Raw genomic sequence first — 113,115 nt, 5'->3', positions numbered from 1 at the left:
TGCGTCCGATTCACCACACGCAGAAGGGCCCTCGAGCATTGCTCGAGGGCCCTGTGAGGCGTCGGGATTTAACGTACGACCAGATCAGTTGACTGTCGACGTTACCCTTCGTTCGCCGACTGGATTGCTGTCCACGGAACCTCCCACGGCCACGTCAGCGACAACCGGATCGGAATCGTAGTAGTACTTGTACTCGTAGACACCACGACCGTTCAGCGGGGTCATCGTGATGACAGTGCCGAGAATTGTCGCGCCCACACTGTGGAGATTGCCGACCGCCCTGCTCAGCTGATCCCTCTTCGTCGAGCCGTGACGAGCAATCACGAGCGCACCGTCCGCCAGCGCTGAAAGCACTGCAGCATCCGTAACCGGAAGCAACGGCGAGGCGTCGATGATGACGTAGTCGAACCTTCTGCGGAGATCGGTAAAGACTGCATGGGCAGTGTCAGTCCCCAGCAGTTCGCTCGGGTTCGGGGGAATCGGACCTGAAGCAAGGACCGTCAGGTCAGCATTGCTCGTGACTTGAAGTACGTCGTCGAGATCTGCTTGCCCAGCCAAGACCGAGCTCAGACCGACGCTTCCGATAAGTCCAAGGTACTTCGAAACGCGAGGCTTACGGAGGTCACCTTCGACGAGACACACCTTCTTGCCTGCCTCGGCCAGCACGAGTGCGATGTTCACCGCAGTCGTGGTCTTTCCCTCGGAGGGAAGAGAACTCGTGACGACGATGACACTCGGTGGACGATCCACGGCCAGGAACTGCAGATTGGTTCGCAGTTCGCGGTACGCCTCGGCACTTGCGGAGTTGCCCTCGTGGAAGTTGATCGCTTGATGAACTTCACGTTCCTTGTCGAACGGAATTGTTCCCACCATCGCCGCGCCGGCGATGTCTTCGACCACCTTGCGCTCTTTGACGGTGTTGTCCAGGCGATCACGCACGACAGCCAATCCGATCCCCAGCAGAAGCCCGATCGCGGCACCGAGCGCCACGTTCCGCGAAGTCTTCGGCGACACCGGTTCCGCAGGAGTTTGTGCTCGCTGCTCGACAACGACGCGCGCCGGCGCTGTGCCACCATTCGCGGGCGTACCCAGATCTTTGACCATCACGACAAACTCGTCCGACAGCGCATTTGCGATTTCGCGTGCCAGTTCAGGCGACGCATCTTGCACGCTCAAATCGAGAAGTACAGTATCCGGCGCCGATGTGGCGGTCACCTTCGACGAGATCTCCGCCGCGGACAGCCCACCCAATCGATCTGACCCCACTGCATCGATTGTTCGCTGCGCGAGCGTCTCCCCAGTGAGGAGCTTGGCGTAGGAGGTGACCAACTGCTGTGAAAGCTGGTTGCCTTGGTAAGCCTCGTTCACGGTCGTTCCAGTGGAAGTCGACACGAACAGGCGCGTGGAAGCCTGGTAGACCGGTGTCGCAATCAACGAGGCACCCAAAGCGCCCAAGATCACAACCACGGTGACGACAACGACTATTTTCCACCGTGCCTGCAAGATCTTCAGGTAGTCCCGTACATCCATCGTCGAATCTCCTTCGGCTCGAGCACGTAGTACGTATTCGAGTAGTAATCGACAGCCGCTTGTCGAGCCGCTGCACTCAATCCAGGCTGAACGAGGCAGCCAATCTTTTTATCGCGCGTCCCTGCGTCACAGAGAGGTCGATCCCGAAACAGGCAGGGACAAGAAACCTTCGTGGCATCTCACGCATCTCAGTTCGTGGTCCACACTTGACGGCACGACTACATGTTGACGCAGCGGCGAACCTGCGACACGGACATCGGGTCCAGTTCTCTTCGTCAGCCTCATCGGCCGACACCGCCACCTGGAGTTCACTGCACATCGAAGAGAGCGGACGTAACGTGCAGCCAGGCTGAACTCTACTGTGTCGTGGTTCTTTTCACCACCGCAACGCAGCATCGAAACCCCTCGATTTCGCCAGCCGAATGTGCTGACCACGCGAAGATCACACACCCTCAGCCGGCCGTAGGACCAAAGTCCGCGAACATCCAACAACGCCCGCCGCCACCGGAAGCCGGTGCACACCAATCGAACAGGGCAAACACCACTCGCCCCGAAATCGACGGGCGGCGATCGAAGTTTCCACACCGGAACAGTTCATCTACTGACGGACCTTCGTCCCAGACACGCGGGCACTCCCCTCGACGCCGTGCAATAACCATCCCTCACTGATGGTTTCACCGATCTACGGCCTTCCAAGACCTCGATAGGTCCACCCTGCGTCGCGCCAGGTGCTCGGTTCCAGGCAGTTACGTCCGTCGATGATGACCTTCTTGCGGACGACCGCTTCGAGATCCGACGGCAACAACTTTCGAAACTCGGTCCACTCGGTCAGAACCAAGACGACATCAGCCCCTGCACACGCGTCAAGTGCACTCGAAGTGTAAGTGAGGGTGGGGAACAACGCCTTCGAGTTTCCCATGGCCTTCGGGTCATAGACATTGACGGCAGCGCCTTGGAGCTGAATCTGGCCGGCAACGTTCAGCGCAGGTGAGTCGCGCACATCGTCGGAGTCAGGCTTGAAGGCTGCACCGAGAACCGCCACATTGGCTCCGAGTAGAGAACCACACGCTTCTCGAGCCAGTTCGACCATCCGAGTACGACGACGCATGTTGATATTGTCGACTTCGCGTAGGAAAGTGAGTGCTTGATCTGCTCCCAGCTCACCCGCACGTGCCATGAAAGCACGGATGTCCTTAGGTAGGCAGCCACCACCGAAACCGATTCCGGCGTTGAGGAATCGCCTACCAATTCTCTCGTCGTGGCCGATGGCATCGGCAAGAACGGTCACATCCGCGCCCGACGCCTCGCACACCTCCGAGATCGCATTGATGAACGAGATCTTCGTCGCCAGAAATGCATTGGCTGACGCTTTGACCAACTCCGAAGTCGCAAGGTCGGTCACAACGAAGGGAATACCTTCGTTCAAGAGCTGCTCGTACACTTCACGCGCAACCGATTCCGCACGTCCGGGTCGATTACGGTCGACCCCGAGCACAAGCCGGTCCGGGTGAAGCGTGTCTTTCACCGCGTAGCCTTCCCGGAGAAATTCCGGGTTCCACGCCACCTCGACGTCTTGTCCGGCAGGCGCCAGTTCCCGTGCCCGCGAACCCAATCGCTCTGCTGTACCCACTGGCACAGTTGATTTCCCGAAAATGACGGTCGGCCTGGTCAAAAGGGGTGCAAGCGTCTCGATCACCGAATCGACAAAACGCATGTCGGCCGCGAACTCCCCCTTCTTCTGCGGCGTACCGACGCCGAGGAAATGGATGTCGGCGAACTCTGCGGCCTCCTCGTAGGAAGCCGTGAATCGAAGACGTCCCGCGGCTATGTTGCGGCGCAGCACTTCCTCGAGGCCCGGTTCGTAGAAGGGAACCTCCCCAGCTTCGAGCATAGCGAGCTTGTTCGGATCAACATCCACCCCGAGAACCTCGTGACCCAACTCGGCCATGCAAGCTGCATGTGTCGCCCCGAGGTAGCCGGTGCCGAATACCGCAATACGAGAAGTCATAACGATGTCTGCCTGTCGAAGTCGGGTTTACGTCGAATAATGCTGTAGTACTTCATGTCCTGATCGAATCGACATTCTGTCGATACCACTCCACGGTCGATGCGATCCCCGCACGAAGATCAATCCTGGGCTGCCACCCCAAATCTCGAAGCTTCCCGATGTCAAGCAACTTCCGCGGCGTCCCGTCAGGTTTCGAGTGATCCCATTCGATCTCGCCGTCGAACCCGATCTCGTCCGCCACGATCGCGGAAATCTCCGCGATACTCTGGTCCTCGCCCGTACCAACATTGACGTGTTCTGCTCCGTCATAGTGGTCGAGCAAATGAAGGCAGGCATCCGCCATGTCGTCGACGTGGAGAAACTCGCGCCTCGGCGTCCCGCTGCCCCAGTTCACGACTGACGCAGCTCCATCACGGCGCGCGTCGTCGAAGCGCCTGATGAGGGCCGGCAGCACATGAGAGCCCTTGGCAGAGAAGTTGTCACCCGGGCCGTAGAGGTTCGTCGGCATCGCGGAGATCCACGGTCGCCCGAACTGCTTGCGAACAGCCTGTACCTGCAGGATTCCCGCGATCTTTGCGATGGCATAGGCATCGTTCGTCGGTTCCAGATGACCGGTCAGTAGATACTCTTCGCGAATCGGTTGAGGCGCGAATTTCGGGTAGATGCAGGATGATCCGAGGAATAGAAGGCGATCTACGTCGAATTCGGCCGCCGCGTCCATCACGTTCACCTGGATGCGAAGGTTGTCGGAGATGAAGTCCACCGGCAGTGTGCTGTTCGCCAGTATCCCGCCCACTCTGGCCGCCGCGAGGACCACGTTCTTCGGCCTCTCAGCGGCGAAGAATTCGAACACGGCACCGCGGTCGCGAAGATCGAGTTCGGCGGACGTGCGACCGACAAGGCGATTGAAACCGTCGGCTTCCAAACGACGCCAAATCGCTGAACCAACGAGTCCACGATGGCCCGCAACGTATACCGCGTCGCTCCGATCGAGGGACTTCTGCGTGTACTCCCCCGTCATCGAGCGTGCTCCCAATCCACCAGATTCGGACGGTCGATCCAGGGCTTGCCCTCACACGTCAGAGCCTCGATGTCCGCATCGACCATGATTCGAGCCAGCTCCGGGGTATGCACAGTCGCCTTCCAACCGAGCTTCTGCTCCGCCTTACCGGCATCTCCGATCAACGCATCTACTTCCGTCGGCCGCAGATAGCGCTCGTCGAAGCGCACGTGATCTTCCCAGTTCAGGCCGGCGTGCTCGAAGGCCACCGTCAGGAAATCCTTGACCGAGTAGTTACCGCCTGTCGCGAGCACGTAATCGTCCGGTTCGTCGACCTGAAGCATTCTCCACATACCCTCCACGTACTCCGGCGCATAGCCCCAGTCGCGGATTGCATCGAGATTGCCCATGTACAAATGGCTTTCCAGACCGGCCTTGATCCGCGCCACCGCTCGCGTGATCTTGCGAGTGACGAATGTTTCGCCTCGCCGGGGAGATTCGTGGTTGAACAGAATTCCGTTCACGGCAAAGATCCCGTACGCCTCGCGGTAGTTCTTGGTGATCCAGTACGAGTACACCTTCGCCGCACCGTACGGCGATCGCGGGTAGAAGGGAGTCTGCTCGTCTTGCGGAGGCGGTGTCGCACCGAACATCTCGGAACTGGACGCCTGGTAGAACCTGCATTCGAGACCAGCCATCCGGACTGCTTCGAGCAACCTGATCGACCCGATTCCCGTGGTGTCACCGGTATGTTCTGGCTCGTCGAAGCTCACCCGCACGTGGGACTGCGCTGCGAGGTTGTAGACCTCGTCCGGGCGTATCTGTGCGAGAAGAGTGACCAAACGCGCCCCGTCGCTGAGATCTCCGTAGTGAAGGAACAGTTTTGCATCCGGCGTGTGGGGATCCACATACATGTGATCGATTCGAGCTGTATTGAACGTGGACGACCTACGAATAAGTCCGTGGACCTCGTATCCCTTGCTCAACAACAGCTCGGCCAGGTATGAACCGTCTTGGCCTGTAATTCCGGTAATCAGTGCACGTTTCACTTGAAACTCCGTCCTCGAAGCAGATACTTGTCTGCGAGTAGTCATCGGCCGAATTGTGTTGTGTGGGAGTAACGAACCCACAACCAGAACTGAGAAACCCTCACGGCATTACTGCCCCCTTGATCCGCGATCTCAAATCCTCCAGTTCCGCGGCAGCGGAATCCATTCCGCGAGAGATACGGGTAGATTCGTCGTGCCCGAGATTCAAGCTGCCACCCGTCGCATCGTCCATCCAGGAGGCCTGCGGCGCGAGTACCGGTTCCAGCGAATCCCTCAGCTTCGGTACCGAACTGCTGCCCGCCATCACCGGTATCGATCCGCCTCGAGCGCTCAGGATCAAAACATGGAGGCGGTCACTGATGGTTACGGCAGCGCGCTCGTACAGGGCGCGGACAGCGGACTCCTGTTGCCGATGGGTCACGTCATCGTCCCATCCCACGTACTGAATACCCAGCGTTGCAGCAACTTCACGATTGTGGTTGTCGTCCTCGGCAACTTGGCAGCAGGCCACCAGATTCAAGCCGATTGCCTCGACCTGACTGTGGATCGACCGAAGAACCGCGTAGTTCACCGGTCGGTCATGCCGAAGTGAAAGCAAGGCTATTTCTCGGCTCGCAGATTCTCGGCCTGCAGACTTCGCTCCGTCGGATACGCCGGCCCGGAACGCGAGATCGGGATAGAACCGACTCTTGCCTCGCAGGTACTCACACGTCCTTTTGTCACGTGCCGCGTAGATGTCGGCTACGCCGACGAGGATCTTCTCGGGTACTGCCGCCATCGAGCTTCGCACCTCGATCGACCGTCCCAAAACGAGGACTCGTGTACCGAAAATGCGCAGCACCGCAAAGACTGTCACCAACAACGAGTGCTTGACGACGCTTGCTGCTGAAGCCCCCAGAACCGCCGGCCCAGGTGCCATCACGATCACTGCCCGCTTTCGGCGCACCGTATCGGACAAAATCGCTCGCCAGAAGCTGATACCCGAATCCATGACCTCGTCGGTTGGTTCCCAATCGAAGGCATCGACGTACTCCGCGCTCATACTGCCGGAAAAGACAACGGGTTTGAACCCCAGTTCACGCATGTAGTCGAGTGCTGTTCGCCGTATCTCGATGTCACCCAGATTGCCCTGAGCTGCTGCGATACTCATGAAGAACCTACGCATGGGGATCCCTCCTCATTGCAACGACAACGACACAGGTCAGCAATGCGGTTTGAAGTACATAGCTGAGCGAGAGCGACCACCCCGCTCCGAACGCCCCGTAACGGGGGGCAGCAAGCACGATTCCGACGAGGCAGATCAAGGTGCTCACAACCGTTATGTAGGAGACAATTTCAACTCTGCCCGTACCTTGCAGAATCGCATTCAATTGGGACGAGATCGCTGCGAAGATCAAACTGAAGCAGACGACCTGCATTACCGGTACCGCGTCTACGTACGCATCGCCCAAAATCGGTGGAACGAGCACAGGTATGGCAGCTGCGATCACACCGAAGATCACCGCGCTTGCGATGCATACGTACATCGCGGGTCGCAGAATACCCTGGGTGATTCGCCCGGTCGTCGAGCGCGCCGCCGCCGGCATGAGAACTGCCGCAAATGATGTGGGAATCAGCCGCAACGGCGTGGTGATACGACTCGTCACGCCGTAGATTCCGGAGACGGCCGGCGACGTGACAAGTCCAACCAGCAGTACGTCGAAGTTGCGCGTCTGAGTAGCAACGGAATTCAACCAGAAGTGCGAAGACTTGCCGATGATCGACTTGTACGAGCGTCTCGATCTCACACGAGTGATCGCCGGTCCGAGCCGAATGGCCACGAAGACAGCGATCATCGAAGAGAACGCGAGGCCCACGGAATACCAGAACACTGCGTCGACTCCTGCGAGCCAAGCCGCCGCAACAAAAACGAGAGCAAGTGCTCGCCGGAGGAGCAACGACACCGCGTTCTGCCAGGTATTCCCGTCAGCGAGTGGTAGCGAGAGCAGCGTCTCGACGTAATTGTCCAGAACAACCCAAGCTGTCAACGGCACTACGAACCAAAGCTTCGGCTCGAAGACCGCGGCTACCGCCGCGGTAAATGCCAGCAATGCACCAACGGCCAGGTTGGCGCGGCGCGAGAACTCCAAGGTCGACGCGATGAGGGGGTCCTGGTCACCCAACGCACGGATCCGAACCAGAAATGGGGTGAACCCGAAGTTCAGAATGGTCTGAAGCACCAGTCCGACACCATAAGCCGCAGCGAAGATTCCAAAGCCGGACGGACCAGAGATACGCGCGAGTAGGACCATACTCAGTGCCTGAATCAACGCACCGACAAGACGTCCGCCGGCGATTCCCGTGAACTGAACCACCAGGGGGTTCGTCATCACCTTCATGTTCCACCACCCGGGCACTCGAACGAGTGCGGAACCCCGGCGCAGCGCGGTCGTGCGCCCTTCATGGTCGTCCGATCGACGAAGCCGGGGCGCGGACGATCGAACTCGCCGGAACATCAGATGTAACAAGGCAATTTGCGCCGATAACCGAGTGGTCACCGACCGACGTGCCACGGAGAATTGTGGACCTGGCCGCAATCCACACTCCGTCGCCGATGACGATCGGTCCGTTGTCGAACTCGAAAGTCCGTGACTTTCTGCTGTGACTGCCCGCGCACAGAAAGACGTCCTGCGAGACACAACTGTTCGACCCGATACTCACCGGTTCGAGATTGAGGATCCATGCTCCCTCACCCACCCAAGTGTTATCACCGATCGACAGTTTCCACGGCCAATGGATCTTCACGCCGTGCCGAATCAGGACTGCATCACCGATCTGAGCGCCGAACAGTCTGAGAATGGCAACTCGTATGCGCGCCGGCACGAACCAGGCCCGGAACAGTGGTGCCACCGCGAGCCAGGCGACCTGCACTGATGCCGGACGTCCCTTGTCGTATCCTGCCCCGGTGAATTCACCGAGGGAGAGCTGCGGGTGTGTCATCGCGCTCGGGCTTGCGTCGGTCGAGTCGGCAAACTGTCTCGATTGATGAGTCCGTCGAAGAGGTCACCGAACGCCGTGGTGGCAGAGCCGGGAGACAAGGTTTCGTGCACGTACTCCCCCCCGTTTCGCGCGAGTTGAGCGGCACGGACGGGGTCGGATACCAGCATCTCTATTTCACGTACCAATGCTTCCGGATTTCCGGCGTCAACACGTACTCCCGCCCCGGACAGGGCGATCTCCTCGCCGGAGGCACTGTCCGAAGACGTAGCCGCGACGACGGGTACCCCTGATGCGAAATACGATGTGAGTTTGCTCGGAACGGCCATACTGCGAAGATCGGCCAACTCGTTGAGAAGTAATGCGTCCGCTGCTCGCAGCACATCGGTGAAGTCCTCGCCGCCAACAGGATCCATGAATTCGATCCCGGTGCATCCCTCGGACAGCGCTTCGAGATGGGCCCGCTGATTCCCATCCCCCATCAGCACGAATTTGATGTCGGACTGCCGCGGCCCAAGTAAACGCGCGGCGTCCACCACGTTCTCGAGCCCTTGCTTGGCACCCATATTGCCGGCATGCAGAACTATCTTCTGTTCCGGCCCCCAGCCCAATCGATTTCGCGAATCTTCTCGGGTGCAGGCAGACTGGGAGAGATCCAGGTGGGTCCAGTTCCTGATGACTGTGACGCTGCTCGAGTCGACTCCGAGGTTGTCCTGAGCATGCTTCGCGAACCGCGGATGGATCACGACGACGTGATCGGACTTTCGCAAGATCCAGGATTCGGCTCGATCGACGAGAGACGACAGGCCTCCGCTCAGCTGACCGGTCTCGGACGCGCCCAGTCCGTAGAAGTCCTGCACCCACAGCACCACGGGTGTGCGCGACCGAAGGAGCCTGGTCCTGATGACAAATGCCGCCGAGGACAAAAGTGTAGGACTTAAACACAGTATGAGGTCTGCTCGATGGAAAAGAGTCGCCCAGGTCGCTCTCAAAGCGAAACTTGCCTCCATCAGAATTCTTCGCAGGAAGCTGGGATTCCGAGGGATGTAATGACGAAGTCTTTGAACCGTCAGATTTTCCGACTGCTCTACGGAGGACAGACCTGAGAAGCCATCCATCTTTCGCCAGTATGGATAGTGCGGATACCCTGTCACTACCCTGACGTCAGCACCGGCATCCGCTATCGCATTTGCCAAACCCTCCGTGTACGGAGCGATACCGGTTGGCTCAGGAGAATAGTTGATTCCCACGATCAGGATTTTATTTCCCTGATTATCCATCGTGCTCATTTCCCTTTTCAGCTAACTCAGGACGGCAGTCCGTGCACAGCTTGCAGGTGTGCACTTCTCTGCGTGTCACTCTCGAATCGTTCGGCGACTTTCCGTGCCGGAACTCCGACATTCACCGAGAAACTCTCGACGTCGTTCGTCACGACCGAACCGGCTCCGATAACCGCACCGTCACCGATCTTCACACCGCTCAATATCACCGAACAGGCGCCTATCCATACGTCTGTTCCAATTTCGACAGAATCGCGGGCACCAGGCTGACGGTCCCCCACCCACGTCGACGCGAGCATCGGAATACCCACCTCGTCGATCGCGTGGTCTTCGCGCCCCACGATGTAGACGTTCATTCCGATCATGACGTGGGATCCGATGGAGCCGTCTACCTGAATAACGGTTCGGGGTCCGACACTGACATTATCGCCGATATTCAGTCGGTGAGGCGCACTGATGATAGCTCCACGGCCGGCGTTGAAGTCGCGCCCTACTGAAACATTCCCGTTCGATATTGCGAGTCCATTCATAATTCCGCGAAGGGCTCGCCTGACACCTGACGGTAGGCGTGATCGGTTGCTCATCGTACGACCATCTCCTTGGGCCATCCCTCATTGTCGAATTCGACGACCTGACCTCGCAACGCAGCAGAGATCCCCGATGCCATGGTTTCGGCGGAATAGAGATCCCCGACCTTCGCTGAAACTTCCTCCGCTGGAACGGGATTGGAGACAAGATGCAGGAAGTAGTCTCGCAGCGCCGCAGCCAGCGACTCCTCGGTTGTCGGTGAGTAACTCTGCATAGGACCGACAGCAGCAAGTTCGATCTCGGGGGCGTGCGGGGCGTCCTCGGGGTACAGCATCGGGACTCCGAATCCCAAACTCTGAGTGACACTCAACCCGACGTATCCGGGAGAGATCGACATGATTGAGCGTGCGTAGATTTCAGCAAGTTCGATCGGACTTTCAATGCGACCGTGTACCACAACGGACTCTTCCAGACCTAAATCGAGAATTTGCCGTTCTATCGTTTCCACCGCATTGCCGAAACCCACGATTTCCAACACGGCACCCTCGTCTACGAGGCCCGATCGGTGGAAAGCTGGAACCAATTGATCGACGTTCTTCTCGGCAACCAATCGGCCGACATAGACAATTGATCTACGCGATTCGCCGATGTTACCAGCGTTGATGTCAGCGCGTTTGTACAAAGAATTGGGTGCAACCCAAACTGGTTGGCCTGGAACCTCGAGCTTGGCTGGGACCACACTGGCGTACCCGTAAAGAATGGTCCCCTGAGACAAGCGGCGCATCGTTCGCCGAAGGAAAGCCGTCTTCGACGAAGAACCTTGCCTGGGATGCAAATGGCCCCAAAGAAGAGTACGTCGACGCGCTATTCGTCGAAGGACCAAAATACTCCACGATGTGAGACTACGGGGATTCAAATCCAGGATAGTCACGGACGCGGAAAGCGGATTTTTCCAAGAACCCACCTGAAGAAGAACCTTGTCACCGAAGATTCCGATCCGTCGAACGCGGTCGTAGAAATCCTTGTCGATGCCAGTTCGCACCGTGGAATCCAGCCCGTAGTCCGAAGCGAGAATATCGAGATTTCCTTCTTCCATCTCACGCAACACCTCGATGCACGGATTCCGATAGGTTGGAATCACCGCCAAATACATCGAGTATTTTGTTGATGACATCGAGCCTGCTCCCCCAAAGTTCTCATCGAGCACCACCGATTGGCCAGTGTGCATTGCGCAGTTCCCTTACTTCGGATCCCAGGCAGAGTTCGCCGGGAATGGCGAATCGGATTCGCGATACGAATACGAAAGACTGACTGAACGGATCAGTATGCGCCGTCACTAGCCATTACGGCTTTGAGCGTCTTCACGACGATCATCACGTCCCCGACCATCGACCAGTTGTCGACATAGGACAGATCCAGCCGAACGGTTTCTTCCCACGAAAGATCCGAGCGCCCGCTCACCTGCCACAAACCGGTGATACCCGGTTTGACCAGCAGTCGCCTTTTGACGGCCCCGTCGTATGCCTCTACCTCACGCCTCAACGGCGGTCTCGGGCCAACTACGCTCATCTCGCGACGGAGCACATTGACGAACTGAGGCAACTCGTCAATCGAAAACTTTCGAATGACGCGCCCCACCTTGGTAACCCGAGGATCGTCACGCATCTTGAACAGGACGCCGGCGCCCTCGTTATCCGACAGCAGGCTGTCGACCTGCGTATCTGCGTTCTGAACCATCGATCGGAACTTCAGCATCGGAAAGGGAACCCCGTCCAATCCCATTCGCTCCGACCGATAGAGCACAGGACCCCGACTGGTGAACTTGACTGCCAAGGCCGTCACGATCAAAACGGGACTGATCAAAATGAGAATGACAGATGCGAAAACGACGTCGAAGGCTGTCTTGGCGAACCGTTGAGCACCATGGTATCGCGGACGTTCGACGTGAATCAGTGGAAGGCCCGCCACCGGCCGCATCGACAGTCGCGGACCGGAAACATCCAGGATTCCCGGTGCCACAACAAGATCGACGTCCTTACACTCCAGATCCCAGGCCAGTTTCCGCATACCGTCGTAGCCGAGGTGTTCCGTCGCCGTAACCGCCACCGCATCGGCACCGACCAAATCGAGTGCGTCGGTCACGTCGTGCTCGTCGCCTAGGACCGGTATTTCGTTGCCGTCGACCACTATGACTCTGTCGCGACGTCCTAGTTGACTGGGTTGGCAGACGCCCACTACCCGGTACCCGTCACCGGGAGCTCGTTCGAAGGTCTGGGCCATTTTCTTGACTGCAACCGGGCTTCCCACGACCAAGACGGACGTCTGAAAATCGCCGCGAGACCGCTTCCGCGCGATCACCTTTCGCCAGATCCAGCGGCTCGCCATCAGTGCGGTCAGACCGACCGGAAATGCGAAGGCCAGATAGAGCCGTGCGATGTCCAACTGCAACAGCAAGCTGACAATCGCAATGAGACCGAAGAGGCGAACTGTCGCGACGAAGATTCGTCTGTACTCCTCGGGGCCGCTGCCGATCACACGAATCGAGCGAGTGCGGAAGATCCCCAAAGACGATAACCACATCGCCGCCAATGCAATTGACACACCGGTGTAGCTGAGTTGCCCGAGGATTCCGGGGCTTACCGCACGGCCGTCTCCGCCGAATCGTAGCCATTGAGCCAGAAAAACCGTCGCCACGATGATCACCGAATCGCCCAGGAACAGCCTTCTGCGGTATGCCGTTTCCCATTCCCTCCGAGAAGTCGATCCGCGGCGGAGGTCGGGCACTGCGCGGGGAAGCGTGTGCTTGGTCTTGCCCAGTGTGGACACGTCGAGCGCCGTCACGTGATCAGTCCCTTCCTCATTCGTGGAATCCGTGTGTCGTTGAATCCGTGTGTCGTTGACAGGTGTTGAGCGTGATTCACCAGATTTGAGCAATCCACTGGAACAGCAAATTGCTCGCTTCGATCCGAGGAGTGCAATTGTTCGAGAATCGGAACGCTCTCACGCTCCGATTGGATTACATTGCAGCACTGTCCGAGCGCAGGATCAAACGCAAAGTCATCCCAGTTCAGGCCTGTAGCCGCCCACACCCCCACCTATTCCAATATGGCCGCAGCGCAAGCGCTTTGCCTCTCGCCCTTCCGCGGCGGATCGACTGGAACAACTGGACGAGAGATCGATTCAGAAGCAACTATCGCGTTACTTCAACGAAAGTGCGGCAAACGGGAGGACCTTACTCGCCAGTAGGCGGTTGCCAAAGGGCACCGCATTACCGATACCGCCTGAACAGAGGATCATTTCCATTGGTAACCAACGCTATGACTTTCGCCGACAGAAGGTGCCTGCGCCGTTGGGGACCTACGTCCCCGACAGGGATCTTGGTCCCTATTGCCGTTTCGATGTGCAATTCGAAGGCGAATAGCACTACAGCCCTTGCTGATACAGGCATCAACATCAGAACAAGAACAGGTCGCTCGTCCAGTTCGCAACTAACCGGCCCCGAAAAGAAATTTTTCCTTCGTCTCAATATGTGAGATTCTTACCCGGCTTCGGCCATTCCGCATCGGCCGGTGTGCGGATTCGCACCTTGCGATCGATCACGTAAGGTCGACAAAAGTCGGGTTCGCTGACACAACCTCGCTGCAGCCGACACGGCCGGAGTAGACGACCAGTTCGAATAGGACTACATATCTTGAAGATTCGCGACCTACGCACGCAGTCGGGAATTATCCCCCGCCTCACAGTACGTTGGCTGATGATTGCAGCCGCGACAATCTTTGCTTTCTGGCCTACCTGGACCAATTTGTGGAGGAGCACCGCGAGCGGTACCGCCATCGGATACGTTTTTGTCCTCCCCTTGCTCTGCCTGATAGCCGCCGTCGGAACAGATTTGCGGCGAGGCCCGGACCTTCCGATCCACGACCGCGAGACGGACAAGATTGTCGGCGGTATCGGCTTACTTGTCTCTCTGGGTTTACAGGCACTCCTCATGCCACGTTTTGCCGAGAACTATGAACTGATGCATATCGATGTAATCGCGGCTTGGGTATTCGTCTGGAGCGCAGCGGTTCTCATGTTCGGGCTGCGTCCGGTGAACCGCTACTGGGCAATCTGGGTTGTTCCGATCGTCCTGGCGCCGCTCATCTACCGCACGCTGGCGACTGAACTCGGCGGCACTCGATTCGACTACAGCATCATCATGGTGCTGGTCGCTTCGGCCGCAACGACGATCGCCGTCAGTAGGACCTGGAGACGAGGATTCGCCGGGTTCGTCGGCTCGTCCGTCCTGGGTGCCGCCTTGGTCTACTATCTCTCCCGTCAGTACCCGACTGCACCCTTGTTCAGCATCCAGCTGCTACCAGCACTAGGTAGCGCTTTACTGGTAGGCGGGTTCTTCTACCTGTACGAGCGACGTGGAAGGTCATGGAAGCCGTTCGAGCGCCCGCTCCGGAATCCTTCGACGTCGACCAGCAACTGGACGATCCTGGTGGTGTTCGCCGCGGCGATCGTGATGTTCTTTACGCCGGTGCCCACCGCTCAGGGCGTTCCGGTCTCGGTAGGCCCGCCGGCGACTGCTGATCCACGCCTCATCGTCCCCGCTGGTTGGCGTGAAATCTCGACCAACGAATACGATTGGCCGAGAAAATACTTCGGTTCCACTTCGGCACTCACTCGCCAGACGATTCGTGCTGATACGCCCAATCCTGCCTGGGACACCCAGATGCGCCCACGCACTGTCCAAATGGACGTTGTTCAAGTGCGTCGCCCGTCTACTCTGTCTGTCTATCCGAGCAATACAACTTATGATCTCCAGAACGCACGTGTCAGCCCCACCGTACGAGTCGAGTTGAGTCGTGGAGTCGTCGCGGAAATGTACACAGTTGTCGACGACTCCCTCCTACTCACCTGGAGCAACCTCAATTTCGTGTGGACACGCGGCGACGGTGCCGCACAACGCGTCACACTCTTGACAGTGGACAATCATGAACCGAATGCCTTGTTCCCCGAACCGAAACCATCAATGGCTTCGAATGGAAGCAACACCTTGGCCGTTCTACTCAGAGGCCGGATATCGACTGTGGACAGCGAATCTCAGTACAAGGATCTAGGTATGCTCCAGTCACTCGGAAGGCTCGTCGTGGAGGCACAGAAGTGGTAGATCCCGATCTCTCGGTTGAGGGCGAAAGCTCCGAAGAATTCAAACGAGCCGCACTCCACGACGCTGTGAACGGACTGCGTGAACGCAAACCGATTTCATCGGCATCAGTTGCGTTCTATCCGTGGCAGCGCAACATCCTGCTCCTGATTCTCGTGATCACCATGGTGTGTCTGGTCTTCTTCCTTACTCCCACGCTGATCGTTCTCACATTGGCGTGCACTCTCGGTTACGTGTGGGCGATGGTTGATCGACTCGTGCTGTTCACAAGAGGTTTGGATGCTTCCTCGATCATGACGATCAGCGATCAAGAGGCAAGCTCGCTTTCGGACGAAGAACTCCCGCACTACACAATCCTTGTTCCGGCATACAACGAGCCGGAAGTAGTCGGAGACCTGATTTCCGCTATGCGCGCGATCGACTACCCCTCGGACAAATTGCAGGTGCTCTTGCTCCTCGAAGAGGATGACACTGTCACTATCGAAGCTGCGACTGCCGCCGGAGTCGATGCTGTGGTGAGTATCTTGAAGGTCCCTGCTGCAGATCCGCGCACCAAACCCAAAGCCTGTAACTACGGATTGCACTTCTCTACGGGCGAGATAATCACCATCTACGACGCCGAGGACTCTCCGGATCCGCTCCAGTTACGTCGTGTGGTAGCAACTTTCGCAAAACTTCCATCGAATACTGCGTGCGTTCAGGCGAAACTCGCATTTCACAACGGAACTCAGAATTTGTTGACCGCATGGTTCACGGCCGACTACGCCCTCTGGTTCAATTTCATCCTCCCTGGGCTGATGCGCAGTCAGTCACCGATTCCTTTGGGGGGCACGTCCAATCACCTTCGGCGAAGTGTGCTCGACGAGATCGGCGCCTGGGATCCCTTCAACGTCACGGAGGACGCAGATCTCGGAGTTCGCATCGCCGAGAGCGGCTACCGGACCGCTGTTCTGAACTCGACGACGCTGGAGGAGGCCAACAGCGACACGATCAACTGGATCCGACAACGCTCACGCTGGTACAAGGGCTACCTGCAGACTTGGCTGGTTCACATGCGTCAACCCGTGAAACTGTGGCGCGGACTCGGCACGGTCGGATTTCTACGCTTCACGATCTTGATGGCGGGTACACCCGTCGTGGCGACGCTGAACATGGCATTCTGGCTGATCAGTCTCGGATGGATCCTCGGCCAGCCTGAGGTCATCCACGACGTATTTCCCAACTACGTCTACTTTCCGGCACTCGTGTCACTCGTCTTCGGTAACGCTGCAGTCCTTTACATGAACTTGGTGGCGTGCCGCGAGACGCGGAATCCCATGCTGCTGATTGCCTGCCTCACCGCTCCGCTCTACTGGGTACTGATGAGCATCGCAGCCATAAAGGGCACCTATCAGTTGATACGCAATCCGTCGTACTGGGAGAAAACCTTCCACGGACTGAACACGTAGCCTCAGTTCCCGATCGGAGATTGTTGCGCCGGTTGAGCTTTGGAGCTCGCGGTCCGATCGCTGTCGGTCGAAAGACACGCAAACGCGAGTACGACCGGTAGCCAGTAGTATGCCTGCTCGAAAAATGCCGATGTCAGAGCGAACGTCATCATCGAGACCAGAACGCCGGCCGCGGCGGCGTTCTTGCCGGACTTCATCGATCTGAACGCAACCAATGCCGACGCGCAGATGATCAGTGCCACAGCCAGGGCAAGCACCACCCCGCCTTGGTACCAGGATCGTAGAAACACATTGTGGACGACTGTGACGTTGTCGAACGAGGCCGCATTGGCCGCGTTCAAACCCACCCCGGACAGCGGATGCGCACGAATAGCGTCCCAAGCGAATCCGTAAGTATCGTTACGGATCTCTAGAGTGCTGACGGCCTTGGTCTGCCCTGTGACCTGAAGGTATCGATCGGCCGGCGTCTCAAGGTGCTTTCCGAACTCGGTGTAGGTGATTGCGATCCAGAAGAGGACGGAGGCACCGACAAAACTCTTGACGATGGTGGCGATCTTCACTCGCGAAGAAATCGCCACCACGATCAATCCGATCGCGCACGCCGACAACGAACTCAAGCTACCGGTTGCCAGCAGTCCCACCGCGTTCACAATCGAGATCAGCACCAGAACGACCCGATTTCCGACCTTTTGCACTGCAGCCCCCAGGCACAGAATCAGCGCAAGTGAGGACATGATGCCCAGAACGTTCGGGTGACCTGCCAGACCTGGAGCACGACCGTTCACAACACCGAAACCGAAGACGGATGAACCTGCCAATTGGATAGCGGCGACCAGAGCAGAAACCGATTGGCTTGCTATGAACGCAATACATACACGCCTGACAAATTCCGGATCGCGCCGGACATTGGCGACCATCACAAATATTCCGAGCCCGAGAACAATGAAGAGTTGGATTCCAACGTAGAGATTTCCGGTGACGTCACTGCCACGCGTTGCTGTTACCGTGGCGACAAGAGCGGCGTAGCCGGCGATCAACCAGACGCCGACAAACTGCGGCCGAGCAACTCGTCCCAGTGCTACTGACGCCACGATGACCGCAAGCACTGCCATCGCCCACAACTGCGTGACGGCGCCGGGCAACGAGCGGTATATCGGAACTACGACCGCGATCGCCATCCAGACGGCGGTAGTCGGCGACAAAGGAATTCTGCCTGTTCGCCCTGCCGTCGGAGCGGCATCATCCCGAAGGCCTTCAGGTCTGATTTGACTCGGCGTTGTCATTGAGTTCCTGCTTCCGACAATCGAATTTTATGCATTTCACCCTCAATTTCACCCTTCGCCAACGCCGGGCTGAATAATCCCCGCTCAGCGCAGAAGTCAGCCTCAGTCGGCGACGTCGCGTAACTGCAAATAAGCGAATCGTCGACGTAAAACTTTGCCACGACATGGCAGATATCCAATTGTCCTCGACTCGTGGCCGAAAGGAAGTGGCATATACCTCTCGGCTCAGGCAATATGACCGCTATGAGTGGTTTCTCCGCATGGGTCGAGAATCAACTGGAACTTCGCTCGTTCGGCGACATCCAGGAAGCTGCGCGTGCGCTGAAGATTCGACCTTCCGAGCTGAGTCGATGGCTGTCGGCCAAGCGCCCTCCCACGCAGGACACGATGCGGACGGCATGTCAGGTCTTCGACGCTCCGATCATGGAGGTCCTCGTAGCCGCCGGTTATCTGACCTCTGAGGAGGCGGAGCCTGGAACGACTCCACCGTCGGTCGTCGCGACGATTGCGACACAGTCCCTGGTGGACGAACTCACCCGACGCGGTATCGACAAACGCAGCGAATGAATCCGGGCTACCGACATTCACATACGCACTAACCGAAAATGGTGCGGATTCTCTTGCACCAAAACATATTCCGATCTCAGCTGTCATGGACGGCATTCTTCAGTACGTCAACTGCGGATCCGGCTGATCCAATCGTTCCTTGAGCCAGACTCGCAACTCCGGACCGTACTCGGTGCGACTGAGCGCATGGTCGAGAGATGCTCGCAGAAAGCCTCCCGGGTTACCCAGATCGTGGCGGGTTCCGTGATGGACGACGACGTGAACCGGATGCCCCTCCGCGATCAACAGCGCTATCGCATCCGTCAGCTGCAGCTCACCACCTTGCCCAGGCAAGATTCGCCGGAGCGCATCGAACACGGCGCGATCGAGCAGATAGCGTCCGGCTGCGGCGAGGGTGGACGGAGCATCCGCCGGGTCCGGCTTCTCCACCATGCCGACGACCGAGAGCACATCGGGGTCATCGCCTTCCTCAGGCGCTTGGACGTCGAATACTCCGTACGCACCCACACGATCGGGCGCGACGTCGAACGCGCACAGCACAGAACCACCACGCTCGGCACGGACCTTCGCCATAGCGTCGAGAACGCCGCAGGGGTGAACCAGGTCGTCGGGAAGCAGCACCGCGAACGAGTCCTCGTCGGCATCCAACACCGACTCGACAAGACCGACGGCATGACCCAAGCCGAGCGGGGTTTCTTGGACGACAGGCTTCACCGATATGAGGCCAGGTGCTCGACGCACACGCTCGAGCAGATGGTGCTTTCCACTCGCGGCGAGCTTGCCCTCGAGCACCAGGTCCTCGACGAAGTGACCGATCACCGATGCCTTGCCTGGCGCGGTGACGATCACCAAGCGTTCTGCACCGGCCTGAGCCGCTTCGCTGGCAACCAGTTCTATCCCGGGCGTATCCACGACGGGGAGTAGCTCTTTCGGGATCGTCTTGGTGGCCGGAAGGAAGCGGGTCCCCATCCCGGCAGCCGGTACCACCGCAGTCCTGAAAGGCCGTTCAGAGTATCCAGTCATCGTTCACCTCTCCGCTCACGCGATGCTCCACACACTTACCGTTACGCGCATGCAGCGGTCGTCCCCTCATTTCGACGACCGAAAGCTCACATCGCATGTACAGCCTGCGCACAAGGTCTACCGGGCAGCCGATGCCGTCGCAAGTCGACTCGAACTCGGAATTCGTTGCGCGCGAGAGCTACACACCACCCCACATTGTCACTTCCGCGAGGGCCGCACCGAACTCCGCTCACTACCCGTTACCGCGGCGAACGGTCGTGCCCGCATTTCGACGTCAATCGGAAAGGGACTGCTCTGTCAACCAAAGGGGCAGGTACAGCGCAACTTCCGTTGCCGGCGTCTCGATTGGACCGTCCTCGCACAACCGGACGTAGGTCCTGCGGGTGCCACGTCGATAGTCCTGCTTGGTCCCGCGGGCCTTCAAGTTCGGTTATCCGCAGGTGAATGCCACTGAATACCATTGGATGCAAACGAAATACGGTCATCACGTCACAACGCCAGGTTCAGGTTGTTATCAGATCGTGACCATACTCCCACTGGGCGGAACTCCTAGTGGACTACCAGCAGTGTCCTAACTTGCCAGTGAAGCGATCACGTCGAAGAGTGGATCGTCGGGCCCGATGTCCATTGTGCACTCGTTCGGCCGCGGATCCGGTACGAAGGCCCACAGGAGAGCTCCGGCCGTGCCGGCCGCCTTCTGCCCCGTCAGCTTCGTCTCGATATTCGTGGCTCGGGTTGCCAATGATTCACAACTGCCCGCCAATTCGCCTGTCTCAGCGACCAACAACGGCTTCGAGACGTTCTTGGCCTGTTCGATGCGACGCGCCAGTCCGTTCCACTGGTCGCCCGGAAGCGGAACCCCGTCTGCTCCGTAGTCGTGATACTGCAGAATGTCGACGAAGTCGGACTCGCTCACGTATTGGTAGTCGTCACCAGCAGTGCCGCACTGACCGCCCCCGACGTATCCGGCCGTGATCAGGGTGTTCGGATCGATCGCCCGAAGTTCGGCGCCTGCCGTGTCGAAGAACTCCCGCAACACCTGCGCGGAATCAGACGGGCACGTTCTTGTCCACCAATTGCAGGCGGCGTCGGTACACAGGCTCGGTTCCGGCTCCCCCACCAATTCCCACGCCGCGACGGAAGGCTCGTTCTTCCAACGGTCGACGGCGGTGTGCATCCAATCCTGAAAGCTCATGGTGGCTCGACCTGGGATCAGGTTCGCAACCTTCCAGTCGTCGGTGTACCAGTCCCTGGATTTGAACAGCCCGTCATCACACCCGCTGTCCTGTGGTGAGAGCACCGGAATCGTGAACTGGTTGTGTCGCGCCGCAGCGTCGAACACCGCGTCCATCGGTCCGAAATCCATCTCCCCGGACACCTTGTTCACCGCGAGCGCTTGGAAGGCGTTGAAACGCGTGACGGAATTCGGTGGCAGAGAACCGAAGTAGGCATCGAGATCGACCATCGCGCCACAGCCGAAGTTCACCGACCAATCAGTGGCCAGTTGATAAGCATTGAGCCCGGTGGGCCACCACGGCTGTCCGTCGAGTGTCAGTCCGCTCGACGACGCTCCGACCCGAACCGTCTTGGGCGAATCGGCAACCACCGGCGTCGTGAACATTCCTGTCACGACCGCGACGGTTGCAAAGCTGACTACAGCGGCAGCGATACGGCGACGCACTGTGCCACGCACACGCGGACGCGCTTCTTCAGAAGACATCTACAACCATCCACGTCATACGGACAATCCTCCCACACGAATTCGCTCATCGACCCGTTTGACGTTCACCGGTCACGCGATACAAACGCCAGGCCGAAGGGTCCATGCCGCCGTCGTTGGGCACCTCGAGCACCAGTGCTCCCACACCGCCGGCACCAGTGTCGTACATCGTCGGATAACGCCGATTGACCGCGTCCGACACACCGCGACCGGTGTTCGGAACCGACAGGATGTACTCGACGTGATGTTCGGCCGGGTTGTTCAGTACGCGCACGAAGTCCGCATCGGAAGGCACGACGAATTGCCGAGGGTTGTTCGACGACGCCACGACGGCATAGCTCTGCACGGTGTCGAGCAGAACCGACCCCTCCGGCAGAGCCAAGTCGTCCAGGTACCTGGCGATGCGACGCTCGGCCGCAAACGTGCGTAGATTCGTCTGCTCCTCCAGGTTCTGGCGGCCCGGAATGATAGCGCTGGCAATGGAATGCTCGAGCACTGCGATCCGCGCACTACCCATCGCGACAAACGTGACCAGCGTCGACCCGACCAGCAAGCACAGGGAGATCACAAGAGGTAGAGACGGTCCCGCCTGCTCGGGGTACGTCGACACCGAGCGCGACGCAGCAGCCCCTGGTCGACGCGTGATGACCGGCGCTCCGCGAGGAGCAATCAGGACGACCAATACGAAACACAGCGGAATGATCGAAATGTAGAAGCGCAGAAGAGGAAACGTCGATCCCATCAGGTAGAGCAACGTCTGCGCTCCGAGGATGGCGCCGAACAGCACAAGAGGCACCACCACTTCGGTGTCGCGCCGCCGAAGTGCGTAGATGACTGCCAGGACCACGAACACCGGGAGCGCCGGCCCGAGTACCGCCATTTCGGTGATCGAGAACGCAAGGCGGGCAACCGGTGAGTCGGTTCCGGCACCAGCCTGTTCCAGGATGGAACTGTTCCCGTACACCGACGAGAACTGTTGGAACGCTTGACCCGTGATGAGCCAACTGGCAAACGACCACAAGGCGAAGGCCAGGAAACCCGGCATCAGCACGACGGCGCCGTCGAGCGCTGCTGCCCAGAGCCGCAAGCCAGGTCCTGCGCCCTCGCCCCGCTCCTCCGCTGTCGGTTGAAAACGAAGCCAACTCACCACGGTCACCAGCACCACCGCGACAAACAGGGGTGCCAATGCGTCGTATCGAGTGAGGTACGCCAGAGCGAACGCGAGGCCCGCACCGATGAGGTCGTGTACGTCGTCGCTGCGCATCCACCGAATCAGTCGACGTGTCGCCCACAGAACGAAGAAGAGGAACGGAGCTTCGCTCATTCCGCTCGCCGCGTACATGACGATCATCGGATTGACAGCGAACAGCACGGTAAGGACGACGGTGACCCATCGCGGACACCCACGGTCGCGGCTGATCCCGCGTATCTGAATCACCGCGCCAGCCATGAAGGCCGCGGACATCACGACCGCAGTGATGTTCCACCGCAGCAGATCCGGCCACCAATGACCCATCAGGCCCATCGGAATCTGGACTGCCGCCGTCAACGGGGTGAACACGAATCCGATCGCCGCGAAGTGCGGATCACGGCTGAGCAGCATCGCCGACACCGCGGCGACACGACTGAGCGAATCGGTGAAGATGAACCCGATACCCGCGTTCATCCATACGCCCAACGCGGTGTAGATCGCGAAGAGCACGACGAACATCCGCCATGGCTTCCGGCCCGGTAGGTCGTGGACCGCGACGGACAGGGCCGGGCGATCGGTGACGGTCACTGTCCGCGACGCCGAGCCACGAGCACACCACCGACGGCAACAGCGATCAGAACCACGGTCCCGAATCCGATCCAGCCGATCGTGACCGCGCTCAGTCCGGTCTCTTCTTCGGCCGAGGTCGCAGTGCCCAACGGGGCGACGTCGACTCCGACGTCGAACGGCTCACCTCCGCGAGGTGCGACCAGTAGATCGCCGGTCAGTTCTGCGAACCGGTCTTTCCCACCTTCCAACCAGTTGAGCAGACCGTCGGCATCGGCCGCATCACCCTCAGACGTCAGCGCCACTACTTCGTTGTGCGAACCCGAAACCACCTGCAAGGCACCGTATTGTCCACCGAATTCCAGACCCTGCAAGCGCAGGAGTCCTTGATCTGCCGTGTCCATGGGTAGAGCCACCGGAGTGGGCAGCGTCCCGTCCGCCGCGATCAACAACGCAGGCAGCGAACTGGTCGCCGCGTCGCCGAACGGGAGCACACGCGGTTGCAGCGGCAGATAGCTCAACCGCTGCATCGCGACAACGAGGCGCTGGGCTCGAACGAGATCTGCAAAATCACCGTGACTCAAACCGACATCGAGTGTGGGCAGCATCGACTGAGGCAATGACTGGAATCCTCCAGGCGTCGGCGGGAATCCGGTAGTGGACGTGATGGTGCTGGCCGGATCGACAGTGAGCGAAGAAGGGCTACTGGTGCCGCACTGGAAGTCGCCGGTCACATCCATCGAGACCTCGAACGTCAAGTCGCGACGCAGGAGTTCGTTCGGAACATCGACGCCGATGTCGAAGCGCCCTGTCTCGTTAACCGTCTGCGAGGCGAGTCGTCTATCCCCGAGTGAGATCGACAGTTCTCCATTACGCGAATTCGGTAGCGGGACATAGGAACCAATCATTCGCACCGAGACATCCTTCATCGGACGCCCCAGTTGCGACTGACTGAACGGGACGTCGACCTCGATGTGATTGAGACCGGAAGTCGTCAGCGTTCCGAGCTTCAGCTCACCGACGGTGATGGCGTCCTGGGAAATCTGGGCAACCGTGTTGTCCGGTGACGCCAGCGCTCTGCTCGCCGCCCAGTAGCCGTCGAAGTTCGCCGCCAAGAGACTGACCTGAGGAACGAGCGTCTTGTCATCCCCTGAAATTCGCAGCACGGGTGAACCATTCGGCGCCGTCGCGAGATCGATGCCGGCGTCCCCGCTGTTACCGAGCACTACAGCTCTCTCGAACAGTCCCGGCTCAGCGGAGGGCAGACTCTGGCCGTTCGGCAGCTGCTCCACCACCACGGCGTCAGGCTGACTTCCGTACTTGTTGACAATCGCTGCACTCAGTTGCAAAGCCGCACTCTGCTGCGCCCCTGACGAACCATCCGTGACGTAGATGGTTGCCTTCCTCAAAATCGGCGGGAAGAAGGTTGCAACAGTTGTGGGCTGCCGCTCTGCACCGTCGTAGGCGACAAAGGCATCCCGGAGCGCGAGGGGCTGGTATCTCGTTCGGTCGTAGCAGCCGTCGTCGACGGGAACTAGGTGAGCGATCATCGACACGGTCACACTACGGTCGACCACTTCGAGACCTTGCAAGGGAACCGAAATCGGTAACCCGGTCCCGGCCTGCCCGGCGTCGAAGTCGACGCGGCTCACCAATCTGCCGTCCGAAGTCACTTCGAGCCAGCCCCTACTGAAGTCGGTCGGGGCGGTCAGGATTCCGGTCACGGCTGTTGCGGTGAGTCCGTCCGGCACCGGCACGGTCACCAACACTGGTGCGTCATCGGAAGAGAACACGATGTCCGTTCCTCGGCCGAGTTCGGTGAAGGAGATCGGAGTTGTGGCTGCGGCGACCACCGAAGTATCTGCGTCGTCCTCGAAATCCTGGGCCGACGCGACACTGCCGAGAGGAAGCAACAAAGTCACCGCGACAGCCACCGGCATTGCCAGCGCGCGCGTCAGCCAGGTTCGAGAGTGGCCCATCAGCGTGTCTCCTCGACATTTCTTGTTTCCGCGCAATCACCAAACACAAATCACGAGTAGCAATCTCGCCAGTTCGCGACGGTCGCAGGTCCGATCGCACCGTTACGGACAAACGAACCATAACGACCAATTTGTGCGTTTGGCTAATTATCCCGACCGGCGAGACTTTTGTTACGGCGCGTCACATGATTAGCAATCGCTGCCGCTGGGAAGCCGAAAGAAACCGTCCGCAAGCCCGTCAACACGCCTGAACGTCCGTCCAGTCTGGGCGCTTCGGGGGGCGGAGAATTCTCAGATAAGGAAGCTGTGACGCTCAATTCGATCATCCCCGCCGGCAAGAGCGCGATCGGAAAGCTGGTCGGCGCACCATTCCACTTCGCATCATCGCTGCGCATGGCCAGGGTTTTTCACCCGCACGGGATCGAGCTGAAGGGAACATTGAAGCCGGCCACCCCATGGTGGCCGGTAACGGAGTCGTCGACGATTACCGTCACCGCTCGAATGTCGAAGGCACTCGGAATTCCGGGAGACCTACCCGACATACTTGGCCTGGCGCTTCGGTTGCACGATGTCGGCGCAGATGAAAACCCGTGGGACATTCTTCTCGCAACATCAGGACTTTCTACCTTCTCGAAAATGTTTCCAGCTCCGGCTTTCTCGTGGAACGGCGCGAGATACAGCACACTGGTCCCTTACTCACGCGCGGGCGGGGCCGCGGCGTGGCTGATCGTGACACCGCGCGGCGTCCACCCGACCGGCACTTCTTTGTCGGCATTGAAAACGGCGGTCGATCATTCCCCTCTGCACTTCTCCGTGTACCTCGCGAGAATTCAACTTCAGTTAATACCGATCGGGCATCTCTGTGTCGACGAGGTCGAGGACCACCCGGATTGCCTCCAGCCGTCCTTCGATCCGGTTCTGAACAGGCCGGCCCACATGCGCATGCTTCCGGAGTGGCTCGCAGAAACGCGCAAGTTCGCGTATCGCGGTAGCCGCAACGGCCGAGGAGACACACAAAAGCGCGGTTGACCGGACATGCCGGTCAACCGCGCCGAAACTCATTCAGCTTGTGAACTTGTCCTTGATATCCGAGACCTTGTCACTGACAGTGTCTCCGGCCTTCTTGACCTTTGCCTCACCCTGATCGGCAACACCTTCGGCAGCCAGATCGTCATTGCCCGTGGCATTTCCGATCTTTTCCTTGGCTTCGCCGATGAGATCCTCAGCGCGGTGCTTTGCCTTGTCGATGAAGTCAGACATGTGTTTCTCCTTCTTGAATTCGGTGTGGATTCGGTCGTGCGTTCGGCCGTGGGATTCGGCCGTGGGATTCAGTCGAACTCGAACTGCGTGGACAAATGTGTCAGCGTTTTCCGGTGACTGCCTTGACCAGGAACAGCAAGATGACGGCGCCGAGGAGGCAAGTGAGGAAGCTGAAGATCCAGCCTGCACCCTCGACATCGACGCCGAAAACTCGAAGCAGGAAACCACCGATCAGGCCGCCGATCACACCGACAACGATGTTGAGGAAGATCCCCTGCTGCGCATCGGTTTTCATGATCTTGCTGCCGATCCAACCCGCTAGTCCACCGATGATGATCCAGGCGATGATTCCGAGTGAGAGCATTGTGACTCCTTGAGGTAAGGGACGGCGCAATGAGAGACTGCCGGTGAAGGGAGAGTTCCGAGCGATCGGCCCGCGCAACTAGACCGTGATCGCGGGTTGTGTTTGCACACAACCGGACTCTCCGCCGCACGACGCGGGGGATCGTGCACTCAGTAGCAGCCACATTGTCTGCTTACCTTTCTATCAGGTGTTCACGACAGAACCAAAATGACTGGCGATTCACCACATACGAGAAACGACACTCACCGACGCGCACATGATCAGCGTCACTACGATCGCGATCGCCATCGAAGTGACGGTCGCAAGGAGCACCGTGACACACAGTGCCACAGCAACATCCATGACTCTGTGCACGATCGGGAGGTCTACCAATACCCGGTCACCGGGAGGCTCAAACCTCGATTGATCAGAGAGTTCTCGGCTCATCGCGTTTCGCGCTTTCCACGGCGATATGAGTTCTGGTCGCGACGGATGGATCACCGACCATCGACTCGACTTGACCCCCCGTGTTAGTGACGCGAGAAATCAACTCGGACAACGTTTCCGATCCGGATACGACGCTACGTCTCAACGTCACTCGCAAATCGATCGTGCGAACTCCACGATCGAGCAACGCTTTTCCTCGGACACGCGACACTTCGTCGAAGTCCTCCAGTGATGCGCTCGCCCCTTCCGCCACCGCACCCAGATCCGCGGTGATGGAATTGTGTGAGTTCGACCCAGGGACCGTGATCTCCTTCACCCGACGCAGCGGCACATGCGCGATCAACCACCGCAACGCGAGGAGGACTAGCAATACTCCCCCAGCTCCGACAGCCCATGGCCACCACGAGTGATCGACAAGATCTTCAGCCCACGGGATCTCGATACGCGCCGGGAAATCCTTGATCGCGTCGAGATTCCACAGGATCGCTGCAACTCCCAGCGCTACCGCGAGCATCCCCACGACGCATGTCGCCACGCGATCCATCGCCGTCGCCGTCCGAGTCATGACAGCGATCCCGTCTGGATACGAACCTTGATTCGCGGCGATGGTGACAGCGACCCGGCCAAGTCCCCCAGCACCGCACGGATTTCCGATTCAGCGGCGGCGGCTCCATCGGGCGTGACCGAGGCCTTCACTTCCAGCTTGCGCCGGGTCGCGTGTGACGAAGCGGATCGAACCTGGGCAAGAGACTCGACGCGAACAGACGCTATCGCCGCTACATCGGCGGGATCGATCCACGTATTCGCGACTCCGACCAAGGCATTGGCAGTCTTTCGGCGCGGTTTGAGTCCGAGGAAGACGAACCCCAGGCCGAGAACGACGGCTGCGATCCCCGCCGGCAACATCCAACCCTGGTACGCGAGCCCGTCCACATATGCGGCAGCACTTGGTATCCACTGCGACCCGGTGATCACGCCGGTATCCACCAGCGCGTCGCGGACGCCGACCACGCCGAGCGCGAGTAGCGCCGCGGCGATGAGGAATCCCGTGACGGCCGATCCGGGCGCCGCAAGGGGAACAGGAGCAGCAGCCCTCGAGGCAGTGGGTGGTGCGACCTTGTCGGCGGTCATCGCACTTTCCTTCCCGCGTCACGCTTGGTCGATGCCGGGAGAACGCTCACGATCGCCACGTCCACGCCGTCTACGTCCAGGCCCGATACAGACTGCAACTGGGTTGTCACGTTCTCTCGCACCGCGGTACCGATGACCGACAAGGATCCGGGCCACTCGATCGCGATATCCACCTTGGCCCGTACCCGCTTGCCGGATACCAGCACTCGCGCCCTCGGCAATTCGCGCCCGGTCAGTTTGTCCATGCCGGCGGCGTGATGGCGCACCCCCGGGGTTCCGCGCGTCGCCTCGAGAACCAACTTCTGCGCGACTCTGTCTCGAATCGTCAGCGTTCCGCGATCGCCCGGCTCACCAAGCACAGACGACTCCGGTCGAGCTGTCTCAGCCACGTCCGCGACCCTTCAGCATCACACCGAGATCGAACTCGCCGTCACGCTGACCACCGACGAGGTATCCGATCACACCGAGAACCAGAGCGATGAGGAATCCGGTGAAACCGCCTGCAGCAGCTGCGACTCCGAGAAGTAGTCCTGCCAGTAGGCCGACAGTCGAGGTGGTCATGTGAATCCTCCGTTGTGGATGATGTTCGATGGTGCCTGTCAGATCTCGGTGTAGGTCTTTGCACCCGGAAACCGAGCGCGCACCCGCGTGTACTGGGCCCGAACGGGTTTGGCTATCTGTCGCATCGTGCCGCGCAGCGACGTGCGCACAACCACACCGATCGGGGATGCGAAGTCCCGGTCGACGCGTTCGAGTGCTCGATTGAGCGCGTCGGCAGATCCGCCCACGTCGGGGTGGTAGTTCCTGATCGCCTCTCGGCGTGCGGATCGTCGATCGGGAACTGAACCCCGAGAGTGCTCAGGCATCGCGTCCACGACCGACTACGTCTTCCACTGTCACGTTCACGGGGCCTGTGACGAGTCCTGAAACCGCTTGGCGGATACGTAAAGCCGTGTCTCGAACGGCGGCGTCGGCGAAGATGCACACATGGATGTCTGTCGACGACTCCGTCACCCGCACGCCGACGACGCGGCGACCGGGGAGGTACGTGCCAACCTCGCCGAACATGCCGGCATGAAGCGAGGCGACCCCAGGTACCCCCGTCACAGCCGCCGCGATGGTGTCAGCGATTTCGGAACTCACTGCACCCGTGCAGTCTTGGGCTCGCCGGTTTCGTCGTCGCTGCCCTCGTCGAGGTGGACGTCGTGAACTGTGATGTTCACCTCGGTCACTTCGAGACCCGTCATCCGTTCGAGCGCCGCAATGACGTTGCGGCGAATGCCGGTGGCCAGATCGGCGAGCGATACGCCGTACTCGGCCACGATGTCGATGTCGACCGCTGCCTGCTTTTCGCCGACCTCGACCGATACTCCCTGGGAGTGGTTGACACTCGCGCCGGGGATCCGCTCGCGCAGTGCCCCGACAACCCGGGACGCTCCGCCGCCGACGTCGTACACACCGCTCACCTCTCGCGTGGCGATACCGGCAATCTTCGAGACAACGGTGTCGGCGATCGACGTCTTTCCTTGAGAGCTCACGAGAGCCGAGTCGTTCGATGATGCAACATCCTTCGTAGATGCTGTCGCAACCTGTGTGCTGACCATTGTCATCTCCTCCTGTTGATCGATCTACCTGTGTAGTCGTCACTCGAAGGCAAAACCGAATGCCCCAGTCAGGTGACGTGCATCACTGACACTTGTTAGTTACTGTCCGTAACATTAAACGCCCCGGCCGGGCGAACAATCTTCGAACGCAGCCGAGTTTTCCGCATTTCCGCGAGAGGAGCGACTGTGGCGTTACCGCACACACAGGGGCTCACCGAAGCACCTGACGGCTTGGACACCGCAACGGTGGACGCTGCGATACTCGGCGACCGAGAAGCATTCGAGTCACTGGTGCACTACTACGGACCTGCACTTCACCGCTATGCGCGTCGAATGCTCGCAGATGAAGGCGACATTCTCGAGGTAGTCCAGGACACCTTCGTGGCCGCGTGGCGCCGACTCGATTCATTTCGTGGCGAATCGTCGATGCGAACATGGCTTTTCGCGATCTGTTCCCGAAAGATCGTGGACAGCTATCGAATCAAGAGAGCGCAACCGATCGACGACAAGCTGCTGGATCCTCTCGTGCCGTCTCCCGAGGCCGGCCCGTTCGACACGACCTCGAACGCCGCGTTCCTGGAGGCACTGGAAGAAGCGTTGGGTGAATTGCCTTATCGCCAGCGTGCGGCCTGGACGCTGCGAGAGGTGGAGATGCTCACGTTCGTTCAAATCGGCAAGATTCTGAGACTCACTCCGGATGCAGTGCGAGGGCATCACCATCGTGCACGGGCTAACCTGAGTGAACGAATGACGAGGTGGCGATGACTGAATCACGAACCGACGCATTGATGGCGCACGCATCCGACGTCCTGCGGAACGCTCCCGAGCCAGGCTGGGATCGAATCAGCGACAAGGTGATCCGGGCGCTACGGTCGACCTCGGCGTCCGGTTGGCCGCTCGACGCACACGCGTCCGAAGGTCCACGTCTAGGCACGGTGTCGGTGAGCGATCACGTACTCCGCACCCATTTGGCCGCCGAGATACGTTCTCGACACCACTGCTCGCCGAGCAGTATCGAGTTCTTCGTCGACGGCCACGAAATACGTTCACTACGTATCGAACTGGCAGCGCCATACGGAGTGGATCTGGCCGAACTGTCGGACCGGGTTCGATTCACCGTCGTCGATGTCGTTCACCTGATCCTCGGCGACATGGACCCACCCGTCTCTGCAGAGAACGTCCACATCGCCGTAGTCGACATCGTGGATGATCTACCTGCCGAGGAGAACACCAAAAGCCACTCCGAGCACTAGGTGTTTGTTCGGCAAGTGTTTGGGAACCCGGCACTCATGACCACTCCCCCACCACCGGATCCGGGCCCCGTCCCCGACCCGGGGTCGCCGACACCACCCGCGCCGGCACCACCCGATCCGCTGAATCCCCCGCCCGTGCCACCGACTCCGACGCCACCGAACCCGTATCCCCCGGATCCGATCCCGCAGATCTGAAGTCAGCTGCCCCGAACTTCAGACTTCAGCCGCCGAGTTCGGCGATCATCTCGCTCAACGATTCTGCGGCGATACGTAGTTCACCTTCGTCGGGGTTGTCGGGCGAGGATGGTAGGCGCTCGGCCAACTGCTCGCGAGTGACAAGCGAGATACCATCGAGGCCGAACCCTTCTTCATCGGGGACGTAGATCTCGATCTCACCCCCAACCGCTACCAATTCCGAATGGGGCCCGCTGCCCAGCAGTGCACGCAGGTGTTCGGTCGTCACGGTCATATGGTTCACGTGAAATCTCCTGCTTCGGTGACAGCTGACTTTGCTGGTATGGCTCGACGTGACGTACTGGCTCGACGTGACGTACTGACTCGACGTGACGTACTGACTCGACGTGACGTACTACCCCTATTGAGTACCCCTCGCGGGTGAGCAAGAAACGACAAGTACATGAACACCAACCTTCAGAGAGACGCAGCCACCATGAGTGAACGAAATTCCACCGACCGCACTGATCAGACGGACGAGCCGCAGACCACCGGCACCGACCACGGTCCCGGAACCGGGGCCGATGCCGCACACAAGGACGTTCAGACCGATCCGTCGGGCGAGCGTACGTGGGCCGACGAGGGTGGAGCCTCGAGTACCGGCCCGGCAACCGACACCGACTGATCGCGCAAGAGCTCAGTCATCGGGACCAAGGTCCCGTGGGCCGACGCTCACGGGTCCTTGAAATCCTTACGGATCTAACGCTTTTCACCTGGGTTTTCGCGATGCGGTAAGGTAGGCACTCAGCACGGTTGAGTACCCAGCCGTTGAAGACGAGCACGGTTCGTGCGTTGCTTCCCGTGCCGTTTCCCGGTTTCGAACGAAACCGTTTCGAACCAGACCGTTCGAACGAACCGTTTCGAGCAATCCGTCAGGAGTTTCGATGAACGAGTTTTCGAGAACTACAGATGAGCGTACGGACAGTCCCCCCACATTCACCACGACGTGTGCGGAAAACATTCAATCACTCGTGGTCAGCGGCGAGATCGACGTCCGGTCCCGAGCTGACTTCGCTGCCTGCGTCGACGACCTGATCGGTGAGCGTCACCCGTTCGTACTCGACTGCTCGGACGTCCAGTTCATCTCCGTCGGAGGTCTTTCCATCATCGAGACTCTGTCGGCCAAGGCACGAAGGCTCGGCGTTCCTTGGACGCTCGTCGCAGCGCACCCCGTCAGGCGCCCGCTGTCTCTTCTGAAGATGGACGCAGACATCGTGTTCACCGACTCGACAGCCGAGGCGGTCACATACCTGTCCTCGACCACCGTGCTGGACGAGACCCTGGCGGAGCCGATGTCGGCGTGAGTACCGATCTCGAAAAGCTCTCCGAATTCGTCGTCGTCGCAAACCGACTACCCGTCGATCTCGAAACCGACGAGGACGGTGGCAAGAACTGGAAGCGAAGTCCGGGTGGACTCGTCACTGCTCTCGAACCCATCCTGCGACAGCGAGACGGCGCTTGGGTCGGCTGGCCGGGCGTCGCGGACGAGAAGGTAGATCCCATAGTGGTTGACGGCCTTCGTCTGTTTCCCGTCGAGCTGACCTCTCAGGACCTCGCCGAGTACTACGAGGGGTTCTCCAACGACACGCTGTGGCCGCTCTACCACGACGTCCTGGTGGCACCGACGTTCGAACGGTCGTGGTGGCACACGTACGTCGCGGTCAACCAGCGGTTCGCCGAGGAAACCGCCCGTTGCGCCGCGGACGGAGCCACCGTCTGGGTGCAGGACTATCAATTGCAACTCGTGCCGGCAATGCTGCGCGAACTGCGCCCGGACCTGACGATCGGGTTCTTCCTTCACATTCCGTTTCCTCCGGTCGAGCTCTTCATGCAGCTTCCGTGGCGCAAGGAGATCGTCAAGGGAATGCTGGGCGCCGATCTGATCGGCTTCCACTTGCCTGGTGGCGCAAACAATTTCCTGTTTTTGGCCCGAAAACTACTCGGACTCAAGACAACGACCGCGGGCGTCGGTGTTCGAAGTGCGCTCGGGCATGTGGATTTCGACTCTCGCGTCGTCAAGGTGGGGGCATTTCCCATCTCCGTCGATTCGGCCGAGCTGGAGCGCCAGTCGAAGAGCGAATCGGTCCTGCGCCGCGCACGCGAATTGAAGGAAGAGCTCGGAAATCCCGAAAAAATCCTGCTGGGAGTCGACCGCCTGGACTACACCAAGGGCATCGACCTGCGGCTGCAAGCCCTCAAGGAACTCCTCGACGAGGGCCGCTTGGATCCGGAGAAGTACACGATGGTGCAGCTCGCCACGCCCAGTCGTGAACGCGTGCAACACTATATCGACCTTCGCAGTGTCATCGAGGAACAGGTGGGCCGCATCAACGGCGACCACAGTCAGATCGGCCGCCCCGTAGTTCACTACCTGTATCAGCCGGTCGACCGCGAAGAACTGATCGCACTGTTCGTCGCTGCCGACGTCATGCTCGTGACGCCGATGCGTGACGGGATGAATCTGGTGGCCAAGGAGTACGTGGCCTGCCGAGGCGACCTCGGAGGCGCTCTCGTTCTCAGCGAGTTCACCGGTGCTGCAATGGAATTACGACAGTCATACCTGGTCAACCCGCACGATTTGGACGGCGTGAAAAATACAATCCTGACCGCAGTTCATCAGGATCCGAAAGAGGGCCGTCGCCGTATGGCTGCGCTGCATCGCCAGGTCATGACGCATGATGTGCATCAGTGGGCCGAGTCGTTCCTGACTGCACTTTCGCCGCCCGAACCGCGCCCGGACAATCAGTTCGTCACGGAGCGCGAGTCTGACTTTGCACGCAACAACTGACCCCGTGGGCTTGCGTCAAGGGTGAGCGGAGACTCGAGCTAGGATTGGTTTCAGTTCATCGTCAAGCAGCGGCTGCGAACTGATCTCCTCAACATAGCCGTGCAATGCTGCATCGGCCCAGAAAGACAGGCCGACCATGCCCCTCACGGTGAAGTACTCCGAAACCTACAACGACGCTCTCATCGCGCTCGCCGCTGCAACTCATCGGCCGGCCAATGTGGTGAACCTGTTCGGCGAGTACGCCATTCGTGTCGATCTCGAATACAACCGTTATCTTCTGGCGACCAATACCGCGGCCGGACTCTCCGACCGACCCGACAACGGAGAATCGTGGCTGGTGCGGTTCTTCCAATCCGAAAACACCGACACACCGGATCGCCTCCTCGCGGAAGCGTCGCATCAATGGTTGGTCGATGCTTTGGACGCCGTGCTCGAACAGATCGAAGCGGCAGGCAACAAGATCTCCGCCGACGCGGACTTCGGCGACCCTACCCGCACCGAAACTCCATCCTGAACGGCATCGTATGGAGCAACGCTACTAGTCACCCTCGTCGGTCAACTGGCTGATTCGAGCCGCTAAGACTGCATTCTCGGCCTCCAGGGACAGAATCAGACGGATACCGACAAGATTGACTCCGTCGTCGATCAGCGCGGTGATTCGTCCGAGCGTATCCAGGTCGGCCTCGCTGTACCGGCGTGTACCGCCATCCGTGCGGGTTGGTGTGAGCAGGCCCCTTCGCTCGTAAAGGCGCAGCGTCTGAGGTCCAACCCCGGAGAGTTCTGACATCACTGAGATCCCGTATACGCCGCGCAGCGCCCGGGTCTGGGATTCCGACGTCACTGGAACCTCCTAGTTCGGTGTCGGCTGTCTCAATCGGCGTCATCCGACCTTAGCATCATCACGCAGTGAATCTGACGCCCAGGACATAGATTCAAGCGTGTCCAGGGCCACTCATGACAAAAATCGTCGAGCCGAGAAGGCATGTAATGGCAGATCAAAGCCGATTTCGGCAAGATCGCACAGGGAGCTTCCCTTAGCCGTCGAATCGAAGTAGCCTTGCCAATTATCTACATCGGCTGATATAGATTTTGTAGCACTTGAAAGCGCCATAACCGGCACTCGAAGGTGTAGAACACCCAGACGTCGGAGTCGGTGGTTCAGCCGACTCCCTCACGGCACACTCTTCACCGGGAGCAAGATGACGACGATCGACATCCCGCCCACACAGGGCGAGAGCACCACCGGCATCGGAATCACTGTTGCAAGCGCGACTTTGACAACCGAAGAGGTCAAGCGCCGAATCGCGATGATGTACGGCGACCCGGTGACAGAGGAGCCAGTAGCACTCGCGCACTGAACCTGACCGACACGCGATCCGATTGACGATGGCGCGAGACCGCCCCGTTCGCGGGCGATCCCCATCAAGACGAGAGGAAAACATATGTCCGAGTTCACCGTACCGGGACTGAGCAGCGCAGACGGTTCGTCCGTCGCCGATATTCTGCAGGAACGCCTCAGCGCCTACAACGACCTTCATCTGACGCTCAAGCACGTCCACTGGAACGTCGTCGGACCCAACTTCATTGGCGTGCACGAGATGATCGACCCACAGGTGGAGCTGGTTCGCGGCTACGCCGATGATGTGGCGGAACGTATCGCGGCACTGGGCAACTCCCCCAAGGGCACAGCGGGAGCGATCGAGCGCGATCGGACTTGGGACGACTACTCCGTCGGCCGCGACGACGCTCGCGCCCATCTGGCTGCGCTCGACCTCGTCTACACCGGGGTCATCACCGACAGCCGCACTGCAATCGACAACGTCGGCAAGATCGATCCGATCACAGAAGACATGCTGATCGGCCAAACGGCACAGTTGGAGAAGTTCCAGTGGTTCGTTCGTGCGCACCTCGAGAACTCCGGCGGCAGCCTCGTACACGAAGGCGCGTCCACCGAGCAGGATGCCGCAAACGAGGCGCGTCAGAACTGACGCTCCGTCCGCGATTTCGGCCGATCGGGGGTCGGCCGAAATCGCGATCCCCACAACAGGAAAGGGCAAGAGCATGTCTGCGGACTCGCGCGGCACGTCGGCACAAACGCGTCGCGAGTATCAGATGTTCGTGTTGCAACAGCGTTTGTTGTTCGGATCGATCGTGGCAGGCACCGCCCTTGGAGTTCTCGCGATCAATTACTTCTGAAATATCAGGGGCCGCAGCCGTCGAAGACAGGACAGAAACGACACAATCATGAGTTCGAGCACTCTCCGCTCGATCGTTCGAAGCGATCGATTTGCGGCAAGCACTTCTTCTCTTCTGCTCGTGGACAGCGATTTCCGTATCCAGGGCGCAAACGACGAATACCTTGCCGTGTCCGGCCGCAGCCTCGATCAGTTGCACGGAGTGGAAGTGTTCGAAGCCTTCCCCGACAATCCCGACGACTCGTTTGCCGACGGAATCTTCTCGTTGACAGCGTCATTCGAGCGCACGATGCACTCCAGAACTCGGGACGCACTGCCGACTCAGCGTTACGACGTGCGCGATGAGCGAGGTAGTGGGCTGTTTGTCACGCGCTATTGGAATACGGTCAATTCCGCCGTCACCGATGATGACGGCAGGGTGATCGGAGTGCTTCATCGTGTGTACGAGGTTCAACGACCCCAGGCTCAGCAGTCCAGTTCAGCGTCAGACGTCCTCACCCGCCTTCGCGCGGAAAACGACGAACTGAGAAGAGCTTTGGATTCTCGGCCCGTGATCGAGCAGGCCAAGGGATTACTGATGGCCGAGCGCGAGTGCTCGGCCGACCAAGCCTTCGACCTTCTGGTCGAGATGTCGCAGGAATGGAACGTCAAGGTGCGCGACATCGCCGGTGGTCTTGTCGCCGCAGCAGAGAGACGTGCCGTCGATCAAAAGAATTCCTGACGACCGGGATTCAAAGGTTGTACGGCTGGGTAATGACCGACCAGAGGTACCCCCGAAATCTTCCCCTCGAGGGAGGAGCCTCGAAGGTCCCGCCGGTTCAGGCCGGCGGGACCGAGCTTTGCCTTAACACCCGACCTGGATCCCCGATCCGAGTCGAGTTCGTCACGCAGCGAAGGGAACGTCCATGTTCATGCGCTCCTACACATCTCCCAGGCCCCTTGCCGACGAGTGGGATTGGCAGCTGTCCGGCACCTGCCGCGACACCGACCCCGCCCTGTTCTACGACGACACGAACGAGCGCGGCTCCAGGCGAGCGAAACGCGAGAGTTCGGCGAAGCTGGTGTGCGCCAGGTGTCCTGTCGTGCAGAGATGCCTCGTGCACGCCATCCAGACCGGGGAACCCCACGGTATCTGGGGCGGCATGACCGCGACCGAACGAGAATCGTTGCGTAAAGGTCGAACTGAACCACTGATCAGTGCCGCTGCGAACTCACCGGAGTAGGTGGCAACCTCAAGGCCTGGCCTCGTGATGTCGTAAACCGTGCGTGCGGCGTCGCTCCTTCATCTCGGCTTCGAAGAGGTGCGGCACTCCGCCGGCCAGCTTGTCACGCACCACCTGTTCGCATTCCCGAAAGAAGGACCAGTAGTTCTCGTCGAACTCCTCGACCAGCTGGAAGGTCCAGCGCCCTTCGACCACGTTCCGGCCCATCAACTCTTTCTCGACCTGATCGGCCAGCTCGTCGTTACCGCTGGTTCGCAGTAGCTCTACGACCTCGTCGAGCATCAGATCTGCATGTCCGATCAGCTGATGGAAGTCGTACAGAGCGCCTCGCGCCCGCTCCACCGTTTCGAGGGCGTTCGACAACACCCCCGCTGCCTTCACCTCGTCGTCCGTGACGCATTCCGGTCGTGCGTGTACGGGGATCTGCCTGTCCGCCTGAGTGCCCATGAAACGGACGTACCCGAACGGGTCACAAATGAAAGATGGGATTCGGTACGAGCGCACCACAGGTGATGTGTCTCACAATTCATCCTCTAGTTCGGGTAAAGAGGATTACTTCGCCGGGCGAAGGGTAATCGAAGGCCATGAATACTTCCGGGGTAGAGATGGCTGGCACGCATGGCCGGTACCGTTCCTTGCCTCGGTCCGCCGGAATTACGCCACATCTACCTACAGGAAGCCCCTTGATTCCTCTGTCGAGTCCGACCGAAGCCGAACTTACTCACGACTCCATTGCCTCGCTCCGCGTCCGAGCGTCGTACTCCCAATTGCCGACTCTGCGCGGAATCACCCGCACGGTTGCCAACAACACCGGATTGGACGTCGACGGGACAGCCGACCTTGCTCTGGCGATGGACGAAGTCGCGAGCATCCTCATCGGCCATGCGATACCGTCCAGCGACTTGACCTGCCGATTCGAGACCTACGGTCGCACTCTTCGGATCGTCGTGTCGGTGATCGCGCACTCCGAAATACCCGACAAGTCCCACAGCTTCGGATGGTTCGTTCTCGAAGCACTGGTCGACTCGGTCCGTTTGGAGCAATCGGAAATCGACGCGGACGGTCACATCACGCTGACGATGACGCTTGAAAAGGGCTTGCTCCAGGAGCGTGCGTGACCGCTGTCCCACCGGACGATACTGTCCCACCGGGCAAGGCTGTACCACCGGACAAGAAGGACCAGTACGAACTAGCTGTCGAATTGTTCGTCTCGATGGCTTCGCTTCCGCCGGATGATCCGACCCGGGAAAAGATCACCAACTCGATCATCGAACTGTGCCTACCGCTCGCCACCCACGTTGCACGTCGCTACCAGGGGCGCGGCCAGCCTTTCGAGGACTTGGAACAAGTTGCGCGCGTGGGGTTGGTACAGGCTGTGCAGCGATTCGACGTAGACAAAGGATCGGATTTCCTGTCGTTCGCAGTCCCCACCGTAATGGGTGAGGTGCGCAAGCATTTTCGCGATCACGGCTGGTCCGTACGCGTACCTCGCAGCCTTCAGGAACGACATCTTGCCCTCAACCGGGCGCTCACGTCGTTGTCGCAGACGCTCGGCCGTGCACCGACGGTAGCGGAACTTGCCACGGAGCTCGACATCGAGCCGGACGAGGTCGAACAGGGGTTGACCGCCGGAAATTCGTATCGAACCACACCGCTCGACACCGCGTCAGCCGGCGACGGGAGCGGACTGACTCTGATCGATACTTTGGGACAGTACGACGAAGCGATCAGTCGGATCGACAATCACGAAACCCTGCGACCCGCGCTCCTTGCACTACCGGAGCGCGAGCGCACGATCGTGGTTCTCAGATTCTTCGGTCATCTCACCCAGTCCCAGATTGCCGAAAAGATCGGCATCTCTCAGATGCATGTATCCAGAATCCTCACTCAGACACTGAAGCAGCTGCGCACCGAGATGGGTGAAATCTTCTGAAGTAGGTCCCCAGGATCAGATGTATTCCTGCGCAAGACGTTCCATCTCGTCTCGGTCAATGAGCCCGGGCTGGCCGATGTCGAGAGCCTCGAGATACTTGTTGGCGAGACGGTAATCGTGCCCCCACCGGCCGTGCTCGCCGTCCTGCTCGGTGCGCTGAACACTGGAACCGGGCGGAACCTCGTCCTGCAGACCGTTGGTCTCCGCGCCGATCAGTGTGTCGAGCTTGGTCGAGATGGCCGTGAGTGCATCGCGGTCGTTCATCTGAAATCCCTTCGTCAGGTGGCGCTGATCCCCAACCACACCGAAGTGTCGAGCCAAAAACATTGCACCGCTTAATGTTCGACTACAAGCCTGGACCGATCCAAGCCCTCGAGCTACACTGAGCGATACCGAGGTTGAGAATACAGCCGGGGCTGAAGCCGCTGGCGCTCGGTTCGCATCAGGACTCTGGATTCAGGTCACAACTTCCTGCGTACATCCATTGGGCTCAATGCTTTCCACACCTGGACTATTCCACTTTCCGTGCCGCCAGGTCGGTCGTCAGCCTTTCGACGAAAAGCACACAGACCGGATCTGCCATGAATCTGAATGAACTCGACCACACAGCGATCGATTTCGTCGATCCCTCAACACAATTGGGTCCGATCGTGGACACACAAGGCTTCGCGGCCTGGCGGATAGCACCCTCGACAATCCTGATCCAGGTCGACGTCGACCTCGATAAACTGTCCGCCCCAGAACTGAGAGAACTTCTCAACTCGTACGCTGCGGAGTGGTCCCGCGTCATTCTCGACCTGTCCAACTCACTGTTCGTCGGTGCGGTCTGCCTCGAACTGTTCGCCGAACTGAACTCCCGTTCACGAGCGCACGACTTCCAGTGGTCCGTCATCGGGTCACACCCGCTTCGACGCTTGCTTCGGGCCGCACGGGCGGAAGAGGAATTTCCGGTCACCAACTCTGTCGAGGGAGCAATGCGCGCGCTCGCCGAAGCAGAAAAGTCACTCGAAGCCTCCTGACGCCAAGCCTGCACCGGCGTCGAGCGCCGCGCGCTCGCAGCGACTAAGGTTCGTCGGGCTGTCCGACGAGCTGAGAGAGACCGAGAATGACAATCGCCAAGCGCCTCGATGCCTTGCAACAGAAGCATCCGGCCCTGGGGTTCCCGATAGCGGTCCTCTACAAGTTCCTCGACGATCAAGGTGTTTATCTCGCCGCGCTGATCGCGTACTACGGCTTCGTCTCACTCTTCCCTCTTCTTCTGTTGCTCTCGACCATTCTCGGCTTCGTGCTCTCTGGCAACCCCGAGCTTCAGCAACAAATCTTGGACTCCGCTCTGCATCAGTTTCCGGTGATCGGTGACGATCTGGGCAATGCGCAACAGATCGGCGGCGGTGTCACAGGGCTGGTGATCGGAATCGTCGGTGGTCTCTACGGTGGCCTCGGTGTCGCTCTGGCTTGCCAGAATGCGATGAACACGGTGTGGTCGGTGCCCCGAAACATGCGACCGGATCCCATCCGCGGGCGTCTTCAAGGGTTACTGCTCCTGGGCACCATCGGTCTCGCGATCTTGGGGACCACCGCTGTCTCCAACATCGGCGGAGCGCTTCATCTGGGCGGTTCGTTCAGCTTCCTGTTGACCCTTGCGGTAGTCGTCTTGAATGCAGGCATCTTCATCGTCGCTTTCCGGCTCACCTGCGCCCGCCCGCTCTCGGTAGCCGATGTGGCGCCTGGAGCGATCGCCGCTGCTGTTCTCTGGCAAGCACTTCAGTCCTTCGGTGCCCTCTACGTGACCTCCGTGGTGCGGGGTGCCTCCACCACCAATGGCGTCTTTGCCATCGTTCTGGGTTTGTTGGCCTTCTTGTTCCTCGCTGCCGCCTCGATCGTCATGTGCGCGGAAATCAACGTCGTGCGAGTCGACAAACTCCATCCGCGGGCGTTGTTGGCTCCGTTTACCGACAACACCGAACTCATCGAAGGCGATCGGCGCACCTTCGCCGATCAAGCAAAAGCCCAACGCGCGGTTCCCCACGAGAACATCCATGTGACGTTCGACGGGCACACCAAACCCGACGATTCGGACTGATCTCGACCCCGATCGAGTTGGGTATTTGGTCCCCTCCTGGGTATCGGGGTGGCATTCTGCGCCGCGAATCCAGATTTAACACAGGTGTTGTCATTTCGCGCTACATCGAAGCGACGAATACATCACAGCAGGTAAACGCGCATAGTTGAACAATCACCTGCTTCCGACGTGGTCCCGGAACGGGACAAACCCGTCAAATACTGCAACTCGCCATGCATGTAATTGGAGACAGAAAAAGAAGAGCATGGCAGGATCAGGTGTGAGACCGGACTCTCGATGGGAGGGCTCGGCTCGATGGATCCAGGAGAATTTGGTTATGGCTCAGGGCAGTGTCAAGTGGTTCAACGGTGAAAAGGGCTTCGGATTCATCGAGCAGGAAGGTGGCGGACCGGATGTGTTCGTTCACTACTCGGAGATCCAGGGCAGCGGCTACAAGTCCCTCGACGAGGGCCAGAAGGTCGAGTTCGAGATCGGACAGGGCCAGAAGGGCCCCCAGGCTCAGAACGTTCGCGCCATCTGAGTTCGATCCCAGTCTGACTTCAGACTGAAAAGGCTGGACGCTGCACCGCACGGTGCCGGCATCCAGCCTTTTCTTGGTTTCAGGGCCGTCTTGGTTTACGGGTCGGGCTCGTTCCGAGTTGGCCCCGGTTACGTCGCTCGCGCCCGCTTCTTCTTGTGGGAGCTGTCGCAGAACGGCGCAATGCCGGTCCGCCCGCATCGACACAAAGCAACCGTAGAGCGCTTGTTCTCTATCGGAGTGCCGTCGTCACGGAGCAACTCGAAGTCACCACGCACCAGCAGCGGGCCGTCCGAGCAGGCGGTTATGGTGGTGTTGTTACCGGCAACACTCGGTGTTTCGGCAGATGACGATTCGGGAAACGCGGTCATATGTCCTCTTCACTTCTCGATTCGGCCACTGGCGTGCCCACTTCCATGCCTGTTCCACAGGCTCGCGGCCCACTGAGCGCCACTCTCGTTTCCATTCTGCGCTCCTCGGCCGATCCGAGGGAGCTTACGGCTGCCGCTGACGCGTACGAGGTTGCACGGTCCATCGACCCCACCTACGACATTCTTCGAGACGACGACGCTCAGTTGACTCTGACGCTCCTCTACGAGCTTCATTTGCAGGGAATCGAGAACGTCTCGGACGCGTGGGAGTGGAATCTGGACCTGCTCGCGGCGAGGTCGCGTCTCGAGACGCATTTCGAGGCCGCCATCGTGGAACTCGTGGGAAAGGTTCCGTCGTCCGGTGACGTCGTAGCCGATTTGTGGGCGATGACGGCTCCCAGTGCAGGCCCCGGTCTGGCGTCCTTTATGGCGAAGGACGCCACAATCGATCAGTTCGCGGAGGTGCTGATTCACCGTTCGCTCAATCAGCTGCGTGAAGCGGATGTGCACACCCTTGGAATTTCGCGCCTCTCCGGTGCCGTCAAAGCAGCCCTCGTCGAAGTGCAGAGCGACGAGTACGGAGGGGGCAGCGCAGAACGAATGCATTCGCGTCTTTTTGCCGACACCATGCGGGCTGTCGGCCTTTCGGACCGCTACGGCCACTACATCGATGCTGTTCCCGCGGTAACCTTGGCGTCGTTGAATGCTCTCTCGCTCTTCGGCTTTCATCGCCGACATCTCGGAGCGCTGGTCGGGCACCTGTGCGCCGTCGAGACCACGTCGGCGCTGCCGAGCAAACGGTACAGTGCCGGCTTGCGCCGACTCGGATTCGGTTCGGACGCGACGCTGTTCTACGACGAGCACGTGGAAGCGGATTCCGTTCACGAACAGATCGCCGTTCGGGAACTTGCCGGCGGTCTTGCTTCTTCGCAGCCGCACCGCACTGATGACATCTTGTTCGGCGCTGCAACGTGCCTCGCGTTCGACGACCTTCTCGGCGATCACCTCACATCGAGTTGGGAGAAGGGCGAGACTTCGTTGCGCGAATGATCACGAGTTGTTCGATTTCCTGACCGGTGGTGATCAACCCTCGTGCCTCGAGCATGGTGCGCCTCTCGCGCATCACGGGCCCGAAGGGAATGTACTTCCGGGCCGAGATCTCCACGGCCATACCGTGTTCCTCGAGTATCGCCTCGGTCTTGTCGACCCCACACAGTACCGACTGCAGAAGAAGTAGTGTGCCGCCGGGGACGAGCACTTCGTGAACGGTGGCCGCGATCCTGTCGATGAGGGCGCGTCCGTCCTTGCCTGCGTCCCAAGCCCGTTCGATTCCAGCGGTAGGTAGATCGTCTGCCAGCGCAGGGACGTACGGCGGGTTGGAGATCACCAGATCGAAGAGTTCGCCGTGTACCGCCTCGGTGAGGTCGCCGCGACGGGAATCGATCAAGGTTCCGTTGAGGATTCCGTTGAGACGAGCATTGGCGCACGCTCGGCGAGATATGTCGACCGCGACGACGTGGCCTGCACCAGCCGCCGATGCCGCGACGGCGAGGGCGCCGGTCCCCGTGCACAGATCCAGGACCCGGCTGCGAGCGGTGAGGTGCTCGAACAGCAACGCATCCGCCAGTAACGACGTGTCGTGTTGCGGTCGATACACACCAGGTAGACGCAGGATCATCATCGGCTCCTCTTTTTCAGGCGACATCGCACATCGCTGCGTGCGGCTACCCAGGAACCTCGGATTTCATGCGAACATCGCAGCATCGACTGCCCGGAACGGTTACATCGTCGCAGATTGCGGAGTAGACCTGAGTCATGACAGGCAATGCGGACGCTCCTCAGGTAGCCGCGGCGTTTGCTTCCGCAGCAGATTCGCTCGACACACTCGCCGAAGCGATTGCCGGACTCCGGTCCAATCTGAACACGGACGAGCATCTCGACTCCATGCTCCAACGTCTGGCCGAGACCGCGGTCAAAGCACTGCCTGACGCCGATGCTGTCAGCGTGACTGTGTTGTCCACCGATGGCCCACGAACTGCTGCGTCCACCGCGGACTACCTTTCCGAGATAGATGACGCCCAGCACTCCGCTGATCGTGGTCCGTGCGTTGACGCCGCGCGCACGGTGTCCTCGGTTCGGGCAAAGGTGGGTGATCACGTCGACGAATGGCCGGAATTCACCGACGAAGCCCGCAAACAAGGCGTCCGGTCCTACTTGTCCGTGCCGATCACCATGGGCGAAGGGAACACCGAACTGCTCGGCGCTTTCAACGTCTACGGATTCGCCTCGACGGAGTTCAAGGCCTTCGACGAAGAGTTGATGAAATTGTTCACCGCCGGTGCGGGCGCGGCGATCGCAGATTCGCGACGCTGGCGTCAAGCACACGAGCACATCGAACAGTTGCACTGCGCCATGGAATCTCGGGCCGAGATCGAACAAGCCAAAGGTGTCCTGATCGCCGTCCACGGCATCGACGCCGAGGAAGCATTCAGCCGTCTTGTGCAGCAATCGCAGAACACCAACGTGAAACTGCACGAGGTTGCCCGGATGCTCATCGATTCGGTGCGCCACCGCCGGTTTTGAAGATTCTTCGGTGCAAAACCCCGTTTTGCACCTTAAAGCACAGTCGCAAAACCCCGTTTTGCACCCGAAAGCACAGTCGCAAAACCCCGTCTTGTACCCCGAAGTCACAGTTCCCAAACGCATCCAGAGATGTTTCACCGAAACAGTTTTCGACCTGCGTGACTGCTGGCGGTCGAGCGGCGGCCCTCGTCCGAAATGTGGTTATCTGTTGAGAACCGGGACGAAAGAAGACCCGACCGTACCAGGGTGAGGAAAGGATCGTCACTGTGCCAATCGACCAGGTTCTTGTCGTAGTTCCCGCCCACAACGAAGCCGAAGACCTCCCCAATTGCCTTCGCGCACTCGCAACAGCGGCGTCGGCTTGCGTTGTCCCCGTCCGACTGGTTGCCGTCCTCGACAACTGTTCGGACGGAACCGCCGGTGTCATCCCCGACGGGGTCGAAGTACTTCGCGTCGAGCACCAGAACGTCGGACGTTCGCGAGCGACGGGCTTTTCCGAGTTCGGCCGAGAGTTGGGAGCTTCGGCGTGGTTCACCACCACCGATGCAGATTCGGTGGTCGGCCCCACCTGGATTGCGCGCCAATTGGAGTATGCGCGTACTGCGGACGTCGTCGCGGGAACCGTACGCATCGCGGATTGGGAAGGCCATCCACACTCCGTTCGTGAACGATACGAACGTATGTACCACGCACATCCATATGGCCGACACGGTCACGTCCACGGGGCCAACCTCGGTGTCCGCGCGGATATGTACTGGAGCGTCGGAGGATTCTCCGATCTCGAAGAAGACGAGGACGTCGATCTCGTCCGGCGGTTGAGCGAGGCTGGTGCCTGTATCGCGTGGGCAGAAGACATTGCGGTCACCACGTCTGCGCGTCTCGACGGCCGAACTCCGGGCGGCTTTGCCGGACATATCCGTAACCTGGGTTGTACGACCGCCGATAACGAAGAAGCGGAGCTGGCACGATGAAACGACTACACACACTCCTGGACGCAGGTGGACTGTACTTGCCGCTTCCCGGCGGCGGCGCGACAGCCGCGCGGTGGACCTCCCTGGCAGAGCTCACGCGCGAGAATGTGGTTCTCGGGCGGATGGCTGAGGCTCACACCGATGCCGTCGCGATACTCACCGAACTCGACGGGCCGGATCCCGAACCCGGGCAGCTGTGGGGAGTGTGGGCGGCCGAGCCACCCGAACCTGTGGTGAATGCGTCTGAGCACGTAGGGATCTGGACGCTCACCGGCCGCAAATTGTGGTGTTCCGGTGCCAACACCTGCACGCATGCACTGATCACCGCCTTGGTCGACGGAGTACCCTCACTCTTCGCAGTTGAGCTCGGACTACCTGGGGTGCATCCCGTTCCCGATTCGTGGAAGGCCGTCGGTATGGCCGAAAGCGACTCCAGCGCGGTCGACTTCGACATGGTTCCGGCGATACCGGTCGGGACGGCAGGCGACTACCTGAGCAGGCCGGGGTTCTGGCACGGCGCGATAGGCGTGGCTGCATGTTGGTACGGCGGTGCCTGCGGCGTTGCAGATCCGTTGTACGACAAGGCTGCAAGCAGCGACGATCCCTACCTACTCCCCCACCTCGGCGCGGTCGATGCGGCGCTGGCCGCAGCGCGCAACGCGCTCGCAGTCGCGGCGGCGGAGATCGACGCCGATCCTTTCGACGAAAATGCCGAGGCCATGCAGCGGGCACTCCGTGTGCGGGCAATTGTCGAGCGCGCCGCCACCGAGACCCTGGATCGGGTGGGACGCGCTCTCGGCGCCGCACCGCTCTGCATGGACGCCGAGCATGCCGCGCGGGTAGCCGACCTCACCGTCTACTTGCGGCAGAGCCACGCCGAGAAGGATCTCGCCGAACTGGGCCGGATTGCGGCCAAGGGGAAACGGCCGTGGTGAACTCGAAACTGTTCGCGCAGAAGCCTGTCGACGATGGCGGCACTCCCGAATCGACATGGCAGGAGTGGGGACGCAGCTTTCCTGAACTGGATCTCACCGGGTGCTCGCGATTGATCGTCGTCGCTCCCCATCCCGACGACGAAATACTCGGACTGGGTGGAACTGCTCTTCTCGCAACGCTTTCCGGCATCGACGTTCACGTGGTGTCTGTCACCGACGGTGGAGCCTCACATCCCGATTCACCAACAGTGACTCAGCCTGAGATGGAACATCTCAGGCGGTCCGAGTCGGATCGAGCAGCGCGTGTACTCGGAATTCCCGCACCGGTTCGATTGAGCCTTCCAGACGGGAAGATCAGGGAGAACCGACAGGAGTTGACCGACCGTCTCAGCTCGATTCTCGGTGATTCCTCGACGGGTACCTGGTGCGCCTCGACATGGCGCGGGGACGGCCACCCCGACCATGAAGCCACCGGGGAGGCAGCGGCGAAGGCCTGCGCGGACACTGGATCACGATTGATCGAGTACCCCATCTGGGCGTGGCATTGGGCTGAGCCGGATCATGCAGCAGTCCCGTGGGAAAGGGCCAGAAGAGTGGCCTTGCCCTCCGACGTTCAGGCTGCAAAATCCGCTGCTGCCAATGAGTTCACTTCACAGATCGCCCCGCTTTCCGACCATCCCGCGGATGCCCCCATCCTCCCCCGACATGCGATGGAACGACTACTGCGACCGTACGAAACGGTGTTCGTATGACCGATCGTGAGCTTCCCGCGGACTACTTCGCCAAGATGTATGCGGCGCAATCCGATCCGTGGGACTTCGAATCCCGGTGGTACGAGCAGCGAAAGTACGCGCTCAGCGCCGCGATGCTCCCCAAACCTCGATACCGTCGCGCATTCGAACCGGGATGCTCGATCGGGGTTCTCACCGAGAAGTTGGCAGAGCGCTGCGACAGCGTTCTCGCCACCGACATCGTCCCGGCCGCACTCGAGAGCGCCCGTGCGCGGCTTACCGGACGTGATGCCGAATTTCGTCTGTGGGCGTTGGGTGACGACTGGCCCGACGAGACTTTCGACCTCGTCGTCATCAGCGAGGTCGGCTACTACCTGACCTTCGAAAAGCTGATCGAGGCAATGCTGCACGTCGTCGAGCATCTCGAGCCTGGTGGAACGCTGCTGTGCGCCCATTGGCGTCACGTCGTACCGGAGTATCCGCAGAACGGTGACGCCGTTCATTCGGCTGTGCGCCAGACACCGGGGTTGGCGCAGTTCGCGTCGTACCAGGACGAGGACGTGCTGATCGATGTCTTCGTGAAGGGTCCGCCGTCACCACCATCGGTAGCGCGTTCCGAAGGTCTGATCTAGAAGACCTGTGCGCGGTTGAGGAGTGTGGGGACTCCTCAACCGCGCACAGGGGTCAGTCTCGCTTCTCCAACGCGAGGTCCGTATCCGAGTGCAGTTCACCGACTTCGGTCTTGAGGATCCGCATCGACCTGCCAAGGCCGCGGGCCGCGTCGGGCAGCTTCTTCGAACCGAACAGCACCACGAGCACTACTGCGACGATTGCCCAGTGGGTCGGGCTGAGCGCGCCCATCAGGCGGGTTCCTTGCCATCGGGGTACACCGCGTCGACCTCTACCTCGACGAGCCAACCGGCAACGGGCAGTCCGGCAACCTCGAGGGCGAAGCGGGTGGGCCGAGCGCTGTTGCGCTCGATCGGAGCGATCGGCTCGGCAGTGCCCATCGGCACCAGCTCCGTATCACCGGTGTCGAGATTGGTATTGGCGAAGAACTGGCGGTACGCGCGATTCCATCCTGTGTAGTCGGCCTTGTCCGACCCCGGTGCGTTGTCCAGGAAGACGCGCATCGTCACGACGTCTTCGAGACTCAATCCCTGGGCTTCGAGGTTGTCGCGGATCTTCTTGAGTACGTTGATGCCCTGCGCCTCGGTGACGGTGACCCCGGCAGGCAGAACTCCGCCGGAGAACTGGCCGTCGATGTATGACTCCGGCGAACCTTCCGGCGCCGCCTTGTTTCCTGCCGACGGGCCGATGCCGCTGGTCTTGTAGATCGCGGTGTCGCCGCCGATCGCGACACCCTGAGCGATCATCGGGTTTGCCTGCCCCGCTTCGAGAATCGATTTGGAGACGAACGAACTCGATGTGGTCTCGGCGTCCGCCTCATCGGACGAGCAGGCCGTGGCGAAGCCCAGTAGCGCGGTGGCGGCAAATGCCGCTGCAAGAACCTTGGTGCTGCGAGATTTCATGATGTGACCTCCAGAGAAAGTGATGGAAAACGAAGCACGTCAGGCAGTTTGCGCAACACGCTGATGCAGATGGGTGACGACGTCCTGCGCGGACGTGAAGGCCCCGTGCTGCCAGGCGATGGCGTTGGAGAGGTGATCGCCGGCGAAGTAGATCCGGTCGACGGGTTCGAGCAGCTTGGTGTACTCGGGAGTTGCCATGCCGCCGTGGGAATCTCCCGCGCCGGCCCATGATGCCCAGGCGGATTCCGAATACTTGGTGCGACGCCAGCTTCCGGAGAAGGACGACGAGATGTCGCGAGTGTATTTGTCGCCGTGGATTTCTGCGCCTTCGGCGATGGCCTTTGCCAGCCGCTGACGGTGGGTGAGCGATTCGAAAGCCTGTTGACGCTTACCCGAGCTGTAGTACGCGACCACGACTCCGCGGTCGGAGTTGTAGTGGTCGTAGGGGAACATGATCTGGGAGATGTCGCGGTCGGTGTTCGACGCGCCGCCGTAGATGCGGTCCTCCGTCTCCCACCACCGACGCGAGTATTCGATACCGAGCTTGCCCGACGACGACGGCTTGGCTGCATCCAATGCGAGCAGGATGTCGGAGGGCAGGTTGTTGTTCAGCCGCTTGATCAGGTGCGGTGGGATCGTGCAGATTGCGTAGTCGGCGGTGATCGACTTGGTTTTGCCGTCGACGACGTAGTCGACGGTGACGCCTTCCGGCACGTTCTTCATGCCGCTGACCTCGGCGCCGAACTCGATGTTGTCCATCCCGATCGCGTCCTGGAACTTGTAGTAGATCCGGTCCATGCCGCCGACGGGGGTCATCATCGTCATGGCCTGGTCGTAACCGAACTCGAAGGAAAATGCACGTCCGATGCCGCCCTGGATGACATCGCTCATCCCGAATGGTTCGATCTCGGTTCCGAAGTTGAGGCCGGCGCCCGGCTCCGCGGAGTGTCCTCGACGCGAGGATCCGACGTAGCGGCCGTCGCTGGAGAGATCACCGAAGTCGGTGAGGAAGGACGAGAGTGCTTCTTTGTCTTCCTTGCTCAAGACCTGGTCGAGAGCGCCCTGATTGGTGGCCTTCTGCAGCAGCTCGGACATGTATCCGTAGGTGTCGGCTTTGGCTGCTCGGTAGGTGATCGACTGATTCGCCAGCGGCTTGTTGCCGGTGTAGTTGACGAAGGTGTTCGCATTCTGGTTTCCGAACATCTGCAGTTCGACGCCCAGTTCGCGGCAGTAGTCGATGGTGTTGTGATTTTGCGGAATACGCGTCGCGCCGAGGTTGTAGAAGTGCCCCTCGGAGAACGTACAGGTCTGTGTCTCACCGTTCAGGTCGGTTTCTTCGGTGCCGTTGCGGATCGACCACACCCGACCACCCGGCCGGTTGCGCGCTTCGAGGACAGTGACCTTGTATCCGGCCTTCTGCAGTTCGTAGGCGGAGCACAGACCGGACGGTCCACCGCCGAGGATCACGACGGAGTGATTTCCCTTGACCTTTCCGATCAGGTCACCCGCGGCAGGTGCCTGAAATCGCCTCGGCGTCGACGCCACCGCCGGCGCCAGGCCGATGGACGACATAGCACCGAGTGCCAGGCCGGCGCCGCCGGTGATTCCCAGACTGCGCATGAAAGATCTACGTGTGTATGGCATTCGAGCTCCCCAGTGTGCTCCCGGTGACCCGGGTGGTTGGTGTTGAACACAGACTTCAGGAGCGTTGGGTCCGGAACTTGACGCGCAGGAAACAGTCAGTGGGGACCGAGTGAGAAACCTGCGAGCATCAGCATCGGGCTCTCTCACCCGAGTGCGATCAGCGGAAGCATGTCCGCAATATCCGCGTTACAGAACCGGACTAGCGTGACGCGACATGTCCGCTCTCACCGAAGCTATCGCGCGGTCCTTCACCACGCGCGAGAAGCAGCCCCCGGCGCGATCACCGCTGCGCGCGTTGGGCCGTCGGCAACTCTCGGGCGCCGAAGTGCTGGCCCAGTCGGTGGCAACCACCGCCCCTGCTGTGTCGATGGTCGTTCTGCCCGTCACCATGCTGACACACGGCAGATTGTTGAGCGGGATGATCACCATCATCGCGGCCACCGTGCTGGTGACGCTCATCGCCTTCTGCGTTTCGCAGTTCACGCGCCGAATGGCAGCATCGGGCGGGCTGCACAGCTTCGTCTTTCGTGGCCTGGGCACCCGGGCAGCATTGACCACCGGCATCGCCATGCTGGTCAAGTACGTCGGCAGCGCGGTGATGACGCTCTATCACGGAGGACAGGTCGCAATCGCATTGCTCGGCTTCGCGGGTGTGCACGTGGACAAGACTTTTCACGTCATCGCGCTCTATCTGGGGATAGCCCTGCTGATTCTCGGTGCCCTCGTTCGAAGTGTCAGATTTGCTGCTCTCGCGATCCTCGTCGTCGAAAGCTGTTCACTTCTGTTCATCGTCGGGCTCATGATTCTGGGCGGTTCCGGAAGCCAACAAGCACAGATCGTTCCGCCCACCTCCGGCCACGGGCTGTTACTCACCGCCCTGGCTGCCGTGTTCGCTCTCGCCGGATTCGAGAGCGCGGCCTTTTTCGGCCCCGAAGCTCGTCGTCCGCTGGTAACCGTCACCCGCACAGTCCTTCTCACCCCGATCATCTGTGGATCGCTCTTCATCTTTGCGGGCTGGGCCGCTTGGTCGGGACGTAGCGACACCCTCGTCAACGCCTATCTCCACGGAACAGCGACGGGTGTGAGTCCAGGTGTCGTCATCGCGCTCAACGTCGGTCTGGGGTGCTCGTGGCTGGCGTCGTCGATGGCGTCGTCCAACGCTGCGTCGCGTCTGGTCTACTCGTTCGGCGTCGAACGCCTACTCCCCCGCCGGTTCGCCTCGGTTCACAGCGCATTTCGCACGCCCTACTTCGCGCTGACCGTCGTCGTCTGCACAGTTCTGGTGGGCGGCGGAGCCTTTGCCATCCTTGGACGCGGAGAGATTTTCGACGACGTTCGACTGACGGTTCGCGGTGCCGTCATCGTTGCCTATGCACTGGTGGCGATCGCATCGGTTGTCTTCCTGACGCGTATCGGAGAGCACACTCCCAGCGTTCTCGCAGCCGCGTCGTGTGGAAGTGGTGCCGGTGCGATAGTTCTCGGTTACCTCGTTTACGCCAACACGATCGACCATGCGTACGTTGCACCGATCGCTGTGCTCGTGATCCTGACCTCGGGCACGCTCTGGCAGTTCTACCTGCGACGCCGAAGCCCCAAGAGCCTGCTGCACGTCGGCGCGTTCGACAGTCCCGAAACCGAGGACGTACTACCAGGAGCTGGGGTGTTCGCCACCGACGCAGCCGGAAACATCGTGCTGGTGGGCGAGCCGACTGCCGGCGCCCGCTGATGGTGGGCCGACCACGCGACCTCGGTGGGCACGAACCCCGAGCGGTTCAGCGCGCCCTTGCCCTCCTCGAGTCGGCGGCCAGGCTCGGATCGGGAGCCACCGCCAAGGACATTGCTGCCCTTGCCGACATCCCACCTGCCACTGCGTATCGGTTGCTCAACATCCTTGTCGCCGACGGTTACCTGGTTCGGATCGCCGACCTCTCCGGCTTCGCGCTGGGCCGACGCACCCGTGAATTGGCCGGGGCTGCCGCCGAACCCACCCCCGTCGACAATTCGGTGCTCCTCGAAGAACTCCGCGAACAGCTACGGTTCGGCGTCTACCTCGCGTCGTTTGCAGAGAACAGAATTCGACTGGTCGATCGCGATCCAGACCACGAGCTCAGCGGCGAACGGACGCTGGTCACAGCCGTTCACGCGTCGGCTATCGGGAAGCTGCTCCTCGCCAGCCGACCCGAATTGGCCGAGGCCCCATTGCGAAAGGTCACCGCACACACCATCACCGACGGCGACCAGTTGGAACTCGAACTCTCTCGGATCCGGCGCGGCGAGCCCGCCCGTGAGGTCGACGAGATTCGTGTCGGACGCTCCGCCGTCGCCGTCCCGATCCACGACGCGGAAAGGTGTGTCGTCGGTGCCTTGGCTGCGATAGGTCCGACCGGCAGACTTTCCGTCGACGACGTAGACCTGGTGGCACTGTTGCGGGAGTACGCGGAACGCATCGTCGCACCGACGATGTCGAAGGCAAGCTGAAAATCAGAGGCCGAACACACGTTTGGCAAAGCCGAGATGCTCGTCAGCCCAGCCGATGACGCCGAGCGTGGAATCGAGATTCTGCGGCGGAGTGCGCACCAAGGTGTCGCGTCGGACGAGTCGGTCGAAATCGACCTGAGCGCGGTCGAACTGGACCCCGGCCGTGACCATGATGTTCGCCAGTTCTTGCGCCATCACCCCGTACGCGACTGTCGTGGGATGAACGCCGTCGAGCGAGAAGAGGCCGCCCGACGCGCGGCCGCCGCGACCGTCGGCGGAGAGGAACAGCGAGTCCGGCACGGGTTGCAAGTCGGTCAGTGCTTTGGGGAGGGGGTACGGCGTCCACCATGACGGCCGCGCATTGACGTCGGTGACGTAGCGCCGTGAGGCCACGCGCTCGAGCAACCCGGCAATATCGCAGAGGTACCAGTCCTTCCCCACCCGACGGGCATTCGCGACGGCTTGCTCGATTCCGTCGTTGTACACATCGATTGCGGTATCGACGGCCCACGCCTGCGCGCCGGTGATGTGTTGATCGCGCTGTGGGTCGAAGTCTGTGTCGCGCACCCACGGTCGCGCGTAGTACGGGAAATAGCGGGATCCGATTTCGATCTTGCCGCCGAGCCCGTGGGCGATCGGTGCGATGGTCACGTGTGGGACGGTGCAGAGGATGACGTGCTGGGCGTTGATCTTGCGGATCGCGGCCAGCACCTCGGCGTACTCCGACGCGAAGTGCTCGGGCTGCCACACCGTGTATTCGCGCTTGCCGTCCGGGTCACGGAAGTTGTTGCCGCTCCACTCGACTCGGAGTTCGGTGACGGTGCGGAGCGCATTGTTGGCCCCGAGAAAGACGATCAGAGTTTCGATGCCTTCCTTGCCCAGTTCCGCTGCCGCGTCGAACGCCGTCATGCGCTTCTCTGCCTCGGAGCCTCGCGGCAGAACTCTCAGTGCGGCGCGTTCGCCGTTGTTCTCGACGATCTGGCTGATCAGGTCGTCGTGCGGTTCGTGCAGGGCTGCCTCACACCCATGTGCGGTCTTGGTCAGAGCGTCACGAAGATCCCACCCGTAGACCGAAAGGCTGTGATTGATCGCCGAGAACGTCGGCGCTTCGCTGCCCGGCCCACGCTCCCAGTAGTCCTCCACCTGGTCCATGAACTCGCGTGCAGCAAAGAGTGCGAGCGGAACCTCCCAGAGGTCGAGCCGTGGGCCGAAGCGCTCTTCGAGGGTGCGGAGCAGCAGTTCGATGTTGAGTGGGAGCCCGCCCGGACCGCCGTATCGGGGAAAGCGGAACCGATCGAGCCAGCCCAACTGGTGAGCAATGATCGACGGATACGACAGCTCGGTATTGAAGACCGCCCCGCTCTGAAATCCCTGCGACAGCGAGTCGCCGATGACCACCAACCGGTGTGGAGCATCTCCCGCAGGCGGAACTACCGGAATCCCGACTGTGGGATCGAACTGCGGAATCCTGGGTCCTCCGGCGGCTGCGGCCACGACGTCGTCGGGAGTATCGGATGGAAGTTCCACGCCCACTCACCTCCGGAAAGTCCAGCTGGTCAGCTGATCAGTGGTGGCTTACGCCGATCGGCATTGTCCTGATCCGATTGCTTCTCTATCGACCTGACCACCTCGTCGGCCCACTGTTGATTTCGGCCGTCGAATTCTGCGCGGTCCCGGCGCGCGATACCGCGTCCGACCAGGATGGCAATCGGAATGGAACACACGACCCATACGAGTAGTACGCCTCCGACAATCCACCACATACTCAGTAATTGTGCCCGATTCGCCGACCGTTGTGCTCCAGGTCGAAACTTCTGCCCGAATCGTGGCGTTCAATTGAGGTGAGCTCGCAGGTCAGTAACGATCGGCGTCGACGGTTTCGCGGACCTTACGGACCTGATTCCAACCACGAGCGGCGATGCCGAAGGCAACAAGCGACATCAGATCCGAGACCGTCAGACCGTGTTCTCGATTCAACGACCACAAGACCTGACCTTCCAGCGGGCCGTTGAAGAAGAGCCACGCCACTCCTGCGCAGACGGTCGCAACAACACTGGCCTTCGACGGCTTCATCAAGCACACGGTGCTGGTCACGAACAACAAGTTCATGAACACCAGACCGTAGAAAATTCCGATCATGCGACTCCCCCCGAAGTTGGTTCGTTCAGCTGCGGTTGAAGTTCAGGTACGCCTTCGACGGAGTCGGGCCGCGCTGACCCTGGTACTTGGATCCGGCCTCGGAGCTTCCGTAGGGGAACTCTGCAGCGCTCGACAGCTTGAGCAGGCAGAGCTGCCCGATCTTCATTCCCGGCCACAGCGTGATCGGCAGGTTTGCGACGTTGGACAGCTCCAGTGTGATGTGGCCACTGAAACCCGGGTCGATGAAGCCGGCAGTGGAGTGCGTCAAAAGGCCCAGGCGCCCGAGGCTCGACTTACCTTCGAGGCGGCCGGCCAGGTCGTTCGGCAGTGAGCACACTTCGAGAGTCGAACCGAGAACGAACTCGCCGGGATGAAGCACAAACGGCTCGCCCTCTGCTGGTTCGACCAGGCTGGTCAGCTCGTCCTGGCGCAGTGCCGGGTCGATGTGCGTGTACCGCGTGTTGTTGAACACCCGAAACAGACCATCCAGGCGCACGTCGACGCTCGACGGTTGCACCATGGAATCGTCGAAAGGGTCGATACCCAGACGTCCAACGGAGATTTCGGCACGGATGTCACGATCGGAGAGCAGCACAGGTAGAGGTTACCGGTTCTGCGGGCAGTGCCGACCCATCGATGGGTGCGATCACACCGTGGTTACCGAACACGATGCGCGGGTTCTGGACTCCCACGGCAGAGCCCAGCCCCACCTGTCTCAAGTTCTCCATGCCGAAAGGCTTTCCCGCGCAGAACTTGTGGGCAAATCATTCACCGATGGCGCCGACTTCCACACGCCTGTGTTGATCAATGACGGCCGGGGACACCGCTGCTTGAAAGCTCGTCTGATAATGTTCGGAAAGCATGTTGGTCGGCGGTGAAAACACGTCCGGTCGGCTGCGACGCCGATGTAGTTCAATGGTAGAACATCAGCTTCCCAAGCTGAATACGCGGGTTCGATTCCCGTCATCGGCTCTCACGGAACACCGCTGGTCACACCGCATTTCATACGCGGTTGACGTTACGGCAGCGGGTACAAGGCACGTCGCGAATGCGTCGTCGTGCCCACTATGTGCCCACGCCGACCGGAAAGACCCCGATTCCATGCCCACGCGACGCCCTCGCTCGTTCGGTTCCGTCCGCCGCCTGCCCTCCGGGAAGTGGCAAGCCAGATACTCGACACCTGACGGCGCACGCCACACCGCCCCTCACACCTTCGACTCCCGCCGGGCCGCCGACGACTGGCTGTCGGACACCCGCGCCGACATGTTGCGCGGCCGATGGGTCGACCCGGCCGGGGCGTCGATCACCTTCGGCCGGTATGCCGCCGACTGGATCGCCACACGCGACCTGTCCCCGCGCACCGAAGACCTGTACCGCTACCAGCTGTCGAGGTGGGTCGACGTCGAGCTACCCGACCCCACCGGCGGCACGATCACCCTGGCCGCGATCGAAGTCGGCCGCCTTGATCTGCCAACGATCCGCCGATGGTTCGCCGCCGTGAGTGACGCCGCCGCGCTGGCCGCCACGAAGTCCGGACCGCGCGATCGCCGCACCCCGGCCCGCGTTTGGGCCGACTCCGACGACGGACGCGCCGCGCTGGCCACCGCGAAGATCGCTGCCCCCAAGCAATCCGGCCGCCTGTCCCCTGCCGTCGTCGACGCGTGGAAGCGTGCCGGATCGCCGCCTGTACCCGGCCGCGCCCGTGGCACCGGCCACACAAGCAAGCCAGGCATACCGGATCGTCCGAGCGATCTGCACGACCGCCGTCGACGACGGACTGTTGACTGCGAACCCGTGCCGACTGCCGCGCGCCGGATCGACCCGCGCCGCCGAACGACCGATCGCGAACACGTCCGACGTGCACGAACTCGCCGCGGCCATGCCCGACCACCTGGCCGCGGCCGTGCACCTAGCCGTGTGGTCCGGGCTGTGTGCCTCCGAGCTGTTCGGCCTCGACCGCTCCCGCATCGACCTCGACGCCGGTTCCGTGCGCGTCGACCGATCGCTGATCGTGCTCCGCGGAAAGTTCGTCGAGTTCGGTCCGCCGAAGTCCGACGCCGGCCGGCGGACCGTGCACCTACCGCCGCACGTTGTAGCGATCCTGCGCGAGCACATGCGCGACCACACCGCCGCCGACCCCGCCGCGCTGATCTTCGCCCGGCCCGACACCGGCGGCCCGATTCTCGACGCCACCCGGACTCGTGCGTTCGACAAGGCACGCCGCACGATCGACCGCCCCGAACTGCGCTGGCACGATCTACGGCACACGGGCGCGACGCTGGCCGCCCGCGCCGGGGCGACGCCGCGCGAACTGCAACATCGGTTCGGGCACGCGACCGCGCAGGCGTCGATGATCTACCAGCACGCCGACGCACAACGCGACCGCGAACTAGCGCACCGGATGACCGGTGCGTATTCAGCCCCAGTCAGTGAACCACTCCGCTCTGTCGCCGGGCAGTGGTATACAAGTCAAGATGAACTCCGTTGCGTCCGAACGCGATCGGGCCGCCCTTCATCGGGCGGCCCGACGGTCGGGCGTGCGATTGTCGGTGCACCCGGCCGACATGCGTCATGTCCACGCCGCCGCGACGACTCGGACGGCACGCGCCGAACTGAGTGCGGCGCGTCGTCGCTACGGCCTCGGATCGCCCCAAGCACTCGCCGCCGCCGACCTACACGTATCTGCAGTCGGGGCGGCCGACGCCGCTGCCCTGGCTGCCAGATTCGAGCGTGCCGCCGCCGATTGGGGCTCGCTCGCCAGGCTCCGGCGGTTCGTCAATGTCTACGCGCGCATCACCTCTCACCCGGCCGTCGCCTACTTCGCCGCGCTCGCCCGCCGAATCACGGCCACCCTGTGCGCGCTTGCCTCCGTTCTGCGCGCACTTGCCGCCGCGCCCACGGAGGCCGCCGCGTCCGCCGTGACAGCGGCCCCCACCACACTCGACGACGGACCGCCGCCGACCGCCGTCATGTTCGTTTCCACCCTCACCCGCGCCCCGGCCGCGCCGCCCGCGTTCGCCCTGTCGGCTCGCTGATTCCGCCCGGATTACTCCCCGGCGGATCGCGCCGCCGGGCGTATTTGCATGTCCGAGTGGGTCCGTAACCCTGCCCGTCGCCTGCTGATCGACCCGCCGCGTCGCGATCCGCCGACGAGATGAAAGCAACGGGCGCGGCCCGCACCGCGAACGATCCGACAGGACGAATTACCCGTCTACGTGCGCCTGGCCGCGCCCTGAGAACGACCGATGACCGCACCGACCATCGACCCCGCAACGACCGAACCCATCGACCCACGTCTGATCGCCGATCGCTGGCTGACGATCGCGGAAGCCTGCGAGTACCTCAACATCACACGCGCGACACTGCACAAGCTCGCCCTGTCGGGTGACCTCACGATCTATCGAATTGCTAATGGCCGCAATACCAATCGCGTTCGCCTGTCGGATATCGAAGCAATGATGATCCCGGTCGACACGTCCGAAGGGACGACCGTGCACCCACGCGACCCGGCCAACCACGCCACCCGAAAGAAGGGCACCCGCAATCCGGAACGCGACGCCCGAGCCCCCGCTTGGACGAAAGGGGCCAACTGAAATGGCGTCGGGAACGATCGCGGCTCGACGCCTTCCACCACACCGACACATCGACCCGTGACGGCCTGTCATGACTCGACCGAGGCGGTGGACTGCCGCCGAACGCAAGAAGCTCGACGCCGACTATCACGCGACCGTGCGGCGGTTGGTGGATCTCCTGCCGCGTCGACTCGACGCCGTGCACCTCAACAGGTGGATTCGGCGGGCGGCAGGTGCACCCGCGTGGACCGAAGACGTGTTGCAAGCGTTCCTGCTGGCCGCCGATCCCGGCAACGTCGAAGCCGGCACAGGGGCGGTGTTGGTCGCGTTGTCAGTCGACAGGATCACCGCGACGACCGACGACGCTGGCCGACCGGCTGGCCACCAGTCGCGACGCGTGGCCGAACGGGCGATCGCTGAACTCACCCGGTTAGGCGTGCTCGACGACCGCACCGCCCGTACGTTCGTACTTGCGCACAACACGCCCCACGGCCGGCCCGGCGTCGAACGCCGATTCGCCGTGTCCCGCGCGGGTGTCGCGAACCGGAATACCGCCGTCCGCCGGTTGCTGCCCGACATGGCGGCCGGCGAACGCGCTGTGTGGTCGTCCCCTGGTCGCATGTTCGCGGCAATCGTCGGGAACGGCTATCGCGACGACGCCGACGCGTTCCTGACACAGATAGCGGCATGGCTTCGCCAACGGCACCGCCGCGACGACGCCGACACCCGAACCGGGACGCGTCGGCACCCGCCCCGCCCGTCCGGGACGCGGCCCGTCGACGACACCGAACACACGGCGGAACTTGCCCGTGTCCGCGCAGCCCGGAACAGCCGTATACAGGCGTCGAACGGCGTTCTCGACTGGTGCAACTATCCGCCAGAAACGGCGGATAGTTGTCCGCCAGAAATGGCGGACACTCAACGCGCGGACCAGCGACAACCGCGAAAGCTTCCCGCGCGTAGATACACCCCTTCGGGGGGTGTGGCTACGTCCGGGCCGGGTTCGACCGGTCCCGGCCGGGCGACCGTGGACGACTCCGGGGCGATGGTCGGCATCGGCGGCGATGCGCTGCCCGATCCGCGCTTGCGTAGGTGGCAGGCGAAGAACTGGCGATTGCTCAGGCAAGGTGTCCCGCTGCCTGATCCGGCCACGCTCGACGAGAACGGCAATCCCCTGCCCGGATCGCCACCGACGCCCGCCCGGACGCTGACGGCGACAAGAGGGCCGATTCCGGGGCCGAGGGCAACGAACGCCGGGTGTCGCTGTGAGTGGCGTGGTGCTGCCGCCACGCGCGGACCTGTGCCGCTGGTGCGGCAACAGAGCCGCGTTCATCACCAACGGCGTATGCGTCGCCTGCCGCCGCCACTGGCCAGACGTCCCAACCATGTTCGGGTGCTCGACGTGCAAACGCACATTGCCGATCGTCGACCCGCTCGACTGGTGGACCACCTACGCCAGCACGCCGCCGTACCGCACGCCGTGCCCGGCGTGCGCGGCCGGCCGATCCCCCAGGCCGGGTGATTGCTGGTGATCGGCCACACGAACGGGACGACTGCGGACACTTCGCCGCGCCGCCCTGCCTGCACACACCTCCCGAGCACGACAAACAATGCCGAAACATACTGTGGTGCAACCAGAGTCAGTGTTCGAACGATGGAACGACAGGACGAGAGGTCAACTGACCCAACAACAGTCGATGAACCGAAGGGCGCTCTGACCTGCGGGTTTCTTTTTGACACATACGGCCAGTCCGCCCCGCGCCGCCGATCTAAATTTTCCCGGGGGATACTCCACAAGGGGGGTCAAACTCCGAGGTCGATCCAGCAAAATACACTGATATACAACAGGTTTGATGGACTCGGATGGATATGGAGCGGGGCCGCTGGAACCTCTCTATCCGAACCAGTTTCGGGACGGTCTCACCTTCGGACGTTCGGCACGGAGGATCGACCGGAACGCGTCGGCGTCCATGTCGCCGCGTCGGTAGTTGCAATTCGAGCAACACGGCCGCAGATTCGCCAAATCGTCCACCGCGCCACCCTTCGACAAGGGCGTGACGTGGTCGATCGTCGTTCCCGGCGCACCCTGGCACAACCAGCACAGTTCGCCGTACTCCGCCAGGACAATCGGCCGCAGGCGTCGAGAGATTCGATCCCAGTGTCGACGCTTCGCGGCCAGGATCGCCGCCTGTTCCGGCGTCGGCCGGGCCGCTGCGCGCGCTGCTGCCCGCGCCGCGTCGATCTTCGGGTCGTAGTTGTTCGCAATGTCGACGTTCCGGTTCCGGCCGCCCGGACCACGCCAAACGGGGTCCGCCGCACTGCGTCGAGGTGTTCCGCCGCCCCTGGTCGTCATACGGCGATCACTACCACACGCTACCGACAACAATCCGCCGAGAAGACAGGAACACCACGATGAATGATTGGCACGCCGCCCTGTACCCGATCCGCGCGAGCTGGTCCGCATCCCAGATCGCCGCCGCCCTCACGGCGGCACTCGACGCCGCCACGGGCCAACTCACGACCGACCGGGCCGCAGTCCACGCATTCGCCACGATCGCCGCGCGACCGGCCAGGAACGCCACAATCGCCGCTGCCCGCCGGTCCGCGCACGACGCCGTCGGGCCGGTCCACGACGGGCCGCGTCTGGTGGGTTTGCTGCGCGACGTCGGCCTGTCCCGGCCGACGATCGCCCCGGCGGATCTGACGACGATTCCAGCCGACGAACGCCGCGCCCTGGCCGCGATCCTGTTCCGTGCCGCCCGGATCGACCGCAAACTGCGTCGCCAACCCGCCGCCCCGCCGCTCGGACCCGCGAAGCTACCGGCCACGCTCGACGCCGCCCGCCGGGTCGTCGAGTCCAGCGGCCGGGCTGCCGACGCCTACCGGGCCGCCGTCGCCGCCTGGGCGACCGACGTCGAGCGGTCCGCATCGAACCTGGTTCGCGACGTCGAACCACTGCGAACCCTGTACGCGATCCACGCCGAACGCTTCGAACACGCCGCACGCCGGGCCGGCCGGCCAACCGATCCGCCCACACCGATCGCCCGCGCGTGGACCGACTATCAGACGATCGGCAAGGGCGGCAGGGACGTCGTCACGGCATGCCAGCGACTGCGCGCCGCCCTATGACCCGCCGCGCGGCGTCACACCCTGTCGAATGGCGACCGATCCTATCCTGGCTGAATCCTGGCCGACAGTCGGCAAGATCGACTCCAACAGGCAAGGTCGACCCCGCGAGCAGTCCGCCCCGGACCGTCTACGGCCACCGTGAACAGCTAGCTCGCCGCGCTCGGACCGGGCATGCCACCAGATTCAGGGAGCTTGCCATCCCGTTGGCCGACAGTCGTGCGGGGACAGCGCATGTCGGCCCCGCGCCTTCGAACCATTAGCGTGTGAATTCCTGCACCGTGCACACAAGGCCGTCGACGTGCTGCACGGCCAAGATCTCAGCGGCCGGAAGCCACTCACGATAACCTGCGACACCGTAACGTGCGTGTGATGACCGTAGGCAGATTCGCTGGAATGCCCCTTCAAAGCAACACTGAGCGCAACGGCGCTGTGTTCGTCCTTCGCACTGGACCAGTTCAAAATGCGGAGATCGAACTCGACGGCTGGACAGTGAGAGTAACTAGAGGGGTGAGTGCGGTTGTCGCGTACGGGTCTGCTGGGCAGAGCTTCAACGAGACATACGATGCCGCACTGACGGCGGCGAATCGTGGCCTGGACTATATGTCCGCCCGAGGCCTGTGCGACGTCGCGATCCGAGATGCCCAAGACGATTGCCTGGTGTGGTGGTCTGACGATGCGGGTGTCGTCGTTCGAGCCAACGCGGTCTCGACGACTCTTTCGCATTCTTCGGCAACTGTGGTGGTGAAAGACGCTGCCGGCAACGTAGTCCCCCCGAATCTCCCGTCAGCGACGAAGCATGACGCATTCCGGTTCATTCGAATGTCCCGTACCTCAGAGTATCTATTCGATTCGTATCGAAACATGTTTCTCGCGTTCGAGGCGCTGCTGAGCGATATTCGCCCCCGACAGACGACAGCGAAGGGACGGTACGAGGGCGAGGGCGTGTGGTTTAAGGCTGCACTGGGAGTCGCCGACACCTTGGTTCCCGTTGCGTCACTGGCGCCGAAGGGAGAAGCCTCTCCGGTCGACTGGGTCTATACGAACATGTATGGCGATGCGCGCTCCGGCCTTATGCACGCGAAGCAGGGACAGCCATACCACCTTCCACAGGATGAGCAGAGTCGCCATCAGTTGCAGGAGTCACTCAACAACCTGTGGCTCTACGTCAGCCAATTGATCGAGAAGCACCTCGGAGTAGGGCACATGTCCGGAGGCCTCATGCTTGGGGGATTCCAGATGCTGGCAGAGACCGTCCTTTCCGAAATGATCGCTGCAGTATCGGCGGACACAACTCCCGCGAACCCGCAAGACGAACTATTCGCCCCGACTGGCGGAGCGGTTGTCGAGTTGGCGTCGGGTCCAGTCGAGATGACCGAACCGTTCTTGGGGACAGTCCTCGCGTCATGTGACACAGCGGAATTAGCAGCCCTGCCCGTCATCGGTCGAATCGGTTCGATGGACAAGGCGGGCAATGCACTCTTCCTGTCCGCACTGCCGGGATTACTTGAGCTGGGTGATTTGGCCACACGGTTCGAGATCATGCTCGGCTTCAGGGCCGTCAACGCTGCTGGTCCGCGAACCCACTTCTCCGCGTAAATCCTCGTCGCCATTGGGCACGTCCGCGCTGCGCGGATCGCCACGAGAACGCGGCCGCTAGTAGTCCGGCCCCCTCCGGACACTAGCGGCCGCACGCACCCTTCGAATGCGGATTTCATGCCCACTGCGTGCCCACGCTGACCATGCGTAGCGCTGTAAACCGCTGTATACCGTCGTGGTAAATTTGCGCAGGTAGACACCAAAATAGGGCGTCTACCGGCGACTACTCTCGACGTGCACAAAAGGTTCCCAAGCTGAATACGCGGGTTCGATTCCCGTCATCGGCTCCACAGATTCTCCGCAGTTCAGAGTCCTTTTTGGGGCAGACGAACTTCGCTTGTTTGGGTCCCAAATCCTGTGACAGGTACACGGCAGGTACACAACCTCCTCCATTCAGTGATCAGTTAACGTGTATCCAACGCAAATGGGGGTGCTAGAGGACCGGATCTCGGAATTCTGCAGTTCATCGATGCCGTCCGACTGGTCGTGCCCCGGCCTAAATCGGTGTCCATTGCGCGCACTGTCAGGAGAGTGCTGTCGACCTCGAAGCCGATGGTCGCCGGTACCTCGGTTCGTTTGCCGTCCATCAGTGATTCGAGCGCGACTACCAACCGATGGGGTTGGAAACTGTCTCTGCTCGGGCACCGCGCGCTTATCAGTTTTTAAAACCGATCTGCCGTAGCGCACCCGGACACCGGGGACCACAACTCACGCAAGAATGCAGGTCTTCTCACAATCACAACTGTGAAAATACTCAAGTCCGTCAAAAATCACCTTCGAAAAGCATCAAGTACGTATTCTTCCTCAGTACCGGACAGCCCTAACCGTAAGTCCCAATGCACGACCATCGGTCTGCACATTAAAAACCCTCACCAACCTACATCTTGTGCCTGCTCGGATCATCCGTGGATCGACTCATACACTCCGGATCCGGAAGAGCCGGATAAATCTCGAAGAAATACCCCAGTTTGGAGGACTGTCACATTAGCGTCGCGCTACCTTCCCGAAGATCTTAAAAAACCGGCAGGTTGGCCCCAATTCGATAGAAGGCCGTAGGTGTCCAGAGTCGAACCTTATTACTGGCAAGCATTGCAGCGTCTTCCCTGGTTATGACGTTCGGAGCTACGGCTTCTCACGCAACTCCCAAACCGGGCAACTTAGGCGGAGGCAATTTTGGTGGACCTTGGTTGGTGGACTAAAACTCCTCGAATGGCCTCGGATATCAGGACAGTCACCTCATTCGGTCCAGGCTCGCCCGCTTACATTGCAGGTCCCAATTTCGATAGCAGGGCCTCTGCCCTGTATGCAGTAGCGAATGCTGCCGGGCTCTAGACGGAGAGCGGAGGTGAATTTGAAATGAATAGCGTTCTCTTTGCTATCGTCAACGTGATCGTGGCGATGGCGAACGGTTCCACGATCCCCTTCTCATTAGAAGGCGCAGGGCCACTAACCGCCCCCGACTTGTAGGAAGATCGGCCGACCGCATGTGAATGACAGTTTCAGCTCTGCCTGAAACCTGCATATCAGCAGATGCGTGGATCGTGCGGTGGTCACAAACACAATCTCCCCTACCTGTCCAGGAAGGGGAGATTGTGTTTGACAGGTCCCATGCCACAGTGAGGCAGCTACCGATCTCGGACGCGAGCGGGAGCTGTCTCCGATTTTGACCACGATGGACCTGTATCTAGTTGGCACAGACCACTTTAAGTCGTCGACCAGGTAGCCGGTGGAAGCGCTTCGGTCTTCGGCCTGATCACGGGCGGTCGCACTATTTGGTGAGAATCGGTCGGTCGCCTCTTGAAATGCAATTGGCGAATCGCTCAATTCCTGCTTGTGAGAAGCTCCCTCGGCCTGCGCGTTTCAGTGCGGCTTCGACGAATGGGAGCGGTTTCCTGCGGTATGTGCGGTAGATGCTGTCGAGTACTGGTTGCAGTGCCCGGCGTGCGAGGTCTGCTGTTTCCGGGTCTGAACCCCCGAACTTCACTGTCACATTCGGCATTGATACCCCTGTTGGTCGAGTGTCCGATTCCCTGGCCGGAAGCGTACGTATCGGGATCGCGAATCAGTACAGAAACACCAAAACGAGGCGCTAAGTCCCTACTTGCGGTGGATGCGATTCCGTCTTTGGGTTGACGAAGAACAGCCCGACCGCGGCGTGCGGTCCGGCTTCTGTTCTACGACTCCGGGTTACGCCCCGAAGCCGAGGCTGCGGTTTCGCCTGCTTCACGTTGGGTGGCGAACTGCCGATGCTGACGGGTGTTTGCGTCAACGCATAGCAAACTCCCCAAGCTACAACGCCCATGCAGAATGACCCCCGCGACATAGTTGCCGTCATCGAAGAGGTGGCCGAATTCATTGAGGCGATAACTACCGGCCACCCGAAGGTGCCCCGTCCCGTGGTCGACCACCTAGATCGGCGGTTCCACGGTTCCGCAGAAGCTCAATGCCTGTGCGCAGCGCCCCGGGGATCTGGAAGTCGTATCTGGTCTGCATCCAAGCTGTTCCATCAGCCTCTGCGATGAATATCCCGATGGGTAGCGCTCGGAGACCCAAGGCATCGGTGCCAGATTCCGCGATCTCATTGCCAACATGCCCCACGACGTTCTATGGTTCATTACATGAGTAATGAACCAGTGAACACCGGGCGTCGATCATCGTGATCGACGACGGACGACCACTGTTCCAGCAGATCGCCGAGCAGATCGAAGGCTCGATCATCGACGGCTCACTGCCGGAAGACGGGCAGGTGCCCTCAACCAACGAACTGGCGGCGTTCCACCGAATCAATCCGGCGACGGCAGCCAAGGGCCTCAATCAACTCGTAGGCGAGGGGCTCCTCTACAAGAAACGGGGAATCGGAATGTTCGTCACCGTCGGCGCCCGCGACGCACTCAGGTTCAGACGACGAGAAGCGTTCGCGCGCCAATACATCGAGCCGTTGGTCATGGAGGCCGACCGCCTTCAGATTTCCCTCGACGAACTCAAATCCATGCTGGACGACAGGAAGGCGGACCGATGAACTCAAGCACGACAACGACCAAGTCGCACGTCAGGCGTTTCGACGAAACTGAACTCGTCGCCTCGATGCGAGCAGTGAACAGAAGCTACGGGGACGTCGATGCGCTCTCGGACGTCTCGTTCGAGATCGGCCAGAACAAGATCTACGGCCTGCTCGGCCGTAACGGCGCAGGCAAGACCACGATCATGCAGATACTGACCGGACAGGACCTGCACACCAGCGGCGACGTCGAGGTATTCGGCGCTGCCCCTTTCGAAAATGCCGACGTCCTGGCGAACGTGTGCTTCGTCAAGGAAAGCCAGACGTACCCCGAAGACCTCAAGGTCAAGCATGTACTCGTCGCCGCCGGCCATCTGCTCCCGAATTGGGACCACGCATTCGCCGAGACACTGCTCGACGATTTCCAACTTCCACTGTGCCGCAAGGTGAAGAAGCTCTCGCGCGGCATGCGGTCAGCGTTGGGAGTGATCATCGGACTTGCCTCCCGTGCACCGCTCACGCTCTTCGACGAGCCGTATCTCGGCCTCGATGCCGTTGCACGCCAACTGTTCTACGATCGACTGCTTGCCGACTACGCCGAACATCCTCGCACTGTAGTGCTTTCGACTCACCTTATCGACGAGGTAGCCAATCTGCTCGAGCACGTGATCGTCGTAGACAGCGGCCGGATTGTCGTCGACGAGGACGCAGACGCACTGCGAGGTCGCGCCGTAGTGGTATCCGGCCCCTTTGATGCGGTGGATGCCGTTGCCGCGTCCGGCAGGGTCCTGCGCCGGGAGACACTAGGCTCCCACAGCCGAATCATGTTGCAGGCCGATGTGACCGAGACCGAGCGAATCCGACTGCGGGAGGCCGGAGTCCAAGTGGAACCGGCATCTTTGCAGGAACTTGTCATCGCGACTTCGACGCAGCGCAAGGAGATCACCGCATGAGCATCGCAACGACAGCGCCACGGACGGTCCCGAAGGCGCCCACCCGGTCCAGGATCGGTTCCGTCCTCCAACTGCACACGGTCGCGTGGCCGTTGCTGATCGCCTGGCCGGTGGGCATCCTTTTGATCTCTTTCCTCATCAGCTTCACCATCTACGCGATCGTCCGGAACGATGAGGGTGAGGGATTCACCGGCAGTGTGTTCTCCGTTTACGGTTTCGTGCTGGCGTTCTACCTCCAGTCGATGACCCAGACGTTCCCGTTCGCACTCGGACTCAGCGTGACTCGCCGCGAGTTCTTCACTGCCACCACGATAATGGCGTTGGCACAGTCCGCAATCTTCGCAATCGCGCTACAACTGCTGTCAGTGGTGGAGTCCGCCACCAACGGCTGGGGTGTGCACATGCGCATGTTCGGCATCGCACGCTATTTCACCGACAGCGCAGCCGTTCAGTTGCTCGCGCTGTTCGCGACGCTGCTGCTGACCAGTTCGATCGCAATGCTGACAGGTGCGATCTTCCAGCGATGGAGGACCACCGGTCTGCTCGCCTCTCTCACCGGTCTCTTCGGTGTGCTCGGCCTGTCAGCGATCGTAATCACCTGGGCCAGCTGGTGGCCGGCGATCGGTTCGTGGTTTGCCGATACTTCCCGAGTGGTGCCGATGGCACTACTTCCATTGGCCCTGGCCATCGCCTGCATAGCCGGAGCCTGGGTCACTTTACGTCGAGCAACGCCCTGACCGAGTAATCATGTGCGACGCCAGATGTCGCACCGTGTCCGAGTGCCCCTCGGATCGACACCGTCCAGGCAGTTCGGCCCCTTCCTCAGCCCAGGGAGGGGCCGAACTTCACAACAGGGATATCGCGTCCCCGGGGTCCCCTCTACTGCCGAGCCACTCGCTCGACAAAACTCGAAGCACGCAGCACCAGTTCATCTTTCCGGTCCTGGCGCGCAGCGCCGGCATCGTAGCCGGCATACGGGAGCGGGGGGTCGTTACGAACATTGGCCGAGCACTGGAAGTCTCGGCAGATCAGTGTTCCGACTGTGCTGCCACGTCGACCAGCGGGCCCGGCCAACTTGGCGCCGTAGAAGACGACCTCGTTGGGAAGGCGCGTGTCACGGCACCAGGAACACTGGGCACGCGACCGCGGAGTGGCTTGCGCTTGAACGAGCAAGACTCCGATGATCTCCCCGTCGAGTGTCGGGACGATCGCGTAGGCGCGTCGGCCCATTTTGGGATCTCGCCAGCCCAGATAGTCGAGAGCGTCGAAGTCGATGGTGTCGAAGCCATCCGGCAACGTGAGATCAGTCTTCTCCTTACGGCTCGCGTTGACGAGGCTGGAACGGGTAGATGTATCGGTCAAAATGATCATGGGTGTATGCCAATCGTGGATCGGTGAAGGTGGGTACAGCTCATGGCCCGACCAGCACCTAGTGCTGTCGGGTCCGAAATGCGCTATCTGCTGCCGGCGAAGACGACGCCGACAACCCCCTCACGCCCATGGGGCATCACGATGTCCACACCCCGATGGTAGCCACAGGTCCTCGACACGGGCCACTCGATTTATCGACGCACTTCATGCGTGAAATGGCGCGGTGAATCAGTCACGCCAGACCGCCGTGAACTCGTACCAAGGTCCGCCGAGGTGCTTTGCGGAGAAATCGTCGAACCCCGTTGGTGCGCCGCTGGGCGAGTACACCCATCCACTCGTGGTGGTGAACATGCTGTCGTTGTCGATGAAGTAGACCTCATCGGGACGTACGACATGGGCACTGCTGATCTCGAACTGGCCGATCTCGAGCTCTTCCACAGTCGATCCAGGCTGCTCCAGGAGAGCAATCGCGACGGTCTCGAACTCTCCGCTCTTGTCGAGGAAAGTTGCCGGCGGCATCAACAACACCGCAGCGACCGCGGCGATAACGGCAACCGGAGAGGGCAGGATCCACCACGACCACCGTCGGTCCTGGCCGAGAACGTAGAGCGTACGAACCGCCCACACCAGACCAACAACGATCAAGGTGAGCAGAGCCGCAGCGCTGACGAGGAGAGGATCGAACCACCTGAAGTCACCGAATGGCGAAGGCCACCACCCGTAATGCCAGCAGACCAACGCAATAAGCGGAACAACGGTGAATGCCAAAAGAATCGGCCCCGGTGGCTTGGACGACTCCGGAGGGTCAGCTACCAACCATTCACCCAGCGACTTCGGCCTTCTCATCACCCCACCGTATCTGCAGGTCATGGCAAACTCAGCTACACGGCGAATACCTTTGCAGTACAAGCACTCTCGTTCCACCCACAACAACCAACGCCGCGATCGGCACTCTCGCCGCAACCGACACAGATGGACAAACCTCACAATCCGCAGATTCAACGTGCCGATCATGCGACAATCGGACGGTGAACGAGACCGCGAGTGGAGTTTCGCACCCGTACCGATCGCGACTGTCGACCGTCGGCATCCTCTTCGCCGCCGGCCTGCTGTGGTCCACTCCCCTCTCCGCAGCCACGCCCACCGAAACCGGGCCGGCCAGTTGCGTACCATTCGGAACCGCCCAACTGCCACCCGGCGCACCCTCGGGAGGCGGACGAGTCGGGTTGGAAAACCTTCCGTTGTTCAACGGCACGGCCACCCCCTCTTCCATCGAGATTCGCACGCCAACAACCCAATTCAATCGATTCTGGGACTTTATACTGGTCGACCACGACTTACTCACTCGTCCGCGGGCGCCCGGCGAACCAACGACCGAGCCATGGCGTTTCGTACCGATGCCCGAATGCCTACGTGGACGACTGGTCGGGATATCACTGGACGACGACGAACTCGTCGCAGTCGACGACAACGGCTGGATTTACACGATGGACAACGCCTCCCAGGACCCGCTCGTGTGGAACTGGACTTCCGCGTGGGGTGCGCCCCTGTGGAGCGGCACAGGCCGACAACTTCCGGGAGACCGGCCGAACGGGTGGGCACTGAGCGTCTCGTCGCCTTGGGATAATCAAACTTTCACCGACATCGCAGGACGGATTCACTTCGTCGGACTCGCCAAGATGACGATGATCCCCACGCTGACCGCGGACGGCAGCCGAATAACCTACGCAGACCCGTGGCTGCCCAACGACGACAGCTACGAGATCGGCGGCCCGCTCGGCGGGCGATTCCAGGCGGACTCGCTGTCGGCGGCCGGATCAACCACTTTCGTGATGAACAAGTACGGCGACATGTACACCCGCACATTTGATTTCGATTCTTCGGGATCGGACTCGATCTTCTTCCGCTACAGCTGGGAAGATCAGTCGGACAAGCCGTCGGCACCCAACCTCGTGGCCGAAACACTGGACCGCAGCACCGCCGCGATCCAACTTCCGGCACCGGACTGGGTGCACCAGCCCAAGATTCCCGGTGAAGTCACATCCGCGATCAGTGTGCACTCACTCGGCCCCGGCCCGAACCGGCGGGAGTTGCGTGTCGAGGGCCGCCGCGGCGCCGAATCCGGTTTCTGGCACAAGGATCTCGTCGGGGATGCCTGGGAGTTCACGCCGACCGGCGCGTCCCTCCTCGGCACACTGATCGAAAACGCGCCGACAGACCGGTCGACGGATACCCTGTCCCCCGCTGCCCCCTGGCACTTGTCCACGACCTTGCCCGCCCGCGACGGCGCCATCGACGGTCAGACTCTGGTCGACATCGGGTTTCCGTACTCTGTGGTGGATCCGCGCATGCTGGACGCGATCGGCCAGTACGCACAACCGTCCGGATACCGACTGGACGTGGACCATTTCGACCCGGTCGCCACCACCCGGACCGCGACCGTGACTGCACCGGATGGCACGGTTCTTCCGGTCGTCCTGCACACCGCCGACGGACTACGGATGACTCCCCGCGCATCCGGCCTCGATGCCGATCCGCGCCACCTCGTCGGGGCAATCGAGATCCCGTCGGACGCGTACGCGGATCGGGCATCGAACCCCGCTCTGAACGCGTTCGTGCAGGACTGGATGCGCGGAAACCCCATTGCCGCGATCACGCTCAGCGCCACCGACCACGACTTGGTGATCCGCTAGCCGAAACCAGCGCCGTCCACCGTGTCGCCTCGATTAGGCTCAGCAGATGGTCGACACCACACCCGACGTGCCGATATCACCCGTCGACGCTGCGAGCTTCCAGCTCGGTGTGGATGTCCAGCCGTACCTGGTCACTATTGCCGGTCTGCTCTCTCCGGGCGGCTTTGTCGACAGCGACGGTCGACCGGATCTAGCGCATCTTCACCGAACACTCGCCGCGCAGATCGCGCAGGAACCGTTGTTGCGGCAACGACCGATTGTGCGGCATGGGTCATGGTGGTGGACGGAAAGCAACATAGAGGTCGACCTCCATGTCTCACTGGAGGAACGCGGTCCCACCGAACCCGACTTCGAAGCGGTTTGTGGTCGACTTGTGATGCAACCCCTTGACACCACCCGACCGTTGTGGCACATCGCATTGATTCCTGTAGCTCGAACTGGTCAGTGCGGCATCGTCATTCGAGTGCATCATGCGGTTCTCGACGGCGCCGGTGCCAGCGACCTTTTCGAGCGCTTGTTCGCCTCGCCTGATTCGAAAAAACCCGACCCAGGGGCGCCACCAACGGCGAAAACCGGCCACTCCCCCGAGCCACACATCCCCCAGAAGGCCAGTTCCCTGGACCTCCTCCGATTTCGAATCGGGACGTTCCTACATCGGCCGATCCGATCACGGGTACTCCTCGGCACAATCGGCACCACTAGATCCATCGCTTCCGTCAGCACCCGGACCGCCCCGGTCGTGCGCGGTGCGCAAAGTGTGGGAGGCACATTGAACGATGCCTACCTCGTTGCAGCGGGCACCGGACTGCGATTCATCCTCGAAGATCGTGGCGAGTCCATTCCGAAAACGATCGCCGTATCGGTCCCCGTCGCAGTCACAGCGATCGGAGACGCACGCAACGCCGTCGGATTCATGATCATCGACCTCCCACTTCAAGAAACAGACCTGGAACGTGCCGTCGCAATCGTCGCGAAGCAAACTGCGGCCGCAAAACCGTCCGCACGTGCGGCAGGAACAACATTTCGGTCGCCGCGTGTAGCCGGCATCTTCGACAAATTCGCGAAGCGACAGCACATGATCGGTGCAGTGGTGTCCAATGTTCACGGACCACGCGGTCCGCTCACGCTCGACGGGGCAGCGCTCGTCCAACTCTGGCCGCTCGGCCCGTTGGCGGGCAATGTTCGAATCGGCTTCACAGCAGCGTCCTACAACGACAAATTCTGGATCGGAATCCAGACCGATGCCGAGCATCTCCCTCCGGCAAGCAAGATCGCGCAAGCCGTAGAACGAGCTCTCAACGAAATAGCCAGCACCACAAGCTGACTGGCACTTCATCACACTCGTTCGAGTCGGATCGAACCGAGGCATCTGCGGATTTCTCAACCCGGGTGTCCTGATCCAGCAGGACTCGAGTGATCGCGTGATCACCGAACAGTCACGCCCCCAGATGCTCCCGAAAATCTAGCCGAAGTTCAGTCGAAGAATCTGGCACTCAAGGTTGCAGAGTGCCAGATCGGTTGGTTATCATGTTCTCGCACAGTGAGTTCGGTCGCCGTCGAGGTGACGGTGGCCTTTCTTAGACGATACGGGAGGTGTGTTGCTGTGCTTCGTTTCGATCCCTTCACCGACATCGACGCGATCACCAAGTCCTTGCTTGCTACCGGAACCGGCAGCAACCGAAGTCCACGTTTCATGCCGATGGACCTCTACAAGATCGATGATCACTACGTCCTTCACGCCGATCTTCCCGGCGTCGACCCAGGATCGGTGGACGTACAGGTAGATGGCTCGACCCTGACCTTGACCGCGCACCGCAGTGCTCTCTCCCAAGATGGAGTGGCGTGGCTGGCCAGTGAGCGTTTCACGGGAACGTATAGAAGGCAGCTGTCCATCAGTGAGGACATCGACTCCGAGCGGATCGTCGCCTCGTACGACAACGGCGTGTTGACCGTGAGCTTGCCGATCGCAGAGAAGGCGAAACCGCGGCGGATCGAAATCTCGTCGGGGCCGCCGTCCAGCACTGCCAACTCCGAGGCAGAAACTCAGGGACAGATCGAAGCCTGACCTGAACGGCTTGGCACGAAATCGACTGTACAAGAACCTTTCATCCAGGAGGTCCACTATGCCCGCGCCAATCATGGCCCCCGCCGCAGCTCTGGCTGAACCGGTCGTCTGGAACGAAGATCCGCAGCGACAAAGGTGGTGGACGCGCATACTCGCGGCCAGCTCGCCGGAGAATTCATCCAACGACGAATTTCAACCCTGACAAGACCCGACCGCGATCGCCGAGTGCGTTCACCCGCAACTGAATTGAGGTCTTCCGTCCGTCTATTCGGGCGGACGGAAGGCCGTATTCAGTCGTCAAGCCCGGGCGAAACCTGAGGATCGTTCCACGACGAAAGCCGAAGATTCACCAACCTCAGCTAGATGAAGAATCGCCCGAAATGGGCGGAGCGGGACGAAACACTCACACAACAAGGACGAAGCGCGCCGACACCGGCCACCCGTGACACGTACGGTTACAACGCATACACACATCGTGTAGCCGGAATGTCCGGATTCATTGGGCCCACCGCAGTGTTTGATGCCAGAAAGTGACAACAGCCTGACGAATTTGGGAGCGCAGCATTTGTCATTGCCTTCACAGCTTTGATTCGCACTCGCCACTGTCATCGAGGATCAAGAACTCGATCTTCGCCCGCTCCCCGTCCGCATCGAAGACGTTGTCGCGGTCTGAGACACGCGCGATCAGTTCCGTCAGTGCCGCATGGATCGTCGTGTACAGAAATGTGCGGGGATCGGACACCCCCATCACGTCGTCAGTGTTCATCTGAACCTGCGCCGTAGCGGTACGCCTGCCCAGAAACACACGTGGAAGCCGGATCCCGGTCGGATCGGTCACCACGGTGATGTCGCCACCAACGACAACAAACAGATCGAAGTCGTACTGCATCGCGATGCCCCTCAGCCGGTGTCTGAGCCGAGTCAACTCCTCAATGAAGTCGAGCGGCACCGACGGTCCACCGAATACTGTTCTGAACGTGACCCCGCGAGTCATCGATCTGCCCCCTTTACGAATCATCCATTTCAGGATCGAGGGCCATACCCTCTGTGTCCCCCACGCCGAGTGCTCGGGCATATCGACCGGCATACCGCTCCAGTGCGACTGCTGAATCAGCCTCACCTGCCCATTGATCCGGAATCGCGGTGCCGTCACATGTTGTTCGCGACACTCGCGCCTCGGAGAACTCGACAGCGGTCCGGGTGAAGGAACACCGCACAAAACTCGTGGCCGCCGAGAATCGTGCGCCGCCGAAAGTGCACTCCACGAAAGAGGTATCGGCGAACTGCGCACCAGGCAGGTCTGTGTCGTCGAATGCACATCGTTCGAACACAGTATTGGGCACGGAGCGGAGCCCGCGTGCTTTGGCTCCAGTGAAATCGCAATCGACGACCCTCGGTCCGAGCGCCAGACGCGAGAGCGTGGCACCCCGGAAACTGCACCGTTCGAATCGGCGATTGAAACGGGTCTGTCCGGTCAGTGCCACGAAATCGAAACGACAGTCGAATAATTCGGATTCGAAGACGGAGATCGCACCCCGAGCGAAACTCAGATCAATCCGTTCCAACGTGAGATACCGGATGTCCAATCCACCGCTACCCGCTGTCAGGCCACGCACATCGATCAGCCCGTCATCGGTCTCCGCCCAGGGGGAGACGAGAGTGTGGGGCGGCTTGACGATCCGCGACTGATCGAGCAGCTGCGCCCGTAAATTGTCGACGCCCTCATCTGACCAACGTCGACGTAGGGAGGTGATCGCGGACCGGTTCACGGGCTCAATAGTATCGGCAAGATCCCCCGCGATTGGCCGTGGCTGCCCAAGAAGCGAACCGCCACGCATCAGCACTTCGGTAGGAATCACTTCTCGGAGCGCGCAAACAGCCGAACCGTGAAATGCACGGCCCGGCTGCAGCGCTCACGCGCACCAACTGGAACTCGGAGTTAACTCGGGTACTGGAACCGGTCGTATACGAATCGATGACTCATCCCAGGATCAGTATCGAATTATCCACTCTCACAGATTGATTACGGCGCCCACAAAGATCTGGTCGGGATCGGCGATCTGTGGATTGATGTCCCACAGCTGCTGCCAGGTGAGACCTCGTTCTGCAGCGAGGTCGAACAATGTATCACCGGCCGCAACGACTACCTCTTCGCCAGACACTGGAGCCTTCGACTCCGGAATGCTCTCTACCGGTGCAGATTCGGCTGCCTCAGAGTAGACGACGGGAACTGGCGCCGGTTCCGGTGCGGATTCGGGTGCTACTTCCGGTGCCGGCACGGGTGCGGGTGCGGGTGCGGGTGCGGGTGCGGGTGCGGGTGCGGGTGCGGGCACGATACTCGACCCGGTATCGCACGCCCCGATCGAACTCAGGAAGGACATGGGATCGACGGCGCCACCACTGTGAATGCGGAGGTGCAGATGTGGACCGGTGGAGCTACCGGTGTTACCCGTTGCCCCGATCTGGTCGCCTACCTCGACGTGCTGCCCCACACCGACCCAGGTTTCGGAGAGGTGGCCCATCTGAATCTGCTCGCCACTGTCCGCTTCCAACTGGATGTACGTTCCGTATCCACCCGGATCATTGGGTCCGGCAACAGAAATCGTGCCCGATGTCGGCGCGTGAAGCGCGGTGCCGACGTTGACAGCGAAGTCGACTCCGTCATGTCCCGCGTGGTACCCCTGCGAAAGTGATCCGCTTACCGGCCACTCCCAACTGCAACTCGCCGACCAGCCCTGCGCACCGGCGGTACCTGCATTGACAACTGCTCCGGCCCCCACAAGGGCGCCCAGTCCTGCAGTTACGGCGATGAATCGTTTTGTGCTGGAAGGCTTGTGTTTTCTGTGCTTACTCATATTTTCCTTGACTGATGTGCTCGGAGCCGGCGCAGGCTCTACCGCCAGACAGCACTCAGTACGTGCTGAGCTCCGCGGTGCATCGCACCGAGACTCCGTTGGAGTGAAATTTTCGGATTGCGCCATGGAGAGAAGTACGGTGACCACTCTCGAACGCGATCGCGCGCATAGACCCGCAGGTCTGTATCTCCTGGTGACAGCACAGGAGATACGGGTTTTACATCGAGGCAGTGCCTGAATCGATCGTTGATCGAGGACTACGAATGCCGGACCGAACTGAGGGCATTTCGTTCGAAGATCGACAGGGTGGGTGTCTACCCGGATGGTCGGAAATGGGGTGGAACATGGAGATCCTTGCGTTGCGGATGAGGAATCACCTCATACGCTGTCGCTTCACGACGCTCCACGCCACGGTTGAATTACCTGGGTACGTACCTGTTTTGCGCTTTCGACCCGACCGGTCGATATCAGGCGCCACTTCATTCCACGGCATCTGGTGAAAAAATCAGTGCCTCACATCACTTCTGGAGACGATACCGCGCCTCGGTCACCCGGCACGTCAGCGTTACCGAGATGGGACATACAGCTGGCATTGCTGCTACACGCCGAACGGGAGACCAGTGCACGTTCCGGCATCGGAAACGCGCGCTGATCTCCCGTCAGGTCGATCTACTAGCTAGTGCATCTACGGTTTGAGCTACTTCTCTGCTGCGTGATGGGCCGCGATGTATCCGTAAACCAGCCCCTGGCCGATCGTCGCGCCGGCGCCTGGGTAGGTGTGACCGAATGCGTTGGCCGCGGTATTGCCGATCGCGTACAGGCCGTCGATGACGCTGCCGTCCTCACGAAGCACGCGCGCATGCTCGTCCGCCTGCACACCGCCGCAGGTGCCCAGGTCGCTGAGCGTCATCTTCACCGCATAGAGGGCGCTCTTGTCGAGCTGGCGCAGATTCGGGTTCGGAGACACTGTCGGGTCGCCGTAGTACCGATCGTATGCACTGCCGCCGCGACCGAACTCCGCATCGCTACCTGCAGCAGCGGCCTCGTTGAACTTCTGGAAGGACTCGGCAAACGCATCCTCGGGGAGACCGACCTTTCGGGCGAGTTCGGCCGGACTGCTCGCCTGGTGCGCGATGCCCGACTCGAAGAACGCCTGCGGAAGCGGCTGGCGGGGGAAGATACCGCCTGCGAACACGTAGCTGTTGCGGTACTCCTGGTCGAAAACAAACCACATCGACTCGGCCGGATCGCCAGCCTTTTCCCGTTCGAGCACGCGCTGGCCGAACGACATGTAGTCCGTCGCCTCGTTCACGAATCGACGACCGGTCTGGTCGACGATGAAAGAGCCGGGCAGCGCACGCTCTGCGAGCATCACCATCGGCGGGCGGCCCTTGATGCTTGCCACCGCGGGGAACCACCAGGACTGATCCATCGATCCGATACCTGCACCGAGCTCTTGTGCTGCCTCGATCGCTTCGCCGGTGTTGCCCTCTGCGCCCAGGCTCTCATGCTCACCGAGGCTCTCCGACTGGTACTTGTGGCGCCACTCCATGTTGTGGTCGAACCCGCCGGCTGCCAGGACGACACCGCGCCGAGCGGTCACCGTCACTTCACGTCCGTCTTGCACCACAACTGCACCCGTTACGCGGCCATCTTCGGTGATGAGGCGAACCAACGACGTTTCCGTCCACACCGGGATGCCGGCCTGGACCACACCGGCGAACAGTCCGGCGGCGAGCGCCTGACCGCCCGCGATGTATTCACGCTTGAGGACGTACTTGCCGTAAACGCCTTGCGCCAGGCGGCGGATGATGCGGGGGATAGCCTTGCTCGGCTTCTTCACCATCAGGTTCATCCACTTGTAATCCGCACCCGTCACCGGCATCGGCAGTCCGGCTTCCATCAAACCGGGGCGCAGGCGACCGCGTTCCGCTCCCAGTACCGACGCGTCGAACGGCAGGCACTCGCAGGTACGTCCGGCGGCGCTACCGCCCGGCAGTTCGGGGTGGTAATCGGAGTATTCCTTGGCCCAGAAGAACTTCATGGGCGTCGTGCGGTAGAGCATGTCGACAGTGGCTGCACCGTTGTCGACGAAGGCTTCTCCTCGTTGGGCAGGGGCAGTGTCACCGACCACCGAACGCACGTATGTCTTCGCGCGCTCAACGGTGTCGCCCGCACCGGCATTCGCCAAGATCGGGTTGGCAGGCATCCAGAACGCACCACCGGACCGCGCCGTCGAACCGCCGACGTACTGCGTCTTCTCCACGATCAGCGTGGACAAGCCGAGTTCGTTCGCGGTGAGGGCGGCAGCCATGCCGGTACCGGACCCGATCACCAGTAGATCGACAACGATGTCCTTGGCTTGTGTCGCGGGGGGTGCCTGATTCTTAGCCATTGAACAAATCCCTTCACGTGGTTATCGACGTAGAACGCTAAGGCAGTCGCGGCGCAGAAGGTTCCAGATGCCCAGTCAGCGGGACATTGCGAGTGGATTGGCGAAAAACAGCTCCTGCCAAGGTTCGGACGTTGTGGCCGTCTCAGCAGAACTACGCCTTGCCCTCGTCGACCTTTAGGCTGCTCTCGTGACGACAGACTCCGGCATCGTTGACGAAGCGCTCGGCACCCTTGTCCGCGGGCACTACGTCTTGTCCGACGGTGAGCGATTGGACGACGACTACTACAGCCTGACCTGCAACCTCGACGGGCGAGCCGTCGGATTTATCGCCCACTCACTCGAGCCTGACGCCGTACGCGGCATGCTGCCCCGCCTACGCCACGTCTTCGACCAGCACGAGGCTCTTCATCGTCTGGCTGTCGAAGCGATTGTCAACGAATTCAGCGAAGAAGCTCCGTCACGAGGCGAAGTGATCGATGCACTGCGCGATTTGGTGCTCGAGTCCGTCGAGGTCTTTCCCGACAACCGCGATCCTCGTCTCGGACTATCTGCTGACGTTCCTCGGCACCGATGAAGAATAATCATCTGCATGAAATGGAACACCCCTACAGAGACCGGCTGGTTCGTGAACCTTGCCGAAGGTGGTTCGGCCGTATCGATATTCGATCCGTCGGGGAGCGTCCAAGGCGAACTGATTCCCGCACCCGACGACGAATTGGAGAGCGTTTCCGGCGGGCGGAAGAGGAAATCGTCAACAGCCGAGCAGGATCGACCAAGGCTCGCATTCCGCAAAGGCCGACCTGCATCGCTTCGATTGTCCGACGGAACGATCGGGACTCTGATCGACCAGAGACCCAAGGCCATGCGCCGCAAGAACAAGCTGTGCGAAGTCGATATCGCGGGCAGAAGATACCTCTTCGTTCATTCATCGGGCCGAAAGGCAACGGCCCGGCGTGACGGAATCGCATTGGCTCACATGGAACGTGGGCGATGGTCCGGTAGAAGTATCGTCACCAGAAGAACCCTCACGGCGACGGACGGCCTTGACGAATGCGTCCTGACACTGTTTCAGAAGGTGGTGACACCTGGACGTACCGGCGCCTTCGATCAGGCGCTGACCGACCTCAGCAACATATGACGCACGTACGCCACATTCGATGGATCTCAACCGCACTCGAGATACCAACTGTCAACTCTTAGGTCCACGGACATGCCTTGGACACAATGAGTTTCACATCTCGAATCGGAAGGCTGAAGCCAGATCATCTATCAACTCGTGGGCACTCTGGATTCGCAGCAACAGAATATGTTGCAGGCCAGGATAAACGAAATTTCTTGTCGAACTCCTCGATCCCGTCGTCAGCAAACTGAACAGGACCATCAACAACGCTGTCGACCCCAACAACATCTTGAATCCGCGCGTTCTGATCCCCTCGAGCGGTTCGACGGACGGCAGCTGAGGCCGCTACATGTATCGAATAGCGACGAGTACCTGAATTCTCCTGTGCAACCGGATATGGTGAGGCTGTCGTCTTCAATGCGGCGGTGCAAGAAGGAAAGTTACGACCAAGACGTTATGTCGGGGAATAAGCAAATCGCCTGGATATGGCTGGAGGCCTCCGTGATGAATCTCGTTCGCAGACTGAGCGTCTGCACATCCGTCGTGATCACGTCGGCTCTGACGTCGGTAGCGCTCGCTTCCGCTGCGGTGACCATTCCATTCCAGATCAACCCTGCGCCGTACGGCAACCCGAACGGCAGCTTCGACGCGCCGGCGGTCCGCTGCGTAGCTGTAGTCGGCGAACTACCCGGCACGGTGACGATCACCGGAGGCAAGGAAGACCGCTGGGGATGCCTGCTCTCATCCGAAGTGCGCTGGCTGAACCTTTCGACCGGGGCCTCCGGCTCCGCTCGTCTCTCGGACGGCCTGAACGGAGTCCCGGCAGGGGCGATCGTGCAGACCGGGACCGGTCAAGTCGCTGTCGCCGTGACGTCTGTGGCCGGATCCATCATCACCCCAGGTGTCGCATCGTTCTACGTGCCGTAGCACCAGAACTCCGCATCGCGGACGCGGTGGGGCCTAAGGTCCTGTTTACCGACCCGTCATCCCGGTTAGCCTGAAAAGACGCTACCGAGAGGACTCTCATGACCTCGTCAGTGCACGAAACGATCGCAGTGGATCTGGATTTGATCGACCTGTACAAAGACCTCCACGGCAACCCGGAACTTGGATTTCACGAGCATCGAACGTCCAGTCTGGTGGAAGGACATTTGACAGCACTGGGATTCGACACGACTACCGGCGTCGGGACAACCGGAGTCGTCGGAGTCCTGAAGAACGGAGCGGGCCCCACAGCGCTGCTGCGTGCGGACATGGACGCCCTCCCGGTTCGGGAAGAAACCGGATTGGACTACGCCAGCACCGTGACAACGACCGACGATCAGGGGAAGACCGTCTCGGTCAGCCACGCGTGCGGCCATGACCTGCATACGACCTGCTTACTCGGTGCAGCCCGGATCCTCTCGCAGGACACGACGACCTGGTCCGGCACTCTTGTCCTCGTCTTCCAACCGGCGGAGGAACTTGGCGCGGGTGCGCAAGCCATGGTCGACGACGGACTGTTCGAGCGATTCCCGAAGCCCGACATCGTTCTCGGCCAACACGTATCGCCGCTACCGGCAGGCACGATCGCCGGGCACGCCGGCCCCTCGTATGCGGGATCGGACTCACTTCGTGTGAGACTGGTCGGAAAGGGCGCCCACGGATCTATGCCGGAGAACTCGGTCGATCCCGTGGTCATGGCGGCCGAAACCGTGTTGCGTTTGCAAACTGTCATCTCACGCGAGGTCCCGAGTACTGCAACAGCTGTCCTCACCGTCGGCTCCATCCATGCTGGAGATGCCGCCAACGTCATTCCCGGCGAAGCAGAACTGCAACTCAACATCCGCAGCTACGACGCAGTTGTGCGTCAGCGCATCCTGGATAGCGTCGACCGCATCGTCCAGGGCGAAGCGGCCACCGCCGGCGCTCCCACCCCACCGATCATCACCGAGACGGAGCACTTTCCGATCGTCGTCAATGACCCGGCGGCGCTGGACAAGACACTTGATGCGTTTGCCGAATGGTTGGGGACGAACAAGATTCTCGATCCCGGCGCAGGAGCAGGTAGTGAAGACGTCGGCATTCTCGCGACCAGTGCCGGTGCGCCACTGTCGTACTGGTTGTTGGGCGGTACCGACCCTTCACTGTTCACGACAGGTGACATGACCGATCCGGCTTTGCGAACCGTGCCGTCGAACCACTCCCCGCACTACGCTCCCGTGATCGAGCCGACCCTGACCATCGGTGTGAACGCCTTGGTCGTCGCGGCCAGGACGTGGCTCCCAACTCCCTAGGGTGTTGCGGGTCCGCAATCGATCGACCGTCCACACGATCAAGGCTGCAAACGCGTAGGCGCCGCCGAGAATACTTGCAGCGCCCCACCCTGCCGCGTCGAAAACCATAGTGGTGGAAACCGCCCCAGCCGCGCTGCCCAACGAATAGAACACCATGTAACTACCGATGGTCCGCCCGGCCGATTCCGGTTCATCCGCGACGATCAGGTTCTGGCTCGAGACATGAACAGCCTGCACGGCGAAGTCCAACGCAACAACACCGACTACGACTAACACCAGCGAGTGCGTCGCCTGCGCGTTGAAAACCCAAGACAGCAAGAGAACGACCAACGACGCCCCGGTGACGCGTTGGGCTTTGCCTTGATCGGCCCAACGTCCGGCACCGATCGCGCCCAATGCTCCGACGCATCCGGCGATTCCGAAGAGCCCGATCTGTGTGGTCGACAATCGCCATGGCTCCTCGCTCAGTGGTAATGCCATACCGCTCCAGAGCGCACCGAAGGACGCGAACAGGAACAGGGTGATCAGAGCCCTCGTGCGAAATAGTCGGTTCGTAAGAGTCAATGTCACGACCGATCCCATGGCACGCGCATACGAACCCCGATCCGAGTGCGAACGAAGGTCTTTCGGCAGCATCGTCAACGCGACAGCCGCGATGAGGACCGAAATCAAGGTGGATCCGGCGTAGACCGCCCGCCAGCCTGCCAGATCCGCAACTGCGCCGGCGACAGTTCGAGCGAGGATGATGCCGACAACAACGCCGCTGGTGATCACACCGATGTTTGCGCCGCGCTCATCTGGGTCGCTGATTGCCGCAGCGTAGGCGACTACGACTTGAACGACGACCGAGAACGTGCCTGCGACAGCCATCCCGATCAGCAGTTGCAGATTCGTGGTGGCAAGAGCAACAAGCATCGTTCCTGTTGCAGCAGAGACGATCTGGATTGCGATCAATTTTTTGCGATTCACGAGATCGCTCAGTGGCACCAACACGATCAACCCCACCACGTAACCCATTTGGGCGAGTGCGACTACGAAGCCGAGGCCGGCCGGAGGGATGGAAAGATCTGAACCGATTTGCCCGAGGAGCGGCTGTGCGTAGTAGATATTGGCTACCGAGACACCGCAGAGCACCGCGAGCAACAGGCGAAGTCCACGAGGCATTTTGAACTTGTCCCGTGTGTTCTCGACAGCATGACGTGCAGTCACTTCCACCTCAATTTGGTTGCGTTTTGATACCATTTGAAGACTATGTCAATACAGTTTCAAAACGCAACCAATGAGGAACCCGATGCCTGATCGCACGCAATGGACGGACCCGCACTGCCCGACGGCCCGAGCGGCCGACATCATCGGCGACAGATGGTCGCTGTTGATCGTGCGAGACGCCTTCGACGGATCGTCGAGATTCAGTCAGTTTCAGCGAAACCTGGGCATCGCAAAGAATATCTTGACGTACAGGCTGAAAACCCTTGTCGAGCAAGGAATTTTCGAAGTCCGGCCGAACGAGCAAGGTACCCGCAACGAGTACATCCTGACCGGACGCGGTATGGATCTGTTCATCGTGATCACGAGCCTGCGGCAATGGGGAGAGCGCCACGCCTTCGATGACGATGAGCCACACTCGATCTTGATCGACGACACCACGGGCGATCCGGTGCCCAGGCTTCGACTGATCAACGCACGGAATATCGACCTGGACCCGACAAGTACACATGTGGAGAAGATCGAGGAAGGTTGACCCGCAACTCGCCAGATCGGTAGATGGGCGCACAGGATTCGAAGTTCGCGCATACTCCGATCATGACTGTCGATCTCGAGTTTTCCTGGCCGCAGTTTCTCTGGATTGCATTCATCTTCGTCGGCGTGCCCACAACTATCGGCGCGAGCATCATCTGGACAATCTGGCGTTCGGAACGAACTGGCGTGGAGCACTCCACGACCGCCCTCGACGCCGGGCGCACGGGATCGGGCCCACTCGGACTGTGGCGCACCGGCCTGTTGGCCTTTGCGCTGGGCCTTCTGTCTTGTGTGGGCTGGCTCAGCTGGTCAGCCGACTACAAAGGCGGATTCCGCGGCCCCGGCCTGCCTGCCCCGACGCAGTTTCCTCCCTGGCAGGTGTTTGCCTGCGGATTAACGGTGATCCTCGCGTGTTTCGTTTCCGCACATCGCTCGCGATGGATGAAGGCAGGCGGCCTGACTGCAGCTGCCGGCACGGCTGCGGGATTCACCACAGCATTCAGTATCGACGCCAGTACTGATGTCACCGGACAGGCAGGCGTGGGCGTCGCACTGTCCACGATCGGATGGGGCCTCACCCTTACCGCACTGATGCTTCTGCGCGGCAAGTGGTCGCGACGAGGATAAATCTATTGCTCAGTGCGGTTCACCCGCGGCGCGTTTCAGTGGCGCGGGCAGTGTCGTCGAGGTGGCAGTCGAATCTTGACGGAGGAATTGACGTGATGCCCAGGCGGATCAGTATCGCGAATAGTGCTGCATCTCCTCACGATCGGCAGCGCAGATGCACTTTCGATCGAGACCGCGGTCGGCTGTCACTGCGCAGAACCGAACGCCGAGCGGATCGTGGGATTCCATACTGTGCTGACACGCAGGGCAGATGGACGGCGTGTTCTGATCCGCGTCTGTCGACTCGGCTTGCCCTGGTGCATTCGACACATCGGACGGGTTCGACGCCATACAGGCGCTCCAGTTCTCGGCCGTTCGACCACAGACCGGGTTGGCGTCGAGGACGACATGGCTTGACCGCGCATATACGAATGACCCTCGACGTACCCCCACGCTACTCGCTTCGGCGCACCGGTTTGTACCAATTTCTGCCACGCGACAATCACCGTCGAGCAGGATAGAACTACAGCACGCACCATTTCCGTGCAGCGTTCGAATCCGTGCAGCATCCGAAGCGAAAGGGCTTCTTATGAACACTTTCCAACGTGTATCCGCCGCCGTCAACGTAGTGGTCCAACCACTGATCGGCGCTCCGATCGTGGGCAAATTACTCGGCCGTTCAATGACCGTCATCACCTACGTCGGCCGCAAATCGGGACGTACCTTCAGCGCGCCCGTGTCCTACAAAAGAAAAGGCGACCATGTGACGATCGGAGTTGCCATGCCGGACAAGAAAAGCTGGTGGCGCAATTTCTATCCGGAACAAGGCCCCATCGTTCTCCAACTGGACGGTATCGATCGTCCTGGCGAAGCCCTCGCACATCGAAAAGGCAAGGGAGTTTACGTTTCGGTCGAACTCGCGCCTACGGACTGAAACGATCGAAACGGCACCGGCGCAATCACATTCACTTCACACTGATCGCCTAGCCGTACCTCGGTGATCCATATCTCGTCGCGATCGGGACCTTTGACTCTGTGCAATCGACACTCGGTCTCGCACCGTTCGACGCGGGTTTTTTGTCGACCGTTTGACGAACAACCCGTCCTTGCCAGTACATTACCGTCCGGTAACATCGATGGCAGGCGCGAGCTGGAAGAGGTGACCACCGTGACGATCGGCATCTATCTGGTCGACGACCACGAGATCGTCCGTCGTGGATTGGCAGACCTGTTGAATCAGGTATCGGGATTCAACGTTGTGGGCGAGGCGTCGTGTGTTCGCGAAGCTTCGGATGGAATACCCGAATGCCGACCCGACGTGGTCGTCATGGACGTCAGACTTCCCGACGGCAACGGTGTGGAACTGTGCCGGGAACTGGCGTCGACCTGTCCGGAAGCGGCCACGTTGATGCTCACGTCGTACTCCGACGACGACGCCCTACTCGACGCCCTGATCGCCGGCGCACGCGGATTCGTCCTCAAGAACATCCGCGGCCACGACCTGGTATCCGCGATCCGTACGGTCGCCACCGGCAAATCGCTGTTGAACACTCAGGCGGTGGTCGGTTTGGTCCGGCGCATCCGATCCGAGCAGGAGTCGGGTACTGCGGCAGCACTGTTGACCGATCAGGAACTGTTGATCTTCGAGTTGATCGGCAAGGGGCTGAGCAATCGAGAGATCAGCACGCACGCGGAACTCTCGGAGAAAACAGTCAAGAACTACGTCTCACGCATCCTCGAAAAACTGGGTCTCGAACGTCGAACTCAGGCTGCAGTTCTGGCGACAAAGCTTCGTGCGGGCACTGCTCACCCGGATCCATCGGGACAGGCGACCACACACCTACTGACGCCGTCCGGTTCACCATTCTCCGCCACTACAGGCACACACCATGCCAGGTAGCCGCGACGCGCTCATGCTCAGCCTTTTCGGCGACATCGCCGGAAGCGCAGAGCTGACTGCCCTCAACCCGACTGCAATTCCCAAACTGCTCAGTGCCGTACTGACCGTCGGGTCCACCCTCCAACTCGACGAAACGCTGCAACAGATAGTCGATGTCGCAAGACATGTGCTCGAAGCGGACTACGGTGCGCTCGGCGTGAAGTCTCCCGACGGCCGCTTGTCGCGCTTCATCCATTCCGGTTTGAATCAGGGGCAGGTTGCCAAGATCGGGCATCTTCCCGAAGGTCACGGACTGCTGGGCCTGGTCGTTCAAGAACCTTGTCCGGTTCGAACCGACCGAATCGCCTCACACCCGTCCTCGGCGGGGTTTCCAACCAATCACCCACCGATGGACACGTTTCTCGGTGTTCCGATCTTCGTCAGGGGCGAGGTGTTCGGCAGCATCTACCTCGCGGACAGCTCGGAACGGACTGCATTCGACGACCGTGACGAGGCCGTACTCCAGATTCTGGCAAACGCTGCGAGCATCGCCATCGACAATGCGCGTCTGTTCGAGGAATCCCAAACGCGGGAAGCGTGGCTCAAGGCCGTCGCCGCCGTAAACGCACGCCTGCTCAGTGGAGGATCTCGCGACGAGACACTGGCCGAACTGGTTCGCACGACGCGCCGTCTCACCGACGGCAATCTGGTGTGCATAGTTCGCTACGACCTCGGCGAAGGGCCGGGTGTTCACGTCGCAGAATCCCGGACTCGCGGGACGACCGTCTCGGACGGCACAGTTCTCGATCTTTCCGGAACCGTGATCGACGAAGCTGCCCGCAGCCGGCGAACGATTTCCGCCCCCAGTGCCAGCGCTGTTCCGGCACTGCATGTTTCCAGCGAGGAATCCGTCGTCGCACTCCCATTGTCGGGAACCTCGTTCGGCGGCGGCGTCCTCTTTGCATCACGCCGCAGCGATCGTCCGTGGGGCGTCGATGAGATCGAGCAGCTGACGGCAATGGCCGACATCGCCGCTGTCACTGTCGAATTCGCCGAACAGCAACGAAAAGAGCGACTGGTCGACGTCCTCGAAGATCGAGACCGAATCGCGCGTGATCTTCACGACCACGTCATTCAGCAGTTGTTCGCCACCGGATTGAGTTTGCAGGGGGCATTGCAACGTCCCGGCGACGAGGAAACCATTCGCACGGTGTTGGACAACTCCGTTGATCAACTCGATCGAACGGTCCGCGAAATCCGCACCGCAGTCTTCGACCTCCACACGAGCGAGATGTCGACTCCCACAAGCCTGCGACGCCGATTACTCGACGCCGTCAACGGTCTGTCCGGTCACTCGTCGATCACTCCCAGCGTCACTTTCGAGGGGACCATCGACAGTTCCGTCCCGGCTCGACTCGCCCCGCACGCCGAAGCCGTTGTGCGCGAAGGGTTGAGCAATGCTCTGCGGCACGCCCATGCCAACGCCATCGACGTCACCATCCGGGCAACGGAAGATCTTGTCATCAGCATCGTCGACGACGGTGTGGGAATCGACCAGGCAACCAGAATCCACGGTCTCGACAACCTGGCGACCCGCGCTCGTCAGTGCGGCGGCTCGAGCAACATCACCAGCGAGAACGGCGTCACCGAATTGGTGTGGCGAGTTCCGCTGAGCCCCAGGCGAAGTCCGTTGTCAATCCAGCACGGTTGAGCGTCAGAGCGGATCCAGTTGGGCCTTGAGCAGGCAGAACTCGTTACCTTCTGGATCGGCCAGGACATGCCATTGTTCCTGCCCCGTCTGGCCGATGTCGGCCGGCCGCGCACCAAGACCCAATAGGCGTTCCAGTTCGGCTTCCTGATCGCGGTCGGTGGCGTTGACGTCGATATGCAGGCGGGGCTTACCCTTCTCCGGTTCGTCTCTGCGACTGAGGATGATCGTCGGCTGCGGACCGCCGAACCCTTCGCGCGGGCCGATCTCCAGAGAACCGTCGTGCATTCGATCGAGCACGACGAAGTCCAGGACCTCGCACCAGAACCGCCCCAGAACCTCAGGATCCCGGCAACCGAGCACCAATTCACTGATACGACATGCCATGACAACTCGCTTTCCATCCGCAAGGACAATTGTCTTTCGACCGTACCGGACCACGTGATCTACGCCATGCCGCCCTGTCCGATCCTCGGGACCTTTTCCCCTCGTCCGAGGTCGTGGCCGCCGCGATCATTGCGTTTATGTTCCACAGTCCCAAGAATTCTCGGTATTTCGTCACGTCGATGCGCACAGGCGGCCGTCGTGGTTGATCTCGCGCCCCGGCCGGTCGACGAGGTCGATATCCACGTCGGCGCAACTCCCCGGACCGCTCCGAAGGGTTCGAAACTGGTCGAGATCCTGAGGACCACCGATCACAAGATGATCGGGCTGATGTACATCGTGACATCGTTTGCCTTCTTCCTGATCGGCGGACTGATGGCGCTGCTCATGCGCATGGAATTGACTGTCCCGGGAATGCAATTCCTGTCAAACGAGCAGTACAACCAGTTGTTCACCATGCACGGCACGATCATGCTCTTGCTGTACGCGACCCCGGTCTTCTTCGGATTCGCCAACTACCTCATGCCGCTGCAGATCGGCTCGCCGGACGTGTGTTTCCCGCGGCTCAATGCGTTCAGCTACTGGTTGTATCTCTTCGGCGGCCTGATCGCCTCCGCCGGGTTCGTAACACCCGGTGGTGCAGCAGATTTCGGCTGGACCGCTTACGTGCCACTCACCAGCGAACTCCACTCCCCCGGTATGGGTGCCGACCTGTGGATCATCGGGCTTACTCTCGGCGGCGTCGGCACCATCCTCGGCGCAGTCAACATCGTTTCGACGATCGTCTGCCTGCGGGCCCCCGGGATGACGATGTTCCGCATGCCGATCTTCACGTGGAATGCGCTGGTCGCCAGCATGCTGATCCTCCTCGTTTTTCCGCTGCTCGCTGCTGCCTTGATCGGGCTGTGGGTGGACCGGCACCTGGGAGCGCATTTGTTCGACCCCGCGACAGGTGGAGTCATGTTGTGGCAGCACCTGTTCTGGTTCTTCGGCCATCCCGAGGTCTACATTCTGGCGCTTCCGTTCTTTGGCATAGTCTCCGAGATCTTCCCTGTCTTCAGCCGCAAGCCGATCTTCGGATACACCGGATTGGTCTACGCAACACTGGGAATTGCAGCTCTGTCGATCGCTGTGTGGGCGCACCACATGTACGCAACCGGCGCCGTTCTCCTCCCCTACTTCTCGTTCATGACCTTCCTCATCGCAGTTCCCACCGGAGTCAAGTTCTTCAACTGGATCGGCACGATGTGGAAGGGGCAGTTGACTTTCGAGTCGCCGATGCTGTTCTCCGTCGGCTTCCTGGTCACATTCCTGTTCGGCGGACTCTCCGGCGTAATTCTCGCAAGCCCGCCCCTGGACTTTCATGTCACCGACTCGTACTTTGTTGTCGCGCATTTCCACTACGTCCTCTTCGGAACAATCGCGTTCGCGACATACGCCGGAATCTATTTCTGGTTCCCGAAAATGACCGGCCGGATGTTGGACGAGAAGCTCGCCAAGATTCACTTCTGGTTGACACTGATCGGCTTTCACGCGACATTTCTCGTCCAGCATTGGCTCGGCGCTCAGGGTATGCCTCGGCGGTACGCGGATTACCTGCCGTCGGACAATTTCACTCTTCTCAACACGATCTCGACCGTCGGCGCGTTTGTGCTCGGAGCCTCGACGATTCCGTTCATCTGGAACGTTTTCAAGAGCTATCGGTACGGACGGATCGTGACGGTCGACGATCCCTGGGGATTCGGAAACTCACTCGAATGGGCGACGTCCTGCCCTCCACCACGACACAACTTCACCGAACTCCCCCGAATCCGCAGTGAGCGGCCGGCATTCGAACTGCACTACCCCCACATGGTCGAGAGGATGCGCGACGAGGCGCACGTCGGACTGCTTGGTCACAAGCCGGTTTCCACGGTAAGCACAGAGGTGAAATGACATGAATGACGGCACGAAGTATCGAGCTTGGGCAGAAAGTCAGCAGGTTGAACGCCGAGCGAAACCCGGCCATCTCCTGATGCCGTTGCTCGTCCTCATGTTCGCAGTCACGACGCTCGTGTGGTTGCCCCTGACAACTGCCGCTTGCTCGATAGTGGTTGCAGGATTGCTGTTCGGCACTGTCCTGCAAGCCAGTTCGCATTCAACAGAACCTTCGACAGACATAACGCGAGGAGCTCGGAATGACCTCCCAACTTTCGACTGACGTCTTCACCTCGGAGTGGTCCGCAGACGGAGCGGTCGTCGTGTGCATCGATGGATCCCCGCTGCGCACCGACGTGATCACGTGGGCGGCCGAGTTCGCGCATCGCCACAGTCTCTGGATGCGAATAGTTTTCGTAGCTCCGAACACCGCAGATCCGAACACCGGCGATCCGAATACCTCGGCATCACCGACCGGCCTGTTCATGGAAGCCATTCAGATCGCAGAGTCGGTGTCGCCAGATCTTCGGATCCGGACCGATCTGATCTCCGGGGAGAACACCGCAATCCTCACCGCGTTGACGTCCGAGGCCGCCTTGATCGTCAACCCCTTGATCGTCACTCAACAGGACGATCTCACTGCACCCGCCCCGGCATGTTCATTCGCAACAGTCGGAACTTCGTGTGAAAGCCAGGCTACGGCTGATCTTCCCGTTGTCGTCGGTTTGGACGGAAGCGCCTACAGCGAAAGCGCTCTGGCCATTGCATTCAAGGAAGCCGAGGCCGCGAACACCGAACTGGTCGTCGTGCACGCTGTCCCGCCGGAGGCCGAGCTGAGTCGAAACTTCGAAGCCGGGCACGCGCCCCAGCATTCGACGCCGCTGACGTGGCAACTTTCAGGTTGGGCCACGCTCTACCCCGGCGTCACCATCCGACAGATCGAGTACGACGGCCCTTCGGTTGCCATTCTGGAACAACTCTCCACCGAGGCACGGCTTCTCGTCGTGGGCCGGCGCGGCCGAGGTTCGTTCGACGACACCGCTCTCGGCACCACGAGCAGTGCAATGATTCGAAAAGCTCACTGCCCGGTCATCGTTGCGAGCGAAGCCTGAATTGGATCCTCGCTCGGTCAGAACCCGTAGCTGTGGATGGGTGCGAGCTGACCGGCGTGGTGGGCTTCGATCACGAAACGCTCGTGGTCGACCAACTTCTCCGGGAGTTCGTCAACCGGCCACCACCGCAGATCTGCAGATTTCAACGGCTCCATCCGGCGTGGTTCACCCGACCACGTGCGGCATTCGTAGAAGAAGTCCACTCGATGATCCACCGGGTCGACCCCTTCCGCATGTCGGCGATGCAATACGGTGAGTGGCTTCAGTTCCGAGGAAAGCAGCTCCACGCCAAGTTCTTCCGCGGCCTCCCTGACAGCCGCATCGAGTGCCGACTCCCCCAGTTCGACGTGTCCCGCAGCAGCGTGAGCCCAGTATCCGTCCATGAAACCGGTGCCCTCACGCAACTGCAACAGCACCTCCGGCCGTTGCGCCGGGTTGCTTCGACGAAACATCACGTACACCGCTGGTACCAGCGCAAATTGATCGGCCACATGACCACGCTATCGTGCGGGAAACGGCGGCGCCCCGCGAGAACAAAGCTCGCGGGGCGCCGTCGGCTAATCTGCTGAATCAGTTGACGTCGAACCTGTCGAGGTCCATCACCTTGGTCCAGGCGGCAGCGAAGTCCTCGGCGAACTTCTGCTTCGCGTCTTCGCTGGCGTACACCTCGGAGAGTGCGCGCAGTTGCGAATTCGATCCGAAAACAAGGTCGACCGCAGTTGCCGTGTACTTCGGATCTCCAGTCGCCCGATCAACCCCGTCGTAGACGTTCTCTTCCGTCTTCGACGGCTTCCACTCGGTACCCATGTCGAGAAGGTTGACGAAGAAATCGTTGGTCAACGTCTCGGGACGGTCGGTGAACACCCCGTGGCCGGTCTTGCCGAAGTTCGCGTTCAGCGCGCGAAGTCCGCCGACCAGAACTGTCACCTCGGGCGGGGTCAGCGACAGCATGTACGCGCGGTCGACCAACAGAATCTCTGCCGGAATCTTCTCCCCTCCCTTGAGGTAGTTCCGGAATCCGTCGGCCCGGGGTTCGAGTACCTCGAACGAGTCGACGTCTGTCTGCTCCTGAGTCGCATCCGTACGTCCCGGCGTGAACGAGACCGTGATGTCTTGTCCGGCGTTCTTCGCGGCCTGCTCGACTGCCGCTGTACCACCCAGAACGATCAGGTCGGCAAGTGAAACCTTGGCTCCACCAGCCTGGTTGAATTCCTGCTGAACTCGCTCGATGGTCTGAAGCACCGCGGAGAGGGCTGCGGGCTCGTTGACTTCCCAGTTCTTCTGCGGCTCCAGGCGAATTCGAGCACCGTTGGCGCCGCCGCGCATGTCAGTGCTGCGGAAGCTCGCAGCCGACGCCCACGCGGTCGACACCAACTGTGAGACGGACAGCCCGGAATCGAGAAGTCGACTCTTGAGGATCGCGATGTCCGCGTCCCCGATCAGTTGATCATCGGCCGAGGGAACCGGGTCCTGCCACAACTGCGGTTCGGGAACCCACGGTCCCAGGTAACGCGTGACCGGTCCCATGTCGCGATGCAGGAGCTTGTACCAAGCCTTGGCGAACTCTTCAGCGAATTCTTCGGGATGATCGAGCCAACGCCGTGTGATTTTCTCGTACGTCGGATCCAGGCGTAGGGAGAGGTCGGTGGTCAGCATCGTCGGAGTACGTCCGGCCGACGAATCGAACGGATCCGGGATCGTGCCGGCCCCCGCGCCATCCTTCGGGATCCACTGCCACGCACCCGCCGGGCTCTTGGTCAGCTCCCAGTCGTATCCGTACAGAATCTCCAGGAAAGTGTTGTCCCACTTCGTCGGAGTGGGAGTCCACACGACCTCGAGACCACTGGTGATCGCGTCCTTACCCACGCCCGTACCGAAGGCGCTCTTCCAGCCCAGTCCCTGTTGCTCGACGGGTGCGCCTTCCGGTTCGGGTCCGACGAGGTCGGCCGGACCGGCACCGTGTGTCTTGCCAAAGGTGTGGCCGCCGGCGATCAGCGCGGCCGTTTCCACGTCGTTCATCGCCATGCGAGCGAAGGTTTCTCGGATGTCGCGGGCGGCCGCTACCGGGTCCGGTTGTCCGTTGGGTCCTTCGGGATTGACGTAGATCAGGCCCATCTGAACTGCGCCGAGCGGTCCGGACAGCTCACGGTCTCCGCTGTAGCGCTCGTCGCCGAGCCAGGTGTCCTCAGGACCCCAGTAGATCTCCTCGGGCTCCCAGATGTCTTCTCGGCCGAAGCCGAAGCCGAAGGTCTTGAACCCCATCGACTCCAGAGCGCAGTTGCCTGCGAACACCAGCAGGTCGGCCCAGGAAACCTGCTTTCCATACTTCTGCTTGACCGGCCAGAGCAGGCGACGTGCCTTGTCGAGGCTGGCGTTGTCCGGCCAACTGTTGAGCGGGGCGAAACGCTGAGCGCCCTGACCGCCACCGCCGCGGCCGTCTGCGATGCGATAGGTGCCGGCAGCATGCCAGCTCATACGCACGAAGAGTCCGCCGTAGTGTCCGTAGTCGGCCGGCCACCAATCCTGCGACGCCGTCATCAAGGCAATGACGTCACGTTTGAGCGCCTCGACGTCGAGCTTGGCAAATTCCTGCGCATAATCGAAGTCGGCTCCCATCGGATTCGACTTGGACGAATGCGCATGCAAGACAGAGAGATCCGGCTGATTCGGCCACCAGTCCCGGTTGGTTCTCGGACGATTCCCGGTCGGTGTCGGAGACGGGATCGCGGGGTTTTCACTTTCGCTGGTGCTCGCGGTGTTTCCATCGTGAGCAACCGGGCAACTATCGGACACGGTAATCCCTCCATGAGCGAGTAGAACGGACTTCGATCACGGGTGTGATCGCAAACTCTGAGTTGTCGAACAGTCGGCACACAGGCCCCAGTAGATGACCTCGGCTTCATCGAGGACGAAGCCGTTGTGCGCCGACGGCGTCAAGCACGGTGCCTCTCCGACTGCACAGTCGACATCTGCAACGGCCCCACAGGACCGGCAGACGACGTGATGGTGGTTGTCACCGACGCGAGACTCGTACAGCGCCACCGATCCGGACGGTTGGATCCGCCTGATCAGCCCGGCGTCGGTGAGAGCGTGCAACACGTCGTAGACCGCCTGCCGCGACACCCCTGGCAGAACAGCCCGCACAGCATCGAAGACAGTCTCGGTGGCTGCGTGTGGGCGTGCATGCACAACCTCGAGCACCGTGACTCTGGGACGAGTCACGCGAAGCTCAGCGTTACGCAGTTGGGCTGCATAATCCGGCGTCGAAGGCACCTTTCCACTATTGCGCAATCTTCTGGACTGAACCCAGACTTTCGCGAAAATCCTCGCCTACGCGGATTTGCCGACCGATTCGTCAGCGCTCCGAACAGGACGAACGGGCCCGGGAATCATGGGAGATGAACTGGGGGTAGGTCTTGTTGCGCCAGTCGCAGTTCAGCGGCGGCGATGACGCCGGGGAAGTAGTAGTGCCCCTCCGGCGACTGAACAAGAGATGCAGCGTCGATACCGTCGACTTCCCATACGTCAACCGCGCCGCCGGTGTTGTTCATTCTGACAAACCAGTCCCGTTCGCCCTCGTCGCTGGCGAGGAAGCATCCCTCCTGCTCTGCTCGTAGACTTCCTGCGATTCCGCGAGCTGAGCCCATTCGGCGCCAGTCCAATCCATACCGCTGGATCGACGCACGGTTCAAGGCGGAGGTGACGTGGTAGCGGGTCGACATCGTCCAAAGGTAACAATCTTCCGTTTGTTCCAACTACGGTGAAGGGGAGAATCCGCCGAGGTCAGGAGTGATCGTGCCCAAATTGGAGATCAAGAGGAAGTCACAACTCTCACGGCAGGAAGTCGCCGACCGACTCATCGCCCTCGGCCAGGCCCTCGCCAGTGGATCGGAAGTGGAACTGGGGTCGGGTGGGGACTCGATCGAAATCAGTGTTCCGGAACAGGTTCGGTGGGAACTCGAGATCGAAGTCGACGGCAACGAGGTCGAGATAGAAATCGAGATTCACTGGCGCGACGACCCTCAGGAAGAATCAGAAGAGAAGTCTCCGCCGCCCACCAAAGCAGTTCGTCGCAGCCGACCGCGCAAGAGCACTGCCAAATAGGCCAACCCGGGTGCGGTTGTCAGGCAATTACGGAGACGCCGACACCTCGAGAGACACAACGCGCAGCAGTGCTCGGAGATCACTTTCGATCCGTCGAAACAGTTGATACACAACGATGAAGCCCGCGATCCCGCCCAGACACAGCGCACGGACGGTTGCGTTGAGTTCCTCCCCGGCCCCGGAACCGACAAAACTGAGTCCCGCGATTCCCACCAGTGGAACCGACGCCGCGACTGCGAGGTAACGCGTGCTGCTCCGACCCAACGAGCGAATATCGCGTCCGTCGTCGCTTCGTAACTCGCCGTGTGACAACAAGATCGGATACAGACATCGAACCGAGTAGTACGTCAGGATGAAGAACGGATACGCGACTGCGACGGCGCCGCACACTGCCAGCGACGACATCAGGTGCACGTATGCTCGTTGCGGAATACCTCCGGCGGCAATCTGCAACGCAACTGGATATGCGATACCGGCCAGGACCCACAGACCGAATGCGATCACCACCGCGCGGTGTCCGACGTTCAGCGTCGCGGTACGGGCTTTGTTCAAGACCTCCGCGCTGTACGTCTGACCGTGACGCAGTCCGTGAGGCACAGTGAGCGCAAGCCGGCACCAATACAGGATCGCCGCGGCACCGAGTGAGAACGCGGCCACCCCGATGACCAGATGAACCTGCTCGAGGTGCTGCTGAGCCTGGGGCGAGAGTCCCGAAATGATCAGCATCTTGTTGTAGTAGTAGTTGTAGCCCGCCGCCAGGAGATTCGGAATTCCGATCGCGGCCAGAAGAATCGGCAGTGCCCACTTCCACAACGTCGAACGCGGGCTCCCTTCCGGTGGGTCCACCAGGTTCCGGGCAGACCGGTCCAGACACAGTGCGAACTGACGGGCAAGCTTTCGTCCGCCAGACCACCGTCCGTCTCTCTCGGGCGAAAGAGACTTCACCAGTACTCGGCGCAGCGCCGGCGGGCAGTCGTCCGGTAACCGGGCCTCGGCCGCGGGATCCACTCCACGCCGGCGTGCCTCGAGCGCCTTCTTGGGCGACGGTGGGTTCTGCCCCGTGCCGTCGTCCGTGAAAGGCCTACTCCCGGTGAGGAGTTCCCACAGCATCACGCCGAGTGCATAGATGTCGCTACGGGTGTCGAGTGTGCCGGGAGACCCCACGGCACAGGCCTCCAACTGCTCTGGAGACATGTAGGCGAGCGAGCCTCCGACAAAACAGGCAGCGTCCTCGGTCGAAACCTCCTCGCTCGAACTGACGTTGAAGTCAGCGAGTTTGGGAATGCCTTCGACACTGAGAAGTACGTTCGCCGGCTTGATGTCCCGATGTAGTACGCCGTGCTCACGCGCGTACTCGAGGGCGTCGGCCAGTCTCATTCCCATCCAGGCCACGGTCTCCGGCCACGACATCGCTGCGATCTCGTTCCGTAAACTCGTCTCGCTCGGTTTCATCTCCCCCTTCTTCGCCAGGGTCTGATCGATGGCGTCGAGAAGTAGTTGTCCGGACCGCTGAGCCTGCGGTGTCACGCGGACAAGTTTGACCACGTCGAGCAAGGTCCCGCCTGGCACGTATTCCATGAACAGAACTCGCAGTGCGCGTTCCTCGAGCAGCCGTTGATCGAAGACCCGAACGATGTTGGGATGGTCGAGTTGGGCGAGAGTCTGCGGCTCGACCCCGACGTTGCGCGAGATTTTCAACGCAACCCATCGCTGCATCGACAGTTGCCGTGCCAGGAACACTCGGGCGAATGCACCGTGCCCGAGTTCCAACACCAGTTCGAAATCATCGAGGCGCTGCCCGATCTCGAACTCGTCGAAACCCGAGAGCCCCAACATCATCACGTCTTCTCGACCGGCCATCGAATCACGGTCGAACAACCGCTCGAAACCCTCTGCTTGCAAAGGGAACTCGCTGAGGTACTCGGCCGCTACGACGTCCTCCCCGCCCTGCTTCCGCAGCCGGAACTCCTCGTACAGAAGCTCCGCCGGTAGTGGCTCTTCGAGCAATTCCGGGTACTCGGCGCAATACTCCGTGAGTCGTTTCGGACCGTCATTCTTCAGCCAGCGGTACTCCATGTCGATTCCGACCAGTTCGATCAGCGCGCCCCGACGAATCTTGGCTGGATCGGGCAGATATTCACTCAGGTCGGACGGGGTTCGTCCCGCCTCCCAGTCCCCGACCAGGCGCCCGAGACCGTCGGCATCGTTCGATTCGCCGCGTACTACCGGCAGTGCGGACAGGCGCAACTCGGTGACGGTGCCCCGTTCGGTCAGGGGCCCGCTCGCGACTGTCGCGTCACTGGCCTGCGCACCACGTTCATTCATGAGTTCTGCTCCGCACCTCGAGCACGATGAATCGAGGCGACTCATTTCAGCGTAACCCCGGCGGTACCTCTGACCCCAGCGAATCTATTCGGCGTGAACTGCCGACTTCGTGCCGATACGAACGAGTTCTTCGCGGTCACCGATCTTGACGCGTGGACGTCCGTGCTCGACACCGAGGTCCTTCTCGGCGGCGTCGATACGAAGCCATCCTTCCCAATCGACGGGCAACAGATCGCCGGCCGCGAGGACCTCCTCGATCCGGCTGCGATTTACCCGACGCCCGCCGAACGAATCAAGTTGGCGCAGCATCGTTTCGACTGTTTGGCGAGCGTCGGGCCGCGCCGCACCGATCAGCCCCGCGGCACCGCGCTTCATCCAACCGGTCACGAACAAGCCCGCGATCGGTAGACCGCTCTCGTCGACCACCGCGCCGCTCCGGTGCGAAACTATGCCGCGCCCGTGATCGAAGGGCACCCCGGCAAGTGGCGTGCCGAGGAATCCGATTGCCCGGTACACAGCTTGAACCGGATAGTCGGTACAGACACCCGAAGCGGTGACGTGACCGTAGCCGTCGGGATCAGTCCGCTCGACGCGGAGTGCCTCGACTTTCCCGTTACCGAGAATCTCCACGGGCTGTCGGTAGAAGTGCAGGTGAACTCGACGCTGGGCAGTTCGGTCGGCAGGCGCAGTGCCCGCGAAACCACGGAGTGTCTCGACTGCCAGTCGGGTGTGCACCAACTGTTTTGTCATCCGCTCGATATGCCGGTCCGGCGCGACATCGGCAGCATCGACGACAACATCTACGCCGGGTAGTTCACCGAGAGCGCGCAACTCGTTCGGGGAGAAGCGAGCGTCGGCTGGTCCGCGCCGGACAAAGATGTGCACTTCGCGAACACGACTGCCTGCCATCCCTTCCCGAACTTCGGCCGATACGTCCGTGGCCTGCAGCGATTTCGCCTCGGCGAGAAGCATTCGGGTGACATCGAGTGCGACGTTGCCACCTCCGATCACCGCAACCGATTCGGCGTTCAGCGGCCACTGCAGCGAACTGTCCGGGTGATCGTTGTACCAACCGACAAAATCGGCGGCCCCGAATGAACCGGGAAGCTCGACGCCTGGAATGTCGAGTAGTGCATCCCGCGGCGCACCGGTTGCAATGATCACCGCGTCGTAGGAAGAGCGTAGGTCCTCGACGGAAAGGTCCTTTCCGATCTCTACGTTGCAGAACAGCCGGAAGTCACTGGCGACCAGCACGGTGTGCAGAGAATCGACGAACTTTTCGGACTCGGCGTGCCCTGGGGCGAGACCGTAGCGCACGAGTCCGTACGGCGTCGGTAGACGCTCGAACATGTCTATCTTGGTGCCAGGAGCCAGTTCAGCGAGAGCGCCGGCAGCGTGGATTCCCGCCGGCCCCGCTCCGACGATCGCGACCCTGAGCGGTGGTGAGAAAATCCGGGGCGCCGCCGGCGGGGATACCGCTGAACCTCTAGCGTTGATCATGCCCCGAGGCTAGGACCTCAACTGCGCTGGAGATCAAGTCCGCTTTTCAAAAACCCGCTTTTCAGTAACCCGCTTTTCAGTAACCCTGCTCGGCCGGCTTGTGCTCGGTTGTGTAGCGGTAGAAGTCCGCTAGTTGGAGTTCACCGGCCGCTGCCTCGTCGACGACGACTGTCACGTGCGGATGCAACTGAAGTACCGATGCCGGGCAGAACGCCGACACCGGACCTTCAATCGCAGCCCGGACCGCGGGGGCTTTGCGCGCCCCCTCCGCAATCAGCACAAGATGCTTTGCATCACTGATGGTTCCGAGACCCTGCGTGATCACGTGATGCGGCACATCGGCTGGGTCTGCGAAGAACCGCGCGTTGTCGGCGCGGGTCCTCTCGGTCAAGGTCTTCACTCGGGTACGCGATGTGAGTGAGGAGGACGGCTCGTTGAAGCCGATGTGCCCGTTGAGACCGATGCCGAGAATCTGCACGTCGATGGGACCGTTGTCGACGATGGCAGCGTCGTAACGCCGTGCAGCTTCACTGGGATCGGCGGCTCCCCCATCGGGGCTGAACACTCGCGCATTGTCGATGTCGAGGTGATCGACGAGTTCCGTGCGGATGGTGTGCGCGTAGGACTGCGGCTGATCGGGCGTGAGACCTACGTACTCGTCGAGAAGATACGCGCTCATCGCCGCGAACGACACTCCCGATTCTCGATGCCGCTTGATCAGCTCCCGATACGTGTGCAGCGGTGACGATCCCGTCGCGAGGCCGAGCGTCCGGGCTCCGTTTTCGATTGCGCCGCAAACGATGTCGGCAGCGAGTCGCCCGCCGTCTTCCGGACTGGGAACTATGACGATTTCCATTCAGGCTTCCTCTCTGCTCTTGCCGGCTCCGACGATGGCTTCGCGTACGGAACCCGAAGCGCGATCCAACAATTCGGATGCTTCGGCGAAGTCGCATTCGGCCAACAACATGACGACCGCTGCCTTCACATGACCGTCGGCATTCTCGATGGTCTCCGAAGCGATCTCGGTATCCACTCCGGTGGCTGCCGCGACGATCCGGTTTGCACGATCGACCAGTTTGGCGTTGGTAGGCCGAAGGTCGACCATCAGGTTGTGAAACGCCTTGCCGGAACGGACCATGCTTGCCGTCGAAAGCATGTTGCACACCATCTTCTGTGCAGTCCCGGCCTTGAGCCTCGTCGATCCGGTGAGGATCTCGGGGCCGGTCTCCACTTCGATGGCCACTCCGGCGTGCGAACTCATTGCCGCATTTCGGTTGCACGAGACTGCCACTGTTGCGGCGCCGAGTGCGCGGGCATGATCAAGTCCCCCGATGACATAGGGAGTACGACCACTCGCCGCCAGACCCACCACGACGTCCGTGGCGTTCAACGAGATTGCGTCGAGGTCGGCCCCAGCCGCTCGCGGATCGTCCTCTGCTCCCTCGACGGCGTTCAGAAACGCTCCCGGGCCACCGGCGATGATTCCGATCACCTCGCCTGGATCGGTCCCGAAAGTCGGAGGGCATTCCACCGCGTCGAGCACTCCCAGACGCCCACTGGTCCCAGCTCCCAGGTAGATCAGCCGACCACCTTGTGCCCGAGCGGTGACGATCGAATCGACTGCGGCTTCGATGGCCGGTAACACCGCCGCGACCGCGTCGGCCACGATTGCGTCCTGCTGGTTCATCACCGTCAGCAGATCCGACACCGACATGACGTCGAGATCGCGGGTGAGAGGGTTCGGTCTCTCGGTAGACAGCATGTCCAATTGCATTGTGGCGAGTCCTCCTCGATCAAATTTCACTACGACGACTCCTCGTCAGTAATCACAGCGACGACTCCTCGTCAGTGACGCTTCGAAGCAATGGCATCATGACTGCGTTGCAGCGCAGACAGGGCGCTCGGCAGCGAGTGCGCGACCATCGCAAAAATTGTGTCGACTACCAATAGCTGGCCGGTGCGGCTTGCCATTGCTGCCGACCGGAAACCGAATTCTCTACCGGCAGTGAGTAGAACGTGGTGTGACTGCACAGCGAGCGTCGACCGCGCCCCGCCGGTGATCGCGGCCGTCGACGCCCCGGTACGACGGGCAAGGGCAAGCGGTTCGACCACATCAGAAGTCTCGCCGGAATGCGAGATTCCCACTGCTATGTCGTCCGGTCCGAGCAAACTGGCGCTGACCATCGCTGCGTCTCGGTCGAGATGAACCCGGCAGTTGACGTCGATACGCGAGAGCTTCAACGTGAGGTCTTGCGCGACGATGCCTGACGCGCCGATGCCGTACACCTCGACCCGGCGGGCGGATCGAATCCGCGACACCACTTCTTCGAGTGCAACAGGGTCAGTCAATTGTGCTGTGCCCTTGAGTTGTTCGGACTCGAACTCGGCGAGTTTGGCCATGACTTCACTGGCAGAGTCGGCGGCAACGATGTCCACACCGAGTGGAATCGAATCACTTGACGCGGAACCGCTGATGGCCGCCAATGCCAGACGAAGCTGGGGATACCCCTCGAAACCGAGCCTTTTGGCTGTGCGGACCACTGTCGCCGTGCTTGTCGACGCTCGTTCGGCAAGATCGTTGACCGTCAGTGTGGACGCCAGGCTGGGGTCGGCTTCGATGATTTCGGCGATCCGCAGCTCGGCAGGTGAGAGGCTGCTCAGTGATGCGCGAATACGAGCAAGCAGGTCGACGGACGCCGGAGCACTCCGGTCCAAAGTCATAACGCCTCGATTCGCATCGTTTTCGGAGCTGACGGCACCGATGTGATTCTAGGCAGCCCACGGCTTCCTGGCGTCAAAGATCCGAGCACACTGGCGTGACGCGCACCGGTGCACGACGCAATACTGCCGGGCAATCCGTGTGCGGTGAGGAAGCCGAGAACCGCGAAAGCCAATGCTTCCTTGATGTCGGAGGTGACTCCGAGTTCGTCCGAAGAGACAAGCGCGATGTCGCCCAGTTCGTCACGGAGCATCGCCATCAACGTCGGATTCTTGGTGCCACCACCTGACACCACCACTTCGGTGGCCGCGAGTGCTTTGACGGAATCGGCGACGGTCCGGGCCGTAAGTGCAGTCAGAGTCGCGACGATGTCTGCCAGAGACAACGACTCGTAGCCCCGCAGAGCGGCGAGCAGATAGTCCCGATGAAACAATTCTTTGCCCGTGCTCTTGGGAGCGGGCTGCGTGTAATACGGTTCGCTCAGTAGATGTGCGAGCAGATCGACGTTCGGCGTGCCGGCTGCACCCAGCGCGCCACCGAGGTCGAACCACTGCTCCCCCGCAGTGAATTCGCTTACCGCCGCGTCGATCAGCGCATTTGCCGGGCCGGTGTCGAAGGCAATCGGTACTGCGGGACCATCTGCCGTCGTACCGCCGCCACCCGGAGCAGTGACGTTCGCGATGCCACCGAGATTGAGCGCGACGGAACCCGAAGTTCTTCCGTTGAGCCACAATACGTCGAACGCGCTGACCAATGGTGCACCCTGTCCACCCGTCGCCACGTCGCGAGAGCGCAGGTCCGACACGACGGTGCATCCGGTCTTCTCGGCTATCCAGGCCGGCTGCCCGAGTTGGAGAGTGCCCTTTACTTGCGCTCCTTCGACCCAGTGAAACATCGTCTGCCCATGTGAGGAGATCAATTCCGCACTGCCGCCACACAGTTCCGCGTTCGCCCGCGCAGCCACGGCCGCGAATGCCTGCCCGATCTCGGTGTCGAGTTGGCAGATCTGACCGACAGTGGTGGACGCAGGCGGTACCGCAGCGGCCACCGCTGCCCGCAACTCACCGGAATATGGTTCGCTGACCATCCCCAGTGGGGTCAGCACAAGAGTGTCCCCGTCGATCCGGATATCTGCTGCGGCAGCATCGATAGCGTCGTACGAAGTACCGGACATCAGGCCGATGACTCTCATGAAATTTCCCTTACTCGGATCGTTTCGGCATTCGGGCAAGCTGCGGTCAGTCGACGAGTGCCCGCTTGTGGGCATTTCCTCGCAAGGTACTCAAAGCGATCGCGCTGACGGCGCACGTTGCCATCACGAAGTAGGCCGGAATATCGAGATTGGAAGTTTCCTTGATCAGCCACGTGATTATCAGACCGGCGCAGCCCGAAAAGACCGCGTTGGACAGGGAGTATGCGAGTCCCAATCCGGTGTACCGGACCGAGGTGGGGAACATCTCGGAGAGCATGGCGGGTCCGGGTCCGGCGACAAGTCCCACTGCGGCGCCGGCGGCAAACACTGCAAATCCCTTGGCGGTCAGAGACGTCTGCTCATTCTGCAGGACGTTGAGCAGCGGCAACGCAAGGACCAAGATCAAAACGGTGCCGGTGAGCATGACCGCGCGTCTCCCGATGCGATCACTGAGCCCGCCCGCAAGCGGAATCGTCACTGCGAAGCCGGCATTGGCAAGTACCGAAGCAACCAGTGCCTGATGGAATGTCGCGTTGAGTGAACTCTGAAGATAAGTCGGCATCACGACGAGGAACGTGTAACCCGCCGCAGACCAACCCATCAACCGACCGATGCCGAGCAGGATCGCCCTGGCGGTCTCGCCGACGGTCGGCTGCACTACCGGCGTCGCCGCATCAACTGTCGGTTCGGACTGGACTGCGCGGGCACGCTCGAACGACGGCGTTTCTTCGAGTCGGAGCCTGAGCCACAGGGCGACCAGGCCCATCGGAAGTGCAAGGAGGAACGGGATGCGCCAGCCCCAGTCGTTGAGCTGACCGGAGTCGAGAACTGTCGCGAGGAGCGCCGCGATTCCGGCACCGGCGAGCAATCCGAGCGCGACCGTGAACGATTGCCACGACCCGTACAGTCCGCGTCGTCCCGGGGGCGCAAACTCGGTCATCACCGACACCGCGCCGCCGAACTCGCCTCCGGCCGACAGTCCCTGAAGGATCCGAAGAACCGTCAAGAGCAGCGGTGCCAGAATTCCGACGCTCTCGTAGGTGGGGAGCACACCGATCAGGGTCGTCGCACCCGACATCAGCAGAAGAACGATCACCAAGGTGGGGCGTCGGCCGATGCGGTCACCGAGTCGGCCGAACAGCGCGGCCCCCACTGGGCGGAAGAAGAAGGCCAGCGCAAACGACGCGTAGGTCTTGATCAGGCTTTCGAGGTCGCCGGAGCCGTCGGCGCTGAAGAAGTTCGACGCGATGATCGTCGCGAAGAACCCGTACACACCGAACTCGTACCACTCGATGAAATTTCCGACGGAGCCGGCGACGAGCGCCCTGCGCCGTTTGAGCTGCGCACCATCGTTCCGTGTCTGCACTGTGATGCCCATGCCGTCCTCCGTTGACGAAACCCGAATATGCAACAAAGTTTCATCTGAACGGAGTAGAAATGTCAAGAAGTTTCACAATTGGGTTTTCGTGGGTCCCCGAATCCCTACGCTCCTGCGAACGTGAATGCCTCCGCCCGTTCGAACTGGTCGGTGGAGTCTCCGGAGTAGACCGTGCTCTCGTTCGGGCCCAGCCCGAGCTTGCGGACGGGCGTCCCCTCCCCGAGATCCATCGACGCCACATCCACCCAGAACGTATTCGGGGTCATCGCGGACTCGAAGAAATAGAGCGCGCGTTTGTGATCGACCACCGTACGCCAGCGGGTCGACGAGATGTTGGGCTCGTCTGGAGTCGAAATACCCAGCGGCACCGAGACATTGCGAATGACACTGAACGTCGACGCCAACGCGGACCGCGGATCGTCCGTCTGCGGTATCGCATCCACGTAGAACGACGCGCGGGCGAATCTGTCAGCGGCACGGTTCGTTCCGGGCAGCATCACAGTCCCGTTGATCTGCTTCCAGTACTCGTTGACCGCGAGTTGCTGATCGAAGATCGGAGAATTTGTCATCACCTGGTACTCACGGCTGTGATGAATAGTCGCGCGTCCACCGACGTATTCGATGATCGCACTGTCTCCCCTGGCGTCCGAGAGTGACATGTGAAGGGTAGCGAGACGGTCTTCACCGGGAACAGCAGCAGTCACGACGGTGAACGGTTCCGCTGCCAAGACCTCGACTGCTTCCTGAACTGTCGCAAAACAATCCAGAACATACTGCGCCCACGCTGCGATGGACAGACCCGGAGTCGAGCCGTCGTATGCCGGGTACTCGGACTCGACCAACCACAAGAGATTTGCAGACAGTCCTGCCTCGTTGACCCCATCGGTTGTGCACATGTCGTAGGCCGTTGCGACAACACTTCCGTATTTCGACGTCCACTGAATCGAGTTCGGACCCGCGCAACCCTCGCGCGTCATGCCCCGCGGAAATGCCCAGAGATTGGTTCCGAGATCGACCTTCCAATCCATCGATCGAGCAGTGATCACAGTGTCGTTGGGCCCCAAGTAGACCAAGCGTGTACACATCGAAAACTATCCCTTCCTCACGGCGTGACGATATTGAAACTGGGATCGAAGGTATCCAGCAGCCCTCCCAATGTCTCCAGCGCCGATTCGTCTCCGGTGAGCGAAATCTTCCCGGCTTTGGCAAGTTCCGCAGCCGCGCCCGGTTGCAGAAGTGCGCCGATCAGTGCAGCTTTCGGCCCGGACACCGTCAGTTGCGTGTTCGACGCCGCGCCCCGGCGGGCATTGAGGACGCCGCGCCTGACCCAGGCCGTCCAGGTCTCGTCGTCGTGATCGGTGAACACGAAATCGATGTGGAGGTCGACGTCAGTTGCCTTGTCTCCGATGAGATGCACTGCTACGAAGTCGAACAAGATATCGATGGGCATCGCGAGGACGCTGTCTTCGCTCGCAGTGATGTACGGCGGGGGTTGCGAGCCCTCACGCAATTCCAACGCTGCCGAAAGGTAGATACCTCGCCACTGAGGTCCCTCGGCTTGATACCCCATCTGCTCGTAAACGTCAGCCTGAAGGTTCTTCGCCTCGGTGTTCTCCGGTTGAGCGAACACCAACTTGTGCAGGATCTCTGCCGCCCACCGGTAGTCTGCGGCGTCGAATGCTCGCTTACCCTCATCCAGGATCTTCTGCGCCCCAAGGAGATCGACGAACCTCTTCGCCGACTCGACCGGTGGATGTGGATGAAGCGTCACCGGATCGCCGTCCCACATTCCCAATTCCTTGGTGTACACGGCACGCACGTCATGATGCAAAGTTCCGTGGTAACCGCGGTTGTGCCACTTGCGGCCGAGTTCCTCGGGTAGCTCGATCACCTCGGCAGCTTCGAGCGGCGTGTATCCCTTGTTCGCCAGCCGGAGCGCCTGGTCGTGAATGTATTTGTAGGTATCCCTTTGTGATTCGATGAAGCCAACGAGGTTCTCGTTGCCCCACACCGGCCAGGTGTGCGGTCCGTAGTGAACCGCCGCGTCGTCGCCCCACCGTTCCAAAGTCTCGTCCAGGTATCGCGCGAAATTACGGGCATCGCGGGTACGCGCACCGCGCAGGGTCTGGATGTTGTGGAGTGAATGATTTGCGTTCTCCGCACACGTCAGTGCGGCGAGTTCGGGGATCCAGATGTGCATCTCCTCCGGAGCCTCGGTATCGGGTGCATAGAGGAATTCGAACTCCAGACCCGCAATTTCTCGCTTCGTTCCGGTTTCGGTGATGCCGTCGGTGGGGGAAATATACGAGATCTGAGGGCCTTTGGTGCTGAGCACGCCGATCCCGCACGAGACCGCCCCTTTCGGACCGAGGTCGAGCAATCCGCCGAAGGCATAGAACGACCGCCTCGCCATGGCATTGCCGGCGACAACATTCTCGCCGATTGCGAACTTGTCGAACGATGCGATCGTGCCCGGCGCGATGATCGGCACCTTTCCCGATGCAACGTCCTCGACGTCGATAATGCCTTTGACTCCGCCGTAGTGGTCGATATGGGTGTGCGTGTAGATGATCGCTGCAACCGGCTTGTCGCTGACGTGCTCGCGAATCATCTTCATGCCCTGGCGCGCTGATTCGACTCCCGCCATGCAGTCGATGATGATCAGGCCTTCGTCACCCTCGACGACCGTCAGGTTTGCGATGTCGTTGTTTCTCACCTGGTAGAGGCGATCCGTCACCTGGTAGAGCCCACCCCGGCGAATTACCTGACTCTGGCGCCACAAACTGGGATTGACGGTGTCCGGCGCCGGAACGTCGTCACCGATGTACGCCAATGCCTCGGGGTCGAAGACCACATGCCCGTCGTCGCCGAGAACATTGCCAGGCAACGGTGCGATCAAGCCACGATCCGCGTCGACAAAATCTTGCCGGTCATCCATGGCGTACCGCGTGACCGCTTCGCGGTTCACCGCCACGGTGGCCGGTGTTGCGTCCTTAGGTGTCTGGCACATGGCTCTCCCCGCTCGGATACGACGATCAGATACCCCATAATCTCTATCCGGCGGCAGCGGCGTTGGAATCACCCGCGCAGGGTGAACTCACGCTCCTCACCCCTTCGTCTTCTCGGAACCTCCCGACGCCAGGGCGATGACAAGAACCACGAGCCCACAGGCGACAACAAGGATCCAACCCGCTCTCGATGCCTCGGCGATGTCTGATTGTGCGCTGCCTGCGATCATGCCGCCGGCCAGCGCCACACCGAGAGCAGCGCCGAACTGCCTTGCACTGGAGGTGATCCCGCCGGCAAGGCCTGCCTGCGATCTCGGTAGTCCGTTGACGGCGGTGTTGGTGATCGGAGCATTCGAGAAACCGAAGCCGATACCGAGGAACAGGTACGCGACGAGCAACGTCGAAGTGCCTGTGCTGTTGTCGAGAGAGACCAGGCACAGTCCGCCGAGCGCGGTGAAGCTTCCGGCGATCAGCAACGGCAATCGTGCACCGAAGCGCCCGACGAGAATCCCCGACAACGGCGCACAGATGGTTGCGGCGACAGCCATCGGTAGTGTCATCGCGCCCGCGGCGGCGGGAGTCATTTCACGCGCCTGTTGAAGGTAGAAGGTGCCCAGAAGCAGCGTCGCGTTGAGTGCCACGAACACCACGATCGCGCCGAGTACTGCCCCGGTGAACGGTCGGTGCCGAAACAGCGAGGGGTCCATGAGCGGCTCGCTCTTTCTCGATTCGACCCGGACGAACGCTGCCAGCGCGGCGGCGACGGCGACGTAACCCGCGATTGCACCGGAGGCCAGCCACCCGATTCGTGGGCCTTCGATGAGCAGAGCCACGGATCCGCCCACGACGACCATCAGAAGCACCTGCCCCGGTAAGTCGAGACGTCGAGGTTGTTCAGCCCGGGACTGCGGTACGAACACCGCGGTCAGCACAAGAACCACCGCGATGACGGGCACGTTGATCCAGAAAACGGATCTCCAGCCGAAGCTCTCGATGAGGACTCCGCCGACTATCGGTCCTGCTGCCATGCTCAGACCGAAGACCGCAGCCCACACGCCGATCGCCTTGGCTCGCTCCTTCGGGTCGGTCATCACGTTGACGACGATCGCCAGGGCCACCGGACTGAGCATCGACCCACCGACTCCCTGCGCGATCCTCGCCGCAATCAGAACTCCCACCGACGGGGCCAGCGCGCAGACGATCGACGCCACCCCGAAAACGACCAGTCCGATCTGGAAAATCCGCCTTCTACCGAACCTGTCGGCCAGGGCGCCGGACGAGATCAGCAAGCTTGCCAAGACGAGTGTGTACGCGTTGACGATCCATTCGAGACCAACGGTTCCGACGCCGAATCCCTCCCCGATCGCGGGGAGAGCGACGTTGACGATGGTCGTGTCCAACCCGACGACGAACAAGCTCGTGCAGCAGATGGCCAGAATGCCCCACCGGCGGCGTGCGTCAAGTCCGATCACTTTCGGTTCGTCGATCCCGCTCGAAGGTTTCATCTCGGACTCCATCTCTCGAAGTGTTCTGCCGTGCTCGCCAGTCGAAAAGATCGTCGCAACCCGGCCCGCGAAGCCGGTAAGAAATTTGCAGAAACTGCAAAGATGAGCGCATGGACGCCGAACTCGAGCAGTTGCTTACCGATATCGGACCGAGACTGCGAACGCTTCGTCGGGATCGCGATCTGACCCTCGAGGCCCTGTCCGACGCCACCGGAATCTCCGTCAGCGCACTGTCGCGACTCGAATCGGGTAAGCGTCGTCCCACCCTCGATCTGCTGTTACCGCTCGCGCGTGCTCACCGGGTCGCGCTGGACCAACTCGTCGGCGCTCCCGCCACGGGCGATCCTCGGGTCCATCTCACCCCGAGCCGACGCAAGAACGGCAGTGCCGTCGTTCCGTTGACGCGCTATCCCGGACGCGTGCAGGTGTTCAAACAGGTGATCGGTCCACGTCCACCGAAGCTCGTCACCCACGCCGGCTACGAATGGCTCTACGTCCTCGCCGGGGATCTGCGTCTCATTCTGGGTACGAACGAGGTTGTCCTGCACCCCGGTGAAGTCGCGGAGTTCGACACCGCCGAGCCCCATTGGTTCGGGCCCGCCGACAACCAGATAGTGGAGATCTTGCATCTGTTCGGCCCGCAAGGCGAGAAGGCCCACGTGCGAACGAAGGCAAGAACTGCTGCTGCGCATGACGCAGTTCTCGAAAGTTAGACCACTGCATGCGTTTTCAGTCGGTTCGACAGTGTATGAGCGTACTCGAGAAGTAGCGTTCCCAACTCGGCATGACGCGTGGGCCGAAAGCGGGTTTCCACTCCGGTCAGACTCAGCGCCCAGTCCGGGCGCCCGTTGCGGTCGAACACCGCGGCACCCATCCCCCAGCTTCCCTCGACGATGAGGGCTGGATTGACGGCATAGCCGGTGACACGCGTCGACTCGATTCGCTCGCGGATTGATGCCTCACTGTGGATCTCACCCCATTCCGACTCCAGATTCACTCGGGCGAAATAGTCGTCGACGTCCCGCGTCGGTAGGTGACTCAAGATGGCAAGCCCCGCCGACGCGACCCCCAACGGGAATCGCTTCCCCTCGTGCAGCACGTGAGATCGCAGCGGAAAACTGCCTTCCTGACTCAAGATGCAGACGGTCTCGTCGCCGCGACGTGCCGAGAGGAATGCACTCTCCCCCGTGACCCGGGCGAGGTCGTCGACGATGTCGCGAGCGCGGTCGGTGATGTCGTACCGATTTCCGGCCGCGGCGCCCAGGAGGTACAACTCCGGGCCGAGAGACCACCGACCGGTTCGTGCGTCACGGTCGACCAGTCCTTCGGCAGCCAAAGACGTGAGCAGTCGGTGCGCGGTGGGCCGAGCGAGGCCGGTGACCTTGCCCAATTCCGTGGTGGAAATGCCCGTTGGCTCAGAGGCGCCGAGGGCTCGCAGAAGTGCCGCCACCCGCGCGACCATGGCCGGTGATTGCTCGTGAGTAGGCATGAGTTCATCCTAGCGTCCATTCAGTGAACGAATTTTCTTCAGATGGTCAGCAGTCGATCAGTTCTGTGTTGATATTCAAGATCCCTTGAACCTGTGAACTGGAGATAGTTCACTGGATAGCGAAGTGAGTGAGTGTCTACTCAATGAACGCCTGGCAGGGAGAAAACATGACAGCAAAGGTGTACGAGTCCGCGGCGGACGCGGTCGCCGACATCGTCGACGGAGCAACGCTGGCCGTCGGCGGATTCGGTTTGTGCGGCATCCCCGACGTATTGATCGACGCGATCGCAGCAACGAGTGCAACCGACCTCGAGGTGTTCTCCAACAACTGCGGCGTCGACGATCACGGTCTCGGAATCTTGCTGAGCGCCGGACGTATCCGACGGGTGACCGCGTCGTACGTCGGTGAGAACAAGGAGTTCGCCCGGCAGTACCTGGCCGGCGAACTCGAAGTGGAACTGACGCCGCAGGGCACGCTCGCCGAGCGTCTGCGCGCCGGCGGAACCGGAATCCCCGCATTCTTCACACCGGCCGGAGTGGGTAGCCCCATCTCCGACGGCGGAATGCCCTGGCGCTACGACGCCGACGGCTCGATCGCTATTGCATCGCCTCCGAAGGAGACTCGCGTCTTCGGAACCAAGCGTTACGTGATGGAAGAGGCGATCAACGCCGACTACGCACTCGTGCACGCTGTTCTCGGTGACACCGACGGCAACCTCGTGTTCGACAAGACCGCGATGAACTTCAACCCGCTCGCCGCGATGGCGGGACGGGTCACCATTGCTCAGGTGGAACGTCTGGTCGAGCCCGGTGAAATCGACCCGGCATCGGTACACCTGCCCGGAGTCTTCGTGCAGAGAATTGTGCACACCGGCCCTCAGAACAAGCGAATCGAAAAGCGAACCGTCAGCGCTTCGGAAGGAACCTCACGATGACCGCACCAGTGACAGTGACGGGTTGGACGCGCCAGCAGATGGCAGCGCGGGCGGCTGCAGAGATGATCGACGGCGAGTACGTCAATCTCGGAATCGGTCTTCCCACACTGATTCCCGGATACCTGGGGTCGGACGTTCGTGTGGTCCTGCACTCGGAGAACGGAATTCTCGGTACCGGACCGTATCCCACCGAGGACAACGTCGATCCTGACCTCATCAACGCCGGCAAGGAGACCGTGACCGTCAATCCCGGTGCGGCATATTTTGATTCGGCCCTCTCGTTCGGGATGATCCGCGGCGGCCACATCGACACCGCCGTTCTCGGCGGCATGCAGGTGTCGAAGACGGGTGACCTCGCAAACTGGATGGTCCCCGGCAAGATGGTCAAGGGAATGGGCGGCGCAATGGACCTCGTCCACGGTGCCCGGCGTGTCATCGTCGTCATGGAGCACAACGACCGCGACGGCAACCCCAAGATCGTCGACGCGTGCACCCTGCCCCTGACCGGCCAGGGCGTGGTGAATCGGATCATCACCAACCTCGCCGTCATCGATGTGAGCGACGAAGGCCCACTTGTCCTGCGTGAACTCGCCCCCGATGTCAGCGTCGAAGACGTTGTTGCCGCGACCGGCACCGAACTGAAAGTTGAACTGGCATGACCGACACGACCACTGTGATTGTTGCGGGAGCTCGTACCCCGATGGGTCGACTCCTCGGATCGTTGAAAGACCTCTCCGGGTCCGACCTCGGCGGCATCGCCATCAAAGGCGCCCTCGACAAGTCCGGAGTCGCCCCCGAACAAGTCGACTACGTCATCATGGGACAGGTCCTCACCGCCGGCGCCGGCCAGATGCCCGCCCGCCAAGCCTCCGTCGCCGCCGGCATCCCCAT

At 60.9% G+C, this 113,115-nt stretch carries 119 protein-coding genes, 1 tRNA gene and 2 pseudogenes; 56 read left to right on the top strand and 66 right to left on the bottom strand.

Annotated elements, in window-relative coordinates:
* Positions 1-84 precede the first annotated feature (84 nt).
* The 11 genes from FEZ59_RS22265 to FEZ59_RS22215 all read right to left on the bottom strand — a co-directional run bounded on the left by FEZ59_RS22265 (position 85) and on the right by FEZ59_RS22215 (position 13,188).
* Positions 85-1,530, bottom strand: coding sequence for a polysaccharide biosynthesis tyrosine autokinase (locus FEZ59_RS22265; RefSeq protein ID WP_019747429.1), 1,446 nt, complete (start codon positions 1,528-1,530; stop codon positions 85-87).
* 682 nt (positions 1,531-2,212) lie between these two features.
* The gene (locus tag FEZ59_RS22260; protein WP_172933230.1) at positions 2,213-3,538 is read right to left on the bottom strand and encodes a UDP-glucose/GDP-mannose dehydrogenase family protein; all 1,326 of its coding nucleotides are present in this window, start codon (positions 3,536-3,538) and stop codon (positions 2,213-2,215) included.
* Between the two features lie 52 nt (positions 3,539-3,590).
* The gene (locus FEZ59_RS22255) at positions 3,591-4,559 is read right to left on the bottom strand and encodes a GDP-L-fucose synthase (RefSeq protein ID WP_019747431.1); all 969 of its coding nucleotides are present in this window, start codon (positions 4,557-4,559) and stop codon (positions 3,591-3,593) included.
* A complete protein-coding gene (gmd, locus tag FEZ59_RS22250; RefSeq protein ID WP_172933229.1) occupies positions 4,556-5,587 on the bottom strand; it encodes a GDP-mannose 4,6-dehydratase in 1,032 nt (343 codons plus the stop codon). The genes FEZ59_RS22255 and gmd overlap by 4 nt, the downstream gene beginning before the upstream one ends.
* A gap of 100 nt (positions 5,588-5,687) precedes the next feature.
* Positions 5,688-6,752: a polysaccharide pyruvyl transferase family protein gene (locus FEZ59_RS22245; protein WP_172933228.1), complete on the bottom strand. Its 1,065-nt coding sequence runs from the start codon at positions 6,750-6,752 to the stop codon at positions 5,688-5,690.
* Entirely contained in the window at positions 6,745-7,956 is a 1,212-nt protein-coding gene (locus FEZ59_RS22240) for an oligosaccharide flippase family protein (RefSeq protein WP_172933227.1), read from the bottom strand. The genes FEZ59_RS22245 and FEZ59_RS22240 overlap by 8 nt, the downstream gene beginning before the upstream one ends.
* Positions 7,957-8,026: 70 nt before the next feature.
* The gene (locus FEZ59_RS22235; protein ID WP_080910161.1) at positions 8,027-8,566 is read right to left on the bottom strand and encodes a DapH/DapD/GlmU-related protein; all 540 of its coding nucleotides are present in this window, start codon (positions 8,564-8,566) and stop codon (positions 8,027-8,029) included.
* Positions 8,563-9,843: a WcaI family glycosyltransferase gene (locus FEZ59_RS22230; protein ID WP_242459911.1), complete on the bottom strand. Its 1,281-nt coding sequence runs from the start codon at positions 9,841-9,843 to the stop codon at positions 8,563-8,565. The genes FEZ59_RS22235 and FEZ59_RS22230 overlap by 4 nt, the downstream gene beginning before the upstream one ends.
* 26 nt (positions 9,844-9,869) lie before the next feature.
* Positions 9,870-10,208: a DapH/DapD/GlmU-related protein gene (locus FEZ59_RS30140; protein ID WP_024487404.1), complete on the bottom strand. Its 339-nt coding sequence runs from the start codon at positions 10,206-10,208 to the stop codon at positions 9,870-9,872.
* Positions 10,209-10,423: 215 nt separating this feature from the next.
* Positions 10,424-11,581 (bottom strand): glycosyltransferase, encoded by a 1,158-nt coding sequence (locus tag FEZ59_RS30460; RefSeq protein WP_157920623.1) that lies wholly within the window; start codon positions 11,579-11,581, stop codon positions 10,424-10,426.
* A 110-nt stretch (positions 11,582-11,691) separates the two neighbouring features.
* The gene (locus tag FEZ59_RS22215; protein ID WP_202023107.1) at positions 11,692-13,188 is read right to left on the bottom strand and encodes a sugar transferase; all 1,497 of its coding nucleotides are present in this window, start codon (positions 13,186-13,188) and stop codon (positions 11,692-11,694) included.
* Between the two features lie 874 nt (positions 13,189-14,062).
* On the opposite strand from FEZ59_RS22215, the gene FEZ59_RS22210 reads away from it, so the two are divergent.
* Positions 14,063-15,529: a hypothetical protein gene (locus tag FEZ59_RS22210; RefSeq protein WP_232816784.1), complete on the top strand. Its 1,467-nt coding sequence runs from the start codon at positions 14,063-14,065 to the stop codon at positions 15,527-15,529.
* Complete coding sequence (locus FEZ59_RS22205) at positions 15,523-16,974, top strand: glycosyltransferase (protein WP_029254697.1); 1,452 nt, start codon at positions 15,523-15,525, stop codon at positions 16,972-16,974. Before FEZ59_RS22210 ends, FEZ59_RS22205 begins: the two co-directional genes overlap by 7 nt.
* Positions 16,975-16,976: 2 nt before the next feature.
* On the opposite strand, the gene FEZ59_RS22200 is transcribed toward FEZ59_RS22205, so the two are convergent.
* On the bottom strand, positions 16,977-18,152 hold the full coding sequence (locus FEZ59_RS22200) for an O-antigen ligase family protein (RefSeq protein WP_051636457.1): 1,176 nt from the start codon (positions 18,150-18,152) through the stop codon (positions 16,977-16,979).
* A gap of 348 nt (positions 18,153-18,500) precedes the next feature.
* Here FEZ59_RS22200 and FEZ59_RS22195 point away from each other — a divergent pair, with 348 nt between their 5' ends.
* Positions 18,501-18,824, top strand: a complete 324-nt coding sequence (locus FEZ59_RS22195; RefSeq protein WP_020968738.1) for a helix-turn-helix transcriptional regulator — start codon at positions 18,501-18,503, stop codon at positions 18,822-18,824.
* A gap of 99 nt (positions 18,825-18,923) precedes the next feature.
* Here FEZ59_RS22195 and FEZ59_RS22190 read toward each other — a convergent pair whose 3' ends face one another.
* From FEZ59_RS22190 to FEZ59_RS22175, 4 genes are all read right to left on the bottom strand, one after another.
* Positions 18,924-19,847 carry a UTP--glucose-1-phosphate uridylyltransferase gene (locus FEZ59_RS22190; protein ID WP_092764928.1) on the bottom strand — a complete coding sequence of 308 codons (924 nt, stop codon included), beginning with the start codon at positions 19,845-19,847 and terminating at the stop codon, positions 18,924-18,926.
* Positions 19,848-20,418: 571 nt separating this feature from the next.
* Complete coding sequence (locus FEZ59_RS22185; RefSeq protein ID WP_172933225.1) at positions 20,419-21,567, bottom strand: beta-mannosidase; 1,149 nt, start codon at positions 21,565-21,567, stop codon at positions 20,419-20,421.
* A gap of 46 nt (positions 21,568-21,613) precedes the next feature.
* On the bottom strand, positions 21,614-23,347 hold the full coding sequence (locus tag FEZ59_RS22180; RefSeq protein WP_019747446.1) for a glycosyltransferase family 39 protein: 1,734 nt from the start codon (positions 23,345-23,347) through the stop codon (positions 21,614-21,616).
* Positions 23,344-25,305 carry a hypothetical protein gene (locus FEZ59_RS22175; RefSeq protein WP_172933224.1) on the bottom strand — a complete coding sequence of 654 codons (1,962 nt, stop codon included), beginning with the start codon at positions 25,303-25,305 and terminating at the stop codon, positions 23,344-23,346. The genes FEZ59_RS22180 and FEZ59_RS22175 overlap by 4 nt, the downstream gene beginning before the upstream one ends.
* A 306-nt stretch (positions 25,306-25,611) precedes the next feature.
* On the opposite strand from FEZ59_RS22175, the gene FEZ59_RS22170 reads away from it, so the two are divergent.
* A complete protein-coding gene (locus tag FEZ59_RS22170; RefSeq protein WP_172933223.1) occupies positions 25,612-26,334 on the top strand; it encodes a hypothetical protein in 723 nt (240 codons plus the stop codon).
* Positions 26,335-26,367: 33 nt separating this feature from the next.
* Here FEZ59_RS22170 and FEZ59_RS22165 read toward each other — a convergent pair whose 3' ends face one another.
* From FEZ59_RS22165 to FEZ59_RS22125, 9 genes are all read right to left on the bottom strand, one after another.
* Complete coding sequence (locus FEZ59_RS22165) at positions 26,368-26,565, bottom strand: CsbD family protein (RefSeq protein WP_019747449.1); 198 nt, start codon at positions 26,563-26,565, stop codon at positions 26,368-26,370.
* 100 nt (positions 26,566-26,665) lie between these two features.
* Positions 26,666-26,929, bottom strand: a complete 264-nt coding sequence (locus FEZ59_RS22160; RefSeq protein ID WP_047890188.1) for a GlsB/YeaQ/YmgE family stress response membrane protein — start codon at positions 26,927-26,929, stop codon at positions 26,666-26,668.
* A 406-nt stretch (positions 26,930-27,335) separates the two neighbouring features.
* Positions 27,336-27,920, bottom strand: a complete 585-nt coding sequence (locus FEZ59_RS22155; RefSeq protein WP_172933222.1) for a hypothetical protein — start codon at positions 27,918-27,920, stop codon at positions 27,336-27,338.
* The gene (locus FEZ59_RS22150) at positions 27,917-28,486 is read right to left on the bottom strand and encodes a DUF6286 domain-containing protein (RefSeq protein WP_172933221.1); all 570 of its coding nucleotides are present in this window, start codon (positions 28,484-28,486) and stop codon (positions 27,917-27,919) included. Before FEZ59_RS22150 ends, FEZ59_RS22155 begins: the two co-directional genes overlap by 4 nt.
* Positions 28,483-28,875 (bottom strand): Asp23/Gls24 family envelope stress response protein, encoded by a 393-nt coding sequence (locus FEZ59_RS22145; RefSeq protein ID WP_019747452.1) that lies wholly within the window; start codon positions 28,873-28,875, stop codon positions 28,483-28,485. Before FEZ59_RS22145 ends, FEZ59_RS22150 begins: the two co-directional genes overlap by 4 nt.
* The gene (locus FEZ59_RS22140; protein WP_003943629.1) at positions 28,868-29,047 is read right to left on the bottom strand and encodes a hypothetical protein; all 180 of its coding nucleotides are present in this window, start codon (positions 29,045-29,047) and stop codon (positions 28,868-28,870) included. The genes FEZ59_RS22145 and FEZ59_RS22140 overlap by 8 nt, the downstream gene beginning before the upstream one ends.
* A gap of 38 nt (positions 29,048-29,085) precedes the next feature.
* Positions 29,086-29,274, bottom strand: coding sequence for a hypothetical protein (locus FEZ59_RS22135; RefSeq protein WP_223258031.1), 189 nt, complete (start codon positions 29,272-29,274; stop codon positions 29,086-29,088).
* 70 nt (positions 29,275-29,344) lie between these two features.
* Positions 29,345-29,629: a hypothetical protein gene (locus tag FEZ59_RS22130; RefSeq protein ID WP_021343181.1), complete on the bottom strand. Its 285-nt coding sequence runs from the start codon at positions 29,627-29,629 to the stop codon at positions 29,345-29,347.
* Positions 29,626-30,090 carry an Asp23/Gls24 family envelope stress response protein gene (locus FEZ59_RS22125; protein ID WP_003943699.1) on the bottom strand — a complete coding sequence of 155 codons (465 nt, stop codon included), beginning with the start codon at positions 30,088-30,090 and terminating at the stop codon, positions 29,626-29,628. The genes FEZ59_RS22130 and FEZ59_RS22125 overlap by 4 nt, the downstream gene beginning before the upstream one ends.
* A gap of 186 nt (positions 30,091-30,276) precedes the next feature.
* On the opposite strand from FEZ59_RS22125, the gene FEZ59_RS22120 reads away from it, so the two are divergent.
* Together FEZ59_RS22120 and FEZ59_RS22115 are read left to right on the top strand one after the other, a co-directional pair.
* On the top strand, positions 30,277-30,855 hold the full coding sequence (locus tag FEZ59_RS22120; protein ID WP_020968728.1) for an RNA polymerase sigma factor: 579 nt from the start codon (positions 30,277-30,279) through the stop codon (positions 30,853-30,855).
* Entirely contained in the window at positions 30,852-31,343 is a 492-nt protein-coding gene (locus FEZ59_RS22115; RefSeq protein WP_202023085.1) for a hypothetical protein, read from the top strand. Before FEZ59_RS22120 ends, FEZ59_RS22115 begins: the two co-directional genes overlap by 4 nt.
* Before the next feature lie 220 nt (positions 31,344-31,563).
* On the opposite strand, the gene FEZ59_RS22105 is transcribed toward FEZ59_RS22115, so the two are convergent.
* Positions 31,564-31,812, bottom strand: a complete 249-nt coding sequence (locus tag FEZ59_RS22105; RefSeq protein ID WP_019747457.1) for a hypothetical protein — start codon at positions 31,810-31,812, stop codon at positions 31,564-31,566.
* Between the two features lie 201 nt (positions 31,813-32,013).
* On the opposite strand from FEZ59_RS22105, the gene FEZ59_RS22100 reads away from it, so the two are divergent.
* The 4 genes from FEZ59_RS22100 (at position 32,014) to FEZ59_RS22085 (ending at position 34,879) form a co-directional block, all read left to right on the top strand.
* The gene (locus FEZ59_RS22100) at positions 32,014-32,202 is read left to right on the top strand and encodes a PI-type proteinase (RefSeq protein ID WP_228117918.1); all 189 of its coding nucleotides are present in this window, start codon (positions 32,014-32,016) and stop codon (positions 32,200-32,202) included.
* A gap of 259 nt (positions 32,203-32,461) precedes the next feature.
* Positions 32,462-32,881, top strand: coding sequence for an STAS domain-containing protein (locus FEZ59_RS22095; protein WP_019747460.1), 420 nt, complete (start codon positions 32,462-32,464; stop codon positions 32,879-32,881).
* Entirely contained in the window at positions 32,878-34,365 is a 1,488-nt protein-coding gene (locus FEZ59_RS22090) for a trehalose-6-phosphate synthase (RefSeq protein ID WP_019747461.1), read from the top strand. Before FEZ59_RS22095 ends, FEZ59_RS22090 begins: the two co-directional genes overlap by 4 nt.
* Before the next feature lie 136 nt (positions 34,366-34,501).
* A complete protein-coding gene (locus tag FEZ59_RS22085) occupies positions 34,502-34,879 on the top strand; it encodes a hypothetical protein (RefSeq protein WP_084325758.1) in 378 nt (125 codons plus the stop codon).
* A gap of 24 nt (positions 34,880-34,903) precedes the next feature.
* Here the strand turns inward: FEZ59_RS22085 and FEZ59_RS22080 are convergent, their stop codons facing one another.
* A complete protein-coding gene (locus tag FEZ59_RS22080; protein WP_084325759.1) occupies positions 34,904-35,206 on the bottom strand; it encodes a MerR family transcriptional regulator in 303 nt (100 codons plus the stop codon).
* A gap of 358 nt (positions 35,207-35,564) precedes the next feature.
* Here FEZ59_RS22080 and FEZ59_RS22075 point away from each other — a divergent pair, with 358 nt between their 5' ends.
* The 5 genes from FEZ59_RS22075 (at position 35,565) to FEZ59_RS22055 (ending at position 37,783) form a co-directional block, all read left to right on the top strand.
* On the top strand, positions 35,565-35,723 hold the full coding sequence (locus FEZ59_RS22075) for a hypothetical protein (protein WP_003943664.1): 159 nt from the start codon (positions 35,565-35,567) through the stop codon (positions 35,721-35,723).
* An 84-nt stretch (positions 35,724-35,807) separates the two neighbouring features.
* Positions 35,808-36,353, top strand: a complete 546-nt coding sequence (locus FEZ59_RS22070) for a DNA starvation/stationary phase protection protein (protein WP_019747464.1) — start codon at positions 35,808-35,810, stop codon at positions 36,351-36,353.
* Positions 36,354-36,426: 73 nt separating this feature from the next.
* Complete coding sequence (locus FEZ59_RS30300) at positions 36,427-36,561, top strand: hypothetical protein (protein WP_020968725.1); 135 nt, start codon at positions 36,427-36,429, stop codon at positions 36,559-36,561.
* Between the two features lie 48 nt (positions 36,562-36,609).
* Entirely contained in the window at positions 36,610-37,281 is a 672-nt protein-coding gene (locus FEZ59_RS22060) for an ANTAR domain-containing protein (protein WP_020968724.1), read from the top strand.
* 184 nt (positions 37,282-37,465) lie between these two features.
* The gene (locus FEZ59_RS22055; RefSeq protein ID WP_020906545.1) at positions 37,466-37,783 is read left to right on the top strand and encodes a WhiB family transcriptional regulator; all 318 of its coding nucleotides are present in this window, start codon (positions 37,466-37,468) and stop codon (positions 37,781-37,783) included.
* A 9-nt stretch (positions 37,784-37,792) separates the two neighbouring features.
* Here the strand turns inward: FEZ59_RS22055 and FEZ59_RS22050 are convergent, their stop codons facing one another.
* Positions 37,793-38,230 carry a hypothetical protein gene (locus FEZ59_RS22050; protein ID WP_172933220.1) on the bottom strand — a complete coding sequence of 146 codons (438 nt, stop codon included), beginning with the start codon at positions 38,228-38,230 and terminating at the stop codon, positions 37,793-37,795.
* Between the two features lie 236 nt (positions 38,231-38,466).
* On the opposite strand from FEZ59_RS22050, the gene FEZ59_RS22045 reads away from it, so the two are divergent.
* Together FEZ59_RS22045 and FEZ59_RS22040 are read left to right on the top strand one after the other, a co-directional pair.
* Positions 38,467-38,901, top strand: coding sequence for an anti-sigma factor (locus FEZ59_RS22045; RefSeq protein ID WP_019747468.1), 435 nt, complete (start codon positions 38,467-38,469; stop codon positions 38,899-38,901).
* A gap of 95 nt (positions 38,902-38,996) precedes the next feature.
* Positions 38,997-39,716, top strand: a complete 720-nt coding sequence (locus tag FEZ59_RS22040; protein ID WP_223258034.1) for a SigB/SigF/SigG family RNA polymerase sigma factor — start codon at positions 38,997-38,999, stop codon at positions 39,714-39,716.
* Positions 39,717-39,731: 15 nt separating this feature from the next.
* Here the strand turns inward: FEZ59_RS22040 and FEZ59_RS22035 are convergent, their stop codons facing one another.
* Entirely contained in the window at positions 39,732-39,980 is a 249-nt protein-coding gene (locus FEZ59_RS22035) for a hypothetical protein (protein ID WP_020968722.1), read from the bottom strand.
* Between the two features lie 317 nt (positions 39,981-40,297).
* On the opposite strand from FEZ59_RS22035, the gene FEZ59_RS22030 reads away from it, so the two are divergent.
* The 3 genes from FEZ59_RS22030 (at position 40,298) to FEZ59_RS22020 (ending at position 42,319) form a co-directional block, all read left to right on the top strand.
* Entirely contained in the window at positions 40,298-40,735 is a 438-nt protein-coding gene (locus FEZ59_RS22030; RefSeq protein ID WP_172933219.1) for an STAS domain-containing protein, read from the top strand.
* An 86-nt stretch (positions 40,736-40,821) separates the two neighbouring features.
* Positions 40,822-41,799, top strand: a complete 978-nt coding sequence (locus FEZ59_RS22025; RefSeq protein WP_003943713.1) for a YhjD/YihY/BrkB family envelope integrity protein — start codon at positions 40,822-40,824, stop codon at positions 41,797-41,799.
* A 316-nt stretch (positions 41,800-42,115) separates the two neighbouring features.
* Positions 42,116-42,319 carry a cold-shock protein gene (locus FEZ59_RS22020; RefSeq protein WP_003943666.1) on the top strand — a complete coding sequence of 68 codons (204 nt, stop codon included), beginning with the start codon at positions 42,116-42,118 and terminating at the stop codon, positions 42,317-42,319.
* A 128-nt stretch (positions 42,320-42,447) separates the two neighbouring features.
* On the opposite strand, the gene FEZ59_RS22015 is transcribed toward FEZ59_RS22020, so the two are convergent.
* The gene (locus FEZ59_RS22015) at positions 42,448-42,687 is read right to left on the bottom strand and encodes a CDGSH iron-sulfur domain-containing protein (protein WP_019747472.1); all 240 of its coding nucleotides are present in this window, start codon (positions 42,685-42,687) and stop codon (positions 42,448-42,450) included.
* Here FEZ59_RS22015 and FEZ59_RS22010 point away from each other — a divergent pair, their 5' ends adjacent.
* Complete coding sequence (locus FEZ59_RS22010; RefSeq protein ID WP_151530597.1) at positions 42,688-43,737, top strand: iron-containing redox enzyme family protein; 1,050 nt, start codon at positions 42,688-42,690, stop codon at positions 43,735-43,737. It begins immediately after the preceding gene.
* On the opposite strand, the gene FEZ59_RS22005 is transcribed toward FEZ59_RS22010, so the two are convergent.
* Entirely contained in the window at positions 43,694-44,392 is a 699-nt protein-coding gene (locus tag FEZ59_RS22005) for a HemK2/MTQ2 family protein methyltransferase (RefSeq protein ID WP_019747474.1), read from the bottom strand. The genes FEZ59_RS22010 and FEZ59_RS22005 overlap by 44 nt on opposite strands.
* Before the next feature lie 110 nt (positions 44,393-44,502).
* Here FEZ59_RS22005 and FEZ59_RS22000 point away from each other — a divergent pair, with 110 nt between their 5' ends.
* The 5 genes from FEZ59_RS22000 to FEZ59_RS21980 all read left to right on the top strand — a co-directional run bounded on the left by FEZ59_RS22000 (position 44,503) and on the right by FEZ59_RS21980 (position 48,539).
* The gene (locus FEZ59_RS22000; RefSeq protein ID WP_070385394.1) at positions 44,503-45,270 is read left to right on the top strand and encodes a GAF and ANTAR domain-containing protein; all 768 of its coding nucleotides are present in this window, start codon (positions 44,503-44,505) and stop codon (positions 45,268-45,270) included.
* A 266-nt stretch (positions 45,271-45,536) separates the two neighbouring features.
* Positions 45,537-46,241 (top strand): glycosyltransferase, encoded by a 705-nt coding sequence (locus FEZ59_RS21995; protein WP_021343174.1) that lies wholly within the window; start codon positions 45,537-45,539, stop codon positions 46,239-46,241.
* A complete protein-coding gene (locus tag FEZ59_RS21990; RefSeq protein ID WP_172933218.1) occupies positions 46,238-47,176 on the top strand; it encodes an acyl-CoA dehydrogenase in 939 nt (312 codons plus the stop codon). Before FEZ59_RS21995 ends, FEZ59_RS21990 begins: the two co-directional genes overlap by 4 nt.
* On the top strand, positions 47,170-47,928 hold the full coding sequence (locus FEZ59_RS21985) for a PIG-L family deacetylase (RefSeq protein WP_030535919.1): 759 nt from the start codon (positions 47,170-47,172) through the stop codon (positions 47,926-47,928). The genes FEZ59_RS21990 and FEZ59_RS21985 overlap by 7 nt, the downstream gene beginning before the upstream one ends.
* Complete coding sequence (locus tag FEZ59_RS21980; RefSeq protein ID WP_019747479.1) at positions 47,925-48,539, top strand: SAM-dependent methyltransferase; 615 nt, start codon at positions 47,925-47,927, stop codon at positions 48,537-48,539. Before FEZ59_RS21985 ends, FEZ59_RS21980 begins: the two co-directional genes overlap by 4 nt.
* A 52-nt stretch (positions 48,540-48,591) precedes the next feature.
* Here FEZ59_RS21980 and tatA read toward each other — a convergent pair whose 3' ends face one another.
* Genes tatA through FEZ59_RS21965 form a run of 3 tightly spaced genes read right to left on the bottom strand, consistent with a single transcriptional unit; the run spans position 48,592 to position 51,059 of the window.
* A complete protein-coding gene (gene tatA, locus FEZ59_RS21975; RefSeq protein ID WP_019747480.1) occupies positions 48,592-48,768 on the bottom strand; it encodes a Sec-independent protein translocase subunit TatA in 177 nt (58 codons plus the stop codon).
* Positions 48,768-49,439, bottom strand: coding sequence for a Rid family hydrolase (locus tag FEZ59_RS21970; RefSeq protein WP_020968713.1), 672 nt, complete (start codon positions 49,437-49,439; stop codon positions 48,768-48,770). The genes tatA and FEZ59_RS21970 overlap by 1 nt, the downstream gene beginning before the upstream one ends.
* Before the next feature lie 39 nt (positions 49,440-49,478).
* Complete coding sequence (locus tag FEZ59_RS21965) at positions 49,479-51,059, bottom strand: FAD-dependent oxidoreductase (protein ID WP_041814722.1); 1,581 nt, start codon at positions 51,057-51,059, stop codon at positions 49,479-49,481.
* Between the two features lie 238 nt (positions 51,060-51,297).
* Between FEZ59_RS21965 and FEZ59_RS21960 the strand changes: the two genes are divergently transcribed.
* A complete protein-coding gene (locus FEZ59_RS21960; RefSeq protein WP_172933217.1) occupies positions 51,298-52,809 on the top strand; it encodes an APC family permease in 1,512 nt (503 codons plus the stop codon).
* On the top strand, positions 52,809-53,561 hold the full coding sequence (locus FEZ59_RS21955) for an IclR family transcriptional regulator C-terminal domain-containing protein (protein ID WP_019747484.1): 753 nt from the start codon (positions 52,809-52,811) through the stop codon (positions 53,559-53,561). Before FEZ59_RS21960 ends, FEZ59_RS21955 begins: the two co-directional genes overlap by 1 nt.
* Positions 53,562-53,564: 3 nt before the next feature.
* Here the strand turns inward: FEZ59_RS21955 and FEZ59_RS21950 are convergent, their stop codons facing one another.
* The 4 genes from FEZ59_RS21950 to dcd all read right to left on the bottom strand — a co-directional run bounded on the left by FEZ59_RS21950 (position 53,565) and on the right by dcd (position 56,295).
* Complete coding sequence (locus FEZ59_RS21950) at positions 53,565-55,088, bottom strand: hypothetical protein (RefSeq protein WP_020968710.1); 1,524 nt, start codon at positions 55,086-55,088, stop codon at positions 53,565-53,567.
* A gap of 29 nt (positions 55,089-55,117) precedes the next feature.
* Positions 55,118-55,324: a hypothetical protein gene (locus tag FEZ59_RS21945; RefSeq protein ID WP_019747486.1), complete on the bottom strand. Its 207-nt coding sequence runs from the start codon at positions 55,322-55,324 to the stop codon at positions 55,118-55,120.
* Positions 55,325-55,415: 91 nt separating this feature from the next.
* The gene (locus FEZ59_RS21940) at positions 55,416-55,700 is read right to left on the bottom strand and encodes a hypothetical protein (RefSeq protein ID WP_019747487.1); all 285 of its coding nucleotides are present in this window, start codon (positions 55,698-55,700) and stop codon (positions 55,416-55,418) included.
* 25 nt (positions 55,701-55,725) lie between these two features.
* Complete coding sequence (dcd, locus tag FEZ59_RS21935) at positions 55,726-56,295, bottom strand: dCTP deaminase (protein WP_019747488.1); 570 nt, start codon at positions 56,293-56,295, stop codon at positions 55,726-55,728.
* 306 nt (positions 56,296-56,601) lie between these two features.
* On the opposite strand from dcd, the gene FEZ59_RS21930 reads away from it, so the two are divergent.
* Positions 56,602-56,672: transfer RNA gene (locus FEZ59_RS21930), tRNA-Gly, on the top strand.
* Positions 56,673-57,107: 435 nt separating this feature from the next.
* On the opposite strand, the gene FEZ59_RS21925 is transcribed toward FEZ59_RS21930, so the two are convergent.
* From FEZ59_RS21925 to FEZ59_RS30125, 3 genes are read right to left on the bottom strand one after another with little or no spacing between them, the layout of a single operon-like run.
* Positions 57,108-57,581 (bottom strand): hypothetical protein, encoded by a 474-nt coding sequence (locus FEZ59_RS21925; RefSeq protein WP_172933216.1) that lies wholly within the window; start codon positions 57,579-57,581, stop codon positions 57,108-57,110.
* Positions 57,582-57,609: 28 nt separating this feature from the next.
* Positions 57,610-57,777: a hypothetical protein gene (locus tag FEZ59_RS30130; RefSeq protein ID WP_242459910.1), complete on the bottom strand. Its 168-nt coding sequence runs from the start codon at positions 57,775-57,777 to the stop codon at positions 57,610-57,612.
* A complete protein-coding gene (locus FEZ59_RS30125) occupies positions 57,778-57,954 on the bottom strand; it encodes a hypothetical protein (RefSeq protein WP_242459909.1) in 177 nt (58 codons plus the stop codon).
* 220 nt (positions 57,955-58,174) lie between these two features.
* Between FEZ59_RS30125 and FEZ59_RS30120 the strand changes: the two genes are divergently transcribed.
* The 3 genes from FEZ59_RS30120 to FEZ59_RS21910 all read left to right on the top strand — a co-directional run bounded on the left by FEZ59_RS30120 (position 58,175) and on the right by FEZ59_RS21910 (position 60,794).
* Positions 58,175-58,735 carry a hypothetical protein gene (locus FEZ59_RS30120; RefSeq protein WP_242459908.1) on the top strand — a complete coding sequence of 187 codons (561 nt, stop codon included), beginning with the start codon at positions 58,175-58,177 and terminating at the stop codon, positions 58,733-58,735.
* Between the two features lie 210 nt (positions 58,736-58,945).
* Positions 58,946-59,293, top strand: coding sequence for a helix-turn-helix domain-containing protein (locus tag FEZ59_RS21915; RefSeq protein ID WP_172933214.1), 348 nt, complete (start codon positions 58,946-58,948; stop codon positions 59,291-59,293).
* 70 nt (positions 59,294-59,363) lie between these two features.
* On the top strand, positions 59,364-60,794 hold the full coding sequence (locus FEZ59_RS21910; protein WP_172933213.1) for a hypothetical protein: 1,431 nt from the start codon (positions 59,364-59,366) through the stop codon (positions 60,792-60,794).
* A 372-nt stretch (positions 60,795-61,166) separates the two neighbouring features.
* Here the strand turns inward: FEZ59_RS21910 and FEZ59_RS21905 are convergent, their stop codons facing one another.
* Complete coding sequence (locus FEZ59_RS21905; RefSeq protein WP_172933212.1) at positions 61,167-61,625, bottom strand: HNH endonuclease signature motif containing protein; 459 nt, start codon at positions 61,623-61,625, stop codon at positions 61,167-61,169.
* 59 nt (positions 61,626-61,684) lie between these two features.
* Between FEZ59_RS21905 and FEZ59_RS21900 the strand changes: the two genes are divergently transcribed.
* From FEZ59_RS21900 to FEZ59_RS21880, 5 genes are all read left to right on the top strand, one after another.
* Positions 61,685-62,401 (top strand): hypothetical protein, encoded by a 717-nt coding sequence (locus FEZ59_RS21900; RefSeq protein ID WP_172933211.1) that lies wholly within the window; start codon positions 61,685-61,687, stop codon positions 62,399-62,401.
* A gap of 861 nt (positions 62,402-63,262) precedes the next feature.
* Positions 63,263-63,997, top strand: coding sequence for a hypothetical protein (locus FEZ59_RS21895; protein ID WP_172933210.1), 735 nt, complete (start codon positions 63,263-63,265; stop codon positions 63,995-63,997).
* 2,656 nt (positions 63,998-66,653) lie between these two features.
* The gene (locus tag FEZ59_RS21890) at positions 66,654-67,016 is read left to right on the top strand and encodes a GntR family transcriptional regulator (protein WP_019747490.1); all 363 of its coding nucleotides are present in this window, start codon (positions 66,654-66,656) and stop codon (positions 67,014-67,016) included.
* Positions 67,013-67,948, top strand: a complete 936-nt coding sequence (locus FEZ59_RS21885; RefSeq protein ID WP_029254676.1) for an ABC transporter ATP-binding protein — start codon at positions 67,013-67,015, stop codon at positions 67,946-67,948. Before FEZ59_RS21890 ends, FEZ59_RS21885 begins: the two co-directional genes overlap by 4 nt.
* On the top strand, positions 67,945-68,685 hold the full coding sequence (locus tag FEZ59_RS21880; RefSeq protein ID WP_172933209.1) for an ABC transporter permease: 741 nt from the start codon (positions 67,945-67,947) through the stop codon (positions 68,683-68,685). The genes FEZ59_RS21885 and FEZ59_RS21880 overlap by 4 nt, the downstream gene beginning before the upstream one ends.
* A gap of 142 nt (positions 68,686-68,827) precedes the next feature.
* Here the strand turns inward: FEZ59_RS21880 and FEZ59_RS21875 are convergent, their stop codons facing one another.
* Together FEZ59_RS21875 and FEZ59_RS21870 are read right to left on the bottom strand one after the other, a co-directional pair.
* Positions 68,828-69,319: an FBP domain-containing protein gene (locus tag FEZ59_RS21875; protein ID WP_029254674.1), complete on the bottom strand. Its 492-nt coding sequence runs from the start codon at positions 69,317-69,319 to the stop codon at positions 68,828-68,830.
* A gap of 228 nt (positions 69,320-69,547) precedes the next feature.
* Positions 69,548-70,165, bottom strand: coding sequence for a DUF1109 domain-containing protein (locus FEZ59_RS21870; RefSeq protein ID WP_172933208.1), 618 nt, complete (start codon positions 70,163-70,165; stop codon positions 69,548-69,550).
* Between the two features lie 182 nt (positions 70,166-70,347).
* Between FEZ59_RS21870 and FEZ59_RS21865 the strand changes: the two genes are divergently transcribed.
* The 3 genes from FEZ59_RS21865 to FEZ59_RS21855 all read left to right on the top strand — a co-directional run bounded on the left by FEZ59_RS21865 (position 70,348) and on the right by FEZ59_RS21855 (position 74,077).
* Entirely contained in the window at positions 70,348-72,012 is a 1,665-nt protein-coding gene (locus FEZ59_RS21865; RefSeq protein ID WP_346343244.1) for a hypothetical protein, read from the top strand.
* Positions 72,013-72,058: 46 nt separating this feature from the next.
* A complete protein-coding gene (locus FEZ59_RS21860; RefSeq protein WP_019747496.1) occupies positions 72,059-73,336 on the top strand; it encodes a wax ester/triacylglycerol synthase domain-containing protein in 1,278 nt (425 codons plus the stop codon).
* A 279-nt stretch (positions 73,337-73,615) separates the two neighbouring features.
* The gene (locus tag FEZ59_RS21855) at positions 73,616-74,077 is read left to right on the top strand and encodes an Hsp20/alpha crystallin family protein (protein ID WP_151531547.1); all 462 of its coding nucleotides are present in this window, start codon (positions 73,616-73,618) and stop codon (positions 74,075-74,077) included.
* A gap of 577 nt (positions 74,078-74,654) precedes the next feature.
* On the opposite strand, the gene FEZ59_RS21850 is transcribed toward FEZ59_RS21855, so the two are convergent.
* From FEZ59_RS21850 to FEZ59_RS21835, 4 genes are all read right to left on the bottom strand, one after another.
* On the bottom strand, positions 74,655-75,071 hold the full coding sequence (locus FEZ59_RS21850) for a hypothetical protein (protein WP_030535916.1): 417 nt from the start codon (positions 75,069-75,071) through the stop codon (positions 74,655-74,657).
* 13 nt (positions 75,072-75,084) lie between these two features.
* A complete protein-coding gene (locus FEZ59_RS21845; RefSeq protein ID WP_019747504.1) occupies positions 75,085-75,846 on the bottom strand; it encodes a pentapeptide repeat-containing protein in 762 nt (253 codons plus the stop codon).
* Positions 75,847-76,089: 243 nt separating this feature from the next.
* The gene (locus FEZ59_RS21840; protein ID WP_242459906.1) at positions 76,090-76,932 is read right to left on the bottom strand and encodes a peptidoglycan DD-metalloendopeptidase family protein; all 843 of its coding nucleotides are present in this window, start codon (positions 76,930-76,932) and stop codon (positions 76,090-76,092) included.
* A 697-nt stretch (positions 76,933-77,629) separates the two neighbouring features.
* On the bottom strand, positions 77,630-79,327 hold the full coding sequence (locus FEZ59_RS21835) for a 3-ketosteroid-delta-1-dehydrogenase (protein WP_172933207.1): 1,698 nt from the start codon (positions 79,325-79,327) through the stop codon (positions 77,630-77,632).
* A gap of 187 nt (positions 79,328-79,514) precedes the next feature.
* Between FEZ59_RS21835 and FEZ59_RS21830 the strand changes: the two genes are divergently transcribed.
* The 4 genes from FEZ59_RS21830 (at position 79,515) to FEZ59_RS21815 (ending at position 82,723) form a co-directional block, all read left to right on the top strand.
* A complete protein-coding gene (locus tag FEZ59_RS21830) occupies positions 79,515-79,901 on the top strand; it encodes a hypothetical protein (RefSeq protein WP_172933206.1) in 387 nt (128 codons plus the stop codon).
* 15 nt (positions 79,902-79,916) lie between these two features.
* Positions 79,917-80,465 (top strand): hypothetical protein, encoded by a 549-nt coding sequence (locus FEZ59_RS21825; protein WP_172933205.1) that lies wholly within the window; start codon positions 79,917-79,919, stop codon positions 80,463-80,465.
* 486 nt (positions 80,466-80,951) lie between these two features.
* Positions 80,952-81,374, top strand: coding sequence for a hypothetical protein (locus tag FEZ59_RS21820; RefSeq protein ID WP_080910140.1), 423 nt, complete (start codon positions 80,952-80,954; stop codon positions 81,372-81,374).
* Between the two features lie 98 nt (positions 81,375-81,472).
* Positions 81,473-82,723: an amidohydrolase gene (locus tag FEZ59_RS21815; RefSeq protein WP_092764893.1), complete on the top strand. Its 1,251-nt coding sequence runs from the start codon at positions 81,473-81,475 to the stop codon at positions 82,721-82,723.
* A 132-nt stretch (positions 82,724-82,855) separates the two neighbouring features.
* On the opposite strand, the pseudogene FEZ59_RS21810 reads toward FEZ59_RS21815, so the two are convergent.
* Positions 82,856-83,887, bottom strand: a pseudogene (locus FEZ59_RS21810) (MFS transporter); the annotation flags it as partial.
* A 127-nt stretch (positions 83,888-84,014) separates the two neighbouring features.
* On the opposite strand from FEZ59_RS21810, the gene FEZ59_RS21805 reads away from it, so the two are divergent.
* Complete coding sequence (locus FEZ59_RS21805) at positions 84,015-84,464, top strand: helix-turn-helix domain-containing protein (protein ID WP_134998325.1); 450 nt, start codon at positions 84,015-84,017, stop codon at positions 84,462-84,464.
* A 23-nt stretch (positions 84,465-84,487) separates the two neighbouring features.
* Positions 84,488-85,090, top strand: a complete 603-nt coding sequence (locus FEZ59_RS21800) for a hypothetical protein (RefSeq protein WP_020906513.1) — start codon at positions 84,488-84,490, stop codon at positions 85,088-85,090.
* A 108-nt stretch (positions 85,091-85,198) separates the two neighbouring features.
* On the opposite strand, the gene FEZ59_RS29870 is transcribed toward FEZ59_RS21800, so the two are convergent.
* Positions 85,199-85,420 carry an RGCVC family protein gene (locus FEZ59_RS29870; protein ID WP_047890135.1) on the bottom strand — a complete coding sequence of 74 codons (222 nt, stop codon included), beginning with the start codon at positions 85,418-85,420 and terminating at the stop codon, positions 85,199-85,201.
* Between the two features lie 238 nt (positions 85,421-85,658).
* Between FEZ59_RS29870 and FEZ59_RS21795 the strand changes: the two genes are divergently transcribed.
* From FEZ59_RS21795 to FEZ59_RS21785, 3 genes are all read left to right on the top strand, one after another.
* The gene (locus FEZ59_RS21795) at positions 85,659-86,003 is read left to right on the top strand and encodes a nitroreductase/quinone reductase family protein (protein ID WP_019747516.1); all 345 of its coding nucleotides are present in this window, start codon (positions 85,659-85,661) and stop codon (positions 86,001-86,003) included.
* Positions 86,004-86,237: 234 nt separating this feature from the next.
* Complete coding sequence (locus FEZ59_RS21790) at positions 86,238-86,969, top strand: response regulator transcription factor (RefSeq protein ID WP_037120143.1); 732 nt, start codon at positions 86,238-86,240, stop codon at positions 86,967-86,969.
* A complete protein-coding gene (locus FEZ59_RS21785; RefSeq protein ID WP_172933204.1) occupies positions 86,959-88,659 on the top strand; it encodes a GAF domain-containing protein in 1,701 nt (566 codons plus the stop codon). Before FEZ59_RS21790 ends, FEZ59_RS21785 begins: the two co-directional genes overlap by 11 nt.
* 3 nt (positions 88,660-88,662) lie before the next feature.
* Here FEZ59_RS21785 and FEZ59_RS21780 read toward each other — a convergent pair whose 3' ends face one another.
* Complete coding sequence (locus tag FEZ59_RS21780) at positions 88,663-89,043, bottom strand: VOC family protein (protein ID WP_020906510.1); 381 nt, start codon at positions 89,041-89,043, stop codon at positions 88,663-88,665.
* 198 nt (positions 89,044-89,241) lie between these two features.
* Between FEZ59_RS21780 and ctaD the strand changes: the two genes are divergently transcribed.
* Together ctaD and FEZ59_RS21770 are read left to right on the top strand one after the other, a co-directional pair.
* On the top strand, positions 89,242-90,975 hold the full coding sequence (ctaD, locus tag FEZ59_RS21775) for a cytochrome c oxidase subunit I (RefSeq protein WP_019747520.1): 1,734 nt from the start codon (positions 89,242-89,244) through the stop codon (positions 90,973-90,975).
* 242 nt (positions 90,976-91,217) lie between these two features.
* The gene (locus FEZ59_RS21770; protein ID WP_021343144.1) at positions 91,218-92,069 is read left to right on the top strand and encodes a universal stress protein; all 852 of its coding nucleotides are present in this window, start codon (positions 91,218-91,220) and stop codon (positions 92,067-92,069) included.
* Positions 92,070-92,086: 17 nt separating this feature from the next.
* Here the strand turns inward: FEZ59_RS21770 and FEZ59_RS21765 are convergent, their stop codons facing one another.
* The 4 genes from FEZ59_RS21765 to FEZ59_RS21750 all read right to left on the bottom strand — a co-directional run bounded on the left by FEZ59_RS21765 (position 92,087) and on the right by FEZ59_RS21750 (position 95,791).
* The gene (locus FEZ59_RS21765) at positions 92,087-92,560 is read right to left on the bottom strand and encodes an NUDIX domain-containing protein (protein WP_020906507.1); all 474 of its coding nucleotides are present in this window, start codon (positions 92,558-92,560) and stop codon (positions 92,087-92,089) included.
* Between the two features lie 79 nt (positions 92,561-92,639).
* Positions 92,640-94,862: a catalase/peroxidase HPI gene (katG, locus tag FEZ59_RS21760; RefSeq protein ID WP_030535896.1), complete on the bottom strand. Its 2,223-nt coding sequence runs from the start codon at positions 94,860-94,862 to the stop codon at positions 92,640-92,642.
* Between the two features lie 36 nt (positions 94,863-94,898).
* Complete coding sequence (locus FEZ59_RS21755; RefSeq protein ID WP_019747524.1) at positions 94,899-95,342, bottom strand: Fur family transcriptional regulator; 444 nt, start codon at positions 95,340-95,342, stop codon at positions 94,899-94,901.
* A gap of 116 nt (positions 95,343-95,458) precedes the next feature.
* Positions 95,459-95,791: a hypothetical protein gene (locus FEZ59_RS21750; RefSeq protein WP_037119238.1), complete on the bottom strand. Its 333-nt coding sequence runs from the start codon at positions 95,789-95,791 to the stop codon at positions 95,459-95,461.
* Between the two features lie 73 nt (positions 95,792-95,864).
* Here FEZ59_RS21750 and FEZ59_RS21745 point away from each other — a divergent pair, with 73 nt between their 5' ends.
* A complete protein-coding gene (locus FEZ59_RS21745; RefSeq protein WP_024487387.1) occupies positions 95,865-96,173 on the top strand; it encodes an amphi-Trp domain-containing protein in 309 nt (102 codons plus the stop codon).
* Between the two features lie 27 nt (positions 96,174-96,200).
* On the opposite strand, the gene FEZ59_RS21740 is transcribed toward FEZ59_RS21745, so the two are convergent.
* From FEZ59_RS21740 to FEZ59_RS21695, 10 genes are all read right to left on the bottom strand, one after another.
* A complete protein-coding gene (locus tag FEZ59_RS21740; RefSeq protein WP_030535895.1) occupies positions 96,201-98,498 on the bottom strand; it encodes a serine/threonine-protein kinase in 2,298 nt (765 codons plus the stop codon).
* 84 nt (positions 98,499-98,582) lie between these two features.
* Positions 98,583-99,998, bottom strand: coding sequence for an FAD-dependent oxidoreductase (locus FEZ59_RS21735; RefSeq protein WP_172933203.1), 1,416 nt, complete (start codon positions 99,996-99,998; stop codon positions 98,583-98,585).
* A 76-nt stretch (positions 99,999-100,074) separates the two neighbouring features.
* Positions 100,075-100,854 carry a glucosamine-6-phosphate deaminase gene (gene nagB, locus FEZ59_RS21730; RefSeq protein ID WP_172933202.1) on the bottom strand — a complete coding sequence of 260 codons (780 nt, stop codon included), beginning with the start codon at positions 100,852-100,854 and terminating at the stop codon, positions 100,075-100,077.
* Positions 100,855-101,772 carry an N-acetylmuramic acid 6-phosphate etherase gene (murQ, locus tag FEZ59_RS21725; RefSeq protein WP_070797291.1) on the bottom strand — a complete coding sequence of 306 codons (918 nt, stop codon included), beginning with the start codon at positions 101,770-101,772 and terminating at the stop codon, positions 100,855-100,857. It lies immediately after the preceding gene.
* Positions 101,773-101,843: 71 nt separating this feature from the next.
* Positions 101,844-102,719, bottom strand: a complete 876-nt coding sequence (locus tag FEZ59_RS21720; RefSeq protein ID WP_042950990.1) for a MurR/RpiR family transcriptional regulator — start codon at positions 102,717-102,719, stop codon at positions 101,844-101,846.
* Positions 102,716-103,909, bottom strand: a complete 1,194-nt coding sequence (locus tag FEZ59_RS21715) for an anhydro-N-acetylmuramic acid kinase (protein WP_020906499.1) — start codon at positions 103,907-103,909, stop codon at positions 102,716-102,718. The genes FEZ59_RS21720 and FEZ59_RS21715 overlap by 4 nt, the downstream gene beginning before the upstream one ends.
* A 46-nt stretch (positions 103,910-103,955) precedes the next feature.
* Positions 103,956-105,287, bottom strand: a complete 1,332-nt coding sequence (locus FEZ59_RS21710) for an MFS transporter (protein ID WP_019747533.1) — start codon at positions 105,285-105,287, stop codon at positions 103,956-103,958.
* Positions 105,288-105,391: 104 nt separating this feature from the next.
* Positions 105,392-106,372 carry a linear amide C-N hydrolase gene (locus tag FEZ59_RS21705; RefSeq protein WP_019747534.1) on the bottom strand — a complete coding sequence of 327 codons (981 nt, stop codon included), beginning with the start codon at positions 106,370-106,372 and terminating at the stop codon, positions 105,392-105,394.
* 17 nt (positions 106,373-106,389) lie between these two features.
* A complete protein-coding gene (locus tag FEZ59_RS21700; protein ID WP_046378066.1) occupies positions 106,390-108,297 on the bottom strand; it encodes an alkyl sulfatase dimerization domain-containing protein in 1,908 nt (635 codons plus the stop codon).
* Positions 108,298-108,393: 96 nt separating this feature from the next.
* The gene (locus tag FEZ59_RS21695; RefSeq protein WP_070797301.1) at positions 108,394-109,800 is read right to left on the bottom strand and encodes an MFS transporter; all 1,407 of its coding nucleotides are present in this window, start codon (positions 109,798-109,800) and stop codon (positions 108,394-108,396) included.
* 110 nt (positions 109,801-109,910) lie between these two features.
* Between FEZ59_RS21695 and FEZ59_RS21690 the strand changes: the two genes are divergently transcribed.
* Positions 109,911-110,513: a helix-turn-helix transcriptional regulator gene (locus FEZ59_RS21690; protein ID WP_070797293.1), complete on the top strand. Its 603-nt coding sequence runs from the start codon at positions 109,911-109,913 to the stop codon at positions 110,511-110,513.
* Here the strand turns inward: FEZ59_RS21690 and FEZ59_RS21685 are convergent.
* Entirely contained in the window at positions 110,510-111,289 is a 780-nt protein-coding gene (locus FEZ59_RS21685; RefSeq protein WP_021333887.1) for an IclR family transcriptional regulator, read from the bottom strand. The two genes, FEZ59_RS21690 and FEZ59_RS21685, sit on opposite strands and share 4 nt — an antisense overlap.
* Before the next feature lie 167 nt (positions 111,290-111,456).
* Here FEZ59_RS21685 and FEZ59_RS21680 point away from each other — a divergent pair, with 167 nt between their 5' ends.
* The 3 genes and pseudogenes from FEZ59_RS21680 to FEZ59_RS21670 all read left to right on the top strand — a co-directional run.
* Complete coding sequence (locus FEZ59_RS21680; protein WP_153211317.1) at positions 111,457-112,224, top strand: CoA transferase subunit A; 768 nt, start codon at positions 111,457-111,459, stop codon at positions 112,222-112,224.
* A complete protein-coding gene (locus FEZ59_RS21675) occupies positions 112,221-112,883 on the top strand; it encodes a 3-oxoacid CoA-transferase subunit B (protein WP_020906493.1) in 663 nt (220 codons plus the stop codon). Before FEZ59_RS21680 ends, FEZ59_RS21675 begins: the two co-directional genes overlap by 4 nt.
* Positions 112,880-113,115: pseudogene (locus FEZ59_RS21670) on the top strand (acetyl-CoA C-acyltransferase); the annotation flags it as partial. The gene FEZ59_RS21675 and the pseudogene FEZ59_RS21670, both read left to right, overlap by 4 nt.

Source organism: Rhodococcus sp. MS13 (assembly GCF_013277835.1).
GTDB classification, from domain to species: domain Bacteria; phylum Actinomycetota; class Actinomycetes; order Mycobacteriales; family Mycobacteriaceae; genus Rhodococcus_F; species Rhodococcus_F erythropolis.
Note: the sequence above shows the minus strand (reverse complement) of the source record. Positions and strands in the feature narration are given on the sequence as shown.

Coding starts and splice junctions, on each gene's coding strand:
- FEZ59_RS22265 (WP_019747429.1), bottom strand. CDS start 1,530: ATGGATGTACGGGACTACCTGAAGATCTTGCAGGCACGGTGGAAAATA.
- FEZ59_RS22260 (WP_172933230.1), bottom strand. CDS start 3,538: ATGACTTCTCGTATTGCGGTATTCGGCACCGGCTACCTCGGGGCGACA.
- FEZ59_RS22255 (WP_019747431.1), bottom strand. CDS start 4,559: ATGACGGGGGAGTACACGCAGAAGTCCCTCGATCGGAGCGACGCGGTA.
- FEZ59_RS22245 (WP_172933228.1), bottom strand. CDS start 6,752: ATGCGTAGGTTCTTCATGAGTATCGCAGCAGCTCAGGGCAATCTGGGT.
- FEZ59_RS22240 (WP_172933227.1), bottom strand. CDS start 7,956: ATGACGAACCCCCTGGTGGTTCAGTTCACGGGAATCGCCGGCGGACGT.
- FEZ59_RS22235 (WP_080910161.1), bottom strand. CDS start 8,566: ATGACACACCCGCAGCTCTCCCTCGGTGAATTCACCGGGGCAGGATAC.
- FEZ59_RS22230 (WP_242459911.1), bottom strand. CDS start 9,843: ATGGATAATCAGGGAAATAAAATCCTGATCGTGGGAATCAACTATTCT.
- FEZ59_RS30140 (WP_024487404.1), bottom strand. CDS start 10,208: ATGATCGGAATGAACGTCTACATCGTGGGGCGCGAAGACCACGCGATC.
- FEZ59_RS22200 (WP_051636457.1), bottom strand. CDS start 18,152: ATGGCGATCGCGGTCGTAGTTCCGATATACCGCTCGTTGCCCGGCGCC.
- FEZ59_RS22195 (WP_020968738.1), top strand. CDS start 18,501: ATGAGTGGTTTCTCCGCATGGGTCGAGAATCAACTGGAACTTCGCTCG.
- FEZ59_RS22190 (WP_092764928.1), bottom strand. CDS start 19,847: ATGACTGGATACTCTGAACGGCCTTTCAGGACTGCGGTGGTACCGGCT.
- FEZ59_RS22185 (WP_172933225.1), bottom strand. CDS start 21,567: ATGTCTTCTGAAGAAGCGCGTCCGCGTGTGCGTGGCACAGTGCGTCGC.
- FEZ59_RS22175 (WP_172933224.1), bottom strand. CDS start 25,305: ATGGGCCACTCTCGAACCTGGCTGACGCGCGCGCTGGCAATGCCGGTG.
- FEZ59_RS22165 (WP_019747449.1), bottom strand. CDS start 26,565: ATGTCTGACTTCATCGACAAGGCAAAGCACCGCGCTGAGGATCTCATC.
- FEZ59_RS22160 (WP_047890188.1), bottom strand. CDS start 26,929: ATGCTCTCACTCGGAATCATCGCCTGGATCATCATCGGTGGACTAGCG.
- FEZ59_RS22155 (WP_172933222.1), bottom strand. CDS start 27,920: ATGACTCGGACGGCGACGGCGATGGATCGCGTGGCGACATGCGTCGTG.
- FEZ59_RS22150 (WP_172933221.1), bottom strand. CDS start 28,486: ATGACCGCCGACAAGGTCGCACCACCCACTGCCTCGAGGGCTGCTGCT.
- FEZ59_RS22140 (WP_003943629.1), bottom strand. CDS start 29,047: ATGACCACCTCGACTGTCGGCCTACTGGCAGGACTACTTCTCGGAGTC.
- FEZ59_RS22125 (WP_003943699.1), bottom strand. CDS start 30,090: ATGGTCAGCACACAGGTTGCGACAGCATCTACGAAGGATGTTGCATCA.
- FEZ59_RS22115 (WP_202023085.1), top strand. CDS start 30,852: ATGACTGAATCACGAACCGACGCATTGATGGCGCACGCATCCGACGTC.
- FEZ59_RS22105 (WP_019747457.1), bottom strand. CDS start 31,812: ATGACCGTGACGACCGAACACCTGCGTGCACTGCTGGGCAGCGGGCCC.
- FEZ59_RS22100 (WP_228117918.1), top strand. CDS start 32,014: ATGAGTGAACGAAATTCCACCGACCGCACTGATCAGACGGACGAGCCG.
- FEZ59_RS22095 (WP_019747460.1), top strand. CDS start 32,462: ATGAACGAGTTTTCGAGAACTACAGATGAGCGTACGGACAGTCCCCCC.
- FEZ59_RS22085 (WP_084325758.1), top strand. CDS start 34,502: ATGCCCCTCACGGTGAAGTACTCCGAAACCTACAACGACGCTCTCATC.
- FEZ59_RS22075 (WP_003943664.1), top strand. CDS start 35,565: ATGACGACGATCGACATCCCGCCCACACAGGGCGAGAGCACCACCGGC.
- FEZ59_RS22070 (WP_019747464.1), top strand. CDS start 35,808: ATGTCCGAGTTCACCGTACCGGGACTGAGCAGCGCAGACGGTTCGTCC.
- FEZ59_RS30300 (WP_020968725.1), top strand. CDS start 36,427: ATGTCTGCGGACTCGCGCGGCACGTCGGCACAAACGCGTCGCGAGTAT.
- FEZ59_RS22060 (WP_020968724.1), top strand. CDS start 36,610: ATGAGTTCGAGCACTCTCCGCTCGATCGTTCGAAGCGATCGATTTGCG.
- FEZ59_RS22055 (WP_020906545.1), top strand. CDS start 37,466: ATGTTCATGCGCTCCTACACATCTCCCAGGCCCCTTGCCGACGAGTGG.
- FEZ59_RS22050 (WP_172933220.1), bottom strand. CDS start 38,230: ATGGGCACTCAGGCGGACAGGCAGATCCCCGTACACGCACGACCGGAA.
- FEZ59_RS22040 (WP_223258034.1), top strand. CDS start 38,997: ATGGCTTCGCTTCCGCCGGATGATCCGACCCGGGAAAAGATCACCAAC.
- FEZ59_RS22035 (WP_020968722.1), bottom strand. CDS start 39,980: ATGAACGACCGCGATGCACTCACGGCCATCTCGACCAAGCTCGACACA.
- FEZ59_RS22030 (WP_172933219.1), top strand. CDS start 40,298: ATGAATCTGAATGAACTCGACCACACAGCGATCGATTTCGTCGATCCC.
- FEZ59_RS22025 (WP_003943713.1), top strand. CDS start 40,822: ATGACAATCGCCAAGCGCCTCGATGCCTTGCAACAGAAGCATCCGGCC.
- FEZ59_RS22020 (WP_003943666.1), top strand. CDS start 42,116: ATGGCTCAGGGCAGTGTCAAGTGGTTCAACGGTGAAAAGGGCTTCGGA.
- FEZ59_RS22015 (WP_019747472.1), bottom strand. CDS start 42,687: ATGACCGCGTTTCCCGAATCGTCATCTGCCGAAACACCGAGTGTTGCC.
- FEZ59_RS22010 (WP_151530597.1), top strand. CDS start 42,688: ATGTCCTCTTCACTTCTCGATTCGGCCACTGGCGTGCCCACTTCCATG.
- FEZ59_RS22005 (WP_019747474.1), bottom strand. CDS start 44,392: ATGTCGCCTGAAAAAGAGGAGCCGATGATGATCCTGCGTCTACCTGGT.
- FEZ59_RS22000 (WP_070385394.1), top strand. CDS start 44,503: ATGACAGGCAATGCGGACGCTCCTCAGGTAGCCGCGGCGTTTGCTTCC.
- FEZ59_RS21990 (WP_172933218.1), top strand. CDS start 46,238: ATGAAACGACTACACACACTCCTGGACGCAGGTGGACTGTACTTGCCG.
- FEZ59_RS21980 (WP_019747479.1), top strand. CDS start 47,925: ATGACCGATCGTGAGCTTCCCGCGGACTACTTCGCCAAGATGTATGCG.
- tatA (WP_019747480.1), bottom strand. CDS start 48,768: ATGGGCGCGCTCAGCCCGACCCACTGGGCAATCGTCGCAGTAGTGCTC.
- FEZ59_RS21970 (WP_020968713.1), bottom strand. CDS start 49,439: ATGAAATCTCGCAGCACCAAGGTTCTTGCAGCGGCATTTGCCGCCACC.
- FEZ59_RS21965 (WP_041814722.1), bottom strand. CDS start 51,059: ATGCGCAGTCTGGGAATCACCGGCGGCGCCGGCCTGGCACTCGGTGCT.
- FEZ59_RS21960 (WP_172933217.1), top strand. CDS start 51,298: ATGTCCGCTCTCACCGAAGCTATCGCGCGGTCCTTCACCACGCGCGAG.
- FEZ59_RS21955 (WP_019747484.1), top strand. CDS start 52,809: ATGGTGGGCCGACCACGCGACCTCGGTGGGCACGAACCCCGAGCGGTT.
- FEZ59_RS21945 (WP_019747486.1), bottom strand. CDS start 55,324: ATGTGGTGGATTGTCGGAGGCGTACTACTCGTATGGGTCGTGTGTTCC.
- FEZ59_RS21940 (WP_019747487.1), bottom strand. CDS start 55,700: ATGATCGGAATTTTCTACGGTCTGGTGTTCATGAACTTGTTGTTCGTG.
- FEZ59_RS21925 (WP_172933216.1), bottom strand. CDS start 57,581: ATGGCCGCGGCGAGTTCGTGCACGTCGGACGTGTTCGCGATCGGTCGT.
- FEZ59_RS30120 (WP_242459908.1), top strand. CDS start 58,175: ATGAACTCCGTTGCGTCCGAACGCGATCGGGCCGCCCTTCATCGGGCG.
- FEZ59_RS21915 (WP_172933214.1), top strand. CDS start 58,946: ATGACCGCACCGACCATCGACCCCGCAACGACCGAACCCATCGACCCA.
- FEZ59_RS21910 (WP_172933213.1), top strand. CDS start 59,364: ATGACTCGACCGAGGCGGTGGACTGCCGCCGAACGCAAGAAGCTCGAC.
- FEZ59_RS21905 (WP_172933212.1), bottom strand. CDS start 61,625: ATGACGACCAGGGGCGGCGGAACACCTCGACGCAGTGCGGCGGACCCC.
- FEZ59_RS21900 (WP_172933211.1), top strand. CDS start 61,685: ATGAATGATTGGCACGCCGCCCTGTACCCGATCCGCGCGAGCTGGTCC.
- FEZ59_RS21895 (WP_172933210.1), top strand. CDS start 63,263: ATGTTTCTCGCGTTCGAGGCGCTGCTGAGCGATATTCGCCCCCGACAG.
- FEZ59_RS21885 (WP_029254676.1), top strand. CDS start 67,013: ATGAACTCAAGCACGACAACGACCAAGTCGCACGTCAGGCGTTTCGAC.
- FEZ59_RS21880 (WP_172933209.1), top strand. CDS start 67,945: ATGAGCATCGCAACGACAGCGCCACGGACGGTCCCGAAGGCGCCCACC.
- FEZ59_RS21875 (WP_029254674.1), bottom strand. CDS start 69,319: ATGATCATTTTGACCGATACATCTACCCGTTCCAGCCTCGTCAACGCG.
- FEZ59_RS21870 (WP_172933208.1), bottom strand. CDS start 70,165: ATGAGAAGGCCGAAGTCGCTGGGTGAATGGTTGGTAGCTGACCCTCCG.
- FEZ59_RS21860 (WP_019747496.1), top strand. CDS start 72,059: ATGGTCGACACCACACCCGACGTGCCGATATCACCCGTCGACGCTGCG.
- FEZ59_RS21850 (WP_030535916.1), bottom strand. CDS start 75,071: ATGACTCGCGGGGTCACGTTCAGAACAGTATTCGGTGGACCGTCGGTG.
- FEZ59_RS21840 (WP_242459906.1), bottom strand. CDS start 76,932: ATGAGTAAGCACAGAAAACACAAGCCTTCCAGCACAAAACGATTCATC.
- FEZ59_RS21835 (WP_172933207.1), bottom strand. CDS start 79,327: ATGGCTAAGAATCAGGCACCCCCCGCGACACAAGCCAAGGACATCGTT.
- FEZ59_RS21825 (WP_172933205.1), top strand. CDS start 79,917: ATGAAATGGAACACCCCTACAGAGACCGGCTGGTTCGTGAACCTTGCC.
- FEZ59_RS21820 (WP_080910140.1), top strand. CDS start 80,952: ATGAATCTCGTTCGCAGACTGAGCGTCTGCACATCCGTCGTGATCACG.
- FEZ59_RS21815 (WP_092764893.1), top strand. CDS start 81,473: ATGACCTCGTCAGTGCACGAAACGATCGCAGTGGATCTGGATTTGATC.
- FEZ59_RS21805 (WP_134998325.1), top strand. CDS start 84,015: ATGCCTGATCGCACGCAATGGACGGACCCGCACTGCCCGACGGCCCGA.
- FEZ59_RS21800 (WP_020906513.1), top strand. CDS start 84,488: ATGGGCGCACAGGATTCGAAGTTCGCGCATACTCCGATCATGACTGTC.
- FEZ59_RS29870 (WP_047890135.1), bottom strand. CDS start 85,420: ATGGCGTCGAACCCGTCCGATGTGTCGAATGCACCAGGGCAAGCCGAG.
- FEZ59_RS21795 (WP_019747516.1), top strand. CDS start 85,659: ATGAACACTTTCCAACGTGTATCCGCCGCCGTCAACGTAGTGGTCCAA.
- FEZ59_RS21785 (WP_172933204.1), top strand. CDS start 86,959: ATGCCAGGTAGCCGCGACGCGCTCATGCTCAGCCTTTTCGGCGACATC.
- FEZ59_RS21780 (WP_020906510.1), bottom strand. CDS start 89,043: ATGGCATGTCGTATCAGTGAATTGGTGCTCGGTTGCCGGGATCCTGAG.
- FEZ59_RS21770 (WP_021343144.1), top strand. CDS start 91,218: ATGACCTCCCAACTTTCGACTGACGTCTTCACCTCGGAGTGGTCCGCA.
- FEZ59_RS21750 (WP_037119238.1), bottom strand. CDS start 95,791: ATGTCGACCCGCTACCACGTCACCTCCGCCTTGAACCGTGCGTCGATC.
- FEZ59_RS21740 (WP_030535895.1), bottom strand. CDS start 98,498: ATGAATGAACGTGGTGCGCAGGCCAGTGACGCGACAGTCGCGAGCGGG.
- FEZ59_RS21735 (WP_172933203.1), bottom strand. CDS start 99,998: ATGATCAACGCTAGAGGTTCAGCGGTATCCCCGCCGGCGGCGCCCCGG.
- nagB (WP_172933202.1), bottom strand. CDS start 100,854: ATGGAAATCGTCATAGTTCCCAGTCCGGAAGACGGCGGGCGACTCGCT.
- murQ (WP_070797291.1), bottom strand. CDS start 101,772: ATGCAATTGGACATGCTGTCTACCGAGAGACCGAACCCTCTCACCCGC.
- FEZ59_RS21720 (WP_042950990.1), bottom strand. CDS start 102,719: ATGACTTTGGACCGGAGTGCTCCGGCGTCCGTCGACCTGCTTGCTCGT.
- FEZ59_RS21715 (WP_020906499.1), bottom strand. CDS start 103,909: ATGAGAGTCATCGGCCTGATGTCCGGTACTTCGTACGACGCTATCGAT.
- FEZ59_RS21710 (WP_019747533.1), bottom strand. CDS start 105,287: ATGGGCATCACAGTGCAGACACGGAACGATGGTGCGCAGCTCAAACGG.
- FEZ59_RS21705 (WP_019747534.1), bottom strand. CDS start 106,372: ATGTGTACACGCTTGGTCTACTTGGGGCCCAACGACACTGTGATCACT.
- FEZ59_RS21700 (WP_046378066.1), bottom strand. CDS start 108,297: ATGTGCCAGACACCTAAGGACGCAACACCGGCCACCGTGGCGGTGAAC.
- FEZ59_RS21695 (WP_070797301.1), bottom strand. CDS start 109,800: ATGAAACCTTCGAGCGGGATCGACGAACCGAAAGTGATCGGACTTGAC.
- FEZ59_RS21690 (WP_070797293.1), top strand. CDS start 109,911: ATGGACGCCGAACTCGAGCAGTTGCTTACCGATATCGGACCGAGACTG.
- FEZ59_RS21685 (WP_021333887.1), bottom strand. CDS start 111,289: ATGCCTACTCACGAGCAATCACCGGCCATGGTCGCGCGGGTGGCGGCA.
- FEZ59_RS21680 (WP_153211317.1), top strand. CDS start 111,457: ATGACAGCAAAGGTGTACGAGTCCGCGGCGGACGCGGTCGCCGACATC.
- FEZ59_RS21675 (WP_020906493.1), top strand. CDS start 112,221: ATGACCGCACCAGTGACAGTGACGGGTTGGACGCGCCAGCAGATGGCA.